Annotated in this window: 90 protein-coding genes, 2 tRNA genes and 1 pseudogene; 56 read left to right on the forward strand and 37 right to left on the reverse strand. The window is 65.3% G+C overall.

The window, feature by feature from the left end; genetic code table 11:
* Positions 1 to 107: 107 nt before the first annotated feature.
* The 5 genes from FFS49_RS26990 to dnaA all read right to left on the reverse strand — a co-directional run bounded on the left by FFS49_RS26990 (position 108) and on the right by dnaA (position 8,368).
* On the reverse strand, positions 108 to 1,436 hold the full coding sequence (locus FFS49_RS26990) for an SNF2-related protein (protein ID WP_171026844.1): 1,329 nt from the start codon (positions 1,434 to 1,436) through the stop codon (positions 108 to 110).
* Positions 1,437 to 2,030: 594 nt separating this feature from the next.
* Positions 2,031 to 2,339 carry a cyclic-phosphate processing receiver domain-containing protein gene (locus tag FFS49_RS26995; RefSeq protein WP_105817480.1) on the reverse strand — a complete coding sequence of 103 codons (309 nt, stop codon included), beginning with the start codon at positions 2,337 to 2,339 and terminating at the stop codon, positions 2,031 to 2,033.
* 510 nt (positions 2,340 to 2,849) lie between these two features.
* Complete coding sequence (gyrB, locus tag FFS49_RS27000; RefSeq protein ID WP_039364634.1) at positions 2,850 to 5,324, reverse strand: DNA topoisomerase (ATP-hydrolyzing) subunit B; 2,475 nt, start codon at positions 5,322 to 5,324, stop codon at positions 2,850 to 2,852.
* Positions 5,325 to 5,515: 191 nt separating this feature from the next.
* Positions 5,516 to 6,622 carry a DNA polymerase III subunit beta gene (dnaN, locus tag FFS49_RS27005; protein ID WP_071335272.1) on the reverse strand — a complete coding sequence of 369 codons (1,107 nt, stop codon included), beginning with the start codon at positions 6,620 to 6,622 and terminating at the stop codon, positions 5,516 to 5,518.
* Between the two features lie 168 nt (positions 6,623 to 6,790).
* Positions 6,791 to 8,368, reverse strand: coding sequence for a chromosomal replication initiator protein DnaA (dnaA, locus tag FFS49_RS27010; RefSeq protein ID WP_039364630.1), 1,578 nt, complete (start codon positions 8,366 to 8,368; stop codon positions 6,791 to 6,793).
* A 421-nt stretch (positions 8,369 to 8,789) separates the two neighbouring features.
* Between dnaA and rpmH the strand changes: the two genes are divergently transcribed.
* The 4 genes from rpmH to yidC all read left to right on the forward strand — a co-directional run bounded on the left by rpmH (position 8,790) and on the right by yidC (position 11,416).
* Positions 8,790 to 8,924, forward strand: a complete 135-nt coding sequence (gene rpmH, locus FFS49_RS27015) for a 50S ribosomal protein L34 (RefSeq protein ID WP_004198824.1) — start codon at positions 8,790 to 8,792, stop codon at positions 8,922 to 8,924.
* Positions 8,925 to 8,939: 15 nt separating this feature from the next.
* Positions 8,940 to 9,401 (forward strand): ribonuclease P protein component, encoded by a 462-nt coding sequence (gene rnpA / locus FFS49_RS27020; protein ID WP_039364627.1) that lies wholly within the window; start codon positions 8,940 to 8,942, stop codon positions 9,399 to 9,401.
* 75 nt (positions 9,402 to 9,476) lie between these two features.
* The gene (gene yidD / locus FFS49_RS27025) at positions 9,477 to 9,743 is read left to right on the forward strand and encodes a membrane protein insertion efficiency factor YidD (protein WP_006750110.1); all 267 of its coding nucleotides are present in this window, start codon (positions 9,477 to 9,479) and stop codon (positions 9,741 to 9,743) included.
* A gap of 8 nt (positions 9,744 to 9,751) precedes the next feature.
* Positions 9,752 to 11,416: a membrane protein insertase YidC gene (gene yidC, locus FFS49_RS27030; RefSeq protein ID WP_047852381.1), complete on the forward strand. Its 1,665-nt coding sequence runs from the start codon at positions 9,752 to 9,754 to the stop codon at positions 11,414 to 11,416.
* Positions 11,417 to 11,520: 104 nt separating this feature from the next.
* Here yidC and FFS49_RS27035 read toward each other — a convergent pair whose 3' ends face one another.
* Positions 11,521 to 11,952 (reverse strand): transcriptional regulator, encoded by a 432-nt coding sequence (locus FFS49_RS27035; RefSeq protein WP_039364623.1) that lies wholly within the window; start codon positions 11,950 to 11,952, stop codon positions 11,521 to 11,523.
* Between the two features lie 345 nt (positions 11,953 to 12,297).
* Here FFS49_RS27035 and mnmE point away from each other — a divergent pair, with 345 nt between their 5' ends.
* The 3 genes from mnmE to FFS49_RS27050 all read left to right on the forward strand — a co-directional run bounded on the left by mnmE (position 12,298) and on the right by FFS49_RS27050 (position 15,509).
* Positions 12,298 to 13,692, forward strand: a complete 1,395-nt coding sequence (gene mnmE, locus FFS49_RS27040) for a tRNA uridine-5-carboxymethylaminomethyl(34) synthesis GTPase MnmE (protein WP_105817486.1) — start codon at positions 12,298 to 12,300, stop codon at positions 13,690 to 13,692.
* Between the two features lie 170 nt (positions 13,693 to 13,862).
* Positions 13,863 to 14,564: a hypothetical protein gene (locus tag FFS49_RS27045; protein WP_105817479.1), complete on the forward strand. Its 702-nt coding sequence runs from the start codon at positions 13,863 to 13,865 to the stop codon at positions 14,562 to 14,564.
* Positions 14,565 to 14,771: 207 nt separating this feature from the next.
* On the forward strand, positions 14,772 to 15,509 hold the full coding sequence (locus FFS49_RS27050; protein WP_226285487.1) for a hypothetical protein: 738 nt from the start codon (positions 14,772 to 14,774) through the stop codon (positions 15,507 to 15,509).
* Positions 15,510 to 15,631: 122 nt separating this feature from the next.
* Here FFS49_RS27050 and FFS49_RS42990 read toward each other — a convergent pair whose 3' ends face one another.
* The 4 genes from FFS49_RS42990 to FFS49_RS42125 form a co-directional block, all read right to left on the reverse strand.
* Complete coding sequence (locus tag FFS49_RS42990; RefSeq protein ID WP_258181730.1) at positions 15,632 to 15,757, reverse strand: hypothetical protein; 126 nt, start codon at positions 15,755 to 15,757, stop codon at positions 15,632 to 15,634.
* A gap of 147 nt (positions 15,758 to 15,904) precedes the next feature.
* Positions 15,905 to 17,266, reverse strand: coding sequence for a sensor domain-containing diguanylate cyclase (locus tag FFS49_RS27055; protein WP_105817478.1), 1,362 nt, complete (start codon positions 17,264 to 17,266; stop codon positions 15,905 to 15,907).
* Positions 17,267 to 17,376: 110 nt separating this feature from the next.
* On the reverse strand, positions 17,377 to 17,625 hold the full coding sequence (locus tag FFS49_RS27060; protein WP_039364619.1) for a DUF2795 domain-containing protein: 249 nt from the start codon (positions 17,623 to 17,625) through the stop codon (positions 17,377 to 17,379).
* Between the two features lie 135 nt (positions 17,626 to 17,760).
* The gene (locus tag FFS49_RS42125; RefSeq protein WP_039364617.1) at positions 17,761 to 17,931 is read right to left on the reverse strand and encodes a hypothetical protein; all 171 of its coding nucleotides are present in this window, start codon (positions 17,929 to 17,931) and stop codon (positions 17,761 to 17,763) included.
* A 138-nt stretch (positions 17,932 to 18,069) separates the two neighbouring features.
* Between FFS49_RS42125 and speG the strand changes: the two genes are divergently transcribed.
* The 3 genes from speG (at position 18,070) to FFS49_RS27075 (ending at position 20,205) form a co-directional block, all read left to right on the forward strand.
* Complete coding sequence (gene speG / locus FFS49_RS27065) at positions 18,070 to 18,627, forward strand: spermidine N1-acetyltransferase (protein WP_105817477.1); 558 nt, start codon at positions 18,070 to 18,072, stop codon at positions 18,625 to 18,627.
* A gap of 488 nt (positions 18,628 to 19,115) precedes the next feature.
* Entirely contained in the window at positions 19,116 to 19,463 is a 348-nt protein-coding gene (locus tag FFS49_RS27070; RefSeq protein WP_011353606.1) for a surface attachment protein Sap1, read from the forward strand.
* Between the two features lie 187 nt (positions 19,464 to 19,650).
* Complete coding sequence (locus tag FFS49_RS27075; protein ID WP_039364653.1) at positions 19,651 to 20,205, forward strand: YaeQ family protein; 555 nt, start codon at positions 19,651 to 19,653, stop codon at positions 20,203 to 20,205.
* A gap of 21 nt (positions 20,206 to 20,226) precedes the next feature.
* Here FFS49_RS27075 and FFS49_RS27080 read toward each other — a convergent pair whose 3' ends face one another.
* Positions 20,227 to 20,640 carry a VOC family protein gene (locus FFS49_RS27080; RefSeq protein ID WP_039364615.1) on the reverse strand — a complete coding sequence of 138 codons (414 nt, stop codon included), beginning with the start codon at positions 20,638 to 20,640 and terminating at the stop codon, positions 20,227 to 20,229.
* Between the two features lie 444 nt (positions 20,641 to 21,084).
* Here FFS49_RS27080 and ada point away from each other — a divergent pair, with 444 nt between their 5' ends.
* The 3 genes from ada (at position 21,085) to gshA (ending at position 25,222) form a co-directional block, all read left to right on the forward strand.
* Positions 21,085 to 22,176, forward strand: a complete 1,092-nt coding sequence (gene ada, locus FFS49_RS27090; protein ID WP_105817476.1) for a bifunctional DNA-binding transcriptional regulator/O6-methylguanine-DNA methyltransferase Ada — start codon at positions 21,085 to 21,087, stop codon at positions 22,174 to 22,176.
* Complete coding sequence (locus FFS49_RS27095) at positions 22,173 to 23,132, forward strand: AlkA N-terminal domain-containing protein (protein ID WP_039364611.1); 960 nt, start codon at positions 22,173 to 22,175, stop codon at positions 23,130 to 23,132. Before ada ends, FFS49_RS27095 begins: the two co-directional genes overlap by 4 nt.
* A 476-nt stretch (positions 23,133 to 23,608) precedes the next feature.
* Entirely contained in the window at positions 23,609 to 25,222 is a 1,614-nt protein-coding gene (gene gshA / locus FFS49_RS27105) for a glutamate--cysteine ligase (protein WP_171026845.1), read from the forward strand.
* 102 nt (positions 25,223 to 25,324) lie between these two features.
* On the opposite strand, the gene FFS49_RS27110 is transcribed toward gshA, so the two are convergent.
* Entirely contained in the window at positions 25,325 to 25,636 is a 312-nt protein-coding gene (locus tag FFS49_RS27110; RefSeq protein WP_039364649.1) for a DUF4148 domain-containing protein, read from the reverse strand.
* A gap of 474 nt (positions 25,637 to 26,110) precedes the next feature.
* Here FFS49_RS27110 and FFS49_RS27120 point away from each other — a divergent pair, with 474 nt between their 5' ends.
* Entirely contained in the window at positions 26,111 to 27,751 is a 1,641-nt protein-coding gene (locus tag FFS49_RS27120; protein WP_105817472.1) for an L-lactate permease, read from the forward strand.
* Between the two features lie 95 nt (positions 27,752 to 27,846).
* On the opposite strand, the gene FFS49_RS27125 is transcribed toward FFS49_RS27120, so the two are convergent.
* Complete coding sequence (locus FFS49_RS27125; protein ID WP_105817471.1) at positions 27,847 to 28,764, reverse strand: LysR family transcriptional regulator; 918 nt, start codon at positions 28,762 to 28,764, stop codon at positions 27,847 to 27,849.
* Positions 28,765 to 28,992: 228 nt separating this feature from the next.
* On the opposite strand from FFS49_RS27125, the gene FFS49_RS27130 reads away from it, so the two are divergent.
* Together FFS49_RS27130 and FFS49_RS27135 are read left to right on the forward strand one after the other, a co-directional pair.
* Positions 28,993 to 31,167 (forward strand): phosphocholine-specific phospholipase C, encoded by a 2,175-nt coding sequence (locus FFS49_RS27130; protein WP_105817470.1) that lies wholly within the window; start codon positions 28,993 to 28,995, stop codon positions 31,165 to 31,167.
* A gap of 206 nt (positions 31,168 to 31,373) precedes the next feature.
* Positions 31,374 to 32,102 carry a phosphonate utilization associated transcriptional regulator gene (locus tag FFS49_RS27135; RefSeq protein ID WP_105817469.1) on the forward strand — a complete coding sequence of 243 codons (729 nt, stop codon included), beginning with the start codon at positions 31,374 to 31,376 and terminating at the stop codon, positions 32,100 to 32,102.
* A 116-nt stretch (positions 32,103 to 32,218) separates the two neighbouring features.
* Here FFS49_RS27135 and FFS49_RS27140 read toward each other — a convergent pair whose 3' ends face one another.
* From FFS49_RS27140 to FFS49_RS27160, 5 genes are all read right to left on the reverse strand, one after another.
* Positions 32,219 to 33,607 (reverse strand): FAD-dependent oxidoreductase, encoded by a 1,389-nt coding sequence (locus FFS49_RS27140; protein ID WP_105817468.1) that lies wholly within the window; start codon positions 33,605 to 33,607, stop codon positions 32,219 to 32,221.
* Between the two features lie 109 nt (positions 33,608 to 33,716).
* A complete protein-coding gene (locus tag FFS49_RS27145) occupies positions 33,717 to 34,847 on the reverse strand; it encodes a 2-aminoethylphosphonate--pyruvate transaminase (RefSeq protein WP_105817467.1) in 1,131 nt (376 codons plus the stop codon).
* A 48-nt stretch (positions 34,848 to 34,895) separates the two neighbouring features.
* A complete protein-coding gene (locus tag FFS49_RS27150) occupies positions 34,896 to 36,623 on the reverse strand; it encodes a putative 2-aminoethylphosphonate ABC transporter permease subunit (protein WP_105817466.1) in 1,728 nt (575 codons plus the stop codon).
* Positions 36,620 to 37,711 carry a putative 2-aminoethylphosphonate ABC transporter ATP-binding protein gene (locus FFS49_RS27155; RefSeq protein ID WP_105817465.1) on the reverse strand — a complete coding sequence of 364 codons (1,092 nt, stop codon included), beginning with the start codon at positions 37,709 to 37,711 and terminating at the stop codon, positions 36,620 to 36,622. Before FFS49_RS27155 ends, FFS49_RS27150 begins: the two co-directional genes overlap by 4 nt.
* A gap of 97 nt (positions 37,712 to 37,808) precedes the next feature.
* Positions 37,809 to 38,864: a putative 2-aminoethylphosphonate ABC transporter substrate-binding protein gene (locus FFS49_RS27160; RefSeq protein ID WP_105817464.1), complete on the reverse strand. Its 1,056-nt coding sequence runs from the start codon at positions 38,862 to 38,864 to the stop codon at positions 37,809 to 37,811.
* Between the two features lie 208 nt (positions 38,865 to 39,072).
* On the opposite strand from FFS49_RS27160, the gene phnA reads away from it, so the two are divergent.
* From phnA to FFS49_RS27185, 5 genes are all read left to right on the forward strand, one after another.
* Positions 39,073 to 40,311: a phosphonoacetate hydrolase gene (phnA, locus tag FFS49_RS27165; RefSeq protein WP_039350206.1), complete on the forward strand. Its 1,239-nt coding sequence runs from the start codon at positions 39,073 to 39,075 to the stop codon at positions 40,309 to 40,311.
* Positions 40,312 to 40,340: 29 nt separating this feature from the next.
* Positions 40,341 to 41,795: a phosphonoacetaldehyde dehydrogenase gene (phnY, locus tag FFS49_RS27170; protein WP_105817463.1), complete on the forward strand. Its 1,455-nt coding sequence runs from the start codon at positions 40,341 to 40,343 to the stop codon at positions 41,793 to 41,795.
* A 179-nt stretch (positions 41,796 to 41,974) separates the two neighbouring features.
* On the forward strand, positions 41,975 to 42,757 hold the full coding sequence (locus tag FFS49_RS27175) for an amino acid ABC transporter substrate-binding protein (protein WP_039350157.1): 783 nt from the start codon (positions 41,975 to 41,977) through the stop codon (positions 42,755 to 42,757).
* Between the two features lie 14 nt (positions 42,758 to 42,771).
* Entirely contained in the window at positions 42,772 to 43,452 is a 681-nt protein-coding gene (locus FFS49_RS27180; protein ID WP_071335259.1) for an amino acid ABC transporter permease, read from the forward strand.
* Positions 43,449 to 44,207 (forward strand): amino acid ABC transporter ATP-binding protein, encoded by a 759-nt coding sequence (locus tag FFS49_RS27185; RefSeq protein WP_071335258.1) that lies wholly within the window; start codon positions 43,449 to 43,451, stop codon positions 44,205 to 44,207. The genes FFS49_RS27180 and FFS49_RS27185 overlap by 4 nt, the downstream gene beginning before the upstream one ends.
* 37 nt (positions 44,208 to 44,244) lie before the next feature.
* Here the strand turns inward: FFS49_RS27185 and FFS49_RS27190 are convergent, their stop codons facing one another.
* Entirely contained in the window at positions 44,245 to 45,060 is an 816-nt protein-coding gene (locus FFS49_RS27190; protein WP_105817484.1) for an alpha/beta fold hydrolase, read from the reverse strand.
* Positions 45,061 to 45,141: 81 nt separating this feature from the next.
* Between FFS49_RS27190 and FFS49_RS27195 the strand changes: the two genes are divergently transcribed.
* Positions 45,142 to 45,756 carry a CGNR zinc finger domain-containing protein gene (locus FFS49_RS27195; RefSeq protein ID WP_105817462.1) on the forward strand — a complete coding sequence of 205 codons (615 nt, stop codon included), beginning with the start codon at positions 45,142 to 45,144 and terminating at the stop codon, positions 45,754 to 45,756.
* A gap of 54 nt (positions 45,757 to 45,810) precedes the next feature.
* Here FFS49_RS27195 and FFS49_RS27200 read toward each other — a convergent pair whose 3' ends face one another.
* Complete coding sequence (locus FFS49_RS27200; RefSeq protein WP_105817461.1) at positions 45,811 to 46,860, reverse strand: DUF3592 domain-containing protein; 1,050 nt, start codon at positions 46,858 to 46,860, stop codon at positions 45,811 to 45,813.
* 747 nt (positions 46,861 to 47,607) lie between these two features.
* On the opposite strand from FFS49_RS27200, the gene FFS49_RS27205 reads away from it, so the two are divergent.
* From FFS49_RS27205 to FFS49_RS27260, 10 genes are all read left to right on the forward strand, one after another.
* Positions 47,608 to 47,916 carry a cellulose synthase gene (locus FFS49_RS27205; protein WP_226285486.1) on the forward strand — a complete coding sequence of 103 codons (309 nt, stop codon included), beginning with the start codon at positions 47,608 to 47,610 and terminating at the stop codon, positions 47,914 to 47,916.
* A gap of 295 nt (positions 47,917 to 48,211) precedes the next feature.
* On the forward strand, positions 48,212 to 48,424 hold the full coding sequence (locus FFS49_RS27215; RefSeq protein WP_105817458.1) for a major capsid protein: 213 nt from the start codon (positions 48,212 to 48,214) through the stop codon (positions 48,422 to 48,424).
* Between the two features lie 344 nt (positions 48,425 to 48,768).
* Entirely contained in the window at positions 48,769 to 50,388 is a 1,620-nt protein-coding gene (locus FFS49_RS27225) for a virulence factor TspB C-terminal domain-related protein (RefSeq protein WP_137910293.1), read from the forward strand.
* A 121-nt stretch (positions 50,389 to 50,509) separates the two neighbouring features.
* Positions 50,510 to 50,788, forward strand: coding sequence for a DUF2523 domain-containing protein (locus tag FFS49_RS27230; protein ID WP_105817454.1), 279 nt, complete (start codon positions 50,510 to 50,512; stop codon positions 50,786 to 50,788).
* A gap of 8 nt (positions 50,789 to 50,796) precedes the next feature.
* Positions 50,797 to 51,732, forward strand: a complete 936-nt coding sequence (locus FFS49_RS27235; protein ID WP_105817453.1) for a zonular occludens toxin domain-containing protein — start codon at positions 50,797 to 50,799, stop codon at positions 51,730 to 51,732.
* Positions 51,729 to 53,120 carry a type II secretory pathway protein gene (locus FFS49_RS27240; RefSeq protein WP_105817452.1) on the forward strand — a complete coding sequence of 464 codons (1,392 nt, stop codon included), beginning with the start codon at positions 51,729 to 51,731 and terminating at the stop codon, positions 53,118 to 53,120. The genes FFS49_RS27235 and FFS49_RS27240 overlap by 4 nt, the downstream gene beginning before the upstream one ends.
* Before the next feature lie 316 nt (positions 53,121 to 53,436).
* On the forward strand, positions 53,437 to 53,793 hold the full coding sequence (locus FFS49_RS27245; protein ID WP_105817451.1) for a hypothetical protein: 357 nt from the start codon (positions 53,437 to 53,439) through the stop codon (positions 53,791 to 53,793).
* Positions 53,794 to 54,047: 254 nt separating this feature from the next.
* Complete coding sequence (locus FFS49_RS27250; RefSeq protein WP_226285485.1) at positions 54,048 to 54,641, forward strand: hypothetical protein; 594 nt, start codon at positions 54,048 to 54,050, stop codon at positions 54,639 to 54,641.
* Positions 54,638 to 54,850 (forward strand): DUF4224 domain-containing protein, encoded by a 213-nt coding sequence (locus tag FFS49_RS27255; protein WP_105817449.1) that lies wholly within the window; start codon positions 54,638 to 54,640, stop codon positions 54,848 to 54,850. The genes FFS49_RS27250 and FFS49_RS27255 overlap by 4 nt, the downstream gene beginning before the upstream one ends.
* Before the next feature lie 73 nt (positions 54,851 to 54,923).
* On the forward strand, positions 54,924 to 55,931 hold the full coding sequence (locus tag FFS49_RS27260; protein ID WP_308728262.1) for a tyrosine-type recombinase/integrase: 1,008 nt from the start codon (positions 54,924 to 54,926) through the stop codon (positions 55,929 to 55,931).
* On the opposite strand, the gene FFS49_RS27265 is transcribed toward FFS49_RS27260, so the two are convergent.
* Both FFS49_RS27265 and FFS49_RS27270 read right to left on the reverse strand, forming a co-directional pair.
* Positions 55,921 to 56,178 (reverse strand): hypothetical protein, encoded by a 258-nt coding sequence (locus FFS49_RS27265; protein WP_204086233.1) that lies wholly within the window; start codon positions 56,176 to 56,178, stop codon positions 55,921 to 55,923. The two genes, FFS49_RS27260 and FFS49_RS27265, sit on opposite strands and share 11 nt — an antisense overlap.
* A gap of 263 nt (positions 56,179 to 56,441) precedes the next feature.
* Positions 56,442 to 56,517, reverse strand: a tRNA-Lys gene (locus FFS49_RS27270).
* A gap of 190 nt (positions 56,518 to 56,707) precedes the next feature.
* Here FFS49_RS27270 and FFS49_RS27275 point away from each other — a divergent pair.
* Positions 56,708 to 57,112, forward strand: coding sequence for a PaaI family thioesterase (locus tag FFS49_RS27275; RefSeq protein ID WP_006477449.1), 405 nt, complete (start codon positions 56,708 to 56,710; stop codon positions 57,110 to 57,112).
* Positions 57,113 to 57,119: 7 nt separating this feature from the next.
* Complete coding sequence (locus FFS49_RS27280; protein ID WP_039353747.1) at positions 57,120 to 57,986, forward strand: patatin-like phospholipase family protein; 867 nt, start codon at positions 57,120 to 57,122, stop codon at positions 57,984 to 57,986.
* Positions 57,987 to 58,035: 49 nt separating this feature from the next.
* On the opposite strand, the gene FFS49_RS27285 is transcribed toward FFS49_RS27280, so the two are convergent.
* The gene (locus tag FFS49_RS27285) at positions 58,036 to 59,049 is read right to left on the reverse strand and encodes a D-2-hydroxyacid dehydrogenase family protein (RefSeq protein WP_039353916.1); all 1,014 of its coding nucleotides are present in this window, start codon (positions 59,047 to 59,049) and stop codon (positions 58,036 to 58,038) included.
* Positions 59,050 to 59,475: 426 nt separating this feature from the next.
* Between FFS49_RS27285 and FFS49_RS27290 the strand changes: the two genes are divergently transcribed.
* Positions 59,476 to 60,525 (forward strand): LysR family transcriptional regulator, encoded by a 1,050-nt coding sequence (locus FFS49_RS27290; protein ID WP_039353749.1) that lies wholly within the window; start codon positions 59,476 to 59,478, stop codon positions 60,523 to 60,525.
* A gap of 128 nt (positions 60,526 to 60,653) precedes the next feature.
* Here FFS49_RS27290 and FFS49_RS27295 read toward each other — a convergent pair whose 3' ends face one another.
* The 3 genes from FFS49_RS27295 to dprA form a co-directional block, all read right to left on the reverse strand.
* Positions 60,654 to 63,251 (reverse strand): DNA topoisomerase III, encoded by a 2,598-nt coding sequence (locus FFS49_RS27295; protein ID WP_105817446.1) that lies wholly within the window; start codon positions 63,249 to 63,251, stop codon positions 60,654 to 60,656.
* Between the two features lie 193 nt (positions 63,252 to 63,444).
* A complete protein-coding gene (locus tag FFS49_RS27300) occupies positions 63,445 to 63,825 on the reverse strand; it encodes a thioredoxin family protein (RefSeq protein WP_105817445.1) in 381 nt (126 codons plus the stop codon).
* Between the two features lie 36 nt (positions 63,826 to 63,861).
* The gene (dprA, locus tag FFS49_RS27305) at positions 63,862 to 65,208 is read right to left on the reverse strand and encodes a DNA-processing protein DprA (RefSeq protein ID WP_171026846.1); all 1,347 of its coding nucleotides are present in this window, start codon (positions 65,206 to 65,208) and stop codon (positions 63,862 to 63,864) included.
* Between the two features lie 185 nt (positions 65,209 to 65,393).
* Between dprA and def the strand changes: the two genes are divergently transcribed.
* The 14 genes from def to FFS49_RS27375 all read left to right on the forward strand — a co-directional run bounded on the left by def (position 65,394) and on the right by FFS49_RS27375 (position 78,222).
* Entirely contained in the window at positions 65,394 to 65,897 is a 504-nt protein-coding gene (gene def, locus FFS49_RS27310) for a peptide deformylase (protein WP_006477461.1), read from the forward strand.
* Positions 65,898 to 65,931: 34 nt separating this feature from the next.
* On the forward strand, positions 65,932 to 66,915 hold the full coding sequence (gene fmt, locus FFS49_RS27315) for a methionyl-tRNA formyltransferase (protein ID WP_039353758.1): 984 nt from the start codon (positions 65,932 to 65,934) through the stop codon (positions 66,913 to 66,915).
* 120 nt (positions 66,916 to 67,035) lie between these two features.
* Complete coding sequence (locus FFS49_RS27320) at positions 67,036 to 67,671, forward strand: LysE family translocator (protein WP_105817443.1); 636 nt, start codon at positions 67,036 to 67,038, stop codon at positions 67,669 to 67,671.
* Between the two features lie 101 nt (positions 67,672 to 67,772).
* Positions 67,773 to 68,630 (forward strand): zinc metalloprotease HtpX, encoded by an 858-nt coding sequence (htpX, locus tag FFS49_RS27325; protein ID WP_011353570.1) that lies wholly within the window; start codon positions 67,773 to 67,775, stop codon positions 68,628 to 68,630.
* Positions 68,631 to 68,860: 230 nt separating this feature from the next.
* Positions 68,861 to 70,252 (forward strand): 16S rRNA (cytosine(967)-C(5))-methyltransferase RsmB, encoded by a 1,392-nt coding sequence (rsmB, locus tag FFS49_RS27330; RefSeq protein ID WP_105817442.1) that lies wholly within the window; start codon positions 68,861 to 68,863, stop codon positions 70,250 to 70,252.
* Complete coding sequence (locus FFS49_RS27335) at positions 70,249 to 70,839, forward strand: DUF4390 domain-containing protein (RefSeq protein WP_069249149.1); 591 nt, start codon at positions 70,249 to 70,251, stop codon at positions 70,837 to 70,839. The genes rsmB and FFS49_RS27335 overlap by 4 nt, the downstream gene beginning before the upstream one ends.
* Entirely contained in the window at positions 70,829 to 73,243 is a 2,415-nt protein-coding gene (gene esaS, locus FFS49_RS27340; protein WP_039353773.1) for a sensor histidine kinase EsaS, read from the forward strand. The genes FFS49_RS27335 and esaS overlap by 11 nt, the downstream gene beginning before the upstream one ends.
* A complete protein-coding gene (gene esaR, locus FFS49_RS27345) occupies positions 73,244 to 73,945 on the forward strand; it encodes a response regulator transcription factor EsaR (protein WP_021163978.1) in 702 nt (233 codons plus the stop codon).
* A 61-nt stretch (positions 73,946 to 74,006) separates the two neighbouring features.
* Positions 74,007 to 74,082, forward strand: a tRNA-Phe gene (locus FFS49_RS27350).
* 360 nt (positions 74,083 to 74,442) lie between these two features.
* Positions 74,443 to 75,177, forward strand: coding sequence for a 7-cyano-7-deazaguanine synthase QueC (gene queC, locus FFS49_RS27355; RefSeq protein WP_011353565.1), 735 nt, complete (start codon positions 74,443 to 74,445; stop codon positions 75,175 to 75,177).
* Positions 75,178 to 75,252: 75 nt separating this feature from the next.
* Positions 75,253 to 75,885: a 7-carboxy-7-deazaguanine synthase gene (gene queE / locus FFS49_RS27360; protein ID WP_011353564.1), complete on the forward strand. Its 633-nt coding sequence runs from the start codon at positions 75,253 to 75,255 to the stop codon at positions 75,883 to 75,885.
* 18 nt (positions 75,886 to 75,903) lie between these two features.
* Positions 75,904 to 76,356 (forward strand): 6-carboxytetrahydropterin synthase QueD, encoded by a 453-nt coding sequence (gene queD / locus FFS49_RS27365; protein WP_021163975.1) that lies wholly within the window; start codon positions 75,904 to 75,906, stop codon positions 76,354 to 76,356.
* Between the two features lie 307 nt (positions 76,357 to 76,663).
* On the forward strand, positions 76,664 to 77,449 hold the full coding sequence (locus FFS49_RS27370; RefSeq protein WP_047852354.1) for an aldolase/citrate lyase family protein: 786 nt from the start codon (positions 76,664 to 76,666) through the stop codon (positions 77,447 to 77,449).
* Entirely contained in the window at positions 77,446 to 78,222 is a 777-nt protein-coding gene (locus FFS49_RS27375) for a tetratricopeptide repeat protein (protein ID WP_071335254.1), read from the forward strand. The genes FFS49_RS27370 and FFS49_RS27375 overlap by 4 nt, the downstream gene beginning before the upstream one ends.
* A 104-nt stretch (positions 78,223 to 78,326) precedes the next feature.
* On the opposite strand, the gene rodA is transcribed toward FFS49_RS27375, so the two are convergent.
* The 5 genes from rodA to FFS49_RS27400 form a co-directional block, all read right to left on the reverse strand.
* Positions 78,327 to 79,475 carry a rod shape-determining protein RodA gene (rodA, locus tag FFS49_RS27380; protein ID WP_039353786.1) on the reverse strand — a complete coding sequence of 383 codons (1,149 nt, stop codon included), beginning with the start codon at positions 79,473 to 79,475 and terminating at the stop codon, positions 78,327 to 78,329.
* A gap of 11 nt (positions 79,476 to 79,486) precedes the next feature.
* Positions 79,487 to 81,766, reverse strand: a complete 2,280-nt coding sequence (gene mrdA / locus FFS49_RS27385) for a penicillin-binding protein 2 (RefSeq protein ID WP_105817441.1) — start codon at positions 81,764 to 81,766, stop codon at positions 79,487 to 79,489.
* A gap of 115 nt (positions 81,767 to 81,881) precedes the next feature.
* Complete coding sequence (gene mreD / locus FFS49_RS27390; protein ID WP_009687274.1) at positions 81,882 to 82,394, reverse strand: rod shape-determining protein MreD; 513 nt, start codon at positions 82,392 to 82,394, stop codon at positions 81,882 to 81,884.
* Entirely contained in the window at positions 82,391 to 83,467 is a 1,077-nt protein-coding gene (mreC, locus tag FFS49_RS27395; protein WP_105817440.1) for a rod shape-determining protein MreC, read from the reverse strand. The genes mreD and mreC overlap by 4 nt, the downstream gene beginning before the upstream one ends.
* A gap of 125 nt (positions 83,468 to 83,592) precedes the next feature.
* Entirely contained in the window at positions 83,593 to 84,636 is a 1,044-nt protein-coding gene (locus tag FFS49_RS27400) for a rod shape-determining protein (RefSeq protein ID WP_004189550.1), read from the reverse strand.
* A 367-nt stretch (positions 84,637 to 85,003) separates the two neighbouring features.
* Between FFS49_RS27400 and gatC the strand changes: the two genes are divergently transcribed.
* From gatC to FFS49_RS27425, 5 genes are all read left to right on the forward strand, one after another.
* Positions 85,004 to 85,303: an Asp-tRNA(Asn)/Glu-tRNA(Gln) amidotransferase subunit GatC gene (gene gatC / locus FFS49_RS27405; RefSeq protein ID WP_039353798.1), complete on the forward strand. Its 300-nt coding sequence runs from the start codon at positions 85,004 to 85,006 to the stop codon at positions 85,301 to 85,303.
* A 69-nt stretch (positions 85,304 to 85,372) separates the two neighbouring features.
* On the forward strand, positions 85,373 to 86,863 hold the full coding sequence (gene gatA / locus FFS49_RS27410; RefSeq protein ID WP_039353802.1) for an Asp-tRNA(Asn)/Glu-tRNA(Gln) amidotransferase subunit GatA: 1,491 nt from the start codon (positions 85,373 to 85,375) through the stop codon (positions 86,861 to 86,863).
* Between the two features lie 4 nt (positions 86,864 to 86,867).
* The gene (gene gatB, locus FFS49_RS27415; RefSeq protein WP_039353805.1) at positions 86,868 to 88,343 is read left to right on the forward strand and encodes an Asp-tRNA(Asn)/Glu-tRNA(Gln) amidotransferase subunit GatB; all 1,476 of its coding nucleotides are present in this window, start codon (positions 86,868 to 86,870) and stop codon (positions 88,341 to 88,343) included.
* Positions 88,344 to 88,461: 118 nt separating this feature from the next.
* Positions 88,462 to 89,301 (forward strand): polyphosphate kinase 2 family protein, encoded by an 840-nt coding sequence (locus FFS49_RS27420; RefSeq protein ID WP_105817439.1) that lies wholly within the window; start codon positions 88,462 to 88,464, stop codon positions 89,299 to 89,301.
* 40 nt (positions 89,302 to 89,341) lie between these two features.
* Positions 89,342 to 90,115 (forward strand): exodeoxyribonuclease III, encoded by a 774-nt coding sequence (locus FFS49_RS27425; protein ID WP_046544183.1) that lies wholly within the window; start codon positions 89,342 to 89,344, stop codon positions 90,113 to 90,115.
* A 109-nt stretch (positions 90,116 to 90,224) separates the two neighbouring features.
* Here FFS49_RS27425 and FFS49_RS27430 read toward each other — a convergent pair whose 3' ends face one another.
* The gene (locus tag FFS49_RS27430) at positions 90,225 to 91,277 is read right to left on the reverse strand and encodes an NAD(P)-dependent alcohol dehydrogenase (protein ID WP_039353813.1); all 1,053 of its coding nucleotides are present in this window, start codon (positions 91,275 to 91,277) and stop codon (positions 90,225 to 90,227) included.
* A gap of 227 nt (positions 91,278 to 91,504) precedes the next feature.
* Here FFS49_RS27430 and FFS49_RS27435 point away from each other — a divergent pair, with 227 nt between their 5' ends.
* Entirely contained in the window at positions 91,505 to 92,461 is a 957-nt protein-coding gene (locus FFS49_RS27435) for an AraC family transcriptional regulator (RefSeq protein WP_071335250.1), read from the forward strand.
* Between the two features lie 64 nt (positions 92,462 to 92,525).
* Here FFS49_RS27435 and FFS49_RS27440 read toward each other — a convergent pair whose 3' ends face one another.
* From FFS49_RS27440 to FFS49_RS42705, 5 genes are all read right to left on the reverse strand, one after another.
* A complete protein-coding gene (locus FFS49_RS27440; protein WP_137910216.1) occupies positions 92,526 to 93,587 on the reverse strand; it encodes a M48 family metallopeptidase in 1,062 nt (353 codons plus the stop codon).
* Complete coding sequence (locus FFS49_RS27445; RefSeq protein ID WP_105817437.1) at positions 93,577 to 94,998, reverse strand: AmpG family muropeptide MFS transporter; 1,422 nt, start codon at positions 94,996 to 94,998, stop codon at positions 93,577 to 93,579. The genes FFS49_RS27440 and FFS49_RS27445 overlap by 11 nt, the downstream gene beginning before the upstream one ends.
* 119 nt (positions 94,999 to 95,117) lie before the next feature.
* A complete protein-coding gene (metW, locus tag FFS49_RS27450; RefSeq protein WP_011658215.1) occupies positions 95,118 to 95,726 on the reverse strand; it encodes a methionine biosynthesis protein MetW in 609 nt (202 codons plus the stop codon).
* Positions 95,723 to 96,868, reverse strand: coding sequence for a homoserine O-acetyltransferase (locus FFS49_RS27455; RefSeq protein ID WP_105817436.1), 1,146 nt, complete (start codon positions 96,866 to 96,868; stop codon positions 95,723 to 95,725). The genes metW and FFS49_RS27455 overlap by 4 nt, the downstream gene beginning before the upstream one ends.
* Positions 96,869 to 97,513: 645 nt before the next feature.
* Entirely contained in the window at positions 97,514 to 97,939 is a 426-nt protein-coding gene (locus FFS49_RS42705; RefSeq protein WP_232357113.1) for a hypothetical protein, read from the reverse strand.
* Positions 97,940 to 98,267: 328 nt separating this feature from the next.
* On the opposite strand from FFS49_RS42705, the pseudogene FFS49_RS27460 reads away from it, so the two are divergent.
* Positions 98,268 to 104,998: pseudogene (locus FFS49_RS27460) on the forward strand (hypothetical protein); the annotation flags it as partial.

A 104,998-nucleotide genomic window follows, 5' to 3' on the forward strand; every position in this document is an offset into this window, starting at 1 on the left:
CAAAACCAGCGGGTAACGAAGAGTTATCCACACCGGAATAGATGTACTACGCTGTCTCGGGGTGGGTCAGATTTAGATGAAATCGGTGGGTTAAGACTCGGTGGAAATCAACACCAGGAGGCGACTTCAGCCTCAACCCGAACGTGAGAAAACGAGGGCTCCCCTTGGTCTGTTGGCCCTCGTGAGCTGAACTCCCAGCCTTGCGCGTCGGCACGACGTGACCGGATCAATCGCTGGTGGATCCGGTAACTATCGGCGATGTGGCTTCTAAGAGCGGCGCACAGCGCTGGCAACTCGTGCAAGGCGTCGCGTGTTGCCTGGACCAAGCGGGGTGCGAGTTCCTTGATCGTTTGGTCGTCGGGAAACAGTCGCTCCATCTCGGCTCCCCGCTGCCTGAGAACGAGTTTCGGTGCCGCAGGATCCAGCGCAAGGAGCAGTCGCCCGATATCACGCCGTCGTTCAAGTTTGAGCCGAAAGCTCGGGATGTCGTCGAGCGGATGAGATGTTGGGTCGAGCAGATTCAGTAGCGCGAGGAACCGTGCTTCGTCACCCAGTGCAGGGGTCGCCGACAGCAGTAGTACAACAGGCGTTTCACTTGCCATGGCGCGAAGCTTTACGGCGGCGGGGGCGAGGGGGCCGGAGTCGACCCCTACTAAATGATGGGCTTCGTCGACAACAAGAATTGCGGGAGCAACTTCTATGTTCGCTAGGTCGGCATGAGGCACGATCTGAATAGTGCCAAACTGATCGAGCCGAAGTTTGGCCCCAAGCTCTTCGCGCCACTGCGCGCACAAGTGAGTTGGTACTGCTATGAGGACACTGGTCTCGGAATTGTCGATCAGGTGTTGTCGAACAATCAGGCCGGCCTCGATCGTCTTTCCAAGGCCGACCTCGTCCGCGAGAAGGTAGCGTTGTACTGGATCGGAGAGAACTCGACGCACGGCAGCTACTTGGTGGGGAGCCAACTCGATACCGGCGGATACAAGCGCCGTCATGCCTTGTGCAGCGCTACGAAGTTTCAGGAGCGGCAGTAATGCCGCTTGGCGACGATCATGAAGATACTGGCTCTCCGCACCGCCACTGGCCAGGATCTCGGCGGGATCGTCTGGCGCGCTCCAAGGGCGTATATATAGACAAAGTTCGCTGAAATCTGCACGCTCGCCGTTTGGAAACCTCACCTCGTAGTCGACGAGTCCCCTCTCGTCAATGAGGAAATCGGCGATCCGACCAACTCGAAATCGCCCCTCATGACGAATGTAGACGCGGGTTTGCGGGCTCAAATAGGCTCGCGAAACTTTCGCCACCGGCATTTGAATAACGTCTGATCGAATGATCGATCGAAAGATAGAAACTGAGCACGTTTCCCCGCTGATCCCCTCTAGCTTTCCTACGCCTTTGTCGTCGGGCAAAGACACCAACATGCCGTCGATTAGCACACACATCCCCTAAGCATGTATCTCATCTGTCCTGTTGCTCGTCGGGCCGATAGACCGAAACAAAATCCCGTCATAGGCTCTAAATCTGAAATGACGCCCTCCGGCCAGCCGCAGCAACTTTGTTCACATGCCGTATTTGTGTGGCGCCAGTAGCTACTCTGGCGCCCTACGTCATCGCACCACACGGAACGCGACACTTCTCATCGCGTTTTTTCATCGATTGTGGCCGCAATTTTCTCAAATTGCGGCACATCTTTCAATTAATGTGATATCCGACACGCACCCCCGACGTCGCCGGCGACATCGGTTGCGGCGCGGCGAGATCGACACCGGGTTGGCGTCGACATCATGCAGGTAGCTCATCAAGGTGCTGAAATCGGCCTTGAAGGTCGGAATAGCTTCAGCTTCCGCAGACATGGCGCAACCTCAATGCGACATAAATACGAGATCATGGTAGCGCAAAAGGTGCGTCTTATCATGACGCTAGGCTGGACATGTTTCGACAGCATGCCGCTAATAGGTGTGAGCGGCACTCGGCTGTGGGCAAAAAAATATATGCCGCACGCGCAAAATGGCGGACAGGTCCTTATCCGGTTACCTATCCGACCGCTGCTCGAGATAACCGCCCAGCAGGCCGGTGATGTTTTCCCGGCCGACCGGATTGGCGCTGTGCACCTGGAATCGGAATTTCGGTGGAATGAACTGACCGCCTTGGTCAAGATTCCGCTCGATCAGCCACCTCACCATGACCATCGCGGTGTCATCGCCGCCTAGATCGTGCCCAAAACTGACAAGTTTTGGGCAGCCGTGGGTTTGTAGCAAATCAATGGCTTCGGCCGAACTCCGCACGACCGTCCACCCGGGGCCCGGCGCGGCCCGTAGATCGTCCAGGAATAGCTTCAATTCGCCTCCGTCGATGCGTTACTTGGTAGCGGACATGATTGCAACTGCTTCGGCCTTGGCAGCACGAGCCACGCCGGAAGCCTGCACTGCAGCGAACGCATATTTAGTCGTCGGCTTTATTGAGCGGGCTTCGGCTGCAGGTCTCGAACGCTGCACCAGATGATCATAGATCATCGCCGTCACTGTCCGACACTTTTCGGTGAACAGTTTGCGGCTCAGCCCTCCTGACGAGGAATTCCGGGTCCTGAAACAACAAAAGCCGACTCGCGGTCGGCTCTTGTTGTTGAAGCACATCAGGAAATCTGTTGGCGGAGCGTGGGAGGATTGAACTGCCGACCTTTGCTCCACCACTCCAATGTAATGGCTGTGCTCGTACTCTAAAAAGCTCCCGTCCAGAAAGAGGCGTGATGCGCGCCAATTAACCTCCGAGAATTTTCACTAAATGCGGCTTCGATTGTCACTATTCGTGGGGCATTTTTCACTAATAGTGACTTTCGACAACGGCATGAGTTAAACGTCAATATTCCCCGCCCGCAACGCATTGCTCTCGATAAACGCCCGCCGCGGCTCGACATCATCCCCCATGAGGGTAGTAAAGATCCCATCCGCCGCAATCGCGTCTTCGATCTGCACACGCAGCAGACGCCGCACGGCCGGATCCATCGTCGTTTCCCACAGCTGCTCGGGGTTCATCTCGCCGAGCCCCTTATAGCGTTGCTTGGAGACGTTGCGTTCGGCATCCGCCAGCAGCCACTTCATCGCGCTCTTGAAGTCCGCCACGGCCATGCTGCGCTCACCGCGCTTGATGACCGCACCTTCGCCGATGAGCCCTTTGAACGTATTCGCGGTGGTCACGAGCTGCTGATAATCCGCCGTGTGCTGGAATTCCTGGTCGATGACCGAAACGCGCACGTTGCCGTGATGCGTCCGCTCGACATGCAGTGCGCGCTGTTCCCGAACCGGATCATACGAAGGCACAACCCGCACTTCGTTCTTCAGCGCTTCATCATGCAACGCAGCGTGCAGCGCCTTAGCCGAAGCCTCGGTCGACTCTTCGTTGGAAAGATCGATCACCACACCGTCCATGACCGCTTCCAGCGCGGCCGGGTCATACAACCGGCTCAACCGCTCGATCACGCTCTGCGACAGCAGATACGACCGCGCCAGTTCCCCAAGCGCATCGCCGGAAATCGCCGCCGCGTTCTCACCCGGCACCAGCTCCGACCCTTGCAGCGCCAACCGCAGCATATGCGCGTTCAGCTCCACATCATCCTTCAGATACCGCTCGTCCTTGCCCGCCTTGATCTTGTAAAGCGGCGGCTGCGCGATATACACGTATCCGCGCTCGATCATGTCCGGCATCTGGCGATAGAGGAACGTGAGCAGCAGCGTCCGAATGTGCGCGCCGTCGACGTCCGCGTCGGTCATGATGATGATGCGGTGATAGCGCAGCTTGTCGAGGTTGTAATCCTCTTTGCCGATGCCGCAGCCAAGCGCAGTCACGAGCGTGACGATCTGTTCCGACGACAGCAGCTTGTCGTAGCGGGCCTTCTCGACGTTCAGCACCTTGCCGCGCAGCGGCAGGATGGCCTGGAACTTCCGGTCACGCCCTTGCTTCGCCGAACCACCTGCCGAGTCACCCTCGACGATGTAGATTTCGCACTTCGCCGGGTCTTTCTCCTGGCAGTCCGCGAGCTTGCCGGGCAGGCCGACGCCGTCGAGCACGCCCTTGCGGCGCGTCATTTCACGCGCCTTCCGAGCCGCATCACGCGCACGAGCCGCTTCGACGATCTTCCCGCAAATGATCTTCGCGTCGATCGGCGTTTCCAAAAGGAATTCTTCCAGCGCCTTCGCCACAACTTCTTCAACCGGCGCACGAACCTCGGACGAAACCAGCTTGTCCTTCGTCTGCGAGCTGAACTTCGGCTCCGGCACCTTCACGGAGAGCACGCACGAAAGCCCTTCGCGCATGTCGTCGCCGGTCGTCTCGACCTTCGCCTTCTTCGCGATTTCGTTGTCGGTGATGTACTTGTTGATGACGCGCGTCATCGCGGCCCGCAGGCCGGTCAGGTGCGTGCCGCCGTCGCGCTGCGGAATGTTGTTCGTGAAGCACAGCACGTTTTCGTTGTAGCTGTCGTTCCACTGCATTGCGACTTCGACGCCCACGCCATCCTTCTCGCCGTTGGCGAAGAAAACGGTCGGGTGCAGGTTGGTCTTCGTCTTGTTGATGTACTCGACGAAGCCCTTTACACCGCCGGCGAACGCGAAATCGTCTTCCTTGCCCGAACGCAGATCGGTGAGGCGAATCCGCACACCGTTGTTCAGGAACGAAAGCTCGCGCATCCGCTTCGCGAGGATGTCGTAGTGATACTCGACCGTGCCGAAAATCGTCGGATCGGCCATGAAATGCACTTCGGTGCCGCGGTTCTCGGTGTCACCGGTCACCAGCATCGGCGACACTTCCACGCCGTCCACCACCTCGAGCACGCGATCCTGCGCAACACCGCGGTGGAACTCCATGAACCGCTTCTTGCCGTCACGGCGCACCGTGAGGCGCAGCCAGCTCGACAGTGCGTTCACGCACGACACACCCACGCCGTGCAGGCCACCGGACACCTTGTAGCTGTTCTGGTCGAACTTGCCGCCGGCATGCAGCTCGGTCATCACGATTTCCGCCGCGCTGCGCTTCGGCTCGTGCTTGTCGTTCATCTTCACGTCGGTCGGAATCCCGCGGCCGTTGTCGGTCACGGAAATCGAGTTGTCGGCGTGAATCGTCACGTGGATGTCGTTGCAGTACCCGGCCAGCGCTTCGTCGATCGAGTTGTCGAGCACCTCGAACACGAGGTGGTGCAGACCGGTGCCGTCCGACGTGTCGCCGATGTACATCCCGGGGCGCTTGCGCACCGCTTCCAGACCTTCGAGGATCTGGATCGACGAGGCGCCGTAGCTGCTGTTATCGGGTTGCGAATTGTGCTGTTCACTCATGGATATCTTCCGGTTCTGCGGGGCCACTCTCGTGGCGGCGCGGTGCGTTTCAGCGAGAAATCGCCGGGCCGCTCCAGTTTCCTGGCCCGCCCCAAGTGCCGAAAAGGCACTAAAAGGGCGGGTTGTCGGTTCGCCATAAAAACGCCAAAGGGGCTTGCCGCCCCCTGGTGTGTGTCGCGATGTCGAGCGCGTCAGATGCGCATCGGCATCACGACATACTTGAACTCGTCGTTCTCGGGCACGGTGATCAGCGCGCTCGAGCTGGCGTCGCCGAGGCTCACCTGCACGGTGTCGACCTTCAGGTTCGCGAGCACGTCGAGCAGATACGTGACGTTGAAGCCGATGTCGACGGTATCGCCCTGGTAGGCGATTTCGAGTTCTTCCTGCGCCTCTTCCTGATCGGCGTTGGTCGACATGATCTTCAGCTGGCCCGGCGCGATGATGCAGCGCACGCCCTTGAACTTGTCCGAGGTCAGGATGGCCGCGCGCTGCAGCGAGCGCTGCAGCTCTTCACGGCCGATCTCGAACGTGTTCTTGTGCGCTTTCGGGATCACGCGCTGGAAGTCGGGGAACTTGCCCTCGACGAGTTTCGACACGAGCTCGACCTGGCCGAACGTGAACTTGGCCTGGGTTTGCGCGATGTCGATGGTGACGGTGTCGTCGATGTCTTCGAGCAGGCGTTGCAGCTCGAGAATCGTCTTGCGCGGCACGATGACTTCCTGGCGGCCGAACGTGCCGCCTTCGATCTTCATCGACGAGAACGCGAGGCGGTGGCCGTCGGTGGCCACGGCCATCAGCTGGTCGCCGTCGACGACGAGCAGCATGCCGTTCAGGTAGTAGCGGATGTCCTGCTGCGCCATCGCGAAGTGCACCATGCCGAGCAGCTGGCGGAACGACTTCTGCGGGACGGTGAGCGTGGCGCCGAAATCCTTCGCCTGCGCGACGGTCGGGAACTCGTCGGCCGCCAGCGTCTGGAGTGCGAAACGGCTCTTGCCGGATTGAACGGTGAGGCGCTTGTCGGCGAGCGACAGCGTGACCTGGCCGTCAGGCATCGCGCGCAGGATGTCGAGCAGCTTGCGCGCCGCGACGGTGGTCGCGACCTGGTCGCCGCCGACGCCGAAATCGGCGCGCGTGGTGATCTGCAGCTCCAGGTCGGTCGACAGGAACGAAACGTCCGAGCCGTTCTTGGTGATCAGCAGGTTGGCGAGGATCGGCAACGTATGGCGGCGTTCGACGATGCCGCTGACCGTTTGCAGCGGCCTGAGGAGGGTGTCTCGTTCGGTCTTGACCAGTTGCATAGAGTTCCTTCGTTGAGTAACGGCCTGCAGCGCAGCAGCCTCGCAGCGCCCCGCCGGCCGGGCTCTTGGCCCGCCACCACCGGGGCGGTCAAACCAGTATTGTGCCTCAAAACCGAACCGCCCCCCTTAAATTGGGGCGGAGGCCGAATTATCAAGCGCGCCGCGCGCTCAGCCCTTCAGCGTCTGTTCCAGCACGTGCAGCTCGTGGTTGAGCTGCGCGTCCTTGCTGCGTTCGTCGGCGATCTTGCGCACCGCGTGCAGCACGGTGGTGTGGTCGCGCCCGCCGAACAGCTCGCCGATTTCCGGCAGGCTCTTCTGCGTGAGTTCCTTCGCGAGATACATCGCAATCTGCCGCGGCCGCGCGATGTTCGCGGGGCGCTTCTTCGAATACATATCGGCGACCTTGATGTTGTAGAAGTCGGCGACGGTCTTCTGGATGTTCTCGACCGAAATCTGCCGGTTCTGCACGGTCAGCAGATCCTTCAGCGCTTCCTTGGTCAGCTCGATCGAAATCTCGCGGCCGTGGAACTTCGAATACGCGAGGATCTTGCGCAGCGCACCTTCGAGCTCGCGCACGTTCGAGCGCAGGTGCTTCGCGACGAAGAACGCGACGTCTTCCGACAGGTTCACGCCTTCCGACTGCGCCTTGCGCATCAGGATCGCGACGCGCATTTCCAGCTCGGGCGGCTCGATCGCGACGGTGAGGCCCGAGTCGAAGCGCGAGATCAGGCGATCGTCGATGCCCGAGATTTCCTTCGGATACGTGTCGCTGGTGATGATCACCTGCGCCTTGTTCGCGACCAGCGCCTCGAACGCGTAGAAGAATTCCTCTTGCGTGCGCGACTTGCCGGAGAAGAACTGAATATCGTCGATCAGCAACAGGTCGAGCGAGTGGTAGTAGCGCTTGAAGTCGTCGAACGCCTTGCGCTGGTACGCCTTCACCACGTCCGACACGTATTGCTCGGCGTGGATGTAGCGGATCCGCGCGCCGGCTTTGTCGAGCAGCAGCTGGTTGCCGATCGCATGGATCAGGTGGGTCTTGCCGAGACCGACGCCGCCGTACAGGAACAGCGGGTTGTACGAGATGCCTGGGTTGTCCGCGACCTGGATCGCGGCGGCGCGTGCGAGCTGGTTCGCCTTGCCGGTCACGAAGTTGTCGAACGTGAGCACGGGGTTCAGCTTCGAGCGTTCGTACATCGAATCGGCTTCGCCGCCGTTCGCGGGGGCGGCACCGGGGCCCGGGCGCCACGTGCGACGGCCGGCGGCCGCTTCGTGCGCGGGCAGGCTCGGCAGGTCGATATCGGCGTCATCGGCGTTCAGGTGATGCGCGGCGGCTGCCGACGGCGTCATCGGCACGTCGGCCGGCGCGGCGGGTGCAGCCGAAGCATTCGCGGTCAGGTTGGCGGCGATCGCGGCGACCGTCGCGGCGGGGCCGGTCGGGGCCAGCGGCGCACGCGGCGTGGCCTGCGCTGCACCGGCGGGGGCGCTGCGCATGCCTGCCTTCGGATCGAGGACGAACTGGACTTCGATCGGCGTGTTCCAGAATTCCCGGGCCAGATCGCTGATCCGTCCCGAAAACTGGCTCTTGACCCAGTCCAGCTTGAAGCGGTTCGGCGCGGCGATGGACAGCGTGTTCGCCGACGCATCGAAGGCCACCGGGGCCAAGGGTTTGATCCACGTCACGTACTGCTGGGGCGTCAGCTCGCGCTCCAGCAGTGCGGAACAGTGTTGCCAGAAATCGTTCATCAAGTAACTGTCGTTTTTTGCGTGCACAGCGCGGCTCGCCGGCGCCCTTGTCGCGATGGTGCAACAAGGCCCGAAGCGGTCGTGCGAGCGTGCCTCGGACGCCTGCATCACAGTGTTGGAGGGGCAGGCGCGAGCCGAGGCGGCGTGCGGGATTCTTGGAGATAAGGCGAGATTCTACCGCCAAACGCGGCCACAGAGCGAGTTATCCACAGGCCGGTTGTGTGGGGCGCGGGGCCGGATCGCTCGGGGCGGGCACAGGCGATCGACTCCTAAAGTATTGACCGTCAACGGAAAAACGGTTTAAATAGCGGGTTCCGCGAAAACCAATCCTGTATTCCCGGCGATTGCGTTCGCCCGAATGCCTCCGGTTAAGGGCACGCGGTCCCCTGAATTTCGACATTCTCGAACAAGTGAGAACATCATGAAACGTACTTACCAACCGTCCGTGACGCGCCGCAAGCGCACCCATGGCTTCCGTGTCCGCATGAAGACGGCAGGTGGCCGCAAGGTCATCAACGCTCGCCGCGCGAAGGGCCGCAAGCGCCTCGCCATCTAAGGCAGGTTGCGCGCTGTGTCCGCCGTCCGCAGTCCTGCGGAAGGTGCCGTCGAGCCGGGTGCGAATCCGTCGCAGACGAAAGCCGCCTTCCCGAAAGCTGCGCGACTTCTGAAAACGGATGAATTTTCATCCGTTTTTCGTTTGCGCCCCTGGCGGCGCTCCGCGCACTTCGTGATTTACGGCAAGCCGACCGGTCAGCCCGCGCGTCTGGGGCTCGTCGTCGGCAAGAAGTATGCGCCGCGTGCGGTGACCCGTAACCTCGTGAAGCGGCTGGCGCGCGATCAGTTTCGCCTGCGCCGCGCCGAATTCGCCGGTTACGACCTGCTGCTGCGGCAGCACACGCGCTTCGACAAGAAAGCGCTGCCGAGCGCGGCTTCCGCCCCGCTCGCGGCGATGTGTGCGGCCGAGATCCGCGAACTGCTCGACAGGGCAGTCCGGGAAATTGCCCGCCGTGCGTCGAAGCCCGCGTCCGAGTGACGCATCCGTCCGCGGTGCGGCGTTCGCGCCTGCCCGGCCGGTTTTGACGCGGCGCCGAACGGCGTCGCCCAAGGTATGGAAACGGTATTGATCGCCTTGCTGCGCTTCTACAAGGTTGCCGTGAGCCCGATGCTCGGCAACCGTTGCCGTTTTTATCCTTCCTGTTCGGATTACGCGCGCGAGGCAATCCAGTATCATGGCGCCGCGCGCGGCACGTATCTCGCCGTCAGGCGCGTGTGCCGATGCCATCCGTTTTCCGCGGGCGGCATCGACCTCGTCCCGCCGCCCAACTCCGACACTCGCGCTCGCGGCGAAGCCGACGCGCGGTCCCATCGACTCTGAGACAACGCATGGATATCAAACGCACCGTCCTATGGGTGATCTTCTTCATGTCAGCTGTCATGCTGTACGACAACTGGCAGCGGGACCATGGACGCCCGTCGATGTTCTTCCCGAGTGCCACGCAGACGGCCCCCGCGGCCGCTGCCGGCGGTGCATCGGGCACGGGCGCGACGACGACCGCAGGTGAAGTGCCTGCCGCCGCAGCCGGCGCCGCACCGTCGACGACGGCACCGGCCGCCCAGGCGCAGCTCGTGAAGTTCTCGACCGACGTGTACGACGGCGAAATCGACACGCGCGGCGGCACGCTCGCGAAGCTGACGCTGAAGAAGCAGGGCGACGGCAAGCAGCCCGACCTGTACATCACGCTGTTCGACCACACGGCCGGCCACACGTATCTCGCACGCTCGGGCCTGCTCGGCGGTGATTTCCCGAACCACAACGACGTCTACACGCAGCTGAACCCCGGCTCGACGTCGCTGACGGGTGACCAGAACGCGCTGAAGCTGTCGTTCGAATCGCCGGTGAAGGGCGGCGTGAAGGTCGTGAAGACCTACACGTTCACGCGCGGCAGCTACGTGATCGGCGTCGACACCAAGATCGACAACGTCGGCACGGCGCCTGTCACGCCGACGGTCTACATGGAACTGGTGCGCGACAACACGGCCGTCGAAACGCCGATGTTCTCGCACACGTTCCTCGGGCCGGCGGTCTACACGGACGCGAAGCATTTCCAGAAGATCAACTTCAGCGACCTCGACAAGAACAAGGCCGACTACGTGACCTCCGCCGACAACGGCTGGGTCGCGATGGTGCAGCACTACTTCGCGTCGGCCTGGATTCCGCAGCAGGGCGTGAAGCGCGACATCTACGCTGAAAAGATCGATCCGACGCTGTACCGCGTCGGCGTGAAGCAGCCGGTCGCCGCGATTGCGCCGGGCCAGTCGGCCGACGTGCAGGCTCGCCTGTTCGCCGGTCCGGAAGAAGAGCGCATGCTCGAAGGCATCGCGCCGGGCCTGGAACTCGTGAAGGACTACGGCTGGGTGACGATCATCGCGAAGCCGCTGTTCTGGCTGCTCGAGAAGATCCACAGCTACGTCGGCAACTGGGGCTGGTCGATCGTGCTGCTGACGATCCTGATCAAGGCCGTGTTCTTCCCGCTGTCGGCTGCGAGCTACAAGTCGATGGCGCGCATGAAGGAAATCACGCCGCGCATGCAGGCGCTGCGCGAACGCTTCAAGAGCGATCCGCAGAAGATGAACGCCGCGCTGATGGAGCTGTACAAGACCGAGAAGGTCAATCCGTTCGGCGGCTGCCTGCCGGTCGTGATCCAGATCCCGGTGTTCATCTCGCTGTACTGGGTGCTGCTCGCATCGGTCGAAATGCGCGGCGCGCCGTGGGTCCTGTGGATTCACGACCTGTCGCAGCGCGATCCGTTCTTCATCCTGCCGGTGCTGATGGCCGTGTCGATGTACGTGCAGACGAGCCTGAACCCGACGCCGCCGGACCCGGTCCAGGCGAAGATGATGAAGTTCATGCCGATCGCGTTCTCGGTGATGTTCTTCTTCTTCCCGGCCGGCCTCGTGCTGTACTACGTCGTGAACAACGTGCTGTCGATCGCGCAGCAGTACTACATCACGCGCAAGCTCGGCGGGGCCAAGAAGAAACCGGCCTGACGCCTGTTGCATACGCGGGGCGGCGCGTTCGCCCCGCGATGCACGAAAAAAGCCGCATGGTTCGCCCATGCGGCTTTTTTGCTTGTTGCGGATCCGGTGTGGGCTCAGCCCTTCTTCGCTTCGCTCGCGTCGCCGTAGAACTGCTCGACCAGTTCCTGCACGAGATAGCGATGATGCGGCGACAACGCTTCGATCTTCGACGCGAGTTCGATCGTCTCGGGTGTCGGCGGATAGCGTTCGTCGCGCGGCAGCGGCTGCGGTGTCGGGTGTTCGATCACGCTCGGCGACGGGCCATAATGCAGCCAGTGAACTTCGACGCGCAGCCATTCGGCGAGCGTGGCAAGTTTGTCCGACGTCGGAATCGTGCGGCCCGTCAGCCATTTGTGCGCGGTTTGCGGCGAAACGGGCTGCGCTCCGCGGTGGCGCAGATTGAATCGGTTCGCCAGCTCCGTCGCGCCGGTGACCTTCTCCGGGCTGCGCCGCAGGGCGAATTTCAGGCGTTCCGAGAACGCGGCTTTTTCTTCGGATGTCGGCATGGGAGAGATTGTGCAATTCCACCACCGCGTCTCAGACAACCATTCAGGCTAAACATATCTTGTTTAGACGAATCCCGGTCTTGATCGGGGTGGGTGGTGAAATTAAGGGCCGCAGCGTTGCGCCGCTCCAGCAGGCATACTCGTCCGAAACGGCGGCGGCGACATCGCGCCAGGATGATACTTGGCTTATCCCCGGCGGGATAAATTCGGGCACGTCCGAAGCTTGCGCGGCGGCCGGTGACGCGTGTGCCGGCAGGCTACAATGCCGGCGTTCCGATGCCCGAAGTGTTGCGCGGGCGCACCATATTCACCGATTGCCTGATTCATCCAATTCATCCGATTCCCATGCTCGCTACCGATTCCGATCCGATCGTCGCCATTGCCACTGCTGCCGGCCGGGGGGGCATCGGGGTCGTCCGCGTGTCGTTCGGGCGCGGGGGCGAGGCGGCCGCGTTGCCGCTGATCGACGCGTTGTGCGGGCAGAAGCTCGCACCGCGCCATGCGAGCTATGTGCCGTTCCTCGACGAGCATGGCGCGCCGCTCGACCGCGGGATCGCGCTGTACTTCCCGGCGCCGCATTCGTACACGGGCGAGCACGTGCTCGAGCTGCAGGGGCACGGCGGGCCGATCGTGATGCAACTGCTGTTGCAGCGTTGCCTCGATGCGGGGCGCGGTTTCGGGCTGCGGCTTGCGGAGCCCGGCGAATTTACGCGACGCGCGTTCCTGAACGACAAGCTCGATCTCGCGCAGGCCGAGGCCGTTGCCGACCTGATCGAGGCGAGCACCGAAGCCGCCGCGCGTTCGGCCGGGCGCTCGCTCGACGGCGCGTTCTCGCGGCAGATCCATGCGCTCGTCGACGACGTGATCACGCTGCGGATGCTGGTCGAGGCGACGCTCGATTTTCCGGAAGAAGAGATCGATTTCCTGGAAGCGGCCGACGCGCGCGGCAAGCTCGCGAAGATCCGCGCGCAGCTCGCGCACGTGCTCGGCGACGCGCGGCAGGGGGCGTTGTTGCGCGAAGGGCTGTCGGTGGTGCTCGCGGGGCAGCCGAACGTCGGCAAGTCGTCGTTGCTGAATGCGCTGGCCGGCGCGGAGCTGGCGATCGTCACGCCGATCGCGGGCACGACGCGCGACAAGGTTGCGCAGACGATCCAGGTCGAAGGGATTCCGCTGCATATCATCGATACGGCCGGGCTGCGCGAGACGGAGGACGAGGTCGAGCGGATCGGTATCGCGCGCACGTGGAGCGAGATCGAGCGCGCGGATGTCGTGCTGCATCTGCTGGATTCGCGCAGCGGGATGACGGCGGATGACGAGACGATCGCGGCGCGGTTCCCGGGCGGCGTGCCGGTGGTGCGCGTGCTGAACAAGACGGATCTGACCGGTGTGGCGGCGTGTGTCGAGCATCCGGCTGCGGAAGGCGATCTGACCGAGGTGCATCTGTCGGCGAAGCGCGGCGACGGGATCGACATGCTGCGTGCGGAGCTGCTGCGGATTGCCGGGTGGCAGGCGGGGGCGGAAGGGGTGTATCTGGCGCGCGAGCGCCATCTGATTGCGCTGCGGGCCGCGCAGGAGCATCTCGCGCAGGCGGCGGATCATGCGGAGCAGAGGGCGCAGTCGCTCGATCTGTTTGCCGAGGAACTGAGGCTCGCGCAGGAGCAGCTCAATGCGATTACCGGGGAGTTCACTTCGGATGACCTGCTGGGGGTGATTTTCAGCAGGTTTTGTATCGGGAAGTGATGCCCGCGCATTTGACGCTCGACGATCTTTTGTACCTCTTCATTCGCTTTTGAGCGCAGCCCCCGATCACGAACGCTTTCCCTTTCGCATTGCCCGGCCTGCCGTAAAATCGGCGGGCCGGGCAATCTCGATATAACGAATCCCGGCGTCAAAACAATGAGAGGGCATGTATGGGATTCGGATTCGGAAAGCGCCGCGAGTCATCCGGCAACTCGACCGTCGACCTGACGAAAAACCAGCACTCGCGAGCGAATGACCGCGTCGCCCTGGATGTTGCGTTACGCCGGGCGTTGGCGGTGCTCGAATGTTGCGCATCGCACGGCGCTTATATTGAGCTCAACGATGTCAAAGTCGGGTGGGACTATCTCAAGGAACAAGGCCTGATTTCGAGCGATCTTGATGCCGAGTGGAACGAATCGGAACGCATCCTGCTGACCTATTACAACGCAGGCATTCTCACCTCATCGGATACAGAGCGTGTCCGGCATCTGGTGGACGCGATCGACGAACAACTCCGGGCCGCACGTGGCGAGGTAGTGGGCATCGTGGATGCCGTTTCCGCACTCAATCTCGCGCGGCTCAAATATCCATCGAAGAGCTGGATCGGCGACGGCATATTCGGTGCCGTGTTTGGCGCGATGGGCGGCGCGATCATCGGTACCGTGGCCGGCAAGTTCGCGGACGATACGACGGCCGTGAGCAACGTCGTCTTCGTTCTCGTGATACTCGGTTCGATCCTCTTCGCCCGCTACCGTCACCAAAAGAGCATCGTCGCGGCCGATGCGAGAATTGCAGCGGCACAAGCCGAGGTCGATCGCCTCGTCGTCCGGAATCTGTCTCCTTCGGCGGAAGTCTCGTCCGTCACCGCCTGACAGTGTTGCCAGATGGCTCGTCGTCGCACCGGATGCTACATTGGCGTCGGGCAGAACGAGCCGCCACCGGACGAGCGCAACTGCGCCGCCTGATCGCCATCGGGCAACGTGCGACGCCGAGCGTCGTCGCGAGCCGGCCGATCGCGCCTTTTCGCACGACCGCCAACCATGACCCTGTCCCGCCGCCATTTCCTTGCGACCTTGCCCGTGCTCCCGGCGCTGGCTGCCCGCGCGGCATCGGGTGCGCCAACCTTGCCGCGATCGATCGACCGCAACGCGATCATCCGCGCCGTCTTCGCCGACGGGGCTGCAGACCCCACTCTGACCGCGCGCCACGTCGCGCTGATCAACCGGCTTCGCGTGATGTGGGTGCCCGTCGAATCCGGTGCGCCCGGTATCGATCCGTCGCAGCCGCTGATTGGCGAAGGGCCACCGATCGCACTGGCCAAGGCGGCACTCAAAACCGACGACGATGCGCTCGCCATTCGCACGCTGGCCGAACTCGGCCGGCTCGTGCCGCAGTTCGTGGCAGGGGCTGGCACGCTTGCGCCGGGGCAATACACGATCCCGCCGGCGCTGCGCAAACTGTTCGCGTTCAAGGAAAGCGGTGTCGATGCGTCAGGCCGTTTCCAGCTTCGTGCCGCGCATCTCACCGTGCTGAGGGGCGCCAACTGGAGGACGGTCGATTCGGACGCAATCGAGGACGTGCTGGGCGAAGGGGACTTCTGGCCGATGCCGTACATCGACGGCAAGCGGCCGTATGGCGACCGTACCTACTATCAGTTCGACATGGCCGAACTGTTGGGCGAGCCGTACAAGCGGGATGGGCGAGGCAATCTGGTCGCGGAAGCGAAAAAGGATGCGCGGCTCGAACGCCTTCACTATGAAACGCTCGCTGCGCTGCAGGTATTTCTGATGCATGCCGGACTGACCCGCCCGGCCTGATTGCGTTGCGGTGCGGATCGTCGATCCTGCATCGGATGCTACGGCCGTCGATGCAGGCGAGTCGCCCGCTCGCGGCGACGCTTCAGCCATTCGTCTGCCAAAGCGTCCCGCGCTTCACGACATCAATCCCAATCCCGATGATGATGGTGGTAGTAGCCACCACCGTAATACCCGCCACCGTCAGGCACCACGATACAGCCGCTCAACAGCACGGCGACGCCGGCAATCAGCAAAAGGACCTTCTTCATCGCGTTCACCTGCTCGGGTTCAATATGAAACCCAGCATAGCGAGCGGCCCCGGCCCAGGCTGTAAGCGATCGTTTCCCCGCGCTGCAATCCGTAACGGCGGATTATTCCGGTCACAATGACCGTAACAAATAGCCAAACAGCAGACGTTATGAGGCGGCGACGACCCTGTTGCGCCCCATATCCTTCGCACGATACAGCGCGGCGTCGGCGGCTTCGATCAGCGCATCGGGTGTCGACAGATCGTCGGCCGACACGGTCGCGCAGCCGACGCTCACGCTCACGCGCCCGGCAGGTGACGTCGGCATCGCGAGATCGAGCCGCAGCACCGCTTCGCGCGCCTCCTCGGCCACCACCCGCGCGCCGCGCGCCCCCGTGTTCGGCAGCACGATCGCGAACTCCTCGCCGCCGTAACGCGCGACGATGTCCGCCGGCCGCCGCACCGCACCGGCCAGCGCGTTCGCGACCGCGATCAGGCATGCGTCGCCCTTCACGTGACCGAACGCGTCGTTGTACGCCTTGAAGCGGTCGACGTCGACCATCAGCAGCGACAGCGGTTCGCCTTGCCGCCGCGCCTGCAGGAACAGCGTGTGGAAATGATCGTTGAAGTGGCTGCGGTTGAACGCGCCCGTCAGGCCGTCGCGTGCGGACGAACGGATCAGGGTCGCGTGCGCCTCGAACAGCCGCTGGTACAACATCGTCACTTCCCACGCGAGCACGCACACGAGCACGCCCGGCGTGAACATGCTGAACACGCGCGCGAGATACCAACCGACCGTGAAGCGATTGGTGCTCATCAGGTTCAGCGTCGTGTCGGTGAGGCACGCGAGCACCGCGATCGCGAGCCACAGGTCGAGCGTCGTGCGCAGCCGGCCGGTGGCCAGCACGGCCACGAGCGCCAGCGCATTGAGCAGCCACACGATCAGCGCGACGGCGTTGACAGGCAGCACGGCCGCGTCGCCCGGCGGATGAAACGCGGGTGGCAGCGACACGTTAAGCGCGAATAGGCAAAGTAACCCGGCGACGACAGCGGGCCCGCCGATCAGCGCGGCCGTCCACCAGCGTGTCTGCTGCGCGCCGATCGGTGCGCGCGCCAGCCGCTCGCGCGCGAGCAGCGCGACCATCACGAAACCCGGGAAGCCCGCATGCCAGAAGATCCACATCCACGCGGCGCTCTGCGGTTGCGCGCCGAACAGCCCGTGCGGCGCGAACACGCCGGGAAAGGTGAGCAGCTGCAAGGCGACGGCGAGCGCGGTGAACGCGTAGGCGCCGCCGAGCGCGCCGAGCACCGGCTGGCGCGTCACGGTGAACTGCGCGCCGAGAAAGAATGCCGCGATGCTCGCGGTGGTGAACACGGTGAGCGCGCACATCGGCATGAACGGCTCGATGGCCGGCAGCGGGACGTTCGCCTGCGGCGCGGCGATCCCGAGCGCGAGCACGATGACGAGCGCCGTCAGTGCGCCGAACCAGAGCTGACGGCGTGTCGTGTGCTGGATCAGGATGCCTTCCATGGAGTTCCCCAGGCGCGTAGGCGGAAACGCCCGGTCTTGCGCCGGGCGACACGCAGCCGGTCGCTGCGCGACCGGTTGCGGCCCGATCCTATCGCGTTATGGGGGCGCGCTCAAACCCCGAGGCCGGGACCGAAGTTGCCGGCAACCCATTGCGTGACGGCGTTCACGTCCGCATAGTCCTGTTCGGGCAGGCCGTCGAGCATCGACAGCACTTCGTTGCTGGCGCCGGCGTCGCGCGCGGCATCGACGATCGCATCCTTGTTGGCCGGGTAGCGGACGGTCGCCAGCACGTCGGCAATCTGCAGGTCGATCGTTTCGCGGGGAATGTCGTGCGGAGGCTGGGCGGGCTGGTCGTTCACGGCGGCGTCTCGCGGAGTGAGCGGATCAAGTGGGAATCGGATCGAGGCGAAATTCGGGTGCTGAACAGGGTGCGTCACGCGTTCGCGTTCCGAGGCGGCCGGGCCGGCGCGCCCCGCGGATGAACGGCAATCGACTCAATGCCCGCGTCGCACGCGGCGCCACGGATGCTTCCAGTCGATGTGCGGTGCGTTTTCGTCGCGCGGATGCTGGCGCCGATGTTCCTGCCAAAGTTCGTCGGAGAACAGCGCCGCGACGATCACGAGCGGCAGCACGAGGAATATTCCGAGTATGACTTGCTCGAACACGATAGCCTCCTTGCGGTGGCAGGAACCCTTGCTCCCATTCTAGGCTCTGAACTTCGCCCGCGTTCAACTTCTTACAGTGCGAAACAGGCCCGGATGCGGCCTTGTCGCACCTGCGCCGGCATCAAAAAGGACAGGAACATGCAACTCCAGAACGATACCAACACGCTCGCGCTGCGGCCGCTTGAGCGCCAGGACCTGCGCTTCGTCCACGAACTGAACAACGACGCCAAGATCATGCGCTACTGGTTCGAGGAGCCGTACGAAACCTTCTCGGAACTGTCACAACTGTACGACCGCCACGTGCACGACCAGCGCGAGCGCCGTTTCGTCGCGGTTGACGCGCAAGGCGAACTGGTCGGCCTCGTCGAGCTGATCGAGCTCGACTACATTCATCGCCGCGGCGAGTTCCAGATCATCATCGCGCCGCAACGCCAGGGGCGCGGCTATGCGGGCCAGGCGACGCGTCTCGCGATCGAGTACGCGTTCAAGGTGCTGAACATGCGCAAGCTGTACCTGATCGTCGACACGTCCAATGCGGCGGCGATTCACGTGTACGAAAAATGCGGATTCCAGCACGAGGCCGAATTGAAGGAAGAATTTTTCGGAAACGGCGCGTATCACAACGCTTATCGCATGTGCATTTTTCAGCGCGATTATTTCGAGCGCCAGCAAGCCACCCTGAATAAAGCAGGGTAAACACGCTGGAGAAAGGCGCTTGCGGCGGGGCTTTCGCCGGCGCTGAAACCATGCGGCGAAGTACGGATAAATACGGATGCGCTTATACCTGGCATTTTTCTTGTATCAGGTAAATGCGATTCCGCGTTGCGGCAAAGTCGAATCGTTTCGGATGACTTTATGTGCGGCGCATCAAAATGATCCGGATAGCGAAATGGATTATCCAAACCGTTCAATCGCCGCGTTGTAACTTTGATGAAAGTGTTGCTGAGTAACGCTTTCCGCCCGGCGGCGCGCGCCTGTTCGTCGGACGGAGCGCGTCGTCGTGCCAGTGCGGGGTGTGAAAAACGGTCTGCGCACGGGGTGCGACAATCCGCCGCTATTGCGGTCGCACAACAAATGTGCTTGCTATCGCTTGCCGGTCTTCTAAAGTGAAAAACGCGGGTTCACGATCACCTTTAAACACATAGCTAACCCAAGCCTGGTGCCCGCAAGCCTGGAGACAGAACATGATGAAACGTACCGGTATCCTTTTTGCCCTCGTCGGCGCATTTTGCGCGGTGTCGATTGCCCAAGCCGGCGGCGATTCGGCCGTCAAGCCGAAGCAGGAAATCCAGTTGACGAAGAACGCATGGGGCTGCCTGTCGAAAGACAATCTGGACTCCGTACTGAGTCATGAGCGTGACGGCAAGTCGCAGGCGAAGCAGCAATACTTCGATGACTACCGATGCCTGTCGGTGCCGGAAGGCCAGCGCTTCCGCGTGGTGTCGGTCGACCAGGGCGACGTGCAGTTCGTCAGCGCCGACAACAGCGATCAGCAGGGTCTCTGGACCGATTCGCGCTTCGTCAAGCAGTAACCGTCCATTCACCGCGCCGTCACACGACGCGCGAGCGCGCCGGCCCGATGAGCCGGCGGCGCGAACCGAACACGGCCCGGCACATGCCGGGCCGTTGCGCTGTGGGTGGCATGACACGCGCCGGATGGCGCGCATTCGGTATCATCACGGCCCGACCGAACCGAATGCCCGCCCGGGCCGCATCCGCATGGCGCTGAAATCCACGATCTACAAAGCAGAACTTCAAATCGCCGACATGGATCGGCATTACTACGCCGATCACGCGTTGACGGTGGCGCGCCATCCGTCGGAAACCGACGACCGGATGATGGTGCGCATCGTCGCGTTCGCGCTGTTCGCGCACGAGCGGCTCGAATTCTGCAAGGGGCTGTCGGACGTCGACGAGCCCGACCTGTGGCAGAAGGACCTGACGGGCGCGATCGACGTCTGGATCGAAGCCGGCCAGCCCGACGAGCGGCGCATCTCGAAGGCGGCCGGCCGCGCCGGGCAGGTCACGGTGATCGCATACGGCGGCAAGACGTCGGATATCTGGTGGCAGGGCGTGCGCAGCAAGGTCGAGCGGCTGCGCAACGTGCAGGTGCTGTCGTTGAACGACGGTGTCGCGGCCGCGCTCGGGAAACTCGCGGAGCGCACGATGCGCCTGCAATGCACGGTGCAGGACGGCGCCGCGTGGATCTCGAGCGCCGACCACGATCCGGTGGCGGTCGAGTGGACGGTGCTGAAGGCGCGCGCGGACGCGTGACGGCTCGCACGCCGGCCGCGTTCAGCCGATCGAGGCCGGCGGCCCCTTGAATTCGAGCATGTTGCCTTCCGGGTCGAACAGGTAGATAGACGGCCCGTAGCCGCCGGCGCCGTAGCGCTCCGCGGGCGCGCCCGGCTGTGCGCCATGCGCGGCGAAATGGGCGGTCAGGGCGTCGGGATCGAATGGTTCGACGCGCAGGCACAGGTGATCGAGATTGCGTCCGGTGCCGGGTGGGCCGCTGTCGGGGCGGTCGATCGGGCTGCCGACCGACAGCAGGTCGATCAGCGCGTCGCCGGCGCGCAGCTGTACAAGGCCCAGATCGGGCTGCTCCTTCTCCACATGGCAGCCGACGGCGTCGCAGTAAAAGCGCGTCATCGCAGCCATGTCGGTCACGCGCAGCACGATGTGATCGATCGCGCGGATGGTCGGTTTCATGGGCAGGCACTCCTTCGCAGCGCACGAGCATCGAGTGTAGACGCATCGCGCCTGCGCCGCCGGCCGGAACGCGGCACAATCGACGGACGAAAAAAAGCCCGTTCACGCAGAGCGGAACGGGCTTAATCCATATCAGGAGGAGACATGGAGGAGACAGTTCCAACTATACACACGGCGATGGTGCGACGCAATATTCCGAATGCAAAAAAACGTCAGGACGGCGATTTGTCGCATCCGCACTGCAGCAAAACGGTGACAGTACGATGACGAAATCCGCGCTCGAGCAGCCGGCGCGCGCGTTTTGCCGGATTTATTCCTGATCGATGCGCCCCCGATTATTCGGGGCGAGTCAGAGCAAGAATCACAGAGCAAGATTCAGGGCGCGACGGCACGTGCCGATGTCTAAAGTGGGCACCATCTACACTAGATGAGTGCGAGGTTCAGATGAAAACCGCCTATCCGACCGATGATGCCCGCTGGGGCGCCGTCACCGAGCGCGATCCGCATGCGGACGGCGCGTTCTTCTATGCCGTGAGCACGACCGGCGTGTTCTGCCGCCCGACCTGCGCGTCGCGGCTGCCGCGTCGCGAAAATGTGTCCTTCTTCGCCGATACGGCCGCCGCGCGTGCGGCCGGCTTCCGGCCCTGCAAGCGCTGCCAGCCGGAAGGGCTGCCCCGCGAGCTCGAGATCGTCAACCGCGCGTGCGCGGTGCTCGACGCACATGCCGAACGGCTCACGCTGCAGCAACTGAGCGATGCCGTGCACGTGAGCCCGTTTCACCTTCAGCGGCTCTTCAAGCGCGTGGTCGGCGTGTCGCCGCGGCAGTACCAGGCGGCGCAACGCGGCGCCGCGTTGCGGCAGGCGCTGCAAAGCGGGCAGCCGGTCACGCAGGCGGCCGTCGACGCGGGCTTCAACTCGCCGTCGCGGCTCTATGCATCGGTGCCGCGCGAGCTCGGGATGGCGCCGTCGGCGTTCCGCCGGCAGGGCGCGGGTCTGCGGATCGACTATGCGACCGCATCGACGTCGCTCGGCACCGTGCTCGTCGCCGCAACCGGACAAGGCATCTGCCGGATCGCGTTCGGTGACGAACCGGCCGCGCTCGTCAGCGAGCTGAAGGATGCGTTCGCACGTGCCGAGCTGGTCGAGGCATCGGCACGACTCGCGCCGTTCGTTACGCAGATCCGCGCGTACCTGGACGGCACACGGCACGCGTTCGACCTGCCGCTCGACATCGCGCCGACCGCGTTCCAGCAGCGCGTGTGGGAGGCGCTGACGCATATTCCGTACGGCGAAACGCGCAGCTACTCGGAGATCGCCGAGGCGCTCGGTGCACCGCGCGCGGTGCGCGCCGTTGCGTCCGCGTGTGCGTCGAATCCGGTCGCGCTCGCGATCCCGTGCCATCGCGTCGTACAGAAGGGCGGCGCGCTTTCCGGGTATCGTTGGGGCGTGCGCCGCAAGGCGACGCTGCTCGCGTCCGAGGCGCGTCATGCGCACGACGATCAAACCGAATCCGTTGCGGAGGGCAGTGCAGTTTGAGCATCGCAAAAACAACCATCACCTCCATCGTGAACGGCGGCCATGTGCCGCCGTCCGCGCAAATGGAACTGCGCTTCAATGCGCCTTACGACTGGGCGCGCGTGCTGCGCTTCTTCAGCGGGCGCGCAATTCCGGGTGTCGAGCAGGTGGCGGACGGCGTGTATCGCCGCATCGTCGACCTGCACGGCGATGCCGGCCGGCTCACGGTCGCGAAGCATCCGCGCAAGCACTGCCTGGTCGCGACGGTCGAAGGCGCGGTCGCGCGTCACGTCGACGATGCGTTCGCGATGCGCGTCGCGACGATGTTCGACCTCGGCGCCGATCCGGCCGCCATCGGCGACGGGCTCGCGCGCGATCCGTGGTTCGCGCCGCTCGTCGAGGCCGCGCCGGGGCTGCGTGTGCCGGGCGCATGGTCGGGGTTCGAGCTGGCCGTGCGCGCGATCGTCGGTCAGCAGGTGAGCGTGAAGGCCGCGACGACGATCGTCGGCCGGCTCGTCGAGCGGGCCGGAGAGCGTGTGGTTCATGAGGACGACGGCGCGCCCGCATGGCGCTTCCCGACGCCCGACGCGCTGGCCGCCTGCGATCTCGACAAGATCGGGATGCCCGGCAAGCGGGTGGCGGCACTGACGGGCGTGGCGCGCGCGGTGGCGGCCGGCGACGTTCCGGTCGATCGCGAGCACGCCGATCTCGCGACGCTGCGCAGCGCGTGGCTCGACCTGCCCGGCATCGGCCCGTGGACCGTCGAATACATCGCGATGCGCGCATGGCGCGATCCGGACGCATGGCCGGCCTCCGATCTCGTGCTGATGCAGTCGATCGCCGCGCGCGATCCGGCGCTCGACCGGCTCGCGACCCAGAAGCACCGTACCGAAGGCTGGCGGCCGTGGCGCGCCTATGCGGCGCTGCATTTGTGGAACGAAGTGGCCGACCGGGCGGGCGGCGCGCGCGGCGGGTGAGAGCGGCGGGGATCGCCGAGGCTCGCGGCCGGGTGTGACCTGGCGAGGCTGCGAGGCAACCCGTTGCGCGGGTTGTGCCGACATGCGTAGGCTAACCACCGAACGCCGGCCGTCACGGCGATTCCGCGCATCCGTCGTCGGCCGGATGCCGTGCGCGCGATGTCCCCATACCCCGCTTTCAGCGATCAGTCCGGCGGCAGGGTTGCACCTGCCGCCACCCGGTCGCGCATCACGTTCCGTCTGACGAATTCGCGTAACCGGCGTGCCCGTAGCCGCCGCATGGAACCGGTCGCCGATGCGGCGACCGCCGCGACCGGCCCGCCCGGCGGCCCGCTCCGGCCCGCGCAGCGCGCCCGGCGCCACCTCAAGCGCGTGTTTCGGCGAGATGTTAAAGTGCCCGCTACCAACGAAGCGACCAACAATCCAGCCGGCCGCGCGCGGCGTTCTGCGCGCGGCCGTCACGCACTTGCGTCTCCATGTCGAACACCATGACTCACCGCCAGTCCGAACTGCTGCTGAAACGCCTCGACGCGCTGAGCTCGGGCCCGACGCGGCAGCATCTGCCCGACGGCCTGCGCGGCATCGAAAAGGAAAGCCTGCGCGTGACGCGCGACGGAATGATCGCGTTCACGCCGCATCCGCGCGCGCTCGGTTCGGCGCTCACGCATCCGGCGCTGACGACCGACTATTCCGAAGCGTTGATCGAACTGATCACGCCCGCGGAAGGCGACGCCGCGATCACGCTCGAGCGTCTCGACGACCTGCATCGCTACGTCTATGCGTCGCTCGGCGACGAGATGCTGTGGAACGACTCGATGCCCGGCCTGCTGCCGGCCGACGACCAGATCCCGATCGCCGACTACGGCACGTCGAACATCGGCCGCCTGAAGACGGTGTACCGGCGCGGCCTGGCCTATCGCTACGGCCGCACGATGCAGTGCATTGCCGGTATCCACTACAACTACTCGCTGCACGAGGAAGTGTGGCGGCGCCTGCATGCGGAAGAAGGCTCGACGGCCACGCTCGTCGATTACCAGTCGGAACGCTATCTCGCGCAGATCCGCAACTTCCGCCGCCGCAGCTGGCTGCTGATGTACCTGTTCGGCGCGTCGCCCGCGCTCGACACGAAGTTCCTGCGCGGCAAGCCGCACAGGCTCGACACGTTCGATGCCGATACGCTGTACCTGCCGTATGCCACGAGCCTGCGGATGAGCGATCTCGGCTACTCGAACACGACCGCGCAGGCCGCGCTGCACGTCGACTACAACACGCTGCCCGGCTATCTCGACGCGCTGTCGAAGGCCGTGAGCGAGCCGTATCCGGCCTACGAGGCGATCGGCACGCATCGCGACGGCGAGTGGATCCAGATCAACACGAACGTGCTGCAGATCGAGAACGAGTTCTACTCGACGATCCGGCCGAAGCGCGTCACGTATTCGGGCGAGCGGCCGCTGCATGCGCTCGCGTCGCGCGGCGTGCAGTACATCGAGGTGCGCTGTCTCGACATCGATCCGTTCGAGCCGACCGGCATCGCACTGGAAACCGCGCGCTTCATCGACGCGTTCCTGCTCGCGTGCGCGCTCGACGAAAGCCCGGCGCTCGATTGCCCCGCGTACAAGGAAGCGAACGCGAACTTCGGCAGCGTGACGATGGAAGGGCGCAAGCCGGGGCTCACGCTGCAGCGCGACGGCGAGACGGTCACGCTGCAGGCGTGGGCGGACGCGCTGATGGCCGATATCGAAACCATCGGCCGCCGCCTCGACGAAATCCGCGGCGGCGACGAGCATGTGCGTGCAATCGCCGCGCAACGCGAGAAGCTTGCCGATCCGGAGCGCACGCCATCTGCGCGTGTGCTGCGCACGATGCGCGAGCGCGGTCAGTCGTTCCTCGAGTTCGCGCTGACGCAGAGCGAAGCGCATGCCGCGCATTTCCGGGCGAATCCGCCGTCGGCGGAGACGCTGCGTACCGAGCAGGCGCTCGCCGCGAAATCGCTGGCCGAGCAGGCCGAGCTCGAAGCGAAGGAGGCCGGATCGTTCGACGCGTTCGTCGCGGCCTATCGCGCCTATACGCTGAACCGCTTCAGCGTGTGATGCCTGCGCACGTGCATCGCGTCGGTCGGCGCGGTGTGCGATGCGTCTCTCCGTCGCCGGTCGGGTCGCACCGTGGTGCGCTCGATCCGGTTGAGTCCGATGTCAGTGATGCGCGTAGGTGCCGCGGTCGATTGCGTGCGGCTGCGCCGGCTTGCCCGATTCCACGTTTGCCCTGCCTTCACTGCCGTAGCCGGTGTCCTCGCCGCGCGCCTGCGCGGCACGGCGCATGATCGCCTGCATGTGGTCCGGAAAGTCGGGACTGCTCGCGAGGTTCGCCCGGTAGCCGGCGGCCTGCAGTTCCACGAGTTCCTGGCGGACCTCGGCACGCGTCAGCGTCGACGCGGCCTGCGCGTGAGCGGCGAAGGCCGCGCCGATCAGCACGAACGCGCATGCAGCCTGCTTCATCGTTTTCATCGTGTTCACTCCGTGAAGTTCCGGTGCCGTGCCTGCCGTGGCCGGCGCGGGCGGAATCGATGCGACCAGTCTAGGCTTCGGACGCCAAACGAAACATCCCGCCCGCCGTCAGGCACCTTTGTCGCATGTGCAACATTGCGCGGGGGAGCCGCTCGCGGGGGGGGCTTTCTGTCGAATGCGACAGCAGGCTGCCTGCTGCCGGTCAGCGGGCGGCGGCGCGGGCGTATCGGGTCGGCACGCATCGGGCTTGTCCCCCTTGTACAAGCGCCGTGCGCCTCCTAACCTCTTTTAAGCAACCGATCGGTTGGGCGTGCGACGTCGTTGCGTGCGCAAGCGCTTGATCCCGGTCGTGACCGCAGGACATCGCCTTGTACCGAACCCGGGGCATCCCGATGCCAGCTCGGGTCGTCAGCGCAAGGCATGGGACCCGAGTAAGCGCTAAAGCGCCAACTCGGGTCGACATCTGGAGACACGATGAACCCCACCGACGCCCTACCGCCCGGCATCGTTTTCGCACAGCCGCTGACGCCAGTCGCCAACTCGCTGCTGCTGTCCTTCCTCGTCGCCGCGATCCCGATCGCGGTCGCGCTGATCGCACTCGGCGTGCTGCGCCGCCCCGCGTGGCAGGCGTCGCTCGCCGGGCTCGTCGCCGGCCTCGCGGTCGCAATCGGCGCATGGGGCATGCCGGTGGGGCTCGCGTTCAACGCGGTCGGCGCGGGCATGGCGCTCGCGGTCGTGCCGGTGATGTGGATCGTCTTCAACGCATTGCTGCTGTACAACATCGCGGTGAAGTCGGGCCGCTTCGACCAGTTCCGGCAGTGGATGCTCGACAACCTGCCCGACGATCGCCGGCTCGTGCTGCTCGTCGTCGCGTTCTCGTTCGGTTGCCTGCTCGAAGGGATCTCGGGATTCGGCACGCCGGTCGCGATCACGAGCGCACTCTTGATCGCGCTCGGCTTCCCCGCGCTCGAGGCGCTCACCTACACGCTGCTGTTCAACACGGCGCCGGTCGCGTTCGGCGCGCTCGGCGTGCCGATCACCGTGCTCGGCGCGGTGACGTCGCTGCCGCCCGCGACACTCGCGCAGATGGTCGGCCGCCAGTTGCCGTTCTTCGCGCTGCTGCTGCCGTTCTACGTGGTCGGCGCGTACGGCGGGCTGCGCTCGATCTCGAAGCTGTGGCCCGCGCTGCTCGTGTCGGGCGGCAGCTTCGCGATCGCGCAGTTCGTCACGTCGAACTTCCTCGGCTACCAGCTCACCGACGTGCTGTCGTCGCTCACGTCGCTGATCGTCACGATCGGCTTCCTGCAGGTGTGGAAGCCGCAGCCCGATCCGCAATACGCACTCGCGCGCAGCGTGCCGGCAACGGCCGGCGCCGCACGCGCGGGCTTCGGCGGCTGGCTGCCGTGGCTCGTCGTGTCGGTGGTCGTGATCGTTTGGGTGCACGCGAACATCGCGGCGATCGGCGACGTGAAGATCAAGTGGCCGGGCCTGCACAACGCGGTGTTCGTGTCGCTGTACCACAAGCCGTATGCGGCGATCTGGGATTTCCAGCCGCTCGGCACGGGCACCGCGATCCTGGTCTCGGCGATCATCACGGCCGCGCTGACGCGCACCGGCGTGGGCGACTTCTTCGAATGCGTGGTCAAGACCTGGCGGCAGACGTGGATCGCGATCGTCACGGTGATGATGATCGTCGGGCTCGCGTACCTGCTGAACTACTCGGGGATCAGCTACACGCTCGGCACCGGCGTCGCGTCGACGGGGGCGCTGTTCCCGCTGGTGTCCGCGTCGCTCGGCTGGATCGCGGTGTTCCTGTCCGGCAGCGACACGTCGGGCAACGCGCTGTTCGGCAACCTGCAGGTCGTGGCCGCCCGGCAGCTCGGCCTCGATCCGGTGCTGATGGCCGCGACCAACTCGTCCGGCGGCGTGATGGGCAAGATGATCTCGCCGCAGAACATCGCGACGGGTGTATCGACGACGGACCTGAAAGGGCAGGAAGGTGTCGTGTTTGCGCGCACCTTCTGGCACAGCGTGATTCTCACGCTGCTGCTCGGCGTGTTGGTGTTCCTCCAGCAGCACGTGCTGACGTGGATGATTCCGGCATTGCCGAAATGATGTGAGCGCAACGACAGAAGGAAGGCACGAGGAAAAACGAGGGAAGGCGCGGGAAAAGCGCCAGCAAAGTGCGGACCCGGTGAGCGCGCGGCAGTTCAGCGCGCGCTCACCCGCCGCGCCGTTCGTCCGGCGTCATCCGTTGCGGCCGTGTCGCTGCCGGCCGGCAGGATGCACGCGAGGAATGCGTCGATCGCGGGGCTCTGGCGCCGCGCCTTCAGGTAGTACACGTATTCGTCGATCGTCGTATCGACGCCGCGCAGCGCGATCACGCGCAAATCCGGATGACGTTCGGCCTCGCCGAGCGGAAACAGGCTGCCGCCCACGCCGTGCAGGATTGCCTCGCGGATCGCTTCGCGGCTGCCGATCTCTGCAACCGATACGGCCGCGACACCTGCCGCCTCGAGAATCGTCTCCGTGCAGCGGCGCGTGACCGAGCCTTCCTCGCGAATCAGCAGCCGCACGTCGGCGAGCTGCGCCGGCTCGATCGTGTCGAAGCGCGCGAGCGGATGGTTGCGATGCACGACGAGCATGAGCGGGTCGGTCGAGATCACCTTGCGTTCGAGGCCGTCGGCATCGTTGCGCTGCGACGAGACGGCGAGGTCGATGCGGAATTCCTGCAGCGCCTGCAGGATCTCCTCCGAGTTGCCGATCCGGCACGTGAGCGCGATCGACGGGTGCGCGTTCGAGAAGCGGCCGACCGCATCCATGATGTAGTACGGCCCCGTCGCGCCGATCCGCAGGTGGCCTTCGAACAGGCCGCCGACGTTGCGCAGCATGATGTCGGCCTGCGCCTCGAGCGCGATCATCTTCTCGACGAGCGGCAGCAGCTCGATGCCCGTCTCGGTGATCTCGAGCTTGCGGCCGCTGCGGTAGAACAGCTCGACGCCGTACACCTGCTCGACCTGACGGATCTGCGCGGCGATCGTCGGCTGGCTCACGCCCAGGTGGCGCGCGGCGCGCGTGATGCTGCCCTGCCGGACGGTCGCGTGGAACGCCTTCAGCTGATCGAACACGACTCGGCTTCTCCCCTCTGTATCGCGCGTCAGCGTAGCGCATGCGTATGTCGGCCGGATGAAAGCCGCGTCGTGCGCCGCTTCGACAAAATTCCTGTGGGTAACCCAAAGAAACCTGCGGTAACCGGTCACGCCCGGGACATGCCGGTGCGGGGTAATAACGGCAACGCAAACCGCCGGCCCCGCTCGACTGGCGCCCCCACTCCTACCGACCACAGGGTTCTCTTCATGTCCTCGAACAATCGACGCGATTTCCTGCGCCTTGCCGCGCAGTCGGCCGGCGCGATGGCCGCCTACGCGGGCTTTCCGCCCGCGATCCGCAATGCGCTGGCGATGCCGGCCGCCTATCGCACGGGCACGATCCGCGACGTGGAGCACGTCGTGATCTTCATGCAGGAAAACCGTTCGTTCGACCATTACTTCGGCGGCCTGCGTGGCGTGCGCGGCTTCAACGACCCGCGTCCGCACCTGCTGCCGAGCGGTGCGCCGGTATGGCAACAGCCGCCGGCGTCGGTGTTCACGAAGAACTACCATTCGCGCGGTCTCGATCGGTCGGCGCCGTACGTGCTGCCGTTCTACCTCGATCCGAAGCAGACGACCGAATTCCAGCCGGGCACCAACCACGGCTGGAGCAGCGGCCACCTGTCCTGGAACAACGGCCAGTGGGACCAGTGGGTGAACCAGAAGCAGGACGTGCTGACGATGGGCTACCTGAAGCGCCAGGATCTCACGTACCACTACGCATTGGCCGACGCGTTCACGATCTGCGATTCGTACTTCTGCTCCGCGCACGCCGACACCGCGCCGAACCGCATCTACCTGTGGACCGGCACGGTCGACCCGCGCAACATCTACGGCAACCCGCCGAACGGCCCGGGCATCGGCGAGCGCGACGACGTGAACGGCTATACGTGGACGACCTACGCGGAACGCCTCGAGAACGCGAAGATCAGCTGGAAGGTGTACCAGGGCGGCACGGGCATCCCGGGCGACCCGACCGACAACTACACCGACAACTCGCTGATGTTCTTCAAGCGCTTCCAGGTGAAGGAGGGCGCGAGCGGCCCGCTGGTCGACAAGGGCGCGTCGGACCACACGCTCGCCGAGCTGAAGGCCGACGTGCAGGCGAACCGGCTGCCGCAGGTGTCGTGGATCGTGTCGCCGTACAAGTACAGCGAGCACCCGCAGGCTTCCCCGACCGACGGCGCGTTCTACATCAACATGGTGCTCGAGGCGCTCACGTCGAACCCGGAAGTGTGGGCGAAGACGGTGTTCATCCTGAACTACGACGAGAACGACGGGCTGTTCGACCACGTCGTGCCGCCGGTGCCGCCGGTCACGAGCGGCGTGGGCGGCCAGGGCATCGTGTCGTCGAACCTGCTGTCGAACCTCGGCGACGAACTGCTCGACCTGAACAAGTACCCGGGCGAAATGAGCCCGCTCGTGCCGGGTGCGGACCCGGGCGGCATCCAGCCGATCGGCCTCGGGCCGCGCGTGCCGCTGATCATCATCTCGCCGTGGACGAAGGGCGGCTGGGTCTGCTCGGAGACGTTCGACCATACGTCGGTGCTGCGTTTCCTCGAAGCGCGTTTCGGTGTGAAGGAGCCGAACATCAGCGCGTGGCGCCGGTCGATCTGCGGCGACCTCACGTCGGCATTCGATTTCTCCGCGCGCCCCGACACGCGCACGGTGAGCTTCACGGTGCCGCAGCACATCGCGACGGCCGGCCAGGCGTACCAGGTGCCCGCGCAGCAGTCGATGCCGGCGCAGGAGCCCGGCACGCGCCCGGCACGTGCGTTGCCGTACGAACTGTTCGTGCACAGCCGCGTGAGCGCACACGACGACGCCGTGTCGCTCGACTTCGCGAACACCGGTGATGCAGGCGCCGCGTTCTACGTGTACGACCGCCGCAACCCCACGACGACGCCGCGCCGCTATGCGGTGTCCGCGCACGACCGCTTCGTCGATACGTGGAATACGTCGGCCGCACGCGGCGATTACCATCTCGCGGCATATGGCCCGAACGGCTATCTGTGCGAGTTCCAGGGCAACACGCGGCTCGCGGCGGACGGCCGCCACGCGAACCCCGAAGCGCGGATCGGCTACGACGTGCGCAACCGCCACGTGTACCTGCAACTGCGCAACAGCGGGCATGCAACGTGCCGCGTGACGGTCGACAACGCATACAGCCACAAGCATGCGCGGACCTACACGCTGGAGCCGGGCGAGCGCATCGAGGATCACTTCGAGCTGTCGTCGAGCCACGGCTGGTACGATCTGACGATCACCGCGACGACGCTGCGCGGCGGCGACGACAAGGTCGTGCGCCGTTTCGCGGGCCACGTCGAGACGGGCCGGCCGAGCCAGAGCGATCCGGGGCCGGTGAAGCACCCGACGGCCTGACGGTCGGTACGCGTCGCGCGACGCGGGCCAGGTCGGCCCGACGCGCGACCGCCGTCTGCCGGCTGTGCTTCGCGGGCATTCCGGCAGGCGGAATTGGCTTTTGGAGACTGAAGACTGTTGACAATGTGTCGGGGCGAGGGTATACAAGGATCATTCGCCGATATGGCGCCCTCGTTTTCTACCGCAGCCTTGCTGCCTGCCCGACCATGACAGCCCCGAACGCGCTCAGCGCCATCGAACTCCTGCAGAGCCAGTCGCTCGCGATGATCGTCCAGGACATGCTCGAGCGCGCGATCGTCTCCGGCGAATACGCACCCGGCGAGAAGCTCAACGAAGTCGAGATCGCGACCAAGCTGAACGTGTCGCGCGGCCCCGTGCGCGAAGCGTTCCGCGCGCTCGAACAGGCCGGCCTGCTGCGCAACGAGAAGAACCGCGGCGTGACGGTGCGCGTCGTGCCACTGCGCGAGGCCGAGGAGATCTACGAAGTGCGCGCGATGCTCGACGAGTCGGTCGCGCGCGCGCTCGCGAAGCGCATCTCGCCCGACACGCTGAAGGTGCTGAAGGGCATCATCCAGTCGATGAAGGACGCCGCGAAGACGCACGACGTCACGCGCTACACCGAATTGAACGTGCAGTTCCACGACGCGATGGTGGTCGGCGTCGGCAATACGCATCTCACCGATACCTACCGCCGGCTCGTGCGCCAGCTTGGGCTGCTGCGCCAGGCGGCGATCGAGGCCGAGGAGGATGCGATCGCGGTGTCGGCGGCCGAGCACGACAAGATCGTGCAGGCGCTCGCGAGCGGCGACGAGGAGAAGGCCGTGGCACTCGTGCGCGAGCACCTGTCGCACGGTCTCGAGCGCATGCGCCGCACGCACGAGCAGGGGTTGCCCGCGGCGGGCAAGGCGGCGCGGGAGAAGCCCGTGCGCGCGTAAGCGCCCGGCAACGCCTGCGCGGGTTGCCGCGCGCGGCACAAAGCAAAGGGACGCTTCGCAGCGTCCCTTTTTCGTTGTGTCTTCAAGTCACTCAGGTCCTGCAGGTCGACACATCGTTACGCCTTGTCGGCCTTCCCCGCCGCGCTCGCGAATTTCGCGAGCCACGTGTCGACCGCCGCCGGCCGCCGGCTCTCGTCTTCCGCGCGCTCCTTGCGGCGGATTGCATTGCGCACGACGTGCGCGCCGACATAGCGGATCGGCTCCGGCGGGAACGCCCCGAGCGGGCCGCGCACGATCGGGCTGCGCGTCCACGCGTTGTCGAGGCCGAGCACGAGCGACGACAGGATCTGCCCGCCCATGTAGGTCGGCCCCACGCCGTTACCCGAGTAGCCGAAGCCGTAGAACACGTTCGGCGCGTCGTCGAGGCGGCCGAAGAACGGGAAGCCGGTGACGGAGCGATCCGACGGCCCGTTCCAGCTCGCGGTGACCGGCACGCCCGCGAGCGAAGGAAAGAATTCGCGCAGGCTCTGCGTGAGTTGCGCTTCGTAAGGCGAGCGCCGGTCGAATACGGGCGCGATGCGGCTGCGCCACGAGAACGTGTTGCCGCCCTTGCCGAGCATCAGCCGCCCGTCGGCGGTGGTGCGGTAGTAGTAGACGAAGATCCGCGAATCGAGCACCGACACGCCGTCGACGAGCCCGGTCTTTTCGAGCAGCGCCGGGCATTTCTCGGTGATGACCATATCGCTCGACACGACCGCGATCGTGCGCTCGAACTGCGGGAAGCGGCTCGCCATCCACGCGTTGATCGCGAACACGAGCCTGCCCGCGCTCACGCTGCCGGACGGCGTGCGCACGACGGCGGGCTGGCCGGGCGTGAAGTCGAGCATCGGCGTGCGTTCGTAGATCCGGATGCCCATCGCGAGCGCGACGCGGCGCAGCCCGCGCACGAGCTTGCCGGGATGCACGGTCGCGGCGATCGGCGAATAGACGCCGTCGAGATTGCGCGCCGACCCCGAGCGGCGCGCGACTTCGGCGGGCGGCAGCGGTTCGTAGCTGTGGATGCCGCATGCGGCGAGCGCGTCGAGCACCGGCGCGAGCGTGCCGACCTGCGCACGCGACGTCGCGGTGTACAGCGTGCCGTCGAGCCGCAGCTCGGCATCGATGTCGTGCGCGCGGCAGAAATCGGCGATGTGCTGCACGGCCGCTTCGGATGCCTTCACGAGCCGGATCGCCTCGGCCTCGCCGAACAGCCGCCGCAGCGTCAGGAATTTTGCAGACCACGTGAGCAGGCAACCGCCGTTGCGGCCGCTCGCGCCGGCGCCGCACAGGTCGGCTTCGACGATTGCTATGTCGAGCGCGGGATCCTGCTGCTTCGCCTGGATCGCGGTCCAGAGCCCGGTGAAGCCGCCGCCGACGATGCACACGTCGGCACGCGTCTCGCCTTGCAGCGCGGGGGCGAGATCACCGTCGTTGAACAGCGCTTGTTCGATCCAGAAGGGTCGCATGGGAGGGTTCGTCGAAAAGGGGCCGTGCCGCGCACTGCCGAAAAATCGGCCGCCGCATGCGAACGCCGCATGCGGCGGGGACCATCACGTCACGTCGTCATGCGTCACGTCATGCGGCGGCTTCCGCCGACACGCGGCGCACGCCCATTGCCCGCAGCGTGTCGGCGATCGCGGCGACGGCGCCCGGGATGCCGGCTTCGCCGAAGTGGCCGATGCAGCCGACCCGGAACGTCTCGACCTCGGTCAGCTTGCCCGGATACAGGATGTAGCCGCGCTGCTTGACCTCCTGGTAGAAGCGCTTGAAATCGTAGTTCGGATCGTCCGGCGCATGGAACGTGACGATGATCGGCGCCTGGATCGCCGGATCGAGGAACGGCCGGAAACCGAGCGCGAGCATCCCGTCGATCAGCGCGCGATAGTTGCGCTGGTAGCGGCCGCCGCGCGCGGCGAGCCCGCCTTCGTCGACGTATTGCGCAACGGCCGCGTCGAGCGCCGCGACCACGTGCGTCGGCGGCGTAAAGCGCCACTGCGTCGTGCGCTGCATGTAGACCCACTGGTCGTACAGGTCCATCGCGAGCGAGTGGCTGTTGCCTTCGCAGCGTTCGAGCGCACTGCGCTTCGCGATCACGAAGCCGAGCCCCGGCACGCCTTCGAGGCATTTGCCGGATGCGGCGATCACCGCGTCGAACGGCGTCGTGCGCGCATCGATGTCGATCGCGCCGAACGAACTCATCGCGTCCACGATCAGTCCGCGGCCATGCTTCGCGACGACCTGCGCGACGTCGTGCAGCGGGTTCAGCACGCCGGCGCCGGTTTCGCAGTGCACGAGCGCGACATGCGTGATGGTCGGATCGGCCGCGAGCGCGCGCTCGACGTCGGCCGGATCGACGCGGCGATCCTCGCTGTAGTCGATCGTCGTGAGCGTGCGGCCGAGCGCGCGGCAGATCTTCGCGAGGCGCGCGCAGTACGCGCCGTTGTTCGGCACCAGCACGTGGCCGTCGCGCGGCACGAGCGTGCCGATCGCCGCTTCGACCGAGAACGTGCCGCTGCCTTGCAGCGGCACGCATTCGTGCGTGCCTTCGCCGTGCACGATCTGCAGCAGGCGTTCGCGCAGCCGCGCGGTGATCGCGTTGAAGTCGCTGTCCCACGAGCCCCAGTCGCGCAGCATCGCGTCGCGCGTGGTGTCGGAGGTCGTCAGGGGGCCGGGGGTGAGCAGGATGGGCTGGGCGGCGAGCGTCATGGTGTCTCCTTGATGAAGTCGGGACGTCACGTGAATACAGTCAGGGAATCAACGGCGATGCGGATTGCGCCAGGCCTGCGTGCGGCGCAACAGGCGGTGCGAGATGCACGCGAACAGCACGCACGCGAACGACGAGGTCGCGAGCACGAGCGTGGCCATCGCGGCAGCCGGGCCCATCTGGCCCGCGTCGTCGAGGTTCAGGATCGCGACCGACGCGGGTTGCGTATCGGGCGAGTAGAGGAACGCGACGGCCGAGACCGTCGTCATTCCGTTGACGAACAGGTAGCGCGCGATCAGCAGGATCGCGGGCAGGCACACGGGCACGGTCACGCGCACGAAGGTCTTGTAGAACGGCACCTTCAGCGACGCGGACACGGCCTCGAACTCGCTGTCGATCTGCCGGAGCGCGGTGACGGCGGTCAGGTGGCTCGACGCGTAGTAGTGCACCACCGTGACGATCGCGAGCAGCCACAGCGAGCCGTACAGCCCGTTCAGCGGATTGCCGGGCGCGTTGAACAGGAAGATGTAGCTGATGCCGAGCACGAGCCCCGGCACGCCCATCGGCAGGATCGCGCACAGCGCGATGAAGCCGCGCAGCCAGCGCGCGCCGCGCGTCTTCTCGATCAGGTACGCCCCGCCGAACACGACGATCGTGCCGCCGAGCGCGACCGTCGCGGCCATCCGCAGGCTGTTCTTGTACGCGTCGAAGATGCCGGCGCCGATCAACCCCATCTCGTAGTGCTGCAGCCCGAGGCTCATCTGGTACGGCCAGAACTTCACGAACGACGCGAACACCGAGATGCCGACCACCGCGATGAAGAACGCGCACACGATGCCGCAGTACGCGAGCATCGCGGCGTCGAAGCCGCGCGACGGCTTCGGCTGGTACGGCGTCGAGCGCGCGCCGAGCTGCGACTGCTGGCGGCGGCGAATGAAGAAGTCGACGCCGAACGCGACCAGCGCCGGGCACAGCAGCATCAGGCTCACGACCGCGCTGCGGTTGAAGTCCTGCAGGCCGATGATCAGCTTGTAGATGTCGGTCGACAGTACGTTATACGAACCGCCGATCACCACCGGTACGCCGAAGTCGTTGATGCACATCGTGAACGCCACCATCGTCGCGCTGATCAGCCCGTACTTCGCACCCGGCAGCGTGATCGTGAAGAACTTGCGCATGCGGCGCGTGCCCATCGCGTCGGCGGCTTCGTAGAGCCGGCCGTCGGCCAGCGACAGCGCGGTGACGAGGATCATCAGCACGTGCGGGAACGACGCATACACCATGCTCAGCACGATGCCCGGCAGCCCATAGATCGAATGGCCGTGCAGCAGCGGCTTCAGCAGCCCCGCGTTGCCGAACCAGTAGATGAACGACACCGCGGACAGCAGCGTCGGCGCGAGCAGCGGCAGGAGAGCGATCGTGCGCGCGGCGTTCTTCAGCGGCATGCACGAGCGCGTCAGCGCATATGCGAACGTGAACGCCATCGGCACGACGATCGACGTGACGAGTGCGCCGACCGTCAGCGAATGCAGCATCGAGCGCAGCACGCCGCTGTCCTCGAGATACTCGACGAAGTTGTGCGCGCCGACGAAGCGCCCGTCCGCATCAACGAAGCATTTCTGCACGACGAGCGCGAGCGGCAGCAGCAGGAACATCGACATCAGCGCGGCCATCGCGACGAGCGCGAGCTGCGCGAGGCGGTCGTGCCAGTGCGTGATCTGCCGCACGTCGGCGGGGACGGAGGCGCCGCGGCGGCGCTCGGTCAGGACGGTGCTCATTGCAGTCGCTCCTTCGCGCTCGGGAACACGCGGACATGCTCGCGATCGAGCGCGAGGTCGATGCGCGCGCCGGCCTGCACGCCGGTGCGGTCGACGTCGTGATACGACAGGTCGGCGACGATCTCCTGGCCGTCGAGCCCGTCGATCCGGAAGCTCACGCGGCAGAACGCGCCGAGGAATTCGAGCTTCTCGACGCGGCCGGCCAGCACGTTGTCGGCCGTCTCGCCCGGCACGCGGATGCGCAGGTCCTCGGGCCGCACGTAGACCGATACCGCCGCGCCTTGCGTGGGGCGGGCCGCACCGTGGCGGCAGTCGAGCCCGACCGCGCCTGCGCGCAGCGTGCCGTCCTGCGCGACTTCGGCGGGAATAGTGTTCACGCGGCCGATGAAGTCCGCGACGAACGGCGACGCGGGCTGCCGGTAGATTTCGAGCGGCGTGCCGATCTGCTCGATTACGCCGTGGTTCATCACGACGATGCGGTCGGCCATCGACAGCGCCTCTTCCTGGTCGTGCGTGACCATGATCGTCGTCACGCCGAGCCGCTGCTGCAGCGCGCGGATCTCCTGGCGCAGCCGCACGCGCACCCGCGCGTCGAGTGCCGACAGCGGCTCGTCGAGCAGCAGCAGGCCGGGGGAGGTGGCGAGCGCGCGTGCCAGCGCGATGCGCTGCTGCTGGCCGCCGGACAGCTGGCCCGGATGCTTGCGATGGCTGTCGGGCAGGCCGACCAGTGCGAGCAGCGTGTGCACGCGCTCGTGGATCGCGTCGCGCTTCATCCTGCGATTCACGAGCCCGTACGCGACGTTGTCGTACACCGTGAGGTTCGGGAACAGCGCGTACGACTGGAACACGATGCCGTAGTCGCGCAGTTGCGGCGGCAGCCGCGAGATGTCGCGGCCGTCCTGCATGATGTGGCCGGCGTTCTGCGTCTCGAGCCCTGCGATGATCCGCAGCAGCGTGGTCTTCCCGCAGCCGGACGGCCCCAGGAAGCAGATCATTTCGCCCTTCATCACGCTCAGGTTGATGTCGGTCAGGACCTGCGTGTCGTTGTACCGCTTCTCGATGCGTTCTGCGCTCAGATAAGGTGCCATGCGCGCCTCCATGCTGGGGCGGCCCGGGGGCCGGATTCGACGATGGAAAGGGTGGCGCGGGGCGGCGCGCGGCGCGGCCCCGCGGCGGGTCGCGGTGTTACTGCTGCGCTTTCGCGCCGTAGCGCTTCTGCCACGTATCGAGAATCGACTGGCGGTTCTTCGCCGACCATACGAAGTCGTTCTTCACGAGCAGCGCCGAGTAGTTGTCGGGGATGCCGGCGAGCTTGCGTGCGACACCCGGGTACGCGACGATCGCCCACCAGCGCGCGGTGATCTGGTTCGCCTCCTTGCTCGCCATGAAGTCGGCCAGCTTCTTCGCGGCATCGGGCTGCTTCGTCGTCTTCATGATCGCCGTGCCTTCCATGTCCCAGCCGAGCCCTTCCTTCGGGAACACGAGATCGATCGGCGCGCCCTGCGACTGCAGTTCATGGCCGCGGAACTCGAACGAGATGCCGATCGGGAATTCGCCGGTGCCGGCGAGCGTGCACGGCTTGGAGCCCGAGTGCACGTATTGCGCGACGTTCTTGTCGAGCGCGTCCATGAATTTCCAGCCGCGGTCGTCGCCGAAGGTCTGCAGCCACGCGGTCACGTCGAGGTAGCCGGTGCCGGACGAAACCGGGCTCGGCATCACGATCGCGCCTTTATAGACGGGCTTCGTCAGGTCTTCCCACGACGTCGGCTTCGGGATGCCCTTCGCCTGCGCGGCGACGCGGTTGTAGCAGATCGTCGCGCCCCACACGTCCATGCCGACCCAGTGCGGCGGCGTGTTCGCGTCGCTGTACTTGCGCGTGAGCTGGTCGAAGCCCGTCGGCGCGTACGGCATCAGCATCCCCTGCAGGTCCAGCAGCGTCAGGCTCGATGCGGCGAGGCCGAGCACGACGTCCGCGCGCGGGTTGTTCTTCTCCGCGAGCAGCTTCGCGGTGACCGAGCCGGTCGAGTCGCGCACCCAGCGGATCTCGATGTCGGGGTTCGCTTTCTCGAACGCGTCCTTGTAGGGCTTCATCGCCTCGTCTTCCAGCGCGGTATAGACCAGCAGCGACGTCTTCGCGTGCGCCGCCTGCACCGCGCCGAGCGCGACCGCCGCGGCCAGCGCGAAGCGGGCCGCGCCCGCCGCCCATGCGTTCAAACGCTTGTTTACCGGCACTTCGTTCATCTTCAGACCCCTTGACTGTGGCGCCGCGGCACGCGGCGGATGAGTGGAGACCAGCCCTCTTGCTGCTGCGTTGTTTTGCTTTCTGTTCTCTGCATGTTGTTGACAATCTACAAATCATCAATTTTAATGTCAAGCATGGAAAACACCTCCCTTCGGCGCGGCGCGGGCGCCGACGGCTCACCCCTTCGAACTGAAAGGAATGAACGTCATGAATGAAACGCCTGTATCCGTGGAAGTGAACGGCCGCCGCTACAACTGGATGAGCCGGCCCGTGGTGGTCGTGTGCGTCGATGGCTGCGCGTACGAATATCTGGAGGAAGCGGCCGAGGCCGGCGTCGCGCCGTTCCTGCGCACGCTGCTGAAGCCGGGCACGGCGCTCAAGGGTGAGTGCGTGGTGCCGAGCTTCACGAACCCGAACAACCTGTCGATCGTGACAGGCGTGCCGCCGGCGGTGCATGGGATAAGCGGCAATTACTTCTACGACCGCGACACCGGCGCCGAAGTGCTGATGAACGATCCGAAGTACCTGGTCGCACCGACCGTGCTCGCGACCTTCGCGGAGCAAGGTGCGAAGGTCGCGGTCGTCACCGCGAAGGACAAGTTGCGCCGCCTGCTCGGCAAGGGGCTGAAGGGCATCTGCTTCTCGTCGGAAAAGGCCGATGAGGCGAGCGTCGAGGAAAACGGCATCGACAACGTGCTCGAGCTGGTCGGCAAGCCGGTGCCGAGCGTGTACAGCGCGGATCTGTCGGAATTCGTGTTCGCGGCCGGCGTGCGCCTGCTCGAGACGCGCCCGATCGACCTGATGTACCTGTCGACCACCGACTACGTGCAGCACAAGTGCGCGCCGGGCACGGAAGGCGCGAACGCGTTCTACGCGATGATGGACACCTACCTGCAGCGTCTCGACGCGCTCGGTGCGATCGTCGCGATCACGGCCGACCACGGGATGAACGCGAAGCACGACGATGAAACCGGCGAGCCGAACGTGATCTACCTGCAGGAGCTGTTCGACGAGTGGCTCGGCGAGGATGCGGCACGCGTGATCCTGCCGATCACCGATCCGTACGTCGTGCACCACGGCGCGCTCGGCTCGTTCGCGACCGTCTACGTGCCGGCGACGGCCGACGCCGAAGCGCTGCGCGCACGGCTCGCCGCGGTCGACGGCATCGAGGTCGTGCTCACCGGCGCAGAGGGCTGCGCGCGCTTCGAGCTGCCGCCGGCGCGCATGGGCGACCTGATCGTGATCTCGAAGCAGGACGTCGTGCTCGGCACGCGCCGCATCAGGCACGACCTGTCGGGCCTCGACGTGCCGCTGCGCTCGCACGGCGGAATCTCCGAGCAGATCGTGCCGCTGATCTTCAGCAAGCCGGTCGCCGGCGACGTCTCGGGCCGCGCGCGGCTGCGCAACTTCGACATCATCGACATCGCGCTCAACCATCTGCAGTGATGCGCATGCATCCGTAAGGGGACACACTCATGAACGCCATTGCAGCATCGACGGACGTCAGCGAGATTCGTCGCGAAGCACTGCGAATCGATGGGGAACGGATTCATCGGGACGCGGTAATCGAAGTGCGCAACCCGTACGACGGCTCGCTGGTCGGCACCGTGCCGAAGGCGACGCTGGACGACGTGCGGCGCGCGTTCGCGGCCGCGCGTGCCTACCGGCCGATGCTCACACGCCACGATCGCGCGGCGATCCTGCGCCGCGCGGCCGATATCGTGCGCGCGCGCACGGCCGAGATTGCAGCGCTGATCACGGCCGAGGCCGGCCTGTGCATCAAGGATTCGACATACGAAGCCGGGCGCGTGGCCGACGTGCTGACGTTCGGCGCCGGTGAAGTGCTGAAGGACGACGGGCAGATCTTCTCGTGCGACCTGACCCCGCACGGCAAGAAGCGCCGCGTGTACACGCAGCGCGATCCGCTGCTCGGCGTGATTTCGGCAATCACGCCGTTCAACCACCCGATGAACCAGGTCGCGCACAAGATCGTGCCGTCGGTGGCCACCAACAACCGGATCGTCGTGAAGCCGTCGGAGAAGGTGCCGCTGTCGTGTTACCTCTTCGCGGACATCCTTTACGAAGCCGGCCTGCCGCCGCAGATGTTGCAGGTCATCACCGGTGACCCGAGGGAGATTGCCGACGAACTGATCACGAACCCGGCGATCGACCTGATCACGTTCACGGGCGGCGTGTCGATCGGCAAGTCGATCGCGTCGCGGATGGGCTACCGCCGCGCGGTGCTCGAACTCGGCGGCAACGATCCGATCATCGTGATGGAAGACGCCGATCTCGACGAAGCGAGCACGCTCGCGGTGTCGGGCTCGTACAAGAACTCGGGCCAGCGCTGCACCGCGATCAAGCGGATGCTCGTGCACGAGTCGGTGGCCGATCGCTTCACGGCGCTGGTGGTCGAGAAAACGCGCGCATGGTCATACGGCAATCCTGCCGATCCGTTGGTGGACATGGGTACGGTGATCGACGAGGCGGCCGCGAAGTTCTGCGAACAGCAGGTGAACGACGCGATCGCGCGCGGTGCGCGGCTGCTGGTCGGCAATGTCCGCAACGGCGCGCTGTATTCGCCAACGGTGATCGATCGCGTGACGCCCGACATGCCGCTCGTGAAGTACGAAACCTTCGGCCCCGTGTCGCCTATCATGCGCTTCCGCGACATCGACGACGCGATCCGGATGTCGAACAGCACCGACTACGCGCTGTCGTCGTCGGTCTGCACGAACCGCTTCGACCACATCACGCGCTTCATCACCGAGCTGGAAGTCGGCAGCGTGAACGTGCGCGAAGTGCCCGGCTACCGGCTCGAGCTGACGCCGTTCGGCGGCGTGAAGGATTCGGGGCTCGGCTACAAGGAAGGCGTGCAGGAAGCGATGAAGAGCTTCACGAATACGAAGACGTATTCATTGCCGTGGTAAGTGGCGTGTAAGCCGCGCGCACCGGTTTCGCGGCCGGTGTGCGCGTTATTCGATCGGCTCATATCGTTAGCCGATTTGCTTTTTTGCCGGGCCTCGACGCATCGGTAGAATTCGCGGACCTCTCGAACGGCACGTATGTGCCGCGGGAATATTCCCTCCTATCATTCGGGGTCCGCACCATGAAATTCCTTCGCTCCATCCTGGTCGTCGCCATGCTGCAGGCCGTTTCGGTCACGAGCGCACTGGCAGCCGACGACCTGTCGCAGATCAAGTCGTCCGGCGTGTTCCGGGTCGGTACCGAGGGCACGTACGCGCCGTTCACGTACCACGACGAAACCGGCAAGCTGACGGGCTTCGACGTCGATATCGCGACCGCGATCGCGCAGCGCCTCGGCGTGAAGCCGCAGTTCATCGAAGGCAAGTGGGACGGGCTGATCGCCGGCCTCGACGTGAACCGCTACGACGCGGTGGTCAACGAGGTGTCGATCACCGACGCGCGCAAGGCGAAATACGATTTCTCGACGCCGTACATCACGTCGCGCGCGGTGCTGATCGTGCGCGCGGACAACACGACGATCCACTCGTTCGACGATCTCAAGGGCAAGAAATCCGCGAACACGCTGACCAGCAATTTCGGCAAGCTCGCGGCCGCGCACGGCGCGGACGTCGTCCCCGTGCAGGGCTTCAACGAATCGATCGACCTGCTGAGCTCGGGGCGCGTCGACGCGACGATCAACGATTCGCTGTCGTACCTCGATTTCCGAAAGCACAAGCCGGACGCGAAACTGAAGATCGCGGCGACCGACACGGGTGGCGCGAGCGACGCATCGGGCGTGCTGCTGCGCAAGGGCAGCCCCGCGCTCGTGGCCGCGATCGACAAGGCACTCGCTGACATCAAGGCCGACGGTACCTACGCGAAGATCTCGCAGAAGTATTTCGGCCGCGACGTGTCGCAGCCGTGACGCGAGGCTGAACGATGCCGGCCTGGCTTCACCTGATGGCGGAATCGCTGCGGCCCCTGCTGGTTGCGGGGCTCGTGTTTACGGTGCCGCTCACGCTCGCGTCGTTCGCGATCGGCCTGCTGCTCGCCTTCGGCGCGGCGCTCACGCGGCTGTTCGGGCCGCGCTGGGCGCAAGCCGTCGTACGTTTCTACATCTGGCTGTTTCGCGGCTCGCCGCTGCTCGTGCAGCTGTTCGTGATCTTCTATGGTTTGCCGAGCGTCGGCATCGTGCTCGATCCGCTGACAGCCGCGGTGATCGGCTTCTCGCTGAACGTCGGCGCGTACAACGCCGAGGTGATCCGCGGCGTGATCGAATCGATTCCGAAGGGGCAGTGGGAAGCCGCGTACTCGATGGCGATGACGCGCCCGCAGGCGCTGCGCCGCGCGATCCTGCCGCAGGCCGCGCGCGTCGCGCTGCCCGCACTGTCGAATTCGTTCATTTCGCTCGTGAAGGACACGTCGCTCGCGGCCGTGCTGACCGTGCCGGAGATCTTCCAGGCCGCGCAGCGGATCGCGGCCGTGACCTACGAGCCGATGATTCTCTATACGGAGGCCGCGCTGGTCTATCTGCTGCTCAGCTCGGTGCTGTCCACGCTGCAGCGTCGCCTCGAAATCCGCTTCGGCCGTCATGCGCTGTTCCAGGCGGAGCTGCGATGATCCGGCTCGAACGTATCGACAAGTCGTTCGGCACGCATCGCGTGCTGCACGGGATCGACCTCGCATTGCAGCCCGGCAGCGTGACGGCGCTGATCGGGCCGTCCGGCAGCGGCAAGAGCACGCTGCTGCGTTGCGTGAACCTGCTCGAAGTGCCCGAGGCGGGCGCGCTGACGGTCGGCGATGCACGCATCGACTTCTCCCCGGCGCATCGGCCGGCGCGCGACGCCGTGTTCGCGGTGCGCCGCCAGACCGGCATGGTGTTCCAGAACTTCCAGCTGTTTCCGCACCTGAGCGTCGTGCAGAACGTGATGGAAGGGCTCGTCACCGTGCAGCGCTGGCCGCGCGAACGGGCCCGTGAACGTGCGCTCGCGCTGCTCGAGAAGGTCGGCATCGCGGACAAGGCCGACGCGTGGCCCGGTACGCTGTCGGGCGGCCAGCAGCAACGTGTTGCGATCGCGCGTGCGCTCGCGCCGTCGCCGCAGGTGCTGTTGTGCGACGAGCCGACGTCGGCGCTCGATCCGGAGCTGTCCGTCGAAGTGGTCGAGGTGCTGCGCCAGCTCGCACGGGAAGGCACGACGATGCTGATGGCCACTCATGACCTGCGCCTGGCCGCGTCGATCGCACACGATGCGGTGTTTCTCGCGGAGGGCCGCGTGGTCGAGGCCGGTGCGTCGCGCGACCTGTTCGGCGATCCGCGCGATCCACGCACCGCGAAGTTCATCTCGACGCTTGCGCAGGGCGTGCCGGTGTTCTGACGCGGCACGCGAAATGCGATATGCGGTACGGCGGGCGTCAACCTTGCCCTGGCCCGTCGAGTACCGCCGCCACGATCGCCTCCGGCGCATCTTCCTGCACCAGATGGCCCGCGCGCGGCACCCGGATCAGCTGGCCGTTTGCGAGGCGATCGGCCAGTGCCTGCCCCTGGTCGAGCGGAATCCACGCGTCGTCCTCGCCCCACACGATGCGCACCGGAAAGTCCGGCGGCGCGTAACGAGCCTCGGCTTCCTCGATGTAGCGCTGGCGCATCTGCGCGATCTGTCGATAGAACGCGGCCTGACCGTCGGGCGTGAGCCACGGCGCACGGTAGATCGACAGCGCTTCGTCGCTCAGCGGCCGGGCGACCGCCTTGCCGAGATAGGCCGACACGAGCGCGTGATGCGCATACGCGGGCAATCCGGTGAACGCGGCCTCGTGCTGCGCGACATGGCGCACGAACGGCGAGCCCTGCGGCGCGATTGCGACCGGATTCACGAGCGTGAGGTCCGCATAGGCGACGCCGTCGAGGAAGTGCGCGCGCAGCACGGTTGCGCCGCCGTAGTCGTGCGCGAGTACGCGGGGGCGTGAGATTTTCCACGCATCGAGCAGCGCGCCGAACAGCCCGTTCTGGCGGCCGAGCGACACATCCGCGTCCGGCATGTCGGACTGACCGTAACCGAGCAGGTCGTAGAAGAACACGCGGTGACGCCGCGCGAGCCACGGTGCGATCCGGCGCCACACCTGCGACGAAAACGGCGTGCCGTGCACGAGCACGAGCGGCGGACCTTCGCCGATCGTTCCCCAGGCAATCCGGTGGCCTTCGAAAGTGAAGCGGTTGGCGAGTTCGAGCATCGGCATCTCCGTGCTAACCTGTTTTAGTTGTTAACAGGTTACTCCGGATTGCCCGGGGGTGAAACCGATAGGTGAAAATAAATGGTTACTCGACACGAGCCCGCGCGACCCGCGCAAGAATGGGGTGCAGCCGATTTCGTCGGCGGCCATCCGGCGCTCGACTTCCTCAACACGGTGGCCGACACGGGCAAGACGCGCGACGCGGACAAGCTCGTCGACTGGCCGGCCGTGCATGCGTGGGCGCAGCGATCGGGGTTGCTGGCGCCGGCCGGTCTGGCGCGGCTTCTGCGTCATGCGCGGCAGGACGACGCTGACGCGCTGGCGGCGCTGCATCGTTTTCGCGAGGATGCCTACGCTGCGATCGCGCACCTGACGGCCGGAGGCGGCGGCACGGCCGGCGCGCGCGCGGCGGACCGGCTCGCCGTCGCGATTCGCGAGGCGATCGGGCGCAGCGCATTCGATGCTGTCGACGGCCGGTTCGCGTGGCGGCCCGACGCGCGTGCCGCGTCGCGCTGGGTCGACGCGGCCGCACTCGGCTTCGAGCAACTGCTGCGCAGCGACGATTTCGCGCGGGTGAGGCAGTGCGGCCGGTGCACGTGGTTCTTCGTCGATCGCGGCCGCGGCGTCGGGCGCCGCTGGTGCGACATGCGCACGTGCGGGAACCGCGCGAAGGTGGAGGCGTTCAGGGAGCGGTGATGCGCGCGCTGCGCCGGTTGTCGTGCCACGCGGTGCGCGGCCGGCGCGCGAGCGTCATGGCACGGTTTCGTGCGACCGATGGTCCGGCCACAGCGTCGCGGCGACGAACAGCCCGGCCGCGAGGAACGGCGCACCGATTGCGAGCAGGATGGCCGTGAGGCCCCAGCGATCCCAGAAGCGGTCGACGACCGCGCGCTCGGGTGTGACGGGGTCGTACAGCACGTTGACCGCTTCGCCTTCGCGCAGGCCCGGATGCGACGCCGCCGCGCCCTGGGCGAACGTGATCTGGCGCCCGCTGTCGGTCGTGAACGCGACGATCGCCGAATACAGCGACGTGCGCGAGCGGGCCGACCGCGCATTTTTTGCGATCTCGACGACATGGCCGGTCGAGCGCGCGTAGTGGTGGGCGATCTGCCACTGACGCAGGCCGGCTGCACCGGCACCGGCAATGAAGCCCGTGCCGATCGTGATCGGAATCAGCACGATTGCGATATCCCAGCGGCGTCGCACCTGTTTGCGCCGGGCCCGGGTCGGCGGTGCATCGGATTGCATGCGATGGCGCTTGCCGGCGATCAGCAGGGCGCCGATGGCGAACGACGCGACGGCGAGCAGTGCCGACACCGCCGCCGGAAACCAGCGTTGCGCGAAATCGTCGATCAGCGCGGGGCGCTCGGGATGGACGGGATCGAGCAGGACGTCGACGTTCTCGCCGATGTCGTAGGCGGGGATGGTCGAGGCGGTATTGCCGGCGACCTCGCGGCGCTGGCCGTCGCTCGCAAGATACGCGACGATCGGCCGGTACGCGCGCATCGCGTCGCTGTCCTGCACGATACGGACGACCGTGCCCGGCGTGCGGACGAGGTGGCCGGTCGCCTGACCGGTCGTGACGGCGAGCACGCCTGCCAGTACGAGCAGCACGGCGCCGAGCGCCAGCGCGACGAGCGCGTCCTTACCCGGCATGACCGGATCCGGTTCGTGCGTCGCACTGTGGATGCCGGCGTGATCGTTGGAGCGGCGTGTCCCGATGGACTTGCCGATATCGGCGCAACCAGGCCCTCTGAATGGTCGCGTCTCGGTTACATGCTTCCATGTCTGACGTCCCATGTTCTCTCAGTGCCGGCGGGCAAACGGCAGTGCCTGCGCCGGTCGTGTGATATTTGTCGGACGATTCTAGCGGAAACGATGCGGAGCAGGCGTGCGGTGGCGTACTGCGACAGGGCGCGCGCCGCGTGTGCGACGGCGGAAAAGGAAAAAGCCCGGTTAGCTTTCGCTAACCGGGCTTCGGAATTCCTGGTGGGGCGTGAGTGACTCGAACACTCGACCTACGGATTAAGAGTCCACATAAAAAGCCATATTAATCAAGTCGCTGGTTTGAATTTGCGCACCGCAGATTGTCGTGTTTGTGTCTCGGCGAAGCTTTGCCCGGCGTACTGTGCGGGACGGTTGCGGTGCAATGTAGACGTCTCCGGCGCTTGTCGCGTGCGGCGTTGCGGTGCAAGCGTTTTGCGTGAATTGGAGCTTGTCCGGGGTGATCGGCTAGGGAGTTGCAAGGTTGCAACGCGAGAAAAATAATTTTGTTGCGGTTTGTGCTTGCTTGTGCATCCCCCCTTCGTTTTCCCATTGAAATTCTTTTATTGTCAACGGTTTGCGTGGTTTTGTAATTCGCATCGTATATCGGCGTTTGTAAATCATTATGTATATCCGATTTCGCGATTTCGTAAATCTTATTGTCTATCAATGGACCGGCTTAACGCTAATTGTCTGATTGATGAATTGCGGAGTGGCTTGTAATGTTTGTCCTGCGCACGGCGCGATGAGTCAACTTCACATTGAATAATTTACGAGATAATCATGGCGAAACAAAAACTTACTGTTTTGGCAATCGTGACGAAAACCGGGAGCTCGCGGAAGACGGGGCTGGCCTTCACTATTAGAACGGCACATTGCATCCTCACTCAGCACAGTGAAGGAGGGGGTGAGGAAGTTGTCGTGGGCACCATTAACTTGCCTTCCAAAAAGTTCGAAGACATTCAGCCGGGCGATTATCTTGCCGAGTTTTCGTTCGGCGAGGGCTACGGGCTAGACCAGGGGCGGCTAGTGCCGCAGATCGTTTCACTTACGGCGTTTGGAACTCCCAAGCCTCAGCCTAAGGCGGCTTAATGATCGAAGCCGACGCGAGGGCTTGGGTGTGTTGTTGTGGTGCAATTTTTTTTGGTTCTTGTGTAGAGGAGAACTAAATGGATGCGTTGGGTAGCTATGCGGTTGACCCGGTGGCATCTCAGCTCTGCCTGTTGAACGTGATTTTGAGCATTTACTTGATCTGTAAGGGGGTGGACTACGCGACGCGGATTCTGCTGCGTCGTGATCCTCCTACGAAGTCGATTCGTTCGAAAGTGGCCCATTCGAACGAATCCTATTCAACGGGCCGTGAGGTAGACCAAAGAGGGTAAGCAAGATGAAGAGTCTGAATAAGAAGTTGGCTGTTGTAGCTGGTGGTGCTGCTGCTTCGACTGGCGCTTTCGCTCAGGCGTCGGGTGTGGATGTGACGAGCACCGTTACGTCGATCAGCGCGGTGGCAACGTCGATTGCTGCAATCGGAGCTGCCGTGTTAAGCATCGTGGTTGTTGCATGGGGTTATCGAATCGTAAAGGGCTTTATCGGTCGTTGATCGGCGGGGCCGCAGCGCGTGTATGAGGCGTCTGGGTAGCTCCGGACGCCTTTTTTTCAGGTGAGGTGTTGCGATGGCTGTGACTGCAATTGTGTGCGGGCCGGGGGGCGTGAGCGGGGTCACGTATGCACAGGCGGGCGGTCAGCAGGTGAGCTGCGGGACGGATTCGAGCGGCAACGCGTTGTTTTTGCAGGTCTCGACTTTTAGCAGCGATCAGCCGATGCCGGGTGGCGAGGTGGCCGGGTTGCAGATTGGGGCGGCGGTGATAGGCGTGTTGGCAATGGCGTGGTGTGTTCGCGCGCTTCGTGAGTTTGTGAACTCAACAGGGGAGCTTTAGCGATGACTTGGTATTACGAGGTCGTGGCGATTATCAGCGCTACGTGTTTGGTGGCTGGTTACATCATTTTTGGTTGATTGCTATGAGGAAGTTCGTCGTAGGTTTTGCGTTGCTGTCGGTGCTCGTGCAGCAACAGGCTCAGGCGCAGTCGATCGCGTTGCCTGCGGGTGCGTTCTCCGGGACCGTGAACACAGCTATCTGGAATTCGATTGCGGCTAATTTAGCGCGTCGGGGACTGGCGGTGTCAGCCGCGGCTGCGGCGACTTCTGAGACGGCTATCGGTGTCGCTGCGAGCGCATTGTCGTATGGCAGTGCGGCTTTGACGGCGGTGGTGGGCATTGCGACTTCGCCGGTCTGGCTGACGGTTGCGGCGGGAGCCGGGATTTTGGGCGGTGCGGCTTACTTGGTGTCGCGCGATGTGCAGTTTTCGTTGGCGACCGGGACGGCTAAGACGCCGGACGGTGCGCCTATGCCGGTGTCGGTGACGGTGGGGCCGACGGCGGCAGTGACGAATTTCGCGTATCCGGGTTCGTTGAGTGCTGGGAGTGGGCAGACCTGTACGCCGGGCTACAACTGCTGGATCAATGCGTTGGCGCAGGGCGCGCCCATGTATCGCGGTAGTAACTGTCTTTCGACGCAGCCGTGTTGGGCATTGCCGCTGGCGCCGTCGTCAACGACGCAGCCGGGGATTTCGTATTTCACGCCTGATGGGGCGGCCGAGCTGTATGCGACGACGCCGCAGCAGTTCGCGCAGTGGTACACATTTTTGACGATGCCTTGGAACGCGGGTACGCCTGACTCGTATGGCGCGGTTGAGTCTTACACGTTGAGCTCGTGGTCGATTGTGACGAACACGGGCGGCACGAACTACATCAGCGTGACGGTCACCGACACGCGTACTGGCTCGAGCGATCAGGCGAATGAGCCTGACTATACGCGTCAGATCACGAATGCGACTGCGGGTACGGTGCAGGGTTTGGTGAATCCTGTGACGGGGAATTTGACGACTGTGGCGGGCTATTTGCAACAGGCGGCCGCTGCACAGCCGGCCTCGCCTGTGCCGCAGCAGTTTTTGGCGGACTTGGCTAACCGGTTGTGGCAGGACGCGGCGGCGCAGCCGGGATATACGGGGATGCCTTATGACGCGGTGAATCCGGTGACGACTGGGGATGTGGGGTCTGCCGGTGTGACGCCAACGTGGGGCGACATGCTGACCGTGCCCGCGCCTTCGGGAACGACGGTGATTCCGATTTCGCCGACGGCTTCGGCGACAGGCACGGGAACGGGGACGGGTACCGGAACAGGGACCGGAACGGGCACGACCACTAATTCGTCCTCGCCTAACGACTGTACGCAGTATCCGAACGCGGCTGCGTGTCAGCCCTTGGGGACTGCGCCTGCTACGCCTCCGATTCCGACGAGCTCGGTGAACGTGCCGATGAATGCGTGGGACGTGGGGCCGTCCGATGGGGCATGTCCGTCGCCTCAGGTGGTGACGGTGCTGGGTACTCAGTTGTCGTTTGCGTTTGATCCTTTGTGTTCGATGGTGCAGAAGCTGCGCCCGTTGGTGCTGGCGCTTTGCGCGTTGGCGGCGGCGTTGATTGTTGCTATGGGGGTGTCGGGATGAAAGTGCTTTGTGTTTTCTGTTCGGTGGTCGTGGTGTTTTTCGGCTATCTGACTTGGGACTTGGTGCACCGGGCCGAGCATGCGGGGGATGCCTTTGACGCGGTGGTGGCGAGGTATTCGCGATGACTTGGGCCGCGTGGTTGCTTTCGCTGGCGGCTCCGCTGGTTGTGAATGCGCTGATCGCGTTGGGCGTCGGCGTGTTGACCGTGAGCGGGATTGATCTGGCCGTGAATCAGGCGATTTCGTGGCTTCAGTCGTCGGTCGGTGGTTTGCCGTCCGATCTTGCGAGCTTGTTGGCGATGGGCGGGATTTTTCAGGGGTTCGGGTACATCGGTGGGGCGATCAGTGCACGTGTTGCGATTGCGGGCGCGTCGAGCGCGAAGAAGTTCTTCATTAAGTAGGGGGCGATATGGCTATCACGCTGGTTACTGGGGTGCCGGGGAGCGGCAAGACGTTGTGGACGGTTTGGTCATTGCAGAAGGAGATTAAGGCGGGGCGGCGGATCGTGGCGAACGGCATTAAGGGTTTGGCGATCGATCACGAGCTGTGGGACGACGAAATGGTGCGGGAGTGGTTCAAGCACTGCCAGCCTAATGATGTGATCGTGGTCGATGAGGTGCAGCGTATTTGGCCGCAGGTGCCGGCGTCGACGAAGGCCAGTGAGGATATCGAGAAGTTGCACGTGCACCGGCATTACGGGGTGGACATCGTCGTTATAACGCAGCATCCGAACCGGATGAACAAAACGATTCGCGATCTGGTCGGGCGGCATGTGCATGTGCGTCGGTTGTTTGGTGGTCGGCGCGCGATGATCTACGAGTGGGATATGACGCACAACCCGAACAGCGGTTTTCGGGATGCCGTGAAGCACGTGTGGGGTTATCCGAGAGACGTGTTTAACTTGTACACGAGCGCGGAGCTGCATACGAAACCGAAGGCGGTGACACCGAAGGCGCTTTTCATTTTGCCGGTGGCGTTGCTGTGTGCGGTGTTTTTCGCGTGGCGGGGCTTTTCGAGTGTTTCCGGTGGGTTCGGCGTGTTGGGTAAGGCGAAGGCTGCGGAGGGCGCTGTGGGCGCTTCAGGTGCGTCCGTGGGCGGTTCGTCGTCGGGGGGTAGGGCGAGGGGCCAGGCGTCGGATAAGTGGCGAGTGGCCGGTCAGTACGCGATCGACGGTCGGGGGTTCGTGCTGCTTGCCGACAACGCGGGTCGTTTCCGGCGTGAGTCTGCGGATGACTTCAAAGGTGAGACGTTGGGCGTAAGCGGGATGGTGGACGGCGAACGGGTGGCGGTGTGGACGGGCGGGTCGGCTGGGAAAAACGATAACGCGGGCGGGGGGCGCGGATGAAACGGTTGACCGGGGCAGTGTGTGGAGTGCTGTTGTCGTGGTCGGCCGTGGCTGCGGAGTCGGTGCCGCCGTTGCCTTCGTTGCCGGCGTTGGGATCGGTTGTGCCGGCCAGCGCGGAGTCGTTGCCGACCGTGCCTCTTCGGCCGTTTCCGCGCGTGAAGGGCGGGGCGTTCGATCTGCGGTTTGTGAATGTCGGGCAGCTTGTCGATCTGCTCTATGGCGATGCCATGCACGTGCCGCACGTTATCAGCTCCGATGTGTTGTCGGATACACGGCTCGTGTCCTTCCAGTACGACGGGAAGTCGGGCGATCTGCACTCGTTTGTGAAGGTGTTTCTCGACTCGCAGGGGTTTAAGGTCGAAACGCGTGACGGCGTGGACTTCGTGTCGAAGAAGCCAGCGGAAGAGGTTAAGCAGCCCGAGCAGGAGACGTTTGTGTATCGCCCGCGTTACCGCACGGCGGATTATTTGGCGCAAGTGGTGCAGCCGCTGTTTTCCGGGCGTATGACGGCTTCGGCGGCTGCGGTTGGTGGTCTGCCGTCTGATGCGGCGGCGACTCCTGTGGCGTCTTCTGGTGTGTCCGCTGCGATGCCTGCCGCATTGCCGGTTCCGTCGCGTTCGGGCGTGTCGGCGGCTGATGATCTGGTTTTCGTGGCGTCGGCGTCGGAGGTTCGGAAGGTCAAGCAGTTGTTGCCGCAGCTCGACCGGGCCGCTGGCGAGGTCGTGGTTCGTGGCTGGGTATATGAGGTGAGCACCGAGAACGACACGAATTCGGCGTTTTCGATTGCGGCGAAAGTGCTGAACGGTATTGGAGGCCAAGTGTCGCTGTCGAACGGGCCGACCGATCAGGATGCGACTGCGCTGCGCTTTACGAGCAACTACTTGAACGTCGCGATTTCGGCGTTGAACGCTGATACTCGGTTCAAGCAGGTGAGCGATCCGCATGCGAGGGTGCTGTCGGGTTCGAGCGTGCGGCTGAATGTTGGGTCGCAGGTGCCGACGCTTGGCAGCATCAGCTACCAGGGCGTTAGCGGGACGCCTGTCCAGTCGGTGCAGTATCAGGATGCAGGTCTGATTTTCGATGTGCAGCCGACCGTGATGGCTGACGCGATACAGGTGCAGCTGCAAGAGCAGATGTCTAGCTTCGTGGCGACGACGACTGGCGTGAACAACTCGCCGACGAAGAACACTCGCCAGATGCAGACGACGGTGAGCATGAAGGATGGCGAGGTAATCGTGATCGGTGGGCTGGTGCAGGACACGGATAGCTCGACCAATAACAGCCTCGGCTGGTTGCCGCGTTTCCTCGATGGTCACGGCTCGTCGAAGGGGCGGACGGAGGTGTTGCTTGTCTTGCAGGTGCAGCGTGTGGAAGCACCCAAGTTGTGACGTAGGCGATGGAGTGTGCGCTGGGGTCAAGGCTCGCGATAGCGACCCGGAGGGCGTGGCCTTGACGCCAGCTATACCGCTGTACGCTGAGGTCGTGGGTTGTGTCGGCCATGGGGCGGCGCAACCCATGCCGAACCGTAGCGCGATGCTAGGTAGGGGGTGGACCAGTGCAGAAAGAGGTTGCGTGTGGCGCGCGCCGGGTAGGACGCGGCGTAGCGCGTACAGCCCGGCGCGCGAAGCGCGCCTATCTTTATATCAGGGACACTTAACGTAAGCGACGTAGCGATGAGGGTGAGGACTACTTTGGAGACATGCGATGAATGCTGAGCGGATTCGTATTGCGAAGGAACTCCCGGACTTTTGGGAAACGACGTTTGAAGAGCGAGTGGAGCTTATCGGGGTCGTGAAGGGTTTGCAGGTGACGACTTCCGAGGGGTGCATTCCCGTGAGCGTCGTCGGTGTTGGGCAGGATTGGTGCGTAGTCGCGGGTTCATTGGTGCTTGCCAATCGACCTGAAAAGCAGCTTGGTGGCTGCTGGCTCTATACCGGTGGGCACGGTCCGATGCCGGACGGCATTAAGCGATTTCGGACGCTAGAAGAGCTTCGGAACTGGGTGGCGGAGATTCGCCAGGAAGGCATTAGTCGAGAGCTTTTCGAGATGGTTGTTATGTAAAAAAAAAAAGCCTCGGCCGCTGCAACGGTTCGAGGCTTCCTACAACTGCATTACAAAGGTGAGTTGCAATGCACGACGAGAGTATAGGCAATTTCTCGGCTTTCAGTCGAGAGTGGGTTGTTCGCGGCCGGAAATTCGATGATGGACAGGTCGAGGTAACGGTGGATCGGTTTGATCGATACGTGGGTGCTGGGAGACTGTGTTTGATGCCTCGTGCCAAGCGCGGAGAGTCGGAGAACACTGACCAGAATCTGATGGACGCTGCGAAGCGCGCTAAGCAACAGGTTCGGCTGCGCTGTAAGGCGATCGGCGCTGATCGCATGATCACACTGACGTACCACGAGAACATGACGGACAAGGCGCGGCTGAAGAAGGATTTCGATGCTTTCCGTAGACGCTTATCGAGACTTCAAGATTTTCATTACGTGGCGGTCGCGGAGCGTCAGAAGCGTGGCGCGTGGCATCTGCACATAGCTGTGAAGGGGCGACAGAACTACCGCGTGTTGCGCTCTGTTTGGGGGCGCGTGGTTGGTTGTGAAAGCGTTCGGGTCCATGTGAAAAACCCGTTCAGAGAGAAAGGACTTCGGCACAAGCTGGCTTCGTATATTGGCAAGTACATCACAAAGGATTTCGCAGAGCACGCCCTCAATGAGAAGCGGTATTGGACTAGCAGGGGAATACCTGTTCCTGAGCGTCAGGCGATTGCGCAGTTGGCGGGGGACTCCCCGGTTGAGGCGATCAAGACGGCGTTTCGTGCCGCGCAGTGGGCGGGGGCGACGTTGGACCGCTGTCAGAGTTATTGGAATGAAGGGCTTGGGTGTTTTTGGCTTTCAACCAGAGAGGTGTGACTGTGACCAACACCTTTCTGTCGGTTGAGGAGCTTGTGGTTTTGACTGGGCGCAAAGTGAAATCTAAGCAGATCGAAGCATTGCGGCGTATGGGGATAGCGTTTTTTGTCAACGCGGCGGGCCGTCCGGTTGTGGCTCGGTCGGTCGTTGAAGGGCGTAGGGAACAGGTGCCGCGTCCGTCGTGGCAGCCGAACGTTTTGATGGGGTGATATGGGTCGTCGTCCGTGGAAGAACCTTAATTTGCCGCCTCGGTTGCGTGCGCGTAAGCAACGTAGCGGGGTGGTGTACTACTACTACGACACGGGCGGTTCGCCTCGGCGCGAGATTGCGTTAGGGGCAGATTTCGTTGAGGCGGTCCGAAAGTGGTCTGAGCTGGAGGCCGACGGTAAATCTGCGCATGCCGAGCTTGTGACTTTTCGCTACGCCGCTGAGCGATACGTGCGGGAAGTTCTGCCTACAAAAGCGCGGCGCACTCAGCGCGACAATTTGCTTGAGCTCGTGAACCTCTATAAATTTTTTGACAATCCTCCGGCGAAGTTATCGGAAATTAGGCCAGTGCATGTGAAGCAGTATCTCGCGTGGCGTTCCGAGCAGGCGCGTCAGTGGTATGTCGAGAGAGGCAGGCCGGTGCCGGTGAGGCCTGGGCATATCCGGGCGAATCGGGAGGTCGCTTTGTTTTCGCATGTGTTTAATTTTGCTCGGGAGCACGGCATTACTGACGCGGTGAACCCTTGCGTGGGTGTTAGGCGGAATAAGGAGAGTGGGCGCTCCGTATATGTCGAGGATGATGTTTTCAAGCGGGTTTGGGCCGTGGCCGACGAGCCTACCCGCGATGCGATGGATCTTGCGTACCTGACGGGTCAGCGGCCTGCCGATACGTTGAGGTTTTGTGAGGCAGACATTCGGGGCGATGAACTTTGGATTGAGCAGGGTAAGCGGGGAAAGAAGCTCCGCATAACGGTATCCGGTGAGCTGGCGGTGGTCATTCAGCGCATCAGGGATCGCAAGGTTCGGTGCGGGGCGAAGACGGATGCGCTGGTTGTGAATGAGAAGGGTGAGCGTATGCTTTCCGACGCGCTGCGTTTTCGGTTCGACCGTGCCAGGCTGGCTGCGAAGGTCGGTAAAGGCGATTTCCAGTTTCGTGATCTTCGTGCAAAGGCCGGCACGGATAAAACGGAGTCGTCTGGTGATATTCGGGCGGCTCAGCTTCAGTTAGGTCATGCGTCTTTGACGATGACGGAGCACTACGTTCGGGAACGTAAGGGTGACAAGGTCGGACCTACGAAGTGATGTTTTCCGGGCAGGGTATGTCCATGGCGGGGTGTTCGCCGGTAAGGTCGAATCGGACATATTCCCGTTTTCCGTTGGGATAGAGCTTCTCGATGACGCCTGCCGGCGTTTTGGGTGTCTGAAAGTAGACGGGGAATCCGCGTGCCAAGTGGTCGTGAGCGGCTGCGCCGTCGTCAGAGCTGAGTTTGAGCCAGAAGGAATGGTCTTGCTCGGGCGTCATGGTGTCCAAGTTGTCGTCGCCGGTCATGGGGGCGCTCTAGGCTAGCTGGTGTCGTATTTTAGTCGGAGACGTGCGATGGGGCGGTTGGGATCGAAGTTTGTACGTGCGGCCGTGGGCGTTGGAGCCGTTATTTGGATGGCGCGGCTGCTACTTTGGCGCGGTGCTCGCCGTGACGCCGAGCGTGCCTGTTTGGCGGTGGATGAAGCGATCGCGTCCGGTGCATTGCGGAGCAACGCGTTTTCTGCGGAGCAAGAAAAAAGGCCTAGCCGAAGCTAAGCCTTTGAATTCTTTGGTGGGGCGTGAGTGACTCGAACACTCGACCTACGGATTAAGAGTCCGCTGCTCTACCAACTGAGCTAACGCCCCCAACAGAAGAAAGATTATGCATGGGTATTTCGAGTCTTGCAAGCTCTTTCTGCAAATTTCCTCAAAATATTTCGCAACGACGACGGCAGTTGTCGGCCCGGTGACGAGCGATCGCAGTTTCCGCGCTCCCGGTATGATGACGCCACACGTGTTGCGCGGCGGTCGCGCAACGCTTTCTGGGCTTTCGAAGATGGACGAAAACGCAGTCCGCGAATTGCTGGATCGCCTGCTGGCCCCCTGGGTCCGCTCGCTCGGTCTGGTCCCCGTGTCGATCGGCGACGACAGCGTCACGCTGCGCCTGCCGTTTTCCGGCGAATTCCGCCATTCGGGCGGCATCATCTGCGGCCAGGTGTTCACGGCGGCCGCCGACACCGCGATGGTGGTCGCGATCTCGGCCGCGCTCGGCGAGTTCCGGCCGATGACCACCGTATCGCTGAACACGAACTTCATGCGGCCCGTGCGCAAGGGCGACGTGCTCGTCACCGCGCGCGTGCTGCGGATGGGCCGCAACCTCGTGTTCGGCGAAGTCGAGCTGTTCGACGAGGACGGCAAGATGGCCGTCCACGCGACGTCGACCTACGCGCTCGTCAGCTGAGCGCGCGATGTTCGACCAGATCGTCTTTGCGGGCGGCGGCAATCGCTGCTGGTGGCAGGCTGGCTTCTGGGACATCGCCCAGCCGGCGCTCGGCCTGCGCCCGCGCGTGATCACCGGCATCTCGGCCGGCGCGGCGACCGCATGCATGCTGTATACGCGCGATGCCGCCTGGGTGATGCGCTATTACGAAGAGGCGCTGCGCCACAACCGGAAGAACGCGTACTGGGGCAACCTGTTCGGGCGCGAGCCCGTGTTTCCGCATTACCGGATTTACCGCCAGGCGCTGCTCGACATCTACGGCGAGCCGTTCGCGCAGCTTGCCGCGGCACCGGAGATCCGCATCGGCGTGTCGCACGTGCCGCGCTGGCTCGGCGCGCGCAGCGCAGTGGCCGCCGGCCTCGTCGCGTACAACATCGAAAAGTACGTGCGCAAGACGCTGCACCCGACGCTCGGGCGCACGCTCGGCTTTCGGCCGGAATTCGTGCGCGCGCAGGCCTGCGCGAGCGTCGACGAGCTCGCCGACCTGATCCTGCAGTCGTCCTGCACGCCGCCGTTCACGCCGGTGCTGCGCCGCGGCGGCCGGCCCGTGCTGGACGGCGGGATGGTCGACAACGTGCCGGTCGACGCGCTCGACCCGGCGCCCGGCGACGTGCTGGTGCTCGTCACGCGGCTGTACCCGCGCCCGCAGATGTTCACGGTCGCGCATGGCGAGCAGCGGCGGCTGTACGTGCAGCCGTCGAGCAAGGTGCCGATTTCGAGTTGGGATTACACGAGCCCGTCGCAGATGCGGCATGCGTACGACCTCGGGCGGCGCGACGGCGAGCATTTCCTCACGCGCGTCGGCGCGATGACGGGCGGCCGCGTGGCCGCCTGAAGACGGGAAGCAGGATGCAGGGCCGCGCGGCAGGCGCGGCCCGCGGCGCTCAGCGCACGCGGCGCGGCGTCAGTGCTTCCGGATTGACGACGCTCGACATGTCGCCCTGGTCGAACGCCAGGATGTTCCGGAATGCCGCGCTGAAGTAGAGCTCGTAGCTTTCGCGTTCGACGTAGCCGATGTGCGGCGTGCAGATCACGTTTTCCATCCGCAGCAGGCTGTAGCCCTGCAGGATCGGCTCGCTCTCGAACACGTCGATCGCGACCATTCCCGGACGGTTGTGCGACAGCGCGTTGACCAGTGCATTTTCCTCGAGCAGTTCGGCGCGGCTCGTGTTGACGAGCAGCGACGTCGGCTTCATCCGCATGAGGTCTTCCTGCTTCACGATCCCGCGCGTGTCGTCATGCAAGCGCAGGTGCAGCGACAGCACGTCGCTCTGCTCGAACAGCGCCTCGCGGCTTTCGGCGGCCGTATAGCCGTCGGCGCGCGCGGCCTCGAGCGAATGCTCGCGGCCCCAGATCAGCACGTTCATCCCGAACGCCTTGCCGTAGCCGGCGACGAGCCGGCCGATCTTGCCGTAGCCCCAGATGCCGAGCGTCTGGCCGCGCAGCACCTGGCCGAGGCCGAAGTTCGGCGGCATCGCCGACGTCTTCAGGCCCGACTGTTGCCACGCGCCCTGCTTCAGGTTCGCGACGTATTGCGGAATGCGGCGCTGGGCGGCCATCACGAGCGCCCAGGTCAGTTCGGCGGGGGCAATCGGCGAGCCCGTGCCTTCGAGCACCGCGATGCCGCGGTCGGTACACGCGTCGAGATCGATGTGGCTCGAAATGCGGCCGGTCTGGCTGATCATGCGCAGGTTCGGCAGCTTGGCGAGCAGTTGCGACGAAATCGGGGTCCGTTCGCGAATCAGCACGAGTGCCTCGACTTCCGCCAGACGGCTGGCGAGTTGTCCCAATCCGCGCACCGTATTGTTGAAGACCTTCACGTCGTGGTCGGCAAGCATCTCGAAGCAGTTCAGCTTGCGGACGGCGTCCTGGTAGTCGTCGAGGATGGCAATTTTCATGGTGAGCGGGTGTCGCGCGTTGAAAGCGGCGGTGGCGGCGGCGCACGTTGCGCACCCGTCCCGCCCGGCCGGGGCCGACATGATGCTACGTCGGCCGCCTTCATGGTGTCTTTTTAACAGGTTGTTACGCTCCGCCGCAATTGGCGGCAGCCTGACCCGGCGCCGCTCGCGCGGTGGGCGGAAGGGTGCGCTGTTGTGTCGCATCAAATACGTCCTTCCTGATTCGGCCGCTTACTCGACGAGGTTCACCCAATTGTTGCTCCAATCAGAATAATTGGATCAACTATCCGCGGGAGCCGAGGATTTTTGACTATTTTTATCGCCAAGAGGGGCCTTGTTGAGCAACTCTGCATCATTTCCGCTGTCGTAGGAGAATTACGCATTTGCTTCATCTTTTTGAAGTTGTAACAGCGGCAGGAGTCGTTTATGGATCATTTGCAGTCGATGCGCGTGTTCGTCAAGGTTGCAGATCTCGGCAGTTTTGCGCGGGCCGCGAGTGCAATGGATATCTCCAACGCGGTCGCGACGCGTCACGTCGCCGATCTGGAAGGCCGGCTCGGCACGCGTTTGCTGAACCGCACTACGCGCAGTCTTTCCCTGACGGAGTCAGGCCAGGTCTATCTGGAGCGGGCTCGCCAGATCCTCGATGAGCTCGAGGACGTCGAGCAGATGGTCGTCGCCCGCAATCACGAGCCGGTCGGAACGTTGCGCATCGTTGCGCCTGTCGTGTTCGGCCTGCACAACCTTGCGCCCGTGTTGCAGTCGTACACGGAGAATTTCCCGAAAGTGGTGCCCGATCTCACGCTGGTCGACCGGCAGGTTGATCTCGTCGAGGAAGGCTTCGACGTCGGCATCGTCGTCACGCGCCAGATGCGTAGCGCGAGCATCGTCACGCGGCGCCTGACCACCGGCTGCATGACCGTGTGTGCGACGCCGAGCTACCTGGAGAAGCACGGCGTGCCGACCCATCCGGAGCATCTCGCCGAGCACCCGAGCCTGAGCCTGCCGACCGAATACTGGGGTGACGAGCGTGTGTTCACGGGGCCGGACGGCGAAGTGCGCGTGCGCCCGACCAACGTGATCGTCGCGAACAACACCGCGATGCTGCGCCAGTTCGCGCTGCTCGGGATGGGTGTCGCGATCCTGCCGAGCTACCTGATCGGCGGCGACATCGCGCGCGGCGCGCTCGTGCGGCTGCTGCCGGATTTCCGGCTGCCGCAGGTCGAGATCAACATCGCTTACCCGAGCCGGCGCCATCTGCCCGCGAAGGTGCGCACGTTTATCGACCACCTCGTCGAGCATTTCAGCCACTCGACCGACGCGACGATGGGCGAGCAGTGGGCCGCGCAGAGTTCGGTGCTCGCGCCGATCGGTGTCGAGACGCGTGCCGAGCAGCCGGAGTCGGCCGATCCGAACCTGTCGCCGCGCCTGCCGCGTTCGCCGCGCACGCGCGTCGCGGCGCCGTCGCCGCTGTAACGGCGCGATGGCCGGGCGGCACTTGTCGCCGGCACAAAGAAAAACGCGGATCGAGCAATCGATCCGCGTTTTTTATGGCTGCCTGCCGGCGTTCGGCATGGCCGGGAGAACCCCGGCCCGTCAGGCCGTCACGAGCCAGTCTTGCGCGCCGTCGTCTTGCGTGCGGCGGTTTTGCGAGCCGGTGCCGGTTTCTCCTCGGCGCCTTCCGTCACGGTTTCGGCGTCCTTCGTCGCCGATTTTGCCGTCTTCTTCGCGGCAGCGGCCTTCGGCTCCTTCTTCTCGAACTCGAAGCCGATCTTGCCGTCCGGCTGCTTCACGAGGAAGGCCTTGAAGTTGCGGCCCGTGCGCGACGACTTGAAGTTCGGCAGCAGATCCGTACGGCCGTCGGCAAGCAGCTTGCCCATCTGCTCGCGCGTGATTTCCTGCTGCAGGATCACCTTGCCCGAGCGGAAGTCGCAGGTCTTCGGGTTGGCCACCGAGTGCTCGCACACGTAGCTCATCCCGTGCTCGAACACGCGGCCCTTGCACTTCGGGCACGCGCCGACCGGCTCCTGGGCGGAAAAGTCGGGCGCTTCGCCTTCCTCGCCGCCCGTGTCCTGACCGAAGTCGAATTCGAGCTTGTAGTTCTTCGTCTCGTCGTCGAAGGTCAGCTTGAGGATCGCCGAGAACGGGCGGCCCATCTTGCTGCGGAAGCCGGACAGCGGGCCGATCATCTTCTCGCGCAGCAACTCCTCGACTTCCGCGATCTCGAACTGCCGGCTGCCCGGGATCTTCGAGATCGAGAACTCGCACTTCGTGCATGCGAAGCGGCGGTAGTTTTCCTTCACCTGGCCGCCGCAGTTCGGGCACGGCGTCTCGAGGGTCGCGTAATCGCCGGGGATCGTGTCCGAATCGTATTCCTTCGCGCGCTTCACGATCTGCTGCGTCATGCGGGCGATTTCCTGCATGAACGCTTCGCGCCCGAGGTTGCCGCGCTCCATCTGCGACAGCTTGTATTCCCATTCGCCGGTGAGCTCGGGCGCGGTGAGTTCCTTCACGCCGAGCCCGCGCAGCAGTGTCATCAGCTGGAATGCCTTCGCGGTCGGGATCAGTTCGCGGCCCTCGCGCACGAGGTATTTCTCGCCGAGCAGGCCTTCGATGATCGCCGCGCGCGTGGCCGGCGTGCCGAGGCCCTTCGCGGCCATCGCCTCGCGCAGTTCGTCGTCCTCGACGAGCTTGCCCGCGCCTTCCATCGCGGACAGCAGCGTCGCTTCCGAGTAGCGTGCGGGCGGCTTCGTGACGAGCGCGACGGCGGCGATCTCGTCCGTCTTCACCTTCTCGTCCTTCTGCACCGGCACCAAGTTCGCATCCGCGCCTTCGGCGTCGCGGCCGTACACCTGCAGCCAGCCCGGCTCGACGAGCACCTTGCCTTCGGTCTTGAAGTGATGGCCGGCGACTTCGGTGATCCGCGTCGTGACGCGGAATTCGGCCGCCGGGAAGAACACGGCGAGGAAGCGCTTCACGACCATGTCGTACAGCTTCTGCTCCGGCTCGGACAGCGACTTCGGCGCCTGCAGCGTCGGGATGATTGCAAAGTGGTCGCTGATCTTCGAGTTGTCGAAGATCCGCTTGTTCGGCTTCACCCAGCCCTTGTCGAGCACCTGCTTCGCATGCGGCAGGTAGTTGTTGCTCTCCTTGAGCATCTCGAGCGTGGACTCGACCGTCGACAGATAGTCTTCCGGCAGCGCGCGTGCATCGGTACGCGGGTAGGTCAGCACCTTGTGCTTTTCATACAGTGCCTGCGCGAGGCCGAGCGTGTTCTTCGCGGAGAAGCCGAAGCGGCTGTTCGCTTCGCGCTGCAGGCTCGTCAGGTCGAACAGCAGCGGCGACAGCTGCGTCGACGGCTTCGATTCCTCGGAGACAGTGCCAACCTGGTCGCGACACGCGGCGACGATCGTTTCGGCAGCCGGCAGGCTCCACAGGCGGGAGTCGCGCTTTTCCGGATCGAATTCGTCGCGCTTGAATTTCGGGTCGTACCACTTGCCTTCGTAGAAGCCGCCCGCGCACGCGAATTCGGCCTTCACTTCCCAGTAGTCGCGCGGGACGAAGCGGCGGATTTTCTCTTCCCGTTCGACGACGATCGACAACGTTGGCGTCTGAACGCGGCCAACTGTCGTCAGGAAGAAGCCGCCGCCCTTGCTGTTGAACGCGGTCATCGCGCGGGTGCCGTTGATCCCGACGAGCCAGTCGGCTTCCGAGCGGCAGCGTGCGGCGTCGGCGAGCGGCAGCATGTCCGCGTCGCTGCGCAGGTTCGCGAAGCCGTCGCGGATCGCCTGCGGGGTCATCGACTGCAGCCACAGGCGCTGGACCGGCTGTTTCGCCTTCGCGTGCTGCGCGATCAGGCGGAAAATCAGTTCGCCCTCGCGCCCCGCGTCACATGCGTTGATCAGACGGTCGACGTCCTTGCGCTTCAGCAGCTTGGTGAGCACCTTGAGGCGCGACTCGCTTTTTGCGATCGGGTTCAGGTCGAAATGCGGGGGGATGACGGGCAGATGCGCGAAGCTCCATTTCCCGCGCTTGACCTCGTACTCTTCCGGGGCGGCGATTTCCAGCAGGTGGCCGACAGCGGACGAAAGGACGAAATCGTCGCTTTCGTAATACTCGTCATGCTTGGTAAAGCCGCCCAAAGCGCGTGCGATGTCGTTCGCGACAGAAGGCTTTTCCGCAATGATCAGTGCTTTGGACATGACAGGTGTGTGTTGGTAGACCGGGTTCGCCGGTTGTGGGTCCCTTTTACGACCGCTTTATAGCACACGCCGCAGCGATGGCGGCTCAGCGCGTAAAAAGCGGCCCATCATAGAGGGGGGCCGCAACGGCGGCAAGCGCCCGGCGCGGCGGGGCGCGCAAACGCGCGCAAAACCACCGGGCCGGCTCGCGAATTCAGGCTTCGACGACCAGGATATTGCGCAATTTCGGTGCGTGCGGCGCACCGGGTACCGCGCTCAGGTCGGACAGCATCCGCTCGACGATCGCCGCATGCGGCAGCACCGTGCCAAAGAAGCGGGCGGTGTGGGCATCTTCGATCAGGATCGTCGGGAAGTTCTCGACGTCGAGATCGTCGAGCTGGTCGGCATGCGTTTCGATGTCGATCCAGGCGAAGCAGGCGTCCGGATGTGCGTCGGCGAGCTGGTCGAAGGCCGTCCGGTAATCGCGGCACGTGCCGCACCACTCGGCGCACAGGCAGGCGACGAGCAACGTGCCGGGATCGGCGAGGCGCTCGGCGATCCGATCCGCATCGGTGTCGAGATTCAGCGCGGGCATGGGTTTCCTTGGGTATCGTCGGCGGCCGGGCCGCCCCTATGCGGGGGAATGTAGCACGCCGTGCACGGGCGGGGTGCGCGCCACGTCAAGCCGTGCGAAGCGTCCGCCGGGAAGGCTGGCAACGCGGCCGGCCAGTTCCAGCGCAAGCAGCGCCCGGTGCAGCACGTCGTCAGACAGACCGCTGTGCTCGGCGAGCCATTCGTAGGTGACGGGGCCGTATCCCAAGGCGGCGAGCACGGCCTGTTCGGACGGGGTGGCGGGCAGCGGTGGCGCCGGCGACGGAGCTTCGTTGCGGGCCGGCGCGGTGGCCGGAACGGCATCGCCAGTCTGGATAACCCCGGTAACGGCACGCCGAGCGGCGGCTTCGTCTTCGCGCGGGCCACCGGTATCCGTGCACGGATGCCCGGAACACGCCGCACCGCCCGCCGTGCCGGCTTTCGCTTCGCCCAGCCCGTATTCCTCGAGTACATCGAGCGGCGCCGCCGTGAGTTTCGCGCCGTCGCGGATCAATGCGTGGCAGCCCTGCGCGAGCGGCGCGTGGATCGAGCCCGGCATCGCGAATACGTCGCGCCCCAGTTCGTTCGCGAGCCGCGCGGTGATCAGCGAGCCGGAGCGCGGCGCGGCCTCGACGACGAGCGCGCCGACCGCGAGCGCGGCGATCAGCCGGTTGCGTTGCGGGAAGTGGGCGGCGCGGGCCGGCGTGCCGAGCGGCCATTCCGACACGATCGCGCCGTGCGCGCCGATCTCGTGGGCGAGTGCACGGTGCCGCGCCGGATAGACGAGATCGGCGCCGGTCGCGATCACCGCGACCGTGCCCGACGGGCCGTCGAGCCCGCCACGATGTGCGGCGGCATCGATCCCGAGCGCGAGGCCCGACACGATCGGCAGCCCGGCGTCGGACAGCTCGCGTGCGAAGTGCGTTGCGTCGGCGAGCCCCTGCGGCGTGGCGTGACGACTGCCGACCACGGCGAGACTGCGCGCGTGCAGCAGGTCGAGCCGGCCCTTTACATATAGCAGCAGCGGCGGATCGTGCAGGTCGCGCAGCCGCGGCGGATAGGCCGGATCGGTGAGCGTGACGAGCGCGTTGCCCGGCGCGTCGAGCCACGCGAGCGCGGCGTCGGTGCGCGCGTCGAGATCGCCGCGCTCGCTTGCGCGCACGGCCAGGGCGGCGGCGGCGCTGGTCACGGCGGCGATGGCGTGGTCGGGCGCACGCAGCAGCGCGTCCGGCGAGCCGAACGCATCGAGCAGTGCCTGCAGCGCGGCGGGGGCGAGGCCGGGCGCATGCGCGAGCTGCAGCCACGCGCGCACGGCGGAGGTGGTCAGCGCGTGCGGCGACATGAGGCGCCCCTCGAATGCGGTGGCCAGCGGACGGCGTGCCGCCATGATAAAATTTTCATCATCCGAAATACTCGACAGGGCCGCGCGCGCAGGCGCCCGGCCGATTGCAGGAGGCATGATCCGCGGCATTGATTCGCCGCGCGTCCGCCTCATCTTCATTGCATCCCGGCGGCAGCGCCAGCCGGCCGGATGGCCGATGCGGCACGCCGCTCCACCGAATACCGAACGCCATGGCTTTACTCAATATTCTTCATTACCCCGACAAGCGGCTGCACAAGGTCGCGAAGCCCGTCGACAAGGTCGACGACCGGATCCGCAAGCTCGTCGCCGACATGGCCGAGACCATGTATGCGGCGCCGGGCATCGGCCTTGCGGCCACGCAGGTCGACGTGCACGAGCGCGTGATCGTGATCGACGTCTCCGAGGAGAAGAACGAGCTGCGCGCGTTCATCAACCCCGAGATCGTGTGGTCGAGCGATGCAAAGCAGATCTATGAAGAGGGCTGCCTGTCGGTGCCCGGCATCTACGACGAAGTCGAGCGTCCCGATCATGTGCGCGTGCGCGCGCTCAACGAGCAGGGTGAGACTTTCGAGCTCGACTGCGAGGGCCTGCTGGCCGTGTGCGTCCAGCACGAGATGGATCACCTGATGGGGCGCGTGTTCGTCGAATACCTGTCGCCGCTCAAGCAGACGCGCATCAAGACGAAGATGAAGAAACTCGAACGCGCGATGTAACGCGCGTTCGCCCAGCCCGACCCCGAACGCTGTCATGACCCATACGTTGCGCGTAGTTTTTGCCGGCACGCCGGAATTCGCCGCGGCTGCCCTCGCCGCGATCCACGAGGCCGGTTTCCCGGTGCCGCTCGTGCTCACCCAGCCCGATCGCCCTGCCGGGCGCGGAATGAAACTGCAGGCGAGCGCGGTGAAGCGCTACGCCGTCGAGCACGGGATGCCCGTCGCGCAACCGCCGTCGCTGCGCCGCGCGGGCAAGTATCCGGCCGAGGCGGCCGACGCGATCGAGCTGCTGCGTTCGACGCCGCATGACGTGATGGTGGTCGCCGCATACGGCCTGCTGCTGCCGCAGGAAGTGCTCGACATTCCGCGCGACGGCTGCATCAACATTCACGCGTCGCTGCTGCCGCGCTGGCGCGGCGCCGCGCCGATCCACCGCGCGATCGAGGCCGGCGACGCCGAGACGGGCGTCACGCTGATGCAGATGGACATCGGCCTCGACACCGGCGCGATGATCGAGGAAGCGCGCGTGACGATCGCGCCCGACGAGACGACCGCGACGCTGCACGACCGGCTCGCCGCCGAAGGCGCGCGACTGATCGTCGACGCGCTCGTGAAGCTCGAGCGCGACGGCGTGCTGCCGGCGACGCCGCAACCGGCCGACGGCGTGACCTATGCGGAAAAGATCGGCAAGCACGAAGCGGCGCTCGACTGGCGCAAGCCGGCCGACGTGCTTGCGCGCCAGGTGCGTGCGTTCGATCCGTTCCCGGGCGGCGTCGCGACGCTCGACGGCGCGGCGATCAAGCTGTGGGCAGCCGAGCCGGTGGCGGCGCGCGGCGACGCGGCGCCAGGCACGATCGTCGAAGCCGCGCCGGAAGGCGTGGTCGTCGCATGCGGCAGCGGTGCGCTGCGCGTCACGCAGTTGCAGAAGCCGGGCGGCAAGCGGCTGCCCGCGCGCGAATTCCTGGCCGGCTCGCCGCTCGCCGCGGGCCAGCGTTTCGCGCTGACCGACGTTGCCTGACGCGACCTGACCGTCATTCGACACGGCCTGCCGGGCGTGCGCAATCGGCCGGATGGCCGAGTCGCGCGGCGCGGCAGGCGCGCGTAGAATTTCCCTGCGCTCCCCGGTTTCGAGGTTTTCATGTTCGGCATCACCCATTTCGGCTTCTTCGTGCTGGCGGTCTTCCTGCTGAACGTCACGCCCGGCCCCGATACGGCCTATATCGTCGGCCGCAGCGTTGCGCAGGGCCGCGGCGCGGGGCTGATGTCGGCGCTCGGCATTTCGGCCGGCTGCTGCGTTCATGCGCTCGCCTGCGCCTTCGGCCTGACCGCGCTGCTCGCGGCATCGGCTGCCGCATTCACGGTGATCAAGCTGGTCGGCGCCGCCTACCTGATCTACCTCGGCGTGAGGATGATCGTCGCGAAGCAGGCAGCCGGGCCGTCCGGCACGGCGGCCACGCAAGCCGAAAAGCCGCTGCGCCAGTTGTTCATGCAGGGCTTCTGGACCAACGTGCTGAACCCGAAGGTCGTGCTGTTCTTCGTGTCGTTCTTCCCGCAGTTCGTGTCGGCCGACAGCCCGCACAAGGCATGGGCGTTCCTGACCCTCGGCGGCGTGTTCGTCGCGATGAGCACGGTGTGGACCAGTCTCGTCGCGTGGGTCGCGGGCAGTGTCACGGCGCGCTTCTCCGGCAAGCCGGGCGTCAGGAAATGGCTCGACCGCACGGTCGGCAGCGCTTTCGTCGGCCTCGGTCTTCGTCTTGCAACATCGCAACGGTGAGATTGAATTTTTCCGGCAAGACCTTATCTAACAAAACGCTTACAATTTTCCGTCGCGCCTTTTTGATGCGCGGCGGGTCCCCTGACGGATAAGGAGTGGGTATGTTCAATTGGGTCAAAACGGCGATGCTGATGGCCGCGATCACGGCCCTGTTCATCGTGATCGGCGGGATGATCGGCGGTTCGCGGGGCATGACGATCGCGCTGCTGTTCGCGCTCGGCATGAATTTCTTCTCTTACTGGTTCTCGGACAAGATGGTGCTGCGCATGTACAACGCGCAGGAAGTCGATGAGAACACCGCGCCGCAGTTCTACCGGATGGTGCGCGAGCTGGCCACGCGCGCGAACCTGCCGATGCCGCGCGTCTACCTGATCAACGAGGATGCGCCGAACGCGTTCGCGACGGGCCGCAACCCCGAGCACGCGGCGGTCGCCGCGACGACGGGCATCCTGCGCGTGCTGTCGGAGCGCGAGATGCGCGGCGTGATGGCGCACGAGCTCGCACACGTGAAGCACCGCGACATCCTGATCTCGACGATCACCGCGACGATGGCGGGCGCGATCTCGGCCATCGCGAACTTCGCGATGTTCTTCGGCGGGCGCGACGAGAATGGCCGGCCGGCCAACCCGATCGCGGGTATCGCGGTCGCGCTGCTCGCACCGATCGCAGGCGCGTTGATCCAGATGGCGATTTCGCGGGCACGCGAGTTCGAGGCCGACCGCGGCGGCGCGCAGATTTCCGGCGATCCGCAATCGCTCGCGACCGCGCTCGACAAGATCCATCGCTATGCGGCGGGCATCCCGTTCCAGGCGGCCGAGCAGCATCCGGCCACCGCGCAGATGATGATCATGAACCCGCTGCACGGCGGCGGCCTGCAGAACCTGTTCTCGACGCACCCGGCCACCGAGGAGCGCATCGCGCGCCTGATGGAGATGGCGCGTACCGGCCGATTCGACTAAGCCACGGCACACCGTGCGGCAGTTGCCGCGCGGGGGCCGCCGCACCACCCCGCATGCCCCGCGCTGCGGGGTGTTTCATTTGCACGAGCCGTAAAGGGGCCAAAGGGCCTGCAGCATCGCACGCTACAATGCCCGGTTTGGGATCGCAGGGCCCACGGGCGCCGCGATCCCGCCGTTTGCCGCATTTGCTTGCTGTGCCCTTGCCGCGCTTGTTTGCCGAATTTGCTCCGATGACACGAACCCGTTCTACCGCTCCGTCTTCTTCCGGCCGCCCGGCGCGCCTGTCCGCGCTGCATCTCGCGCCCGATTCGCTCGGCTTCGCACTCGACGCGGCCGCGCAGGCGGTCGATGCGGTGCGGCGCGGCACCGCGCTGCCGGCAGCGCTGTCGGCGGTATTCGCGCAGATGCCGTCCGGTGCGCAGGCGCTCGCGCGCGGGGCGACGCAGGACGTCGCCTACCGGACGATGCGCCGCCTCGGCAGTGCGGACTGGTTGATCGGCCGACTCATCAGCAAGGCGCCGCCCGCCTACGTGCACGCGGTGCTCGCCGGTGCGTTCGCGCTGCTGCTCGACCCGGCGGACGAGGCCGCGTATCCGGCGTTCACGGTGGTCGACCAGGCCGTGACCGTGATTGGTGCGCGCCGCGAATGCGCGTTCGCGAAGGGGATGGTCAACGCGGTGCTGCGCCGTTTCCTGCGCGAGCGCGACGCGCTCGTCGCGGCGCTGCAGGACGATGTCGTCGCGCGCTGGAACTACCGCGCGTGGTGGGTCGATTCGGTGAAGCGCGCGTGGCCCGACGCATGGCAGGCGATCCTCGCGGCCGGCGAGCGGCAAGGGCCGCTGACGCTGCGCGTGAACGCGCGCCGCGCGAGCGTCGACGCCTATCTCGAGACGCTGCGCGCGAACGGGATCGAAGCGACCGCGATCGGCCGGCATGCGGTGCGGCTCGCGTCGGCGCTGCCGGTCGATCGCATTCCGGGGTTTGCCGACGGCGTCGTGTCGGTGCAGGACGCCGGCGCGCAGCTCGCAGCCGAATGGCTCGGTGCGCGCGACGGCATGCGCGTGCTCGACGCATGCGCGGCGCCCGGCGGCAAGACCGGCCATATTCTCGAGCTGGCCGATGCGGAAGTCGTTGCGCTGGAAAGCGATGCCGCGCGCGCGGCACGGATCGGCGAGAACCTCGTGCGGCTGTCGCTCGAAGCGGACGTGCGTGTCGGCGATGCGGGTGCCCCCGACGCGTGGTACGACGGGCGCCCGTTCGACCGCATCCTTGCCGACGTGCCGTGCTCGGCGTCCGGCATCGTGCGCCGGCATCCCGACATTCGCTGGCTGCGCCGCGAGGCCGACATCCCGGCGCTCGTCGCGGAACAGCGCCGCATCCTGTCGGCGTTGTGGCCGCTTGTGAAGCCGGGCGGCGAACTGCTTTACGTGACCTGTTCGGTCTTCCCCGAAGAAGGCGAATGGCAGGCCCGCTGGTTTGAAGCGGCCTGTGAAGATGCGGTACGATTGGACGCCCCGGGCCAGCTGCTGCCGGGCGGAGTGCAGGGAGGGGCGGCCGCCGGCGCACTCGACCAGAACACCGATCACGACGGATTTTTCTACGCGCGGTTTCAGAAACGGTGACGATCAAACACCTTTTTCCACTTCGGCTCGCGGCCGTCCTGATGGTCGCGTTGACGCTGTGCCTGGCCGTCGTCCGGCCGGCGCAAGCCGAGTCGATCGCCGTGCAGCGCGCGTCGCTCCAGTCCGACGGAAGCGGCTGGGCGCTCGACGCACGCTTCGATTTCGAGCTGAACCCGAACCTCGAGGATGCCGTCAACAAGGGCATTCCGCTTTATTTCACGACCGACTTCGAGTTGAGCCGTGCGCGCTGGTACTGGTTCGACGAGCAGCCGGTGGCGGTGACGCAGACGATCCGCCTGTCGTTCCAGCCGCTCACGCGCGAGTATCGCGTGTCGACGGGGGGCCTGCAGCTCGGCTTCCCGTCGCTGAAGGACGCGCTTGCGGTCGTCAGGCACATCACGTCGTGGCACGTGATCGACCGCAACCAGGTGCGCGCCGGTGAAACCTACACGGCATCGGTGCGGATGCAGCTCGACACGGCGCTGATGCCGAAGCCGTTCCAGGTCGATGCCGTGAACAACCGCGACTGGACGCTCGGGTCGGACTGGAAGCGCTTCAACTTCACGGTGACCGAACGTGCTAAATAAAGTGCGCCGCGCGGCCAGCGGGAAGAGCCTCCTCATTCGCGTGATCGTCTCGACCGTCGCGCTCACCGCGCTGCTGCTGCTCGTGCTGCTCGCAGCCGCGAGCGCGAATACCGAATTCTTCGACCGCTACTACTCGTGGCTGTACGCGACGAACATCGTCGTCGCGCTCGTGTTCCTGCTCGTGGTGCTCGGGCTGATCGGGATGATCGTCGTGCGCCTGAGGAAGGGCAAGTTCGGCACGCGGCTGCTCGCGAAGCTCGCGGTGTTTTTCGCACTCGTCGGCGTGGTGCCGGGCGGGATCATCTACATCGTGTCGTACCAGTTCGTGTCGCGCAGCATCGAGTCGTGGTTCGACGTGAACGTCGAGACGGCGCTGACGGCCGGCCTGAACCTCGGCCGCGGGATGCTCGATGCGTCGCTGTCCGATCTGCAGACGAAGGCGCGGCTGATGTCCGACCAGCTCGCGAGCGTTGATGCGAACACGAATGGCACGACGCTCACGCTGCTGCGGCTGCGCGACCAGTTCGGCGTGCAGGACGCGACGATCGTCGAGCCGAGCCGCGCCGGCTCGGGGGCGGCCCCCGACCTGCACATCGTCGCGCAGGCGTCGGGCAATTTCGCGGCGCTGATTCCGGACGACCTGCCAACGCCGCTGATGCTGAACCAGGCGCGTGAACACGGCGCGTACGCGGCGATCGAGGGCGAAGTCGACGGCGACCCGCGCGCGCACGGCGCGAAGGGCGCGCTGCGCTTGCGCGTGGTGCGCCCGATCCCCGATGCGTCGACGTCGCTGCTGCAGCCGGCGGAACGCTTCCTGCAGCTCACGCAGCCGGTGCCGCCGACGCTTGCCCACAACGCGGATGCCGTGCAGCGCGCGTATCGCGAGTACCAGGAAAAGTCGCTCGGCCGCACGGGGCTGCGCAAGATGTACATCGGCACGCTGACACTTGCGCTGTTCCTCGCAACCTTCATCGCGATGATGCTCGCGCTCGCGCTCGGCCAGCAGCTCGCGCGGCCGCTGTTCCTGCTCGCGCAAGGCACGAAGGAGATCACCGAAGGCGACTACACGCCGAAGCGCGAGATCAAGACGCGAGACGAGCTCGGTTTCCTCACGCAGTCGTTCAACGCGATGACGCGCCAGTTGTCCGAGGCGCGGCTCGCGGTCGAGAAGAACCGCATCGCGCTCGAGCATTCGAAGACGTATCTCGAGAGCATCCTCGCGAACCTGACGGCTGGCGTGTTCGTGCTCGACCGCCAGTTCCGGCTGACGACCGCCAATCGCGGCGCCGAGCGGATCTTCCGGCAGCCGTTCAACGCGCTGATCGGCACGACGCTCGACCGGATCGGCGTGGCCGCCGGGTTCGGCGCGATGGTGCGCAAGGCGTTCGCCGATCGCGAAGCGGCGTCCGACGGCGCTAGCGGCGATCGCGGCCACTGGCAGCAGCAGTTCGCGATCGAGGTACCGGGCGAAGCCGATCCGTTGACGTTGCTCGTGCGCGGCACGCGCCTCGTGTCGACGGTCGAGGGGCAGGCCGACGATCCGCAGACGTCCGGTTACGTCGTGGTGTTCGACGACATCTCCGACGTGATTTCCGCGCAGCGCTCGGTCGCGTGGGGCGAAGTTGCGCGCCGGCTCGCGCACGAGATCAAGAATCCGCTGACGCCGATTCAGCTGTCGGCGGAACGGCTGCAGATGAAGCTTTCCGACAAGCTCGCACCGCCCGATGCCGACGTGCTCAAGCGCGGTGCGACGATGATCGTCAACCAGGTGGCCGCGATGAAGCGGATGGTCGACGATTTCCGCGAGTACGCGCGCACGCCGCCGGCGGTGCTCTCGAACCTGCAGTTGAACGAACTGGCGAGCGAGGTGCTCGGGCTGTACGGTGTGGGCGAAGGCAAGAGCGCGATCGTCGCCGAGCTCGCGCCGTCGCTGCCGGTGATACGCGGTGATGCGACGCAACTGCGCCAGGTGATTCACAACCTGCTGCAGAATGCGCAGGATTCGGTCGCGGAGTCGGCGCATCCGCGTGTGTTGATCGAAACCAAGACAGTAGAATATGGCGATCCCGACGCCGAGGGCAAAACGCGCGTCGCGGTACGTCTTACCGTGTCCGACAACGGGCCCGGTTTTCCGGCGCGCATCCTGACTCGCGCGTTCGAGCCTTATGTCACGACGAAGGCGAAGGGCACGGGTCTGGGGTTGGCCACGGTCAAGAAGATCGTCGATGAGCACGGTGCGCGGATCGATCTGCGCAATCGGATGCACGGCGAGACCGTCGAGGGTGCGCAGGTGTCGATCCTGTTCCTGCAGATGGCGAGCGATGCGCCAGGCGCCGAATCGGGCGTGCAGGACGGGGCGGCCCCCGCCAAGACAAAAGCAAGTGAGCAGACAAAGGCAGCGTAAATGGCAACCATCCTGGTGGTAGATGATGAAATGGGCATCCGGGAATTGCTCTCGGAGATCCTCAGCGATGAAGGACACGTCGTCGAGGCGGCGGAGAACGCGCAGGCCGCGCGGGAATACCGGTTGAATCAGGCGCCCGATCTCGTGCTGCTCGATATCTGGATGCCCGATACCGACGGCGTGACGTTGCTCAAGGAGTGGGCGGCGCAGGGGCTGCTGACGATGCCCGTGATCATGATGTCCGGGCACGCGACGATCGATACGGCCGTCGAGGCAACGAAGATCGGCGCGCTCGATTTCCTCGAGAAGCCCATCGCGCTGCAGAAGCTGCTGAAGTCCGTCGAGCACGGTCTTGCACGCGGTGCGGCGCCGGTGTCAGCGAACGCGGCGGCGAAGGCCGGCGCAGGGCAGGCGGCGGGGCCCGCGGCGGTTGCGTCCGCAGCTGCGCTGCCGACGCTCGGCGACGACATGGCTTCGGCACTCGGCCTCGCGGGCCAGACAGCCGCGATCCCGTTCGACATCCCGTTGCGCGAAGCGCGCGATGCGTTCGAGCGCGCGTACTTCGAATATCACCTCGCGCGCGAAAACGGCAGCATGACGCGCGTCGCGGAGAAGACGGGCCTCGAGCGCACGCACCTGTATCGCAAGCTCAAGCAGCTCGGTGTCGAGCTCGGCAAGAAGCCGTCCGAAGGCGCCGTATAAAATATTTTGCGAAAGTACTTGATCAAGTAACGAAGGGTGGATATACTTTCTCTTCTTCGTTGGCCCGGTAGCTCAGTTGGTAGAGCAGCGGATTGAAAATCCGCGTGTCGTTGGTTCGATTCCGACCCAGGCCACCAGAATTTTAAAACCCCGAGAATCGGAAGATTCTTGGGGTTTTTCGTTTGTGGTGAGGTTTGCGTGACGAGAGGCGTGGGATGGCGTGCCCGGCAGTGTTCACGAGGGCATGATAAAATCCGTGTCCGCTCAATAACTTAGCGCATCGCTTCATGCGCGCGGCAGGCTGCCAGCGTGGCGCCGCCGTGGCGCGCGGCAACGATGCCGCGCGATGGGCGGTATAAGCGCTCCGCCGCGTTCGCGGCCGATTGCGCTGCCTATACTGGTCGAGCCGGCCCATGCCGGCACGCGTCGGGCCGCCCGGCGGCAGCCGGCCCCGGCGCGCAGCGCGACGCGAGCCTACACATTCACGGAGTATCACGGTGATTCGGACAGACGCTAAAGACGGCGCGCTCGTGTTGTTTTCCGGCGGGCAGGACTCGGCCACGTGCGTGGCATGGGCCCTCGAACGCTACCAGACGGTCGAGACGCTCGGTTTCGATTACGGCCAGCGCCACCGCGTCGAGCTCGAATGTCGCGAAGGCGTGCGCGAAGCGCTGAAGCGTGACTTTCCCGCCTGGTCGGACCGGCTCGGCGACGATCACATGATCGACCTGTCGGTGCTCGGCGCGATCAGCGATACCGCGATGACGCGCACGATCGAGATCGAGACGGCGGCGAACGGCCTGCCGAACACGTTCGTGCCGGGCCGCAACCTGATGTTCATGACGATCGCCGCGGCGATCGCCTATCGCCGCGGGCTGCGCGTGCTGGTCGGCGGGATGTGCGAGACGGATTTCTCGGGCTATCCCGACTGCCGCGACGACACGATGAAGGCGCTGCAGGTCGCGCTGAACCTCGGGATGGATACGCGCGTCGTGCTCGAGACGCCGCTGATGTGGCTCGACAAGGCGCAGACGTGGCAGCTCGCCGAACAGCTCGGCGGCGAAGCGCTCGTCGAACTGATCCGCGTCGAGACGCACACGTGCTACGTGGGCGAGCGCGCGGAACTGCACGATTGGGGCTTCGGCTGCGGCGAATGCCCGGCCTGCAAGCTGCGCAAGCGCGGCTACGAGGCCTACCTGAAGGGCGAGCGGGTGACCGAAGCGCCGCTGTGACGCGGGTGTGCGGGCAGCGCTGGATGGATAACGGATTCTGATCGACAACGAGCGGCGCGAGCCGGACGAAGCACGATGACTTACGCGGTCAAGGAAATTTTCTACACGTTGCAGGGCGAGGGCGCGAACGCGGGCCGGCCGGCCGTGTTCTGCCGGTTCGCCGGCTGCAATCTGTGGTCGGGCCGCGAAGAGGATCGTGCGGAGGCCGTGTGCCGCTTCTGCGATACCGACTTCGTCGGCACCGACGGCGAGAACGGCGGCAAGTTCAAGGATGCCGAAGCGCTCGTCGCGACGATCGCCGGCCTGTGGCCGGAGGGCGAGGCGCACCGCTTCGTCGTCTGCACGGGCGGCGAGCCGATGCTGCAGCTCGACCAGCCGCTCGTCGACGCGCTGCACGCGGCCGGTTTCGAGATCGCGATCGAGACCAACGGCTCGCTGCCGGTGCTCGAATCGATCGACTGGATCTGCGTGAGCCCGAAGGCCGACGCGCCGCTCGTCGTCACGAAAGGCAATGAGCTGAAGGTCGTGATCCCGCAGGACAACCAGCGGCTGGCCGACTACGCGAAGCTCGACTTCGAGTATTACCTCGTCCAGCCGATGGACGGCCCGTCGCGCGACCTCAATACGAAGCTCGCGATCGACTGGTGCAAGCGTCATCCGCAGTGGCGGCTGTCGATGCAGACCCACAAATATCTGAACATTCCCTGAGCCCCGGCTTTTGACATCGTGCTGATTACCCGAAAACTCGAATTCGACGCGGGCCACCGCATTCCCGATCACCGCAGCCAGTGCCGGAACCTGCACGGCCATCGCTATGTGCTCGAAGTCACGCTGCGCGGCGATCTCGTCGATACCGAGGGGGCGCCCGACCGCGGCATGGTGATGGATTTCGCCGACGTGAAGGCGCTCGCGATGGAGCACCTGGTCGGCAAGTGGGACCACGCGTTCCTGGTCTATGCGCGCGACGAGGTCGTACGCTCGTTCCTCGAGCAGATGGCCGATCACAAGACCGTCGTGATCGACCGGATCCCGACCGTCGAGAACCTCGCGGCGATCGCGTTCGACATCCTCGCGAACGTGTACGACGCGCACTACGGCGTGAACCTGCGGCTCGAGCGCGTGCGCCTGTACGAAACGCCGAACTGCTGGGCCGACGTCGAGCGCCAGCCCGGCCGCTGATCCCGCCTTCCCGGCAGCCCCGCCAGCCCGCGCGGGCTGCCTGACGCCGCACCCTGCGGCCTCGTCCCGCCCGGCTCCCCGTCCGTTTCCACATTCCGCGTAACGCCGCGCTATGATCGTTGCGTGGCGCCGAAAAGCGCAGCCGTGCGCGGGTCGTGCGGCCGGCGCTGTCAGATCGGCCGCCCACGGGCGACCAACGTTCCAGGGCCCGGTCCCGGCGCCGCCGTGCTTCGCTGCCCGGCGTGTCGCGCCGCTTTGCCCGTTGCTTGTCCCGTTCGATTGCCGTTCCGTCCCGGAGGCCGTATCGATGAGCACGCTCACCAATTCCCTCAAACAACGCCTGCGCGACGGCGACGAGCCGCTGTACGGCCTGTGGCTGTCGCTCGGCAGCGAGTCGGCCGCGGAAGCGCTCGCGCATGCCGGCTACGACTGGCTTTGCATCGACATGGAGCACGCGCCGAACGACAGCCGCGATGTTGCATCGCAGTTGCGCGCGATCGCAGCCGCCCATCTGCCGAGCGAGCCCGTCGTGCGCGTGCCGGCGCGTGAGCCGTGGCTCGTGAAGCGCGCGCTCGATGCGGGCGCGCGCACGCTGATGTTTCCGGGTATCGAGACACCGGACGACGCCGCGCACGCGGTGCGGCTCACGCGCTATCCGTCGCCGGATTCGCCGGACGGTCTGCGCGGCGTCGCGGGCATGGTGCGCGCGGCGGCGTTCGGCATGCGCCGCGATTACGTGCAGACGGCGAACGCGCAGGTCGCGGTGATCGTGCAGATCGAATCGGCCCGCGGCGTCGATGAAGTCGAGCGGATTGCGGCGCTGCCCGGTATCGATTGCCTGTTCGTCGGCCCGGCCGATCTCGCGGCGAGTCTCGGGCATCTCGGCGATATCCGTCACCCGGACGTCGAAACCGCGATGGCGCGCGTGCTCGCGGCCGGCCGGCAGGCCGGCGTCGCGGTCGGCATCTTCGCGGGCGATACGGCGGCCGCGCGCCAGTATCGCGAGGCCGGCTACCGGATGATCACGGTGTCGGCCGACGTCAGCTGGCTGTTGCGCGCAACGCGGCAGGCGCTGCAGGAGGTACGGTCATGAACGGTGGCGACGGCGCGTGCCGTGGGCGCGCGCAGGGTGGGATCGGGGTACGCGGGCAGGTCGGCGCGCTGCTCGGCCTGTGGACCGTATGTATCGCGGTGGCCGCGCAGGGTGCGCCGCAAGCGAAGCCCGATCCGTCGCACGAGACGCAATCGGCGGTCGCCGACTACAACGCCGGCGACTATCGCGCGGCGCTGGTGCAGTTCCACGACGCGGCCGAACGCGGCGACCGTCTCGCGCAATTCAACTACGCGATGATGCTGCTGACCGGCGAAGGCGTGACGGCGAACGTCGACGAAGGGCTGCGCTGGTTGAAGCGCGCGGCCGACGCGAACATGTCGCATGCGCAGTATGTGTATGGCCGGATGTTCGACGACGGCGAGTTCGTCACGCGCGATCCGGCCGAGGCGCATCGCTGGTTCCTGCGGGCGGCGAAGCAGGGGCACGTGCAGGCCGAGCTGTCGCTCGCGAACCAGTTCCTCGACGGGCGCGGTACGCCGCGCGACAACCGGCAGGCGTTTGCGTGGTACAAGCAGGCGGCCGACGCGGGCGAGCCGACCGCGCAGTACGTGACCGCGTCGTTCTACGAGCGCGGTGGCGACGGCGTCGCGCAGAACCTCAACATCGCGCGGGCGTATTACGCGGCGGCGGCCGCGCAGGGCGACGAGACGGCCGGGCTGAAATTCAAGGAGCTGAGTGCGCGGCTGAAGGCGCAGGGGCCGGCATCGGGAGCCGGCGCGGAGCCGGGCGGCGCGCACGCGCCGCCGCCGTGAGCGGGGCGGGCGCCACGCGGCACTGGGTGGCCGCGTTTGTCGTCCGCGGTCGAAAAAAACGGCGCGGAAGCGCCGTTTTTCTTGATGCGGTGCGTGCCGCGCGGTCAGCTCTTCATCAACCGCCGCTGTCGCCCGACGCTCATGATCATCCCGATCGCGATGCCGAGCGTCGTGAGTGCGGTGCCGCCATAACTCATGAACGGCAGCGGCACGCCGACGACCGGCAGCACGCCGCTCACCATCCCGATGTTGACGAACGCATAGACGAAGAACGCGAGCGTGAGCGAGCCCGCGAGCAGGCGGCCGAACAGCGTCGCACCCTGCGCGGCGATATAGAGCCCGCGCGCGATCAGCGCCATGTACAGCGTCAGCAGCACAAGCCCGCCGACGAGCCCCCATTCCTCGGAGAACACCGCGAAGATGAAGTCGGTGTGCTTCTCCGGAATGAATTCGAGGTGCGCCTGCGTGCCTTTCAGGTAGCCCTTGCCGAGCACGCCGCCCGAGCCGATCGCGATCACGGCCTGGATCGTGTGGAAGCCCTTGCCGAGCGGGTCGGAAGTCGGGTCGAGCAGCGTGCACACGCGGTGCTTCTGGTAATCGTGCATCAGCGGCCACTGCACTTCGGGCTGGCAGATGCGCTCTTCGAACACGGCGATCGAGCCGACCGCGATCACGCCCGCGACGAGCACCGGCACGATCAGCTTGAACGACAGGCCGGCGAGGTAGATCACGAAGAAGCCGGCCGCGAACACGAGCAGGCCCGTGCCGAGGTCGGGCTGCTTCGCGATCAGCCCGACCGGCACCAGCAGGATCCCGAACGCGGCGATGAAATCGTACCAGCGCAGCCCGCCTTCGCGGCGCTGGTAGTACCACGCGAGCATCAGCGGTGTCGCGATCTTGAGGATTTCAGACGGCTGGATCACGACGCCGACGTTCAGCCAGCGTTTCGCGCCCTTCTTGGTCATCCCGAACAGCGCGACCGCGACCAATAACGCGACCCCGAACGTGTAGAGCGGGACCGCGAAGCGCATCAGCGTCGTGGGCGGGATGTTGGCGATCACCCACATCAGCACGAACGTCAGCAGGATGTTGCGCAACTGGTCCTCGACCCGGCCCGGCATGTCGATCGCCGCGCTGTACAGCGTGACGATGCCGACGCACAGCAGCAGGAACACGATGAGGGCGAGCGGGCGGTCGAAGCCCGCGAACATCTGCTTGATCTTGTCGAGCCAGGCGCGCTTGTCGAATTGCATGCCTTTCTCCGTTAATGAGCGGTGCCGGCGTCCGCCGCTTTCGCGGGGGCCGTTGCACGGTGATTGTCGTCGCGCGGCGTGGCGACGAGCGGCTGCGCATCGCTGGCGGGCCGGCGTGGCCGGTGCGGGCGCCGGATCGGCGGCAGGCTCGCGGCCCTCGGCGCAGCGGCACTGGCCGGCGGGGCGGCGCTCGCGGCGGCGGCAGCCGACGCTTCGGAAGCGGCCGCGGCCGATGCCGCTTCCGCCGCGCTGGCCGCGGTCGGCACGACCGGCTGCGGCAGCGCGGTGAAGCCGGCCGCGACGGCAGCGGGCTTGTTCGCGTCACCGATCACCGGCGCGTTGACGGGTTCGGTCGCCGACGCCGCGGCAGCCACGGCCGCGGCTTCGTTCTGCGGGTTCTGGCGGTCGACGAGGTAGAAGTCGAGCACGCGGCGCGCGATCGGGCCGGCGGCCTGCGCACCCCAGCCACCGTTCTCGACGACCAGCGCGATGGCGATCTGCGGATGGTCGACCGGCGCGTACGCAATGAACAGCGCGTGGTCGCGCAGGTGCTCGGCGAGCAGGTGGCCCTTGTAGTTGGAGCCTTGCAGCGAGAACACCTGTGCGGTACCGGTCTTGCCGGCGGCGAGGTACGGCGCGCCGCGGAACACCTTGTACGCGGTGCCGGACGGGTTCTCGATCACGTTCTCCATCCCGCGCTTCACGACGTCGATGTCGGCCTGCTTGAGCGGGATCGTTTCGCTTTCCTTCGGCACGGTCAGGCGGCGCCCGCGCGTGATCGGATCTTCGACTTCCTTCACGAGGTGAGGCTTCATCACGACGCCGTTGTTCGCAAGCGTCGCGGTCGCGTGCGCAAGCTGCAGGATCGTGAAGGAGTTGTAGCCCTGGCCGATCCCGAGGCTGATCGTCTCGCCGTCGAACCACTTCTGCTGTGCGGCCTTCTTGAACGCCTTCTTCTTCCAGTCGGTCGACGGCAGGATCCCGCGCGCCTCGCCCTGGATGTCGATCCCGGTGATCTGGCCGAAGCCGAACGGCTTCATGAAATTCGCGATCGAGTTCACGCCGAGGTCGCGCGCGAGCATGTAGAAGTAGGTGTCGTTCGACACCATGATCGCCTTGTTCATGTCGACCCAGCCCTGGCCCGAGCGCACGTCGTTGCGGAACGTGTGGCCGCCGAATGTGAAGTAGCCGGGATCCTGGAAGCCCCAGCCCGGCGTGCGCTTGCCGAGTGTCAGGCCGGCGAGCGCCATGAACGGCTTGTACGTCGAGCCGGGCGGGTAGGTGCCGTGCAGCGGGCGGTTCAGGAGCGGCTTGTCGGTCGAGTTGTTCAGCTCGTCCCAGGTCTGCTGGTCGATGCCGTCGACGAACGAGTTCGGGTCGAAGCTCGGCGACGACACGAACGCGAGCACGTCGCCCGTCTTCGGTTCGATCGCGACCAGCGCGCCGCGCTTGCCGGCGAACGCCTGCTCGGCCACTTGCTGCAGCCCGATGTCGAGCGACAGCACGAGGTTGTTGCCGGGCGTCGCCTGCGTGCGCGACAGCGTGCGCACCGGCCGGCCGCCGGCCGTCACCTCGACTTCCTCGAAGCCCGTGAGGCCATGCAGCTCGGTCTCGTAGCTCTGCTCGACACCGATCTTGCCGATGTAGTCGGTGCCCTTGTAGTTGTTTGCGTCGCGGCGCGGATCGTAGTTTTCCTGATCGCTGTCGTTGTCGTCGCTCATCGCGTCGATGCGATCCTGGTCGCGCTTCGAGATCCGGCCGATGTAGCCGATCACGTGCGCGGCCGTCGTGCCGAGCGGATATTGCCGGAACAGCCGCGCGCGCACGTCGACGCCGGGGAAGCGGAAGCGCTGCGCGGTGAAGCGCGCGACTTCGGCGTCGGTGAGGCGGGTGCGGATCGGCAGGCTCTCGAAGTTCTTCGAGTCTTCCTGCAGCTTCTTGAAGCGGCGGCGGTCGCGCGCGTCGATCGGGATGATCTCGGACAGCTTGTCGATCGTGTTGTCGAGCGTGTCGTCGAGCTTCGACGGCGTGATCTCGAGCGTATAGGCCGAATAGTTCTTCGCGAGGATCACGCCGTTGCGGTCGGTGATGATCCCGCGGTTCGGCACGATCGGCGCGACGGAGATGCGGTTTTCCTCGGCCTGCAGCGCGTATTTGCCGTGCTGCATCAACTGCAGGTAGAAGAAGCGGCTCGCGAGCAGCCCGAAGCAGACGAACACGAACACGCCCGCCGCCGCGACGCGCAGGCGGAACTTCGAGAGCTGCTGTTGAGTGTCGTTGAATTCGGTCATGCGGTTAGGAGCGATCTGGCCCGCACGGCGCCGTGCGGGCGCGGGCGAGGTGCTGCCCCGGAGCGCGGCGCGCGGCGGGCGTGGAGGCGGCGGGTATTCAAGGCAGGCCCCTGGCTCAGATGGGGCGCGTATCGTCCGGATCGACCGGGCGGCGTTGCGGCATCAGCAGCAGGTGGCTCGCGATCGGCCACAGCGCGGCTTCAACGAAGCCGTCGACCAGGTAGCGCCAGCCCGGGAACGCGGCGCCCATCACGAGGCGGATCACGAACGGGACGAGCTGCGCGACGACCAGCAGCGGCGTGACGTACAGCACCTGCACGCCGATCGGCATCCACAGCACGCGGCGGTGGATCGTGATCGCGCCGTACGACAGCAGCGTATAGGCGAGCGCATGCTCGCCGAGCAGCCCCGCGTCATGCACGTCCATCAGGATGCCGAGCGCGAACGCGACGCCCATCCCGACCTTGCGCGGCTGGTGGATGTTCCAGAACAGCAGCACGAGCGCGACGAAGTCGGGGACGCCGGGCAGGCGGCCCCACGGCATCAGGTTCAGCAGGAACGCGGCGGCGAGGCTGAAGACGATGAAGTACGGATTGACCGGCTGCAGGATGTATTGCGGGCGATTCATCGCTGGGCTCCTGATTGCCCGGCCGCGGGCTTCGCGGGCGTGGCGGCGGGCTTGGCCGGAGCGGCCGGTGCCGCAGGCGCGGGCTTCGCGCCGGGCTGGGCCGCGGCGGCCGGCTTCGCGTTCGCGTCAGCCTTGTCGGCCTTCTCGCTCTTCTCGCCCTTGGCGGCGGCTTTCGCGCTCTTCTTGCCCTTCGCGTTCTTGTCGGCGGCCGGATCGACCTCGGCCGGGCGCGGCGGGATGTCGTTCTGGTAATGCAGCACGAGCATCTGGCGCGCGCCGCGCACGGCGGCGATCGGCGCGCAGGTCACGCGCGCGAACGCCGTGTCGGCGAGCTTGTCGACGCGCACGACCTTCGCGACCGGCAGGCCGGGCGGATAGACGCCGTCGAGGCCGCTCGTGACGAGTTCGTCGCCGACGACGAGATCCGCGCTGGTCGGCACGAAGCGCAGGTCGAGCGAATCGCCCTTCGGCGTACCGTAGATCACGCTGCGCAGGCCGGTGCGCAGCACCTGCACGGGAATCGCGAGATCGCGGTCGGTGACCAGCGTGACTTCGGATTGCAGCGGGAATACGCGCGTGACCTGGCCGACCACGCCGTTCTCGCTGACGACGGGCGAGCCGTTCTGGATGCCCTGCTGCGAACCCTGGCCGATCACGATCTTCTGCGTGAACGGGTCGCTCGTGTCGTACTGGATCTCGGCCGGCGTCGATTGCGTCGCGATGTGCTGGCGCAGCTCGAGCACCGCGCGCAGGTGCGCGTTCTCCTGCGTGAGCACGGCGGCCTGGTTGGCTTGCGTGGACAGTTGCAGGTTGCGCTTGCGGAGGTCGTCGTTCTCGTGGCGCAGCGACGCGCCGGTGACGGCGATGTCGGCCGCGCCCATGAACAGGTCGCGCGGCACGAGCGCGGCGCGCTGCAGCGGATAGAGCACGGTGCCGAGCACGCCGCGGACGATTTCGAGCGTGCTGAAGCGCGCGTCCGAGACGAGGAGCGCGATGGCGAGGGCAACGAAGAAGATGAGCCGCGCGAGCGCGGGCGGACCTTGCTTGAAGAGGGGCGGCGGACTGTATTCCATGGTCGGCGCCGGGCGCGAATGATCGGTTAAATGATGCTCAGACGCGCAAACGGCGCGGCGGTTCGTTCTAAACGAGCGAGCCGGCCACGCCGCGGTTGCGTCATGTCAGGGAACTGCCTGGACGATCACTCGTACGAGAAGATGCTGCCCAGCTTGTCCATGCGCTCGAGCGCCATGCCCGAACCACGCACGACGCAGGTGAGCGGATCTTCCGCGACGAGCACCGGCAGGCCCGTTTCTTCCGCCAGCAGGCGATCGAGGTCGCGCAGCAGTGCGCCGCCGCCCGTCAGCATCATCCCGCGTTCGGCGATGTCGGCGCCGAGTTCCGGCGGCGTCTGTTCGAGCGCGATCTTCACCGACGACACGATCTGGTTCAGCGGATCGGTCAGCGCTTCGAGGATTTCGTTGCTGGAGATCGTGAAGCTGCGCGGAATGCCTTCCGACAGGTTGCGGCCCTTCACTTCCATTTCCTTGACTTCGGAGCCCGGGAACGCGGAGCCGATTTCCTTCTTGATCGCCTCGGCGGTCTGTTCGCCGATCAGCATCCCGTAGTTGCGGCGGATGTAGTTGACGATCGCCTCGTCGAACTTGTCGCCGCCGACGCGCACCGAACCCTTGTACACGATGCCGCCGAGCGAGATCACGCCGACTTCCGTCGTGCCGCCGCCGATGTCGACGACCATCGAGCCGGTGGCTTCCGACACCGGCAGGCCCGCGCCGATCGCAGCGGCCATCGGCTCTTCGATCAGGTAGACCTGCGATGCGCCGGCGCCGTGCGCGGCTTCCTTGATCGCGCGGCGCTCGACCTGGGTCGAGCCGCACGGCACGCAGATGATGATGCGCGGCGACGGCGAGAACATGCGCGACTCGTGAGCCGTCTTGATGAACTGCTTGATCATCTGCTCGGTGACGGTGAAGTCGGCGATCACGCCGTCCTTCATCGGGCGGATCGCCTCGATGTTGCCCGGCACCTTGCCAAGCATCTGCTTGGCTTCCTTGCCGACTGCCTGGATCGTCTTCTTGCCGTTGGGGCCGCCTTCCTGGCGGATCGACACGACGGAGGGCTCATCGAGCACGATGCCCTTGCCGCGCATGTAGATCAGGGTGTTTGCGGTGCCGAGGTCGATCGCAAGATCGTTGGAGAAGTAGCTGCGCAAAAAACCGAACATTCAGAATCCTGTTTCGCTCTGGGCCGGCCCTGCATAGCGAGCGCTGAGGGCGGCAGCGGAAAAAATAACAGCCTCGGGAAGCGTGGCGGAAGCGGCCGCCGCGGCGCACGAAGCTGCGAGTGATGTCTACCGGGGATCGCACGAAGCACGCACGGCTCGCCGAAGCGGGGCGAAACGGTGCGGGAAAAGGCTGCCGGGTTTGGGTCGAACGCGTAATGATACCTTATAATTTCACGGTATTTGAATCGAAACGGGCGGTATTTTTGCCGCTTCGGCCCCGATTTTTGAGGGTGGGATCGCACCCTCCAACCCCCCGCCGCAGTGCTGCTTTTGATGCGCTGCGCAGCCTTGTTTTTCCGGTGATCGCATGGCCCTGACCCTGACCGATGTGAAACGCATCGCGCACCTGGCGCGACTCGAAATGGCCGACGCCGACGCCGAGCACATGCTCGGCCAGCTCAATGAACTCTTCGGCCTCGTCGAGCAGATGCAGGCGGTCGACACCGCCGGCATCGCGCCGCTCGCCCACCCGATCGAACAGATCCAGGAAGTCGCGCAGCGCCTGCGCGACGACGCCGTGACGGAAGTCGTCAATCGCGACGACAACCAGCGTCCGGCGCCGGCCGTCCAGGACGGCCTCTATCTCGTGCCGAAGGTGATCGAGTAAGCATTCGATGACAAGCGCGCCGCCGCCTCTGCGCCGCGCGCCACCCAGAATTCCCAGGAAAACCACTCAATGCACGCAAAAAGCCTGACCGAACTGCGCGCCGCGCTCGCCGCCAAGGAATGCTCGGCCGTCGAGCTCGCGCAGCTCTACCTGAAACGGATCGAAGCCGCGCGCGACCTGAACGCATTCGTCCACGTCGACGCCGATCTCACCCTCGCGCAGGCGAAAGCTGCCGACGCGGAGCTCGCGCGCGGCGCGGGCGGTGCGCTCACCGGCCTGCCGATCGCGCACAAGGATGTCTTCGTCACGCGCGGCTGGCGCTCGACCGCCGGCTCGAAGATGCTCGCGAATTACGAGAGCCCGTTCGACGCGACCGTCGTCGCCCGCCTGCAGGCGGCCGGCATGGTCACGCTCGGCAAGACCAACATGGACGAGTTCGCGATGGGCTCGTCCAACGAGAATTCGGCGTTCGGCGCGGTGAAGAACCCGTGGGACACGAACGCGGTGCCGGGCGGCAGCTCGGGCGGCAGCTCGGCCGCGGTGGCCGCGCGCATCGCCCCGGCCGCGACCGGCACCGACACCGGCGGCTCGATCCGCCAGCCCGCGTCGTTCGCGGGCGTCACCGGCATCAAGCCGACCTACGGCCGCGTGTCGCGCTACGGGATGATCGCGTTCGCGTCGTCGCTCGACCAGGGCGGCCCGATGGCGCAGAGCGCGTCCGACTGCGCGCTGCTGCTGAACGGGATGGCCGGCTTCGACGAGCGCGACTCGACGAGCCTCGAGCGTGACGACGAGGATTTCACGCGCCACCTCGGCCAGCCCTGGGCGGCCGGCAACGACGCGGGCAAGCCGCTCGCCGGCCTGCGTATCGGCCTGCCGAACGAGTATTTCGGCGACGGCCTCGCCGACGACGTGCGCGCGGCGATCGACGCGGCACTGAAGCAATACGAAGCGCTCGGCGCGACGCTCGTGTCGGTGTCGCTGCCGAAGACGGAACTGTCGATTCCCGTGTACTACGTGATCGCGCCGGCCGAAGCCTCGTCGAACCTGTCGCGCTTCGACGGCGTGCGCTTCGGCCACCGCGCCGCGCAGTACGGCGACCTGCTCGACATGTACAAGAAGTCGCGCGCGGAAGGCTTCGGGCCTGAAGTGAAGCGCCGGATCCTGGTCGGCGCGTACGTGCTGTCGCACGGCTACTACGACGCGTACTACCTGCAGGCGCAGAAGATCCGCCGCATCATCGCGAACGATTTCCAGGAAGCGTTCAAGTCCTGCGACGTGATCATGGGCCCGGCGTCGCCGACGGTTGCATGGGATCTCGGCTCGAAGGGCGACGATCCGGTGCAGATGTATCTCGCGGATATCTATACGCTGTCGGTGAGCCTCGCCGGCCTGCCCGGCATGAGCGTGCCGTGCGGCTTCGGCGCGGGCGCGAATGCGAAGCGCCCGGTCGGCCTGCAGATCATCGGCAACTATTTCAACGAAGCCCGGATGCTGCAGGTCGCGGATGCGTTCCAGCGCGCGACCGACTGGCACAAGCAAGTTCCGGCAGGGGTGTAAGCATATGGCTACTCAATGGGAAGTCGTCATCGGTCTCGAGACGCACGCGCAACTGTCGACCGTCTCGAAGATTTTCTCGGGCGCGTCGACGCAGTTCGGCGCCGAGCCTAATACGCAGGCGTGCCCGGTCGACCTGGCGCTGCCGGGCGTGCTGCCGGTGCTGAACCGCGGCGCGGTCGAGCGCGCGATCCGCTTCGGCCTCGCGATCGGCTCGACCATCGCGCCGCGCAGCATCTTCGCGCGCAAGAATTATTTCTACCCCGATCTGCCGAAGGGTTATCAGATCAGCCAGTACGAGATTCCAGTCGTGCAGGGCGGCCAGATCACGATTCAGGTGCCCGCCAATGAAAAGGCCGGCAAGCCTGCGTACGAGAAGACCGTCAACCTGACCCGCGCGCACCTCGAGGAAGATGCGGGCAAGTCGCTGCATGAAGACTTCGCCGGGATGACGGGGATCGACCTGAACCGTGCGGGCACGCCGCTGCTCGAGATCGTCACCGAGCCGGAAATGCGCAGCGCGGCCGAGGCGGTGGCCTACGCGAAGGCACTGCACGGGCTTGTCGTGTGGCTGGGCATCTGCGACGGCAACATGCAGGAAGGCTCGTTCCGCTGCGACGCGAACGTGTCGGTGCGCCCGGTCGGCCAGGAGAAGTTCGGCACGCGCGCGGAAATCAAGAACCTGAACTCGTTCCGGTTCCTCGAGGAAGCGATCAATTTCGAAGTGCGTCGCCAGATCGAGCTGATCGAGGACGGCGGCGAGGTCGTGCAGGAAACGCGCCTCTACGATCCGGACAAGCGCGAGACGCGTTCGATGCGCAGCAAGGAAGACGCGCACGATTACCGCTACTTCCCCGACCCCGACCTGATGCCGCTCGTGATCGGCCAGGACTGGATCGAGCGCGTGCAGTCCGGCATGCCCGAGCTGCCGGCCGCGATGCAGCAGCGCTTCGCCGACGAATACGGCGTGTCCGCGTACGACGCGGGCGTGCTGACGTCGAGCAAGGCGATGGCCGCGTACTTCGAGGCCGTGGTCGCGAAGGCCGGCACCGCGAACGCGAAGATCGCCGCGAACTGGCTGATGGGCGACGTGTCGTCGCAGTTGAACCGCGACGGCATCGAGATCGACGCGATTCCGGTGTCGGCCGCGCAGCTCGCGCTCGTGCTGCAGCGCATCGCCGACGGCACGATCTCGAACAAGATCGCGAAGGAAATCTTCGCGACGATCTGGGACGAGAAGGCGACCGACGAAGGGGCGGCCGACCGCATCATCGACGCGAAGGGGCTGAAGCAGATCTCCGACACCGGCGCGCTCGAAGCGATCATCGACGAGGTGCTCGCGGCGAACGCGAAGTCGGTCGAGGAATTCCGTGCGGGCAAGGAGAAGGCGTTCAACGCGCTGATCGGCCAGGCGATGAAGGCGACCAAGGGCAAGGCCAACCCGCAGCAGGTCAACGAACTGCTGAAGAAGAAGCTCGGCTGAGCATGACCGCGCGCCTGAACCGCGCATGACGACGGGCCGCCCCGAACCGGATCGGGGCGGCCCGTTGCGTTTGGTGGATGCGTTATCGTATGCACCACAGCGTCCAACGGAGGAACGAATGGCGAAACAACCGTCGCTCGACGATTTCCGCGTGCCGTACAGCACGCACGAGAAGGAAGCCGCAGCATTCAAGCTCGATGCGTTCGACCCGGCCGCGAAGCCGTTCTCGTCCGGTTCGAAGGACGACGACCGCGCGCGGCTGTCGGCCGTGTCGACCGAGCTCGACGTGCAGCAGGAGCGCCTGCACACGCAGCAGAAGAAGCGCGTGCTGCTCGTGCTGCAGGGGATGGACACCAGCGGCAAGGACGGCACCGTGCGTGCGGTGTTCCGCGAGGTCGATCCGCTCGGCCTGCGCGTCGTGCCGTTCAAGGCGCCCACGCCGATCGAGGCCGCGCACGATTTCCTGTGGCGCGTGCATGCGCAGGTGCCGGCCGCGGGCGAGCTCGCGATCTTCAACCGCAGCCACTATGAAGACGTGCTCGTGCCGCGCGTGCTCGACCTGATCGACGCGAAGGAGTGCGAGCGCCGCTACCGGCAGATCCGCGATTTCGAGACGATGCTGTTCGAGAACGGTACGACGATCGTCAAGTGCTTCCTGCACATCTCGAAGGACGAGCAGCGCGCGCGGCTGCAGGCGCGCATCGACGATCCGACCAAGCACTGGAAATTCGACATCTCCGATCTCGATGCGCGCAAGCACTGGGACGCGTACCAGGGCGCGTACCGTGACGCGCTCGCCGCGACGTCGGCCGAGCACGCGCCGTGGTACGTGATCCCGGCGAACTCGAAGACGCACCGCAACGTGATGATCGCCGAGCTGCTGCTGCGCACGATGACCGACATGAAGCTGGAATTCCCGCCGGCGAAGCCTGAACTCGAAGGCGTGAAGATCCGCTAAGCTGCACCCCTGAAAAACATCGAACTGAACGGAATCCGACATGATGCGAGTGATTACCGCCAACCTGAACGGCATCCGCTCCGCCGCGAAGAAGGGCTTCTTCGAGTGGCTCGGCGAACAGAACGCCGATTGCGTGTGCGTGCAGGAAATCAAGGTCTCGGCCGATGACCTGCCGGCCGAATTCGTCGAGCCGCACGGCTTCAAGAGCTATTTTCACCACGCCGAGAAGAAGGGCTACAGCGGCGCGGGCGTGTATAGCCGCCGCGAGCCCGATGACGTGATCATCGGCTTCGGCAGCAGCGAATTCGATGCCGAGGGGCGCTACGTCGAGGCGCGCTACGGCAAGCTGTCGGTCGTGTCGGTGTACGTGCCGTCCGGCTCGAGCGGCGAAGAGCGCCAGCAGGCGAAGTACCGCTTCATGGACGAGTTCATGCCGCACCTCGCCGCGCTGAAGAAGAAGCGCGAGGTGATCCTGTGCGGCGACGTGAACATCGTCCACAAGGAAATCGACATCAAGAACTGGAAGAGCAACCAGAAGAACTCGGGCTGCCTGCCGGAAGAGCGCGAGTGGCTCACGAAGCTGTTCGACGACGTCGGCTACGTCGACGTGTTCCGCACGCTCGATCAGCGCCCGGAGCAGTACACGTGGTGGAGCAACCGGGGCCAGGCGTATGCGAAGAACGTCGGGTGGCGGATCGATTACCAGATCGCGACGCCGGGCGTGGCCGGCACCGCGAAAAGCACGTCGATTTTCAAGGACATCAAGTTCAGCGACCATGCGCCGCTGACGGTGGACTACGACTACAAGAAGTGATGTTCCGCGCTGCGCCGCGCGCGCAGCAGCCGGATGCAGAAACGGGCCGCATGTCGAACATGCGGCCCGTTTCGTTTGGGGCGGCGATCGTGCGTATCGCCTTCGGCGCTTACTGCTTGAGCGACGCCATGTCGATCACGAACCGGTACTTCACGTCGCTCTTCAGCATCCGCTCGTAGGCCGCGTTGATCTGCTGCATCGGAATCGTTTCGATATCCGATGTGATCCCGTGCTCGGCGCAGAAATCGAGCATTTCCTGCGTTTCCGCGATCCCGCCGATCAGCGAGCCGGCGAGGCGGCGGCGCTTGAAGATCAGGTTGAACACCTGCGGCGACGGATGGTCGTGCTCCGGCGCGCCGACCAGCGTCATCGTGCCGTCGCGCTTCAGCAGGTGCAGGAACGGGTTCAGGTCGTGCTGCGCGGCGACCGTGTTCAGGATGAAGTCGAAGCTGTTCAGGTGCGCGTTCATCTGCGCTTCGTCCTTCGAGATCACGACTTCGTGCGCGCCGACCCGCTTGCCGTCCTCGATCTTCGACGGCGACGTGGTGAACAGCACGACGTGCGCGCCCATTGCGCGTGCCAGCTTCACGCCCATGTGGCCGAGGCCGCCGAGCCCGACGATGCCGACCTTCTTGCCGGGGCCGACATTCCACTGCCGCAGCGGCGAGTAGGTCGTGATCCCCGCGCAAAGCAACGGCGCGGCACCGGCCGGGTCGAGCGTCTCGGGTACGCGCAGCACGAACGCCTCGTCGACGACGAGCTGCGTCGAATAGCCGCCGAACGTGATGTCGCCCGTCACGCGATCCTGGCCGTTGTAGGTGCCGACGAAGCCGTTCTCGCAATATTGCTCGAGGCCGTCGGCGCAGCTCGGGCAGGTGCGGCACGAATCGACGAGGCAGCCGACGCCGACCAGTTCGCCGACCTTGAAGCGCGTCACTTCCGGGCCGGTCGCAGTCACGCGGCCGACGATTTCATGGCCCGGCACGACCGGATAGATCGTGTTGCGCCATTCGTTGCGGGCCTGGTGCAGGTCCGAGTGGCAGACGCCGCAGTAGAGGACGTCGATCTGGACGTCGAGGTCGCGCAGTGCGCGACGCTGGAATTCGAACGGGGCGAGCGGCGAGCGCGAATCGGTCGCCGCGTAGGCATAGGTAGTGCTCATGCGATGGGCTCCTTGTCCGGAAAGCATCCGGCGAAACAGACTGCCGTCGCATCATGTGGCGATGCGGCGAGGCAGGACGTCATCGTAAGGAGCGCGGCGCCGCAGTGAAATACACGAAGGTCTGGAAGATTTGCCTATTCCTCTCGAACTGCGTGCAAACAGCCGTCAAAACGCATTCAAGGTGCTACATTGCGAGCCGGATTCTCTTGCCGGACAGGACCGCACAGATGAGCTTCGAGCCCCTTTTCAACGACTCGGGCGACCGGATGCAGCGCCGCATGGTCGAGCTGCATACGCGCCTCGCGCCGAACGAGGGCGACACGCTCGCGGCGATCGACGGCGTGCGCTTCATCCGCGTGAGCCGTCCGGCGCCGCGCATGCCCGTGCTGTACGAGCCGAGCATCATCGTCGTGTGCCAGGGGCGCAAGCTCGGCTATCTCGGCGAGCGCTCGTTCGTGTACGACGCGCAGCAGTACCTCGTGCTGTCGGTACCGCTGCCGTTCGAATGCGAGACTTTCGCGAGCCAGGACGAGCCATTTCTCGCGATCTCGATCCGCGTCGATCTCGCGGTGATCGCCGAACTCGCGATCCTGCTCGACGAGACGCTCGGCGCAGCCGTCAGCGAGCCGCTCGGCGTCTATTCGACGCCGCTCGATGCGCCGCTGGCGGATGCCGTGCTGCGGCTGCTCGAAGCGCTCGCGTCGCCGCACGACACGCGCGTGCTGGGCCCCGCGATCATGCGGGAGATCGCGTATCGGGTGCTGACGGGCGAGCAGGGTGACGCGATCCGCGCGGCGCTCGTCCAGCAGCATCACTTCGGCCGCATCGCGAAGGCGCTGCGGCGCATCCATGCCGAGCTGAAGGCCGATCTCGACGTCGAGACGCTCGCGCGCGAGGCCGGGATGAGCCTCGCGGTGTTCCATGCGCAGTTCAAGCACGTGACGGCGACGTCGCCGATGCAGTACGTGAAGGCCGCCCGGCTGCACCAGGCGCGGCTGATGATGGTGCAGGACGGGGTCGGCGCCGGTGCGGCGGCCGCGCGCGTTGGCTATGCGAGCGCGTCGCAGTTCAGCCGCGAGTTCAAGCGGCTGTTCGGCCGCAGCCCGGGGGACGAGGTGCGCTGGATGCGTGAAAGCGGAAGCCGGCCGGTTGGCGATCGGGCTGCGATCGACCTGACGACCTGAGCGAACGGCGGCGCGCAGCGGCGGTGCCACGCGTGGGGAAGCGGTGTGCAGCGCTGCCGCGTGCTCAGCGCCGCACGATCTTGCGCCGCTGTGCGCTGATGCCCGCGTAGTCGGGCAGCGTGTCGACACGCTTGCCCACGGCCTTCGCGTACAGCGGCATGAGATCCGGCAGGCGGTTCAGCAGGTCCTGGCGGCGGGCGGTGCTGTACGGGTGCGTATAGATGAAGCCCGTCGCCTTGTTCCCGCGCGTCGCGACCGCGAGCTTGTCCCACAGCGTGATCGCCGCGCGGGGATCGAAGCCCGCACGTGCGGCGATGTCGCCGCCGATCACGTCGGCCTCGGTCTCGTCGGTCGGGTCGTAGTGAAGCGACTGCAGGCGTTCGCCGAGGTTCAGTGCCTGCGGCAGCGGCTCGCCGACACCGAACAGCGGCGGCAGCGCGGCCGCGCGCAGCGACGTCTGCGAGGTCGCGCTGAAGTTGCTGCGCGCATGTTCGCGCAGCGCATGCGCAATGCCGTGCGCGAGCAGCACGCCGAGTTCGTCGTCGTTCAGGCGGACGCGGTCGAGCAGGCCGCCGTACACGAGCACCTTGCCGCCCGGCAGGCAGGTCAGGCGAATGTCGCGCGAGCGGATCGCGTTGACGTCCCACACCCAGCTCTTCACGCGGTCGTTCCATTTCACCGAATACGGCGCGAGCTTCGCGACGATCGTACGCAGGCGCTTCACGCGCGGCTGGTTTGCGGGCAGCAGGCGATTGCTGTCGGCGGCGGCCTGCACGATCTGCGCGTATTCGTTCGCGGTGAGCTGCTCGAGCAGCGGCGACGGAATCAGCGTGCGAAACGCAATGGCGTCGCCGTAACGGACCTGCTGCGAGGACTGCGCATAAGCTTTCGTCGACGCGGTGGCGCCGGTCGGCTGCGCGGGTTCGGCGGTGGCTGGCTGAGCGGGTGCGGCGGCCGTTGAATTCGCCGGCGGCGAAGCCGGTGCCGCGGCCGGTGCGGAACCCGCGGCGGTGGCCGCGGACGTGCCGGCGTCGGTCGCATGGGCGAACCCCGCGGCAAGCGCCGCAGCACCGACGCTCAACGAAGCCGCAACGCGCGCGAGGCGATGCAGGCCGTTACTGCGCACGGCTGGCCTCGCCGTTGCGTGCGGTCCCGTTCCACGGCGCGATCTTGAACAGCAACAGCATGCCGGGAATCGCGAGCGCGGTGCACACGATGAAGTAGTCGAACCAGCCGATCTTCGCGACGATGAAGCCGCTCGCGGCCGATGCGAGCGTGCGCGGCACCGACGCGAGGCTCGTGAACAGCGCGAACTGCGTGGCCGTATAGCGCGGGTCGGTCGTGCTCGCGATGTACGCGACGAACGCGGCCATCGTCAGGCCCGTCGTGAAGGTTTCGAAGCCATAGACGAGCGCGAGCGCAACGGTCATCGGGCTGAATTGCGGCGTGACGGCCATGCCGAATACCGACAGCACCGACGCGATCGCATGGCTCGTCGACACGGTGAAGTCGTACAGCATCGCGAGCACGGGCGAACCGGGGCCGAGCTGCGCGAGCCACGCGAAGCCGAGCGTCGACACCATCTGCAGCGCGCCGAAGATCCACAGCCCGCGGCCGATGCCGATCTTCACGAGCCAGATGCCGCCGATGATGCCGCCGGCGACGCTCGCGACGAGCGCGGTGGTCTTCGCGACGATGCCGATCTCGGTGCGAGAGAAGCCGATGTCGAGGAAGAACGACGTCGACAGCGTGGTGGCCATCGTGTCGCCGATCTTGAACAGGAAAATGAACGCGATGACGAGCAGCGCGCCGGCCCAGCCGTCGCGCTGGATGAATTCGCGGAACGGCAGCACGATCGCGTCGCGCAGGTTGCGCGGCGGCACGCCGACCACTTCGGGCTCGCGCACGACGAGCGTCATCAGGATGCCCGGCAGCATGAACGCGCCGGTGAGCGCGAACACGACGTCCCACGGCAGGTGGTCGGACAGGATCAGTGCCAGCGAGCCGGGGATCAGCGCGGCGAGCTTGTACGCGTTCACGTGGATGGCGTTGCCGAGGCCCTGCTCGGTGTCGCGCAGCAGCTCGCGGCGGTAGGCGTCGATCACGATGTCGGCGCTCGCGCCGAAGAACGCGACGAGCGTGGTGAGCGCGGCCACCGTCCAGATCGAGTCGCGCGGCGACACGAAGCCGAGTGCGGCGATCGCGCCCGCCACCAGCAACTGCGTGAGCAGCAGCCAGCCGCGCCGGCGGCCCGGCCGCCAGCCGGGCAGGCGCGGGACGTAGCGGTCCATCAGCGGCGCCCACAGGAACTTCCACGTGTACGGGAACTGGATCAGCGCGAACAGGCCGATTTCCTTCAGGTTCACGCCCTCGGAGCGCAGCCATGCCTGCACGAGGTAGACGAGCGTGAAGAGGGGCAGACCCGACGTGAAACCGAGGAACACGCAGATCAGCATGTGCGTGTTCAGGTAGGCTCGCCAGCCGGGGTGATCCTCGTGAGCGGTGAGTGCGGGCGCCTCGTGTGGCGTTTTCGACATGGAATGGAACTGGATAGCGTTGACCGATGGCGGCGACAGCGCGGGCGGCGGCGCGGGTAGCGCAGCGGCGCGGCTGCACGTGCGTGCAGGCCGACGGCGTCCGTCAACGGCTCCCCGGCTCAGCTGCGCTTGACGCGGTAGACAGCAAGACTACCACGCCAGTTCGCTCCCCATCGAATCGGTTGGCCTTCGTGCAGCACGACGCGGTCGAGGATCGTCACGCCGACTTCGGGCGCGAGCGCCTCGAAATCCTCGATCGTCAGCACCCGCACGTTCGGCGTGTTGTGCCACTGGTAAGGCAGCGCCTTCGACACCGGCATCCGGCCGTTCAGCACTGACAGCCGGTGCGGCCAGTAGCCGAAATTCGGGAACGACACGATGCATTCGCGCCCGACCCGCGCGGTTTCGCGCAGGATCGCGGCCGTCTGGTGGATCGTCTGCAACGTCTGCGACAGGATCGCGATGTCGAAGCTGTGGTCCTCGAACAGGCGCAGGCCGTCTTCCAGGTTCTGCTGGATCACGTTGATGCCGTTCTTCGCGCTCGCGAGCACGCCCGCGTCGTTCAGCTCGATCCCGTAGCCGGTCACGTCCAGCTCCTCCATCAGCAGCGCGAGCAGCGAGCCGTCGCCGCAGCCGAGGTCGAGCACCGTCGAACGCGGTTCGACCCAGCGCGCGATCGTGCGGAAGTCCGCGCGTGCGGACAGGGAATTCAGCGCTTGCTGGTTCATGCGCCCACCTCGTTGGCGATTCGTTCGTAATACGCGCGGATCAGGTTGTGATAGCGCGCGTCGTCGAGCAGGAACGCGTCGTGGCCGTGCGGCGCGTCGATTTCCGCGTAACTGACCGTGCGCTTGTTGTCGAGCAGCGCCTTCACGATCTCGCGCGAGCGGGCCGGCGCGAAACGCCAGTCGGTCGAGAAGCTCGCGATCAGGTATTTCGCCTGCGTGTGCGCGAGCGCGGCCGTCAGGTTGCCGTCGAACGCCTTCGCCGGGTCGAAGTAGTCGAGCGCGCGCGTGATCAGCAGGTACGTGTTCGCGTCGAAGTAGTCGGCGAACTTGTCGCCCTGGTAGCGCAGGTACGACTCGACCTCGAACTCGACGTCGAAGCTGAAGTTGTAAGCGTCGAGTGCGCCGTCGGCGCGGCGCAGCGCACGGCCGAATTTCTCGGCCATGTCGTCGTCGGACAGGTACGTGATGTGGCCGATCATTCGCGCGACGCGCAGGCCGCGCCTCGGCTTCACGCCGTGCGCGTAGTAGTCGCCGCCGTGGAAGTCGGGATCGGACAGGATCGCCGAGCGCGCGACCTCGTTGAACGCGATGTTCTGCGCAGACAGCTTCGGCGTCGACGCGATGTCGATACAGTGCGCGACGCGCTCCGGATACATCAGGCTCCACGCGAGCGCCTGCATCCCGCCGAGGCTGCCGCCCATCACGGCGGCGAAGCGCTCGATGCCGAATGCGTCGGCGACGCGCGCCTGCGCGTGCACCCAGTCCTCGACGGTGACGACCGGAAAGCTTGCGCCGTACGGCTTGCCGGACGACGGGTCGACGCTCATCGGGCCGGTCGAGCCGAAGCACGAGCCGAGGTTGTTCACGCCGATCACGAAGAAGCGGTTGGTGTCGAGCGGCTTGCCGGGCCCGACCATGTTGTCCCACCAGCCGGTGCTGCGCGGATCGTCCGCGTAGACGCCGGCGACGTGGTGCGACGCGTTGAGCGCGTGGCAGACGAGCACCGCGTTCGAGCGCGCGGCGTTGAGTTCGCCGTACGTCTCGACGACGAGCTGATAGCTGCCGATCACGCTGCCGCTTTGCAAGCGCAGCGGTTCGGCGAAGTGCATGGTCTGTGGAGCGACGATGCCGATCGATTCCATTCGTTCCGCCTTATGACTGGGCAGCTAAATGGTGTCGGCGATGCGCGGAGTCGGAGATGCGCGGCTGACGACCTCTTTAGCCGCATTTGTAGTGAACCGCCGGGGAACGACGCATCAGGGCCCCGGCCGGTTCGCGCGCCCGCAATCGAGTCAGCAAATCGGCGCGCTTCCGACTGCCGCCAAGCGGACGACAGCCGGCAAAGTATAGCGGATTTCTCCGGCGAGCGAGCGGTCCGGCGCACCGCGTTCAGGCAGTGTGCCGACGCATGCCGTATTGCAACGCTGTCCAGCGAGACGCGTTTTTTAATACAGGAAATATCGAATTATTGGATGCGTTCGGTGACCGAGTAAATCCTTCAAATTCTGTAACGTTTATTCAATATGAAAAGAAATTCGTACTAGTTCTAAATTTATTTTTGCCCATTTAGTTCGTGTCCTGTTTTTGAGATGAAGACATGTCAATAGAGTTTCAACCAGCTTTCAGTATCCGGTTGAAACGCGCGATTCCGCAGCGCTGTCGGCATGATCGACCACCTGTGTTCATGCGATTTCTCAGAATGCACGTTTCGCATTTCTTTCCGGAAAGCCGTAAGCGTTGAGCTACTTATCACCGCTCTCGCCGAGTCGCCGTATCGATATGGCCATTTAAAGCCGATGCGCGTCGCGGAGAGGTTTACCAAAGGAAAAGGTTCGTATGAACAAGTCGTATCGTGTCGTGTGGAACGCCTCGACCAGCACTTGGTGCGCGGCATCGGAAATCGCACGCGGGCGCTCGAAATCATCGCGCTCGGCGAAATCGAAAATCGCGGCGGCCACTGCGCTGGTCGTTGCCTCTATGGGGTCCGCGTATGCGGATGAAAGCGAGCCGGTGGACCCGACGGTCGACGATCCGGTTCGTGTGAGCGAAGCGAAGCCGAGTGATCCGGAGATCCTGAAGCGGGATGTGCCCACCACCCGGATCGTCGTGCCGGACACCAGCGCATATGTGAAGATCAATGCGAAGGGCGACGGCTCGGACAGCGCGTCGGCGTTGGGCGAGAATTCGGTCGCGATTGGCTCCAACGCGAGCACGCGCCCGGGTGGACAATCGGCTAGCAGCGGTGCGGTGGCGGTCGGTAACAGGGCGGCGGCAACTGGCGATGGTGTCGCGCTTGGTGCCAACACAGCGGCAACGGGCGAGGTAGGTGCGGTCGCGCTGGGTGCCGGGGCCAATGCGTCGGGCAGGTCGTCGATCGCGCTCGGCTTTGAGGCGCAGGGCACGGGTTGGGGCGCCTACGCACTGGGCCGAAAGGCGGGCGCGACGGCGGAAGCCGCGCTGGCGATTGGTGATTCGGCGAAGGCGTCGCGAAAAAACGCGACGGCGATCGGCATTAATGCCGCGGCTGCCGCGGAAGGTGCGGTGGCGATCGGTCAAGACGCGGCGGCGCGAGCCACCGACTCCCTGGCGCTCGGTTCGTATTCGGAAGCTGACCGGAACCAGACGGTATCGGTCGGTACCGCCGGTTTTGAGCGCCAGATCGTCAACGTCGGCCGCGGCACGCAGGCTACCGACGCCGTCAACATTGCGCAGCTCAAGGACGTGACCGCCACGCTGGGCGGCGACGCTACCGTCGACGCGAACGGCAACATCAAGAAGCCGGCCTACACGATCGGCAGCAAGACCTACGACAACGTCGGCGACGCGCTGAAGGCGGCGTCGGCATCGGGCGGCGGGTCGGAAAACGCGGTGGAGTACGACTCCACCGCGAAGAATTCGGTCACCCTCGGCGGTACCGATGCGGCCGCGGTCAAGCTCACCAACGTGCGCGCGGGCACGCTTTCGTCGAACAGCACGGACGCCGTCAACGGCGCGCAACTGTTCGCGACCAACAACCGCGTGACCAAGGTCGAGCAGTCGCTGAACGATAGCGGCCTGATCGATCCGTCGACCGGCGAATCGCTCGCGGTCGTGTACCGGGACGCGACGAAAAGCACTGTTGCTCTGGGCGGCACGGGCGGTACGACCGTCACGAACGTGAAGGCCGGCAAGGTTACGTCGACCAGCAAGGACGCCGTGAATGGCGGTCAGTTGTATGACGTATCGTCGAGCGTCGCATCCGCACTCGGCGGCGAAACGACCGTCAATACGGACGGCACGCTTTCGAAGCCGACCTACAAGGTCGGCGACAAGACCTACAACAACGTCGGCGATGCGCTTCAGGCGGCTGCCTCCGCGGGCGGCGCCGGCGGCGACGATGCGAACGCGGTGCACTACGACAGCACGAGCAAGTCCAGCGTGACGCTGGGAGGCACGGGTGCAACGAAGCCGGTCTCGCTGAAGAACGTCGCGACGGGCACGGCCGCAACCGACGCCGTCAACGTGGCCCAGCTCCAGAGCGGGATGAGCGACGTCAAGGACGAGATCAAGAAGGACCTCGGCGACGGCACGCTCGACATGAAGTACATCAAGGTCCGGGCCACGGGCATGCAGGCCAGTGCGCTCGGCAAGAACAGCGTGGCGATCGGCTCGCAGGCGAGTGCGACGAACGTCGATACGCTGGCGATCGGTTCGGGGGCTCGCGCTTCGGGCGTCGGCTCGGTCGCCATCGGCGTCAACTCGGTCGCCACGGGCGCCAATACCGTGTCGATCGGTGACGTGGGTGCGACGCGCCGGATCGTCAACGTCAGCGATGGCGTCGACGAAACCGATGCCGTCACCATGAAGCAACTGACCGATGCGATGCACACCGCCAATACGAAGTTCGACACGAAGATGACGCGGATGACGCGTGACGTCGAATCGAAGCCGGGCAGCTTCATCGCGATCGAAGGGTTGGGTGCGGATGGCAGCTTGGTAAACATTGCATCGATGAACGGCCGCGATCCGAAGTTGGGCACGGCCGCCGCGATCGGCGTGGCAGCTGGCGCAGGCGGGCTCAATGCGGTCGCGGTCGGTTTGCAGGCTGTCGCGAGTTCGGACAACGCGGTGGCGATCGGCAGTATTGCCCAGACGGGCGTTGACCACCCGTATTCGGTCGCGATCGGCAGCAATGTTACGACGAACGGCGCAGGCGCGTTGGCGATCGGTTCTCGAGCAAAGGCCAATGCCGAAAACGCGGTTGCGCTCGGCAACAATAAGGTGGCAGCCGTGGGCAAGAGCTCGATCGCGATCGGCGACGCCGCGATGACAGCGGCGGGTACCGTGAACAGCGTTGCGATGGGCAAGTCTGCGAACATCGCGCAAAACGTCACGGATGCCATTGCACTGGGTGCCAACGCGAGTGTGGCGTCGGGCAATAACGGCGGCATTGCACTGGGCGCCAATTCTGTTGCCGATCGCGGCAATGCACTCTCCGTGGGATCGAATTCGCTCCAGCGCCAGATCGTCAACGTCGCAAAGGGTACTAAAAACAACGATGCGGTGAACGTGAGCCAGTTGACGGGCGTGACGAATGCGCTCGGTGGTGGCGCGGGCATCGAGACCGATGGCACCGTCAAGGCACCGACTTACAAGGTCGGCGACACGACGTACAACAACGTCGGCGACGCACTGGACGCGATGGCGAAGAACGGTGGCTCCGACCCGAACGCCGTCGCGTACGATAGCGCGACGAAGGACAAGGTGACGCTGGCCGGCACGACTGGCACGACGCTGTCGAACGTCGCGGCCGGCAAGGCCGACATGGACGCGGTGAACGTGTCGCAACTGAAGTCGTCGGGCCTGATCGGCGAGGATGGAAAGTCGGTCGCAGCAATCACGTACGACAAGAACGCGGACGGCACGCCGAACTACAAGTCGGCAACGCTGGCGGGCGAAGGCGGCACGACGCTGACGAACGTGAAGGCTGGCACGCTGTCGGCGAAGAGCACGGATGCGGTGAACGGTTCGCAACTGTTCGCGACGAACGAGAACCTGGGCAACATGAAGGACGCGCTGACGGATGGCGGTGTCCTTGACAAGACGACCGGTGAATCGCTGGCGGTGGTGTACGACAGCACGTCGAAGGACAAGGTGACGCTGGCGGGCAAGACGGGCACGACGCTGTCGAACGTGGCGGCGGGCAAGGCCGACCTGGATGCGGTGAACGTGTCGCAACTGAAGTCGTCGGGCCTGATCGGCGAAGACGGCAAGTCGATTGCTGCGGTGACGTACGACAAGAAGGCCGACGGCACGCCGAACTACAACTCGGTGACGCTGGGTGGCGGGAAGTCGACGGGTCCGGTGACGCTGTCGAACGTCGCACAGGGTAAGGCCAACACTGACGCGGTGAACGTCGAGCAACTGACGAAGGCGATCAGCGAGGTCGAAGGCGGCATGAACCCGTTGGCCGTGTCTTACGACAGCGTGACGAAGGACAAGGTGACGCTGGCCGGTGGCAAGACGGGCACGACGCTGTCGAACGTCGCAGCCGGCAAGGCCGACATGGATGCGGTGAACGTGTCGCAACTGAAGTCGTCGGGTCTCGTCGGCGAGGACGGCAAGTCGCTTGCAGCGATCACGTACGACAAGAACGCGGACGGCACGCCGAACTACAAGTCGGCGACGCTCGCCGGTGAAGGCGGTACGAAGCTGTCGAACGTGGCGGCGGGCAAGGCCGATATGGACGCGGTGAACGTGTCGCAACTGAAGTCGTCGGGCCTGATTGGCGAGGATGGCAAGTCGGTCGCAGCAATTACGTACGACAAGAACGCGGACGGCACGCCGAACTACAAGTCGGCAACGCTGGCCGGTGAAGGCGGCACGAAGCTGACGAACGTGAAGGCGGCCGAACTGTCGGCGAAGAGCACGGACGCGGTGAACGGCTCGCAACTGTTCGCGACGAACGAAAACCTCGGCAACCTGAAGGATGCGCTGACGGATGGCGGTGTCCTCGACAAGACGACCGGTGAATCGCTGGCGGTGGTGTACGACAGCACGTCGAAGGACAAGGTGACGCTGGCGGGCAAGACGGGCACGACGTTGTCGAACGTGAAGGCCGGTACGGCAGATCTGGACGCGGTGAACGTGTCGCAGCTGAAGTCGTCGGGCCTGATCGGCGAGGACGGCAAGTCGATCGCCGCGGTGACGTACGACAAGAAGGCCGATGGCACGCCGAACTACAACTCGGTGACGCTGGGTGGCGGGAAGTCGACGAGCCCGGTGACGCTGTCGAACGTCGCACAGGGTAAGGCCGGCACGGACGCGGTGAACGTCGATCAACTGACGAAGGCGATCAGCGACGTGGAAGGCGGCATGAACCCGCTGGCGGTGTCGTACGACACCGTGGCGAAGGACAAGGTGACGCTGGCCGGTGGCAAGACGGGCACGACGCTGACGAACGTGAAGGCTGGCACGCTGTCGGCGAAGAGCACGGACGCGGTGAACGGCTCGCAACTGTTCGCGACGAACGAGAACCTGGGCAACATGAAGGACGCGCTGACGGATGGCGGTGTCCTCGACAAGACGACCGGCGAATCGCTGGCGGTGGTGTACGACAGCACGTCGAAGGACAAGGTAACGCTGGCGGGCAAGACGGGCACGACGTTGTCGAACGTGAAGGCCGGTACGGCGGATCTGGACGCGGTGAACGTGTCGCAACTGAAGTCATCGGGCCTGATCGGCGAGGACGGCAAGTCGATCGCCGCGGTGACGTACGACAAGAAGGCCGATGGCACGCCGAACTACAACTCCGTGACGCTGGGCGGCGGGAAGTCGACGGGTCCTGTGACGCTGTCGAACGTTGCACAGGGTAAGGCCAACACGGACGCGGTGAACGTCGAGCAACTGACGAAGGCGATCAGCGAGGTCGAAGGCGGGATGAACCCGTTGGCCGTGTCTTACGACAGCGTGACGAAGGACAAGGTGACGCTGGCCGGTGGCAAGACGGGCACGACGCTGTCGAACGTCGCAGCCGGCAAGGCCGACACGGACGCGGTGAACGTGTCGCAACTGAAGTCGTCGGGCCTCGTTGGCGAGGACGGCAAGTCGCTTGCAGCAATCACGTACGACAAGAACGCGGACGGCACGCCGAACTACAAGTCGGCGACGCTCGCCGGTGAAGGCGGTACGAAGCTGTCGAACGTGGCGGCGGGCAAGGCCGATATGGACGCAGTGAACGTGTCGCAACTGAAGTCGTCGGGCCTGATTGGCGAGGATGGCAAGTCGGTCGCAGCAATCACGTACGACAAGAATGCGGACGGCACGCCGAACTACAAGTCAGCAACGCTGGCTGGTGAAGGCGGCACGACGCTGACGAACGTGAAGGCTGGCACGCTGTCGGCGACGAGCACGGACGCAGTGAACGGCTCGCAGCTGTTCGCGACGAACGAGAACCTGGGCAACCTGAAGGACGCGCTGACGGATGGCGGTGTCCTCGACAAGACGACCGGTGAATCGCTGGCGGTGGTGTACGACAGCACGTCGAAGGACAAGGTGACGCTGGCGGGCAAGACGGGCACGACGTTGTCGAACGTGAAGGCCGGTACGGCCGACCTGGACGCGGTGAACGTGTCGCAGCTGAAGTCGTCGGGCCTGATCGGCGAGGACGGCAAGTCGATCGCCGCGGTGACGTACGACAAGAAGGCCGATGGCACGGCGAACTACAACTCGGTGACGCTGGGCGGCGGGAAGTCGACGAGCCCGGTGACGCTGTCGAACGTGGCCAAGGGCAAGGCCGGCACGGACGCGGTGAACGTCGATCAACTGACGGACGCACTCCGCGACGTGGAAGGCGGCATGAATCCGTTGGCCGTGGCCTATGACAGCGCGAAGAAGGACAAGGTGACGCTGACGGGCGAAGGCGGTACGACGCTGTCGAACGTGAAGGCCGGCAAGGCCGACACGGACGCGGTGAACGTGTCGCAACTGAAGTCGTCGGGCCTCGTTGGCGAGGACGGCAAGTCGCTTGCGGCAATCACGTACGACAAGAACGCGGACGGCACGCCGAACTACAAGTCGGCAACGCTGGCTGGTGAAGGCGGTACGAAGTTGTCGAACGTGAAGGCCGGTACGGCCGACATGGACGCGGTCAACGTGTCGCAACTGAAGTCGTCGGGCTTGATCGGCGAGGATGGCAAGACGCTGGCTGCAATCACCTACGACAGGAACGCGGACGGTACGCCGAACTACAAGTCGGCAACGCTGGCCGGTGAAGGTGGTACGACGCTGTCGAACGTGAAGGCTGGCAAGGCCGACATGGACGCGGTGAACGTTGCGCAACTGAAGTCGTCGGGCCTCGTTGGCGAAGATGGCAAGTCGCGTGCCGCAGTGACGTACGACAAGAACGCAGACGGCACGCCGAACTACAAGTCGGCAACGCTGGCCGGTGAAGGTGGTACGACGCTGTCGAACGTGAAGGCTGGCAAGGCCGACACGGACGCGGTGAACGTGTCGCAACTGAAGTCGTCGGGCTTGATCGGCGAGGACGGCAAGACGATGGCCGCGGTGACGTACGACAAGAACGCAGACGGCACGCCGAACTACAAGTCGGCGACGCTGGCGGGCGAAGGCGGCACGAAGCTGTCGAACGTGAAGGCCGGTACGGCTGACATGGACGCGGTCAACGTGTCGCAGCTGAAGTCGTCGGGCTTGATCGGCGAGGATGGCAAGACGCTGGCTGCAATCACCTACGACAAGAAAGCGGACGGTACGCCGAACTACAAGTCGGCGACGCTGGCTGGCGAAGGTGGTACGAAGCTGTCGAACGTGGCGGCCGGTACGGCGGACGCGGACGCGGTGAACGTGTCGCAACTGAAATCGTCGGGCCTGATCGGTGAAGACGGCAAGTCGGTTGCCGCGGTGACGTACGACAAGAAGGCAGACGGTACGCCGAACTACAAGTCGGCGACGCTGGCGGGTGAAGGCGGTACGACGCTGGCGAACGTGGCAGCCGGTAAGGCTGACCGCGATGCGGTGAACGTGTCGCAGTTGAAGTCGTCGGGCTTGATCGGCGACGACGGCAAGTCGCTGGCCGCGGTGACGTACGACAAGAACGCGGACGGTACGCCGAACTTCAAGTCGGCGACGCTGGTGGGTGAAGGCGGTACGACGCTGGCGAACGTGGCAGCCGGTAAGGCTGACCGCGATGCGGTGAACGTGTCGCAGTTGAAGTCGTCGGGCTTGATCGGCGACGACGGCAAGTCGCTGGCCGCGGTGACGTACGACAAGAACGC

Source organism: Burkholderia sp. 4NA327C6 (assembly GCF_005502655.1).
Classification (GTDB): Bacteria; Pseudomonadota; Gammaproteobacteria; order Burkholderiales; family Burkholderiaceae; genus Burkholderia; species Burkholderia contaminans.

Coding starts and splice junctions, on each gene's coding strand:
- gyrB (WP_039364634.1), bottom strand. CDS start 5,324: ATGAGTGAACAGCACAATTCGCAACCCGATAACAGCAGCTACGGCGCC.
- dnaN (WP_071335272.1), bottom strand. CDS start 6,622: ATGCAACTGGTCAAGACCGAACGAGACACCCTCCTCAGGCCGCTGCAA.
- dnaA (WP_039364630.1), bottom strand. CDS start 8,368: ATGAACGATTTCTGGCAACACTGTTCCGCACTGCTGGAGCGCGAGCTG.
- rpmH (WP_004198824.1), top strand. CDS start 8,790: ATGAAACGTACTTACCAACCGTCCGTGACGCGCCGCAAGCGCACCCAT.
- yidD (WP_006750110.1), top strand. CDS start 9,477: ATGGAAACGGTATTGATCGCCTTGCTGCGCTTCTACAAGGTTGCCGTG.
- yidC (WP_047852381.1), top strand. CDS start 9,752: ATGGATATCAAACGCACCGTCCTATGGGTGATCTTCTTCATGTCAGCT.
- FFS49_RS27035 (WP_039364623.1), bottom strand. CDS start 11,952: ATGCCGACATCCGAAGAAAAAGCCGCGTTCTCGGAACGCCTGAAATTC.
- mnmE (WP_105817486.1), top strand. CDS start 12,298: ATGCTCGCTACCGATTCCGATCCGATCGTCGCCATTGCCACTGCTGCC.
- FFS49_RS27045 (WP_105817479.1), top strand. CDS start 13,863: ATGGGATTCGGATTCGGAAAGCGCCGCGAGTCATCCGGCAACTCGACC.
- FFS49_RS42990 (WP_258181730.1), bottom strand. CDS start 15,757: ATGAAGAAGGTCCTTTTGCTGATTGCCGGCGTCGCCGTGCTGTTGAGC.
- FFS49_RS27055 (WP_105817478.1), bottom strand. CDS start 17,266: ATGGAAGGCATCCTGATCCAGCACACGACACGCCGTCAGCTCTGGTTC.
- speG (WP_105817477.1), top strand. CDS start 18,070: ATGCAACTCCAGAACGATACCAACACGCTCGCGCTGCGGCCGCTTGAG.
- FFS49_RS27070 (WP_011353606.1), top strand. CDS start 19,116: ATGATGAAACGTACCGGTATCCTTTTTGCCCTCGTCGGCGCATTTTGC.
- FFS49_RS27075 (WP_039364653.1), top strand. CDS start 19,651: ATGGCGCTGAAATCCACGATCTACAAAGCAGAACTTCAAATCGCCGAC.
- FFS49_RS27080 (WP_039364615.1), bottom strand. CDS start 20,640: ATGAAACCGACCATCCGCGCGATCGATCACATCGTGCTGCGCGTGACC.
- ada (WP_105817476.1), top strand. CDS start 21,085: ATGAAAACCGCCTATCCGACCGATGATGCCCGCTGGGGCGCCGTCACC.
- gshA (WP_171026845.1), top strand. CDS start 23,609: ATGTCGAACACCATGACTCACCGCCAGTCCGAACTGCTGCTGAAACGC.
- FFS49_RS27110 (WP_039364649.1), bottom strand. CDS start 25,636: ATGAAAACGATGAAGCAGGCTGCATGCGCGTTCGTGCTGATCGGCGCG.
- FFS49_RS27120 (WP_105817472.1), top strand. CDS start 26,111: ATGAACCCCACCGACGCCCTACCGCCCGGCATCGTTTTCGCACAGCCG.
- FFS49_RS27130 (WP_105817470.1), top strand. CDS start 28,993: ATGTCCTCGAACAATCGACGCGATTTCCTGCGCCTTGCCGCGCAGTCG.
- FFS49_RS27135 (WP_105817469.1), top strand. CDS start 31,374: ATGACAGCCCCGAACGCGCTCAGCGCCATCGAACTCCTGCAGAGCCAG.
- FFS49_RS27140 (WP_105817468.1), bottom strand. CDS start 33,607: ATGCGACCCTTCTGGATCGAACAAGCGCTGTTCAACGACGGTGATCTC.
- FFS49_RS27145 (WP_105817467.1), bottom strand. CDS start 34,847: ATGACGCTCGCCGCCCAGCCCATCCTGCTCACCCCCGGCCCCCTGACG.
- FFS49_RS27150 (WP_105817466.1), bottom strand. CDS start 36,623: ATGAGCACCGTCCTGACCGAGCGCCGCCGCGGCGCCTCCGTCCCCGCC.
- FFS49_RS27155 (WP_105817465.1), bottom strand. CDS start 37,711: ATGGCACCTTATCTGAGCGCAGAACGCATCGAGAAGCGGTACAACGAC.
- FFS49_RS27160 (WP_105817464.1), bottom strand. CDS start 38,864: ATGAACGAAGTGCCGGTAAACAAGCGTTTGAACGCATGGGCGGCGGGC.
- phnA (WP_039350206.1), top strand. CDS start 39,073: ATGAATGAAACGCCTGTATCCGTGGAAGTGAACGGCCGCCGCTACAAC.
- phnY (WP_105817463.1), top strand. CDS start 40,341: ATGAACGCCATTGCAGCATCGACGGACGTCAGCGAGATTCGTCGCGAA.
- FFS49_RS27175 (WP_039350157.1), top strand. CDS start 41,975: ATGAAATTCCTTCGCTCCATCCTGGTCGTCGCCATGCTGCAGGCCGTT.
- FFS49_RS27180 (WP_071335259.1), top strand. CDS start 42,772: ATGCCGGCCTGGCTTCACCTGATGGCGGAATCGCTGCGGCCCCTGCTG.
- FFS49_RS27185 (WP_071335258.1), top strand. CDS start 43,449: ATGATCCGGCTCGAACGTATCGACAAGTCGTTCGGCACGCATCGCGTG.
- FFS49_RS27190 (WP_105817484.1), bottom strand. CDS start 45,060: ATGCTCGAACTCGCCAACCGCTTCACTTTCGAAGGCCACCGGATTGCC.
- FFS49_RS27195 (WP_105817462.1), top strand. CDS start 45,142: ATGGTTACTCGACACGAGCCCGCGCGACCCGCGCAAGAATGGGGTGCA.
- FFS49_RS27200 (WP_105817461.1), bottom strand. CDS start 46,860: ATGGGACGTCAGACATGGAAGCATGTAACCGAGACGCGACCATTCAGA.
- FFS49_RS27205 (WP_226285486.1), top strand. CDS start 47,608: ATGGCGAAACAAAAACTTACTGTTTTGGCAATCGTGACGAAAACCGGG.
- FFS49_RS27215 (WP_105817458.1), top strand. CDS start 48,212: ATGAAGAGTCTGAATAAGAAGTTGGCTGTTGTAGCTGGTGGTGCTGCT.
- FFS49_RS27230 (WP_105817454.1), top strand. CDS start 50,510: ATGACTTGGGCCGCGTGGTTGCTTTCGCTGGCGGCTCCGCTGGTTGTG.
- FFS49_RS27235 (WP_105817453.1), top strand. CDS start 50,797: ATGGCTATCACGCTGGTTACTGGGGTGCCGGGGAGCGGCAAGACGTTG.
- FFS49_RS27240 (WP_105817452.1), top strand. CDS start 51,729: ATGAAACGGTTGACCGGGGCAGTGTGTGGAGTGCTGTTGTCGTGGTCG.
- FFS49_RS27245 (WP_105817451.1), top strand. CDS start 53,437: ATGAATGCTGAGCGGATTCGTATTGCGAAGGAACTCCCGGACTTTTGG.
- FFS49_RS27250 (WP_226285485.1), top strand. CDS start 54,048: ATGGACGCTGCGAAGCGCGCTAAGCAACAGGTTCGGCTGCGCTGTAAG.
- FFS49_RS27265 (WP_204086233.1), bottom strand. CDS start 56,178: ATGACCGGCGACGACAACTTGGACACCATGACGCCCGAGCAAGACCAT.
- FFS49_RS27275 (WP_006477449.1), top strand. CDS start 56,708: ATGGACGAAAACGCAGTCCGCGAATTGCTGGATCGCCTGCTGGCCCCC.
- FFS49_RS27280 (WP_039353747.1), top strand. CDS start 57,120: ATGTTCGACCAGATCGTCTTTGCGGGCGGCGGCAATCGCTGCTGGTGG.
- FFS49_RS27285 (WP_039353916.1), bottom strand. CDS start 59,049: ATGAAAATTGCCATCCTCGACGACTACCAGGACGCCGTCCGCAAGCTG.
- FFS49_RS27290 (WP_039353749.1), top strand. CDS start 59,476: ATGGATCATTTGCAGTCGATGCGCGTGTTCGTCAAGGTTGCAGATCTC.
- FFS49_RS27295 (WP_105817446.1), bottom strand. CDS start 63,251: ATGTCCAAAGCACTGATCATTGCGGAAAAGCCTTCTGTCGCGAACGAC.
- FFS49_RS27300 (WP_105817445.1), bottom strand. CDS start 63,825: ATGCCCGCGCTGAATCTCGACACCGATGCGGATCGGATCGCCGAGCGC.
- dprA (WP_171026846.1), bottom strand. CDS start 65,208: ATGGCGGCACGCCGTCCGCTGGCCACCGCATTCGAGGGGCGCCTCATG.
- def (WP_006477461.1), top strand. CDS start 65,394: ATGGCTTTACTCAATATTCTTCATTACCCCGACAAGCGGCTGCACAAG.
- fmt (WP_039353758.1), top strand. CDS start 65,932: ATGACCCATACGTTGCGCGTAGTTTTTGCCGGCACGCCGGAATTCGCC.
- FFS49_RS27320 (WP_105817443.1), top strand. CDS start 67,036: ATGTTCGGCATCACCCATTTCGGCTTCTTCGTGCTGGCGGTCTTCCTG.
- htpX (WP_011353570.1), top strand. CDS start 67,773: ATGTTCAATTGGGTCAAAACGGCGATGCTGATGGCCGCGATCACGGCC.
- rsmB (WP_105817442.1), top strand. CDS start 68,861: ATGACACGAACCCGTTCTACCGCTCCGTCTTCTTCCGGCCGCCCGGCG.
- esaR (WP_021163978.1), top strand. CDS start 73,244: ATGGCAACCATCCTGGTGGTAGATGATGAAATGGGCATCCGGGAATTG.
- queE (WP_011353564.1), top strand. CDS start 75,253: ATGACTTACGCGGTCAAGGAAATTTTCTACACGTTGCAGGGCGAGGGC.
- FFS49_RS27370 (WP_047852354.1), top strand. CDS start 76,664: ATGAGCACGCTCACCAATTCCCTCAAACAACGCCTGCGCGACGGCGAC.
- FFS49_RS27375 (WP_071335254.1), top strand. CDS start 77,446: ATGAACGGTGGCGACGGCGCGTGCCGTGGGCGCGCGCAGGGTGGGATC.
- rodA (WP_039353786.1), bottom strand. CDS start 79,475: ATGCAATTCGACAAGCGCGCCTGGCTCGACAAGATCAAGCAGATGTTC.
- mrdA (WP_105817441.1), bottom strand. CDS start 81,766: ATGACCGAATTCAACGACACTCAACAGCAGCTCTCGAAGTTCCGCCTG.
- mreD (WP_009687274.1), bottom strand. CDS start 82,394: ATGAATCGCCCGCAATACATCCTGCAGCCGGTCAATCCGTACTTCATC.
- mreC (WP_105817440.1), bottom strand. CDS start 83,467: ATGGAATACAGTCCGCCGCCCCTCTTCAAGCAAGGTCCGCCCGCGCTC.
- FFS49_RS27400 (WP_004189550.1), bottom strand. CDS start 84,636: ATGTTCGGTTTTTTGCGCAGCTACTTCTCCAACGATCTTGCGATCGAC.
- gatC (WP_039353798.1), top strand. CDS start 85,004: ATGGCCCTGACCCTGACCGATGTGAAACGCATCGCGCACCTGGCGCGA.
- gatA (WP_039353802.1), top strand. CDS start 85,373: ATGCACGCAAAAAGCCTGACCGAACTGCGCGCCGCGCTCGCCGCCAAG.
- gatB (WP_039353805.1), top strand. CDS start 86,868: ATGGCTACTCAATGGGAAGTCGTCATCGGTCTCGAGACGCACGCGCAA.
- FFS49_RS27420 (WP_105817439.1), top strand. CDS start 88,462: ATGGCGAAACAACCGTCGCTCGACGATTTCCGCGTGCCGTACAGCACG.
- FFS49_RS27425 (WP_046544183.1), top strand. CDS start 89,342: ATGATGCGAGTGATTACCGCCAACCTGAACGGCATCCGCTCCGCCGCG.
- FFS49_RS27430 (WP_039353813.1), bottom strand. CDS start 91,277: ATGAGCACTACCTATGCCTACGCGGCGACCGATTCGCGCTCGCCGCTC.
- FFS49_RS27435 (WP_071335250.1), top strand. CDS start 91,505: ATGAGCTTCGAGCCCCTTTTCAACGACTCGGGCGACCGGATGCAGCGC.
- FFS49_RS27445 (WP_105817437.1), bottom strand. CDS start 94,998: ATGTCGAAAACGCCACACGAGGCGCCCGCACTCACCGCTCACGAGGAT.
- metW (WP_011658215.1), bottom strand. CDS start 95,726: ATGAACCAGCAAGCGCTGAATTCCCTGTCCGCACGCGCGGACTTCCGC.
- FFS49_RS27455 (WP_105817436.1), bottom strand. CDS start 96,868: ATGGAATCGATCGGCATCGTCGCTCCACAGACCATGCACTTCGCCGAA.